This window comes from Pseudomonas sp. GL_117 (genome assembly GCF_057835125.1).
In genome coordinates this window covers 3,552,805-3,665,623 of sequence record NZ_CM174418.1, presented here as the reverse complement: position 1 = coordinate 3,665,623, position 112,819 = coordinate 3,552,805, and the positions used below count along the sequence as shown (strand labels likewise).

The following is a 112,819-nucleotide window of genomic DNA, read 5'->3' as shown; positions in this document are numbered from 1 at the left end:
CCTGGATTGAGCAATATCACGTTTCCAATCACTATCGATAAAGGCGCTCAACGCAAGAGCAGCAAGGATGGCGGGATCTATTACGCGATGCAGTTCGGCGTCAATAATGAAAAAGGTAATAAGCTGGGGACTGGCTACATTGGGATGCAGCCACGCGGTGACGGTAAGGCACTGGTGGTGTTTTCCGGATTTGGTCCGCATTTCAGCGCTCCCAAAGGTCGTCCCGAGGCGGATGGAGGACCAGGGGGCAGTAATAGCACATTGGTAGATTTCAAGTTTGGTCATAAATATAACCTGACAGTAGAGCGAGATCCCGATAACGCCAAGCGGCTAAAGGCCTATGTTCAGGATGTTACGGACCCCGATAAGCTTGGGCCCAAACAGCATGTGAAAGATCTTGATGTCGATCAGAAAGTTGCATTGGCCGGCTATAATATTGGATTTGTCGAACACTATGGCGCGATGATCGACCGAAGTTCACAGATTGCGCCGACAAGTGGCAGTTTTTTTGCTCCCTTTAGTACAGACGACAGAGGCCGTGTTAGAAATGGTTCAGTCAATAGCAGAGGCTTGTATGGCCGATTCGCGAATTCAATGACCGGCACCCAGGAGATTACAAAAAAGTTTGAGAGGCGTACCCAAGTGAAATTTTCTCTTCAGGGGGTTGGTTATGAAAAGAAGGCCTGAAGTCTAGAACCTGAGGTGTTGTTATTGAGCCCCGCGAACAATCAAACGCGTGGGCGCATGGGCGAACACATGGCGCAGGTGCTTTAAGGTTTGGCGTGCATATCCGTTTGTTCGGTAACGGGTGTGTACCCAACCCACCCACCCCAAACAGCACATACATCCAATTCCCCATCCCCAATCCCCACCAAACTCCCCCCATCGCTCAACTCTCCAGGGGGGAATCAAACGTCATGGACCCTACACCCAAAACCAGCCCCGACGAAGTCGTCACACTGGTCGTCAAACACCTGGTCAAGCCAGGCCGCGAAACCGACTACGAAGCCTGGCTACGCCGCATCGTGCGCATTGCCGGCGAACGCCCCGGCCACCTCGGTGTGGACGTCGTACGCAGCAAACAAAACAAGCTCGCGCTGTTCACCTGCGTCCTGCGCTACCGCTCCACCGATGCTCTGGAACAGTGGCTCGATTCCCCCGAACGCAAGACCCTGATCGCCGAAGCCGCCCCCATGCTGGCCGACGGCGACAACACCGAAATCGGTGCCGTCAACGAGTTCTGGTTCAACCCCGAAACCGAAAACGCCGCCAAGCCGCCGCGCTGGAAGCAAGCCGTGGTCACGCTGTGCGTGATCCTGCCGCTGACCCTGCTGGTGCCGATCATCTGGGGCCCGGTGCTGCGCCTGCACCCGTTGCTCTCCAACTATGTGGTCGCCACGTTCCTGATCACCCTGACCATCGTGCTGCTGGTGGTCTACCTGCTGATGCCGGCGGCCACCCGCCTGTTCGCTCCCTGGCTTGAAGCCTCTGTAAAGGAAACCCTATGAACGCCGATCTGATTCTGTTCAATGGCCAGTTCCACACGGTGGACCGGGAAAACCCGCGCGCCACCGCCGTCGCCATCCACCAAGGGCGCTTTGTCGCCGTCGGCACCGATGCTCAAGCCATGGCCCTGCGCGGCAGCGGCACCCAGGTCATCGACCTCAAGGGCCGCACCGTGATCCCGGGCCTCAACGATTCGCACCTGCACCTGATCCGTGGTGGCTTGAACTACAACCTGGAGTTGCGTTGGGAAGGCGTGCCATCCCTGGCCGATGCATTGCGCATGCTCAAGGACCAGGCCGACCGCACCCCGACGCCACAGTGGGTGCGCGTGGTCGGTGGCTGGAACGAATTCCAGTTCGCCGAAAAACGCATGCCGACCCTGGACGAACTCAACCAGGCCGCGCCGGACACCCCGGTGTTTGTACTGCACCTCTACGACCGCGCCTTGCTCAACCGCGCCGCCCTGCGCGTGGCCGGCTACACCAAGGACACGCCGAACCCGCCGGGCGGCGAGATCGTGCGTGACAGCAACGGCAACCCCACCGGCATGCTGGTGGCGCGCCCCAACGCGATGATCCTGTATTCGACCCTGGCCAAGGGCCCGAAACTGCCGCTGGAGTACCAGGTCAACTCGACCCGCCAGTTCATGCGTGAACTCAATCGCCTGGGCCTGACCAGCGCCATCGACGCCGGTGGTGGTTTCCAGAACTACCCGGACGACTACGCGGTAATCGAGCAGTTGGCCAAGGACGAACAGTTGACGGTGCGCATCGCCTACAACCTGTTCACCCAGAAGCCCAAGGAAGAGCTCGCCGACTTCAAGAACTGGACCGGCAGCGTGACCCTGCATCAGGGCGACGACTACCTGCGGCACAACGGCGCCGGCGAGATGCTGGTGTTCTCCGCCGCCGACTTCGAGGACTTCCTCGAACCACGCCCGGACCTGCCGCTGACCATGGAGCAGGAGCTGGAGCCGGTGGTCCGCCACCTGGTGGAGCAGCGCTGGCCGTTCCGCCTGCACGCTACCTATGACGAATCCATCTCGCGCATGCTCGACGTGTTCGAGAAGGTCAACCGCGACATCCCGTTCAACGGCTTGCCGTGGTTTTTCGACCACGCCGAAACCATCACGCCGAAAAACATCGAGCGCGTGCGCGCCCTTGGCGGTGGTATTGCGATCCAGGACCGCATGGCGTTCCAGGGCGAGTACTTCGTGGAGCGCTACGGCGCCAAGGCCGCCGAAGCCACGCCGCCGATCAAGCGCATGCTCGCCGAAGGCGTGCCGGTCGGCGCGGGCACCGATGCCACGCGAGTGTCGAGCTACAACCCGTGGACCTCGCTGTACTGGATGGTCAGCGGCCGCACCGTGGGCGGTCTGGAGCTGCACGCCGAAGGCCTGCCGCGCCTGACCGCGCTGGAGCTGTTTACCCACGGCAGCGCCTGGTTCTCGTCCGAGCAGGGCAAGAAGGGCCAGATCAAGGTCGGCCAGTTGGCGGACGTCGCGGCACTGTCGGCGGACTTTTTCAGCGTCGATGAAGAAGCCATCAAGTGGATCGAGTCGGTCCTCACCGTGGTCGGCGGCAAGGTGGTCTACGGCGCCGGCGACTTTGAAGATGTCGCACCGCCACGCGTGCCGGTGCTGCCGGACTGGTCGCCGGTGGTCAAGGTGCCGGGGCACTGGCGCCCGAGTTCGCCGTTGCAGGCCCAGGTTCACCAGTGCAGCGGCCCGTGCGGCGTGCATTCCCACAGCCATGAAAAGGCCCGGCTTTCCAGCGTGCCGGTCAGCGACTTCCAGGGTTTCTGGGGCGCGTTTGGCTGTTCCTGCTTTGCTTTCTGATTTCCCATCCCCCGTAAGGAGTTGAACCATGGCTAGCCCTCGTTTGAACAAAGATGACGCCGTTGTACTGTTGGTTGACCACCAGACTGGCCTGATCTCGCTGGTGCAGGATTTCTCGCCGAACGAATTCAAGAACAACGTCCTGGCCCTGGCCGATGTGGCGAAGTTCTTCAACCTGCCGACCATCCTCACCACCAGCTTTGAAAGCGGCCCCAACGGTCCGCTGGTGCCTGAGCTGAAAGAACTGTTCCCGGACGCGCCGTACATCGCCCGCCCTGGCCAGATCAACGCCTGGGACAACGAAGATTTCGTCAAGGCCGTGAAGGCCACCGGTCGCAAGCAGATCATCATTGCCGGTGTGGTGACCGATGTGTGCGTGGCGTTCCCGACCTTGTGCGCGCTGGAGGAAGGCTTTGAAGTGTTCGTGGTCACCGATGCATCGGGGACCTTCAACGAAACCGTGCAGCAGGCTGCCTGGGCACGCATGACCGCCGCCGGTGCACAACTGGTGAACTGGTTTGCGGTGGCGTGCGAGCTGCAACGTGACTGGCGCAACGACATGGAAGGCCTGGCCAACCTGCTGTCGCCGCGCATCCCCAACTACCGCAACCTGATGAACAGCTACTCGGCGTTTACTGCCAAGTAAGCGGTTCTGCATCACACCGTTGAACCCTGTGGGAGCCGGGTTTTTGTGGGAGCGGGCTTGCTCGCGAATGCGGCGTGTCAGTCAAAGATGTTCCAACTGACCCAGCGCTTTCGCGAGCAAGCCCGCTCCCACAGAAGCCAGCTCCCACATTTTGTTTTGTGGTATTGCGACTAACCGGATATAAAACAGCCCATCGTCCACCGAGAAGCGACAATGAACCCCTTTGAAGACATGCGCCTGTTTTGCCAGGTCATGGAATCCGGCAGCTTCACCGCCGCCGCCGAACAGTTGGGCCTGTCCAAGCAGTTCGTCAGCCGCCGCCTGATCCAGCTCGAAGACCGCCTCGGCGTGCGCCTGCTCAACCGCTCCACCCGCCGCCTGGACGTTACGCCACTCGGCCAGAGTTACTACGAATCCGCCTTGCGCCTGCTCAGTGAAGTCGAGCAAGTGGAGCAGGGCATCGCCGGCCAGAACAGCGAGCCGCGCGGCACCATTCGCCTGAGCGCGCCGTTGTCGTTTGCCATGGCCCATCTGGGTTGCCTGTTGCCGTTGTTCTTGCAGCGCTATCCCGAGGTCGCGGTCGAGGTCGACCTCAGTGACCGCCCCGTTGACCTGATCGGCGAAGGCTACGATCTGGTGCTGCGCATCGGCACCCTGGAAGACTCAACCCTGATTGCCCGCCGCATCGCCAGCATCCCCCGGGTGTACTGCGCCAGCCCCGACTACCTGGCCCGGCGCGGCACCCCGCAAAAACCCGATGACCTCGCCGCGCATGACTGCCTGCCCTACGGCCATGGTCGCCAGGTGCAGTGGCGCTTCAAGGGCAAGCTGCAAGCGGTGAACGTGTGCGGGCGCATGCGCGTGAACAACGGCGACCTGTTGCGCGACACCGCGATTGCCGGGCTGGGCGTCACCTACCTGCCGACTTTTATCGTCGGCGAGGCGTTGAAGGACGGCCGCCTGGTGACGGTCCTCGACGAATTCGCCCCCGAAGACCTGACCTTGTCGGCGGTGTACCCGCAGCACCGGCAAAGTTCGCGCCCGGTGCAGGCGCTGGTGGAGTTCCTGCGCGAGCGCCTGGCTAGCGGCTGTTGAACAGCTGGCGGATCAGGCTCGGTGTGCTGCCGGTCCAGCGCTTGAACGCGCGGCGAAAGTTCGCCGCGTCGTTGAAGTTCAAATACGCCGCCACTTCCTCATTGCTGTAGCCCTTGACCTGATACAGGTGCAACGCGACCTGCTTGCGCACGCGGTCGACCTGCTGCTGAAACCCGGTGTCGTGCTTGTGCAATTTGCGCTTGAGGGTCGCCGGGCTCATGGCGAAGGCCTGGGCCGCCTGCTCCAGGCTCGGCGCCTGGCGCACCTGGTCGCGCAGGTAATCGTAGAGGCAATCGAGAAAACTGCCGGCAAAACCCAACTGCTCGATCTGCTCGCGGGCTTGCTGGCGTGCCACTTGCCCAGCCGTGGCCGAGGCGCCCGGCCAGGCACGGGTCAGGTATTCACGGGGGATGCTCAGCATGTCCAGCGGGCGTTCGAAGCGGGTTTCTTCGCCCAGGTGCACCCAATACTGCTCGACGTAACGCGGCTCGGCATGGCTGACACTGCACGCCCACGGCAGGCGCTCGCCGCTGAGCCACTGGCTCATGGCAACCAGCGAGGTCATGCTCGCTTCCAGCAGGAAACGCCAGTGTTCGCCGGCGCCGCAGCTGTCCAGCCAGTACAGGTAGGCGTGGTGCTCATCCAGTTCCAGTTGCAGGCTCACCAATGGGCTGAGCAGCACTTGCTGCTGGATCAGGATCTCGAGGGCCTGATGCAGGTTCTGCGCATGCCCCAAGGCGTGGCTGGCCGCGCCGTAATAGCCTGGCAGCAGGCGCTGGCCAAACAGGAAGCTGCTGTCGTCGGCGTCCAATAATTTGCGGCTGTTGCCGATCAGCGCAAAAAACTGCTGCGGACTCAGGCGCGCCGTACCGGCCAGGATGTCTTCGTGAAACAGCCCGGTGCCGCGCAGCAGGCGATGGCTGTCGATGTCCCGCGACAACGCCAGGTCGATCAGTGTGGCGGGTTGGTAGTGCCCGGGGATGAAGCGGCTGTCGGCTTCATACCAATCGGTTTTCACGGCCATCTCAGGCGCTTTTCGCGAGGGGGTGTTTGGCGCGGGCAAGGGCCAGGTTCAGGCGCTTGAGCAAGTCCTGGGGCGCTTCGTCGAGGGCCATCACCACGGCCGTGGTCGCCGCCAGCTGCAGGCGTTCGCCTTGCTGGCGGGTCTTGTGGGCGAGGGCGCGTACGCTCTGTTGCAGTTCCAGTGCGAGCACCTGGGCCTGGCGTTCGCCGGTGTCTGGCAGCAGCACCACAAAACGATCACCGGCCAGGCGGCACAGCAAATCCTGGCGGCGCAGGTTCAGCAACAGCGCATGGCTGAGGGCCTGCAATACCGCGTCGCCTTCGGCATGGCCGTAGGCCTGGTTGATTGCGGCGAAGTTGTCCAGGTCCAGGGCCAGCAACGATAGCGGCCGTTGTTGCTCGCGGCTGTCTTGCAGGCTCTCGGCCAACTGGCGCTTGAGGTAATCGGCACCGGCCAGCGGCGTGAGTTTGTCGAACAGCCGGTGCTCGCGGAACAGCCGCTCGCGCTTCTCCATCTGCGCGCTGATCGCCAGTTGCTCGCGGTGCCAGTGGTAGATGCCGATGGTCAGCAGGATCATGCCCACCGGCATTGGCCCGGACTCGAGCCAGTGGTCCCAGGTGATGCTGTCGGGCAGGCGGATGAACTCGTCGAGGCTGTCGATCCACCATGAGAAAAAGATGCACGACAGGCCCAGCGCCAGGTAGTTGGTCACGCGCCCGGCGGGGCGGCTTTTCAGCACCAGGCCAAGCCAGACCAGGGCGAGCAGGGCCGAGCCGCCTTCGCCGAAGATGTCCAGCCAGACCCATTCGCTGACGCTTTTCAACTCGCCGCAGGCCAGGTGCAGGAGCAGCCCGAGGTTGGCGGCGATCAGCAGCAGGGCGAGTTTCCAGCGGTGGGGGTTGAGTACGCAGAACATGGCCGCGAGTCCTTGGGCAACGAAGCGATGGGCGCCAGCACAGCAGATGGATGTGACGGTTGCATGACGATGGGGGTGGGTCGAATCAGCTCACGGCAAACCCCCGATCTTTTGGCAAACACCGTTCAAATGTGGGAGCTGGCTTGCCTGCGATAGCGGTGGATCAGGCAATCAAGCTTCAACAGGCAGACCGCTATCGCAGGCAAGCCAGCTCCCACAGTTTAAACCGAGGTCATTTCAGCTCATTTGTTCACTGAGGTGCGCTCCAAACCGCGGTTTACCGGCCTTCGCGCCAACTCCTGTCACAGAACCGTCATCCCCCACCCCTAGCTTGCCCTCCCAGTTGTCAGGCCTCTTGCCTGGCGCCAACGGATTCTTGGGGAGGATTGCATGTACAAGCGCACCGGGCTCGTCAGCTTCACGCTTACCGCCTTGGCCCTGGCGATTGCCAGTGAGCGGCTCAATGCGGCCGAGGCGGCCACCACCGAGCACGTCGAAGTGGTCGGCCAGGCGGCGGCGATTGATTCGGCGTTGAAGGAGCAGCGCACTTCCGACAGCATCAAGAGCGTGGTGCACGCCGACGGCGTCGCCCAGCTGCCGGATGAAAACGTCGCCGAAGCCGTGCAGCGCCTGCCCGGTGTCAGCGTCGAGCGCGACCAGGGCGAAGGGCGCTTCGTCAGCGTGCGCGGCCTGGGCCCGGACCTCAACAGCGTGACCATCAACGGCACCCTGGTGCCAGCCCCGGAAAGCGCACGCCGCGCCGTGGCCCTGGATGTGCTGCCTTCGGAGCTGGTGCAATCGCTGTCGGTGATCAAGACCTTGACCCCGGACATGGACGCCAACTCCCTCGGCGGCACCGTCGACGTGCAAAGCCTCTCGGCCTTCGACCACAAGGGCCTGTTCTACACAGGTAGCAGCGAAGCCAGCTACGACAAGAACACCAGCCAGACCAGCCCAAAATTCTCCGGCGCGGCCAGCAACCGTTTCAGCCTTGGCGACGGCATCGACAACTTCGGCGTGGCCGCCGCGCTGAGCTGGCAGAAGCGTGACTTCGGCTCGGACAACGTCGAGACCGGCGGCGCCTGGGACTTCACCGACGGCGCCAAACTCAACGAATTCGAACAGCGTGACTACGACATCAGCCGCGAGCGTGCCGGTGGTGGGCTGAACTTCGACTACAAGCCCGACGACCTCAGCAGTTATTACCTGCGCACCCTCTACAGCCGCTACAAGGACACCGAGACCCGCAACTCCACCAGCATCGAATTTGCCGACCCGCTGGCTGCCGGCGAACTGGGCGATGCCGAAGCCAAGCGCAAGTTGAAGAACCGCGAAGAGACTCAGGAAATCCAGTCCTACGTGTTGGGCGGCGAACGCATGCTTGGCCTGTGGACCCTCAGCGGCCAGGCCGGTTACAGCCAGTCCAGCGAAGACAGCCCGGGGCATATCGCCGGTGCGACCTTCGACGGCGGCGACTTCGCCAATAGCGGCTTCTACGACAAGGACAAGCCACGGCCGATCATCGGCGCCGGTTTCTACGACGCCAGCAACTACACCCTCGACAAAGTCGACTGGGAAAAACAGAACACCAAGGACACCGAGAAAAACCTGCGCCTGGACCTGGCCCGCGACTACGACCTGAGCGGCTACGCCTCGCAGTTCAAGTTCGGCGGCAAAGTCAGCCGCCGCCACAAGACCAACGACCTGGAAGCCTGGGCCTACAAGGACTTCGACGACCTCGGTTTCAGCGACGAACAGCTCAACCTCACCCAGTTCCAGAAGGGCAGCGTCGACTACCGCCTGGGCAACTACGGCCCCGGCATCAGCGCCAGTGGTATCAAGCAACTGCTCGGCGGCCTGAATGCGGCGGACTTTTATGACGAGACCGAATCGCGGGTCAACGACTTCACCATCCGCGAAGACATCAACGCCGGTTACCTGATGAACACTGTCGACATCGACGACTGGCGCTTCATCGCCGGCCTGCGCTACGAAGGCACCGAGTTCGACGCCAAAGGCACCGGCGCCACCGACGGCGTGTTCAGCGACAACCACACCAAGCGCCGCTACCACCACTGGCTGCCGGGCCTGCATGCGCGCTACCAGATCGACAAGAACACCCAGGTGCGCGCGGCCTGGACCAAATCCGTGGTGCGCCCGACCTTCGGCCAGCTGGCGCCGGGCTTTGTGATCGACGATGACGAAGCCACCTTCGGCAACCCGAATCTCAAGCCCCTGGAATCGAGCAACCTGGACCTGGGCATCGAGCACTTCATGGGGCGCGCCGGCACTGTCTCGGCGTTCGTGTTCTACAAGGACATCAAGAACTTCGTCTACAACACCGACCTGGCCGGTACCGGCGCCTGGACCAATTTTTCCGAGGCCCACACCTACGCCAACGGCGACAGTGCCAAGCTCTACGGCCTGGAACTGGCCTACTCGCAGAAGTTCGACTGGCTGCCGGCGCCGTGGAACGGCTTGCTGGTCGGCGCCAACACCACGTTCAGCCGCTCCAGCGCCGACATCGAGGGCTTCGACAGTGCCAGCGGCAGCAACCGCAAACGCAATATCAGCCTGCCGAACCAGTCGGACAGCGTCGGCAACCTGATGCTTGGTTGGGAAGACGACAAGCTCAGCCTGCGCCTGTCGGCCAACTACAAGTCGGCCTATCTGTACGAGCTGGCCTCGATCAACGACAAGGCCCACGACCTGCACGTCGATGCGCAGACCTTCGTCGATTTCAGCGCGCGCTACTCGCTGACCAAGAACCTGCAAGTGAGCTTCGAGGCGCAGAACCTGACGGATGAGTCGTACTTCGTCTACACCGGCCATCGCAGTTACAACGGCCAATACGAAGAGTACGGCCCGACTTACAAGCTAGGCCTGACCTTCACCCATTTCTGACTTCAACACATTCCCAATGTGGGAGCGGGCTTGCTCGCGAATGCGCTGTATCAGTCACCACAGCTGTTACTGAACCACCGCGTTCGCGAGCAAGCCCGCTCCCACAGTAGATCTCCATTGTTTTCAAAGGATTTGTTTGTTCATGAGAATTTCCAAACTGTACTTGCTGGTTGCCCTGGCAATCGGCGCACCTGTGATGGCTGCTGACCTGACCCTGACGCCTTGGGCGACTGGCTTGAATGCTGAGGCCATGGCCTTTGTGAATAGCAATGAACGCCTCACCGCCGGCCCCCGCGACGGCTTGCAACTGGTCGACGCCAAAGGTGCCGAACTGGCCCGTTTCAAGGGCAACTTCAGCAGCCTCGATACCCGCACCGCCGGTTCCCAGACCCTGGTCGCCAGCCTCGACAATGATCGCCAGCAAGCCCTGCTGATCAGCCTCGACGCCTCCGCCAAGACCTTCGGCAAACCGCTCTACCTGCCGACCCGCGACTACGCGGTGAACGGCCTATGCCTGTACCGCGATTCGGCGGCCAACCTGTTTGTGTTCCTGGTGGGTAAAGAAGGCAAAGGTGAACAGTGGCTGGTGGGCAATGGCGCCACGTTGTTGAACGAACCCCAGCGCGTACGCGGTCTGCCGTTGCCACCGTCGGCGCAATTCTGCCAGGTGGACGACGGCGCCAATCGCCTGGTGGTGAACGAAGAAAACCTCGGCTGGTGGGCTTACCCGGCGCACCCGGAAGCGGATGTGAAACGCACGCCGGTGGCAGTGTTCGACAATCCCAAGCGCGAAGCCGGGGCCATGGCGCTGGTGCCGGGTGGTGTGATCGCGCTTGATCCCAAGACGGCGCAACTGCATCTGCTCCAGCAAACCGGCGAGCGTTGGGTCGAGCAATCGAGCCTGAGCCTGCCAGGCCTCAAGGAACCGGAGCAACTGGCGGTGAGCGGCCAGCAACTGCTGGTGCGTGATGACGACACTGGCAAGCTCTATCAGGGCAAGCTCAATTGGCAGGCCAAGTCGGTGCCGGTCGAAGCGGTGATTCCAGAGGTCGCGGCCATGCGCCAGACCGATCCTGTCGGCCGTCAGGGCGATGCAGCGGATGATCCGGCGATCTGGATTCACCCCGAGCAGCCGGGCAAAAGCCGCGTGCTCGGCACCAACAAAAAGCAGGGCCTGCTGGCCTATGACCTGGACGGCAAGCTGTTGCAGGAACTGGCGGTCGGGCGCCTGAACAACGTCGACGTGCGCCCCAATTTCAAGTTGGGCACGCAGACCGTCGACCTTGCCGTCGCCAGCAACCGTGATCACAACAGCCTGAGCCTGTTTAGCATCGACCGCAGCAGCGGCGAGCTACGCGAAGCCGGTGAAGTGCCGACGCCGCTCAAGGCGATCTACGGCATCTGCCTGTTTCAGCCCGCCAGCGGCGAGATCTATGCCATTGCCAACGACAAGGACGGCACCTTCCTGCAATACCGCCTGAGCGCCGCGGACGGCCGCGTGCACGGCGAGTTGGTGCGCCAGTTCAAGGTCGACAGCCAGCCCGAAGGCTGCGTGGCCGATGACCAGCGCCAGCGCCTGTTTATCGGCGAAGAAGACGTCGGCGTGTGGGCGGTGGATGCCCGCGCCGACCAGCCGGCCAAGCTCACCAGCGTGATCAAGGTGGGGCCGCAACTGCATGCGGACGTCGAGGGCCTGGCGTTGTACCAGAGCGATAAACGCGACTACCTGGTGATCTCCAGCCAGGGCAACGACAGCTACCTGGTGGTGGATGCCGAACCGCCGTTCGCCACCCACGGTGCGTTTCGCGTCGGCCTGAATGCCGACGCCGGTATCGACGGTGCTTCGCAGACCGATGGCCTGGAAGTCACTGCGATCAACCTCGGCGGGCCCTGGAGCCAGGGCATGCTGGTGGTGCAGGACGGGCGCAAGCGCATGCCCGAGCAGGCCCAGAACTTCAAGTTTGTGCCGTGGGCCGAGGTGACCCGCACGCTGAAATTGCCGTAACGCGTCATCACCCGGTCATCACTTTTTATTCGAATAGGAGTTCACCATGCACGCGACGATGGAACATATGACGATCTGGGGTTTGATCAGCGACGCCAGCCTGTTGGTCAAGGCGGTGATGATCACGCTGCTGCTGGCTTCCTTGCTCAGTTGGTACTTGATCATCCAGCGCGGCACTGTGCTGCGCCGCCTGGAGCGCCAGTTGCACGCTTTTGTGCAGCGCTTTCGCGCCGCGCCCGACTTGCAGCCGCTGTACCGCGACGCGGTGCAGGCGGGTGAGGGCGGCATTGCGCCGATTTTTATCGCCGGGATCGAGGAATACCAGCACCTGCACAGCCATGATCCGGCGGTGCTCGAAGGGGTGGAGCGGGCGTTGCAGGTGGCGATCACCGAGCAGGAAATCGAACTGGAAAAGGGCCTGCAATTTCTCGCGACCGTGGGCTCGGTCAGCCCTTACATCGGCTTGTTTGGCACCGTGTGGGGCATCATGAATTCGTTCATCGGTTTGTCCCAGGTGCAACAGGCCACGCTGTCCACGGTGGCGCCGGGCATCGCTGAAGCGTTGATCGCCACGGCCATCGGTCTGTTTGCGGCGATTCCGGCGGTGATCGCCTACAACCGCTTTGCGGCCCGTGGCCAGACCTTGCTCACCCGCTACTACGCCTTCGGCAACGAACTGCAAGTGCGCCTGCACCGTACCTTGCGCGGCACGCCGATCAACCTGGCCGTAGCCGCCTGAAAGAGGAGCAAGACGATGCTGACCAGGCCGCAACGCAAGCACGGGCCCAAGGCCGAGATGAACGTGGTGCCGTATATCGACGTGATGCTGGTGCTGCTGGTGATCTTCATGGTCACCGCGCCGATGCTGACCCAGGGCGTGAAGATCGAACTGCCCAAGGTCGCCGCCGAGGCGCTGGCCACCGACACGCGCCAGCAGGTCCTGACGTTGTCGGTGAAAGCCGACGGTGGCTACTACTGGAACCTCGGCGGCGAACTCGATACCCAGCACCAGACCGACAGCGCCGTGAGCCTGGACGAAATGGGCGCCAAGGTCATGCAGGTGGTGGCGGCGCGCAGTGACACCCAGGTGTACATCCGCGCCGACGATAACGCCGGCTACGGCCGCGTGGTCGCGGCCATGGCGGTGTTGCAGAAAGGCGGTGTGAGCAACCTGGGGCTGGTGACCGAGGCCACGCAATGACGGCGATGATCATGCACAGTCCAAGGCTTGCAAGGCTGCCCCGGGACACGGCGGGGTTTTGGCGCAACAGCTTGGCGGCGAGCATCGCGGTGGCGCTGCACGTCGGTGTGTTGGCCGCGCTGATGCTGGGCTGGTCCACGGAAAAACCGCTGGTGGAGGCACCACGGGTGATGCACACCCAGTTGGTGATGCTGCCCCCGGCGCCCGCGCCAGTGCCTGAGCCAGTGGTCGTCGCACCCCCCGCGCCACCGGAGCCGGTTGCCGTGCCGGTACCGCCCAAACCCGTGGTCGATCCACGGATCCAGGCGCAAAAGCTGGAGAAAGCCGCCTTGGCCCGCAAGCGGGTCGAGGACCAGAAAATCGCGCAGCAGCAAGAGCGACTGGCGACCGAGCAGCGCAACCGCGAGTTGGAGCAGCAGCGCCTGGACCAACAACGCCTGGCCGCCGAACGCGCCCGTCCTGCGGCCCCGGCGGCAGCCCCGGCGTTTGACAGCCGCCAATACCAGCCCTTGAGCAAGCAAGCTCCGGACTACCCGGAGCGCGCCCTGGACAAGAACATCGAAGGCGATTGCTCCGTGGAGTACACCGTCAACCCTCAGGGCCGCGTGGAAAATCCGCGGGTGCTCGACGGCTGCCATCCATTGTTCATGCGGCCTTCACTGGCGGCGGCGAACACCTTCCGCTACCAACCGCGCATCGTTGAGGGCAAGGCGGTCGCCGTACCGGCGGTGCGCAACACCTTCCACTACCGCATCAAATAGGCGCCTCAGAGGTCGTAGCGCACTGACAGCAACACGGTGCGCGGGTCGTTGACCGAGTAGTAGCGCGCACCGCTGGACGGCACGTAGCCCACCGATTGCGGATAGGCGCGGTCCAGCAGGTTTTTCACCGCGAGGGTGGTGGTCCAGTGGCCGTCGCCGCTGATGTAGCGGGTGTTGGCGTTCCAGAAGGTTTGCTGCGGCACTTGCTGGATGTCGTCGTTCAGTGCGTTGGCCCAGGACTTGGTCTGGAACTGCGCATCCGTGCCCGCCAGCCAGGTGCCCGGCAAGCCGGCCGGGATTGTGTAGTTGAGACCGACGCTGGCGTTCCAGCGCGGCGAGAACACCAGGTGCTTGCCGTTGGCATCCACGCCTGCGCCGCTGGCGTTCTGGAAGTCGTCGTACTGGCTTTCCAGGTAGCCGAGGTTGGCGGTCAGTTGCAAGTCGCGGCTCAGGGCGGTGAGGGTCTCCAGCTCGACGCCGTAGGTGTGGGCCTGGCCGACGTTGGTGCGCAGGCTCACGCCCAGCGCCGGGTCGTAGGCGTTGGTCTGCAGGTCCTTGTAGTCGTTGTAGAACAGCGCAACGTTGGCGCGCAGGCGCTGGTCGAAGAAGTCACCCTTCAAGCCGGTTTCCCAGGTGGTCACGTCTTCCGGCGAGAACGCCTGCTCGGCGGCGGCGCGGGTCGGTGCACGGTTGTCGTAGCCGCCGGCCTTGAAGCCCTTGGCGACGTAGGCGTACTGGTTCAGGTGCGGGGTCCAGGCGTATTCGAAGCCGAGTTTCGGGCTGGTGGACTGCCAGGACTTGCTCGACTCGGCGGCAAAGTTGGTGCCGGTGATCTGCCGGTCGGTGTTGATCGCGTAGTTGGTGAACTCGAAATTCTTGTGCTCGCGAGTAAAGCGCAGGCCGGCGATCAGCGACAGTTGCGGGGTGATCTTGTAGGTGCCCTGGCCGTAGAGCGCATAGCTTTCAGTGTTGGTGGTGCTGTACTGGCCCTGGCCGATCACGCGGTTGCGTGGGATGGAATAGGTGAGGTTGTCGCGGTCGGCGTCGAAGCGCTCACGGTACAGGTACAGGCCGGTGCTGAAGCTGAAGGCGTCGTAGTCGCCGTTGAGTTGGAACTCCTGGGTCGCGTAGTTCTGCTTGTAGAGGATCAGGTTGTTCTGGATCAGCGCGGCCTGGCCGGAGTTGTCGTAGTCCACCGGCTGGTTGAACGAGGACCAGGCGGTGACCGACTTGACGTTCAGGTGATCGTCGATCGCATAGAGGGCGCGTAACACCGAACTGCCCTGGTCGAGGCGGTTTTTCGGGTCGAGGCTGCTGTAGCTCTTGAACTTGTCGAAATGCCCGTTGGCATCGAAGGGCGAATAGCTGGTGGTGTCACCGCGGTCAAAGGTGCCGGCCAGGGTCAGTTGCACATCCCACGGCGAATCCTCGGGCTTGTAGCGCAGCTTGCCGCGATAGGACTGGATGTCGACGTTGTTCACGTCCTTGCCCCGCGTCGGGTTCGACACGGTGCCGTCGCGGCTCAGGCGGATCGCCGAGAAGCTGGCGAACAGCGCGTTGTCCACCAGCGGGCCGCTGATCAGGACGCGGCCGTTCTGCGCGTTGTAGTTACCGGCGCCAAGTTCGACGAAACCACGGGTCTCCTGGTTCGGGTCGCGGGTGATCACGCGGATCGCCCCGGCGCTGCTGTTGCGTCCGTACAGTGTGCCCTGGGGGCCGCGCAGCACTTCGACGCGCTCGACATCGTTGAAATCGAGCATCGAGGAAATGGCGCGGGGGATGTACAGGTCGTCGGCATACACCGCCACGGCGGCTTCCTGGATCGGGTCGGTTTCGCCGATGCCACGGATGCCGTAGGTCTGCGCGCTGTAGGAGATCGACTGGCGACTGAGGGTCAGGTTCGGCACCTGGCCGGAGAGGTCGCGCACGCTGCGGATCTGCTTGTCGTCCAGGGTCTGCTCGTCGAATGCGGAAATCGCCAGCGGGGTTTTCTGCAGGTCTTCGCTGCGGTGTTCGGCGGTGACATTCACCACCGGCAGGGCGGTGTCATCGGCGTGGGCGTAGACGCCGAGCAAGGCGAGGGAAGCGGCGAGGGTGAGGCGGCTGGGCACACGGGCATGGCTCATGGTGATGTCCTGAGAAAGTGGGGGTTGGCAAGGCCTCCACCTGGTCAGGGGTCGGTGCTGGCTGTAACAATATGGATATGAAAGGCGTTCGTAAAAGTCCGTTTTGTTATATGTTAATTATTAATAATATGCATGGTACTTGTTATTTAATTGCTTTTTTCTGATTATATTTCCGGCTCGCCCAATACCCAATGTGGGAGCGGGCTTGCTCGCGAATGCAGTGTGTCAGTCTATGAATAGGTTGACTGATTCACCGCCTTCGCGAGCAAGCCCGCTCCCACACAAGCCCGCTCCCCCATTTATTGGGTGGTGTCAGGGTTTGGCGAGGTTGGCCAGTTCAGAACCGGCCACATAGCGCTCCAGATTCGCCAAGAACGTATCCGCAATCTCATGGCGACTGTGGGTGGAAATCGCCGAGGTATGCGGCGACAACCTCACCCGCGGGTGCGTGTACAGCGGGTGCCCATCCGGCAACGGCTCGGGCTCGGTCACGTCCAGCGAGGCCAAGCCAACCTGGCCATTATCCAGCGCCTGCAGCAACGCCTCCTGATCCAGCAAGCCACCCCGCGCAATGTTGATCAGGTGCAGCCCCGGCTTGGCGCTGGCGAGCACATCGCGGTTGATGAGGTTGCGCGTGGCCTCGGTCAACGGTGCGGCCACCACCAGGTGGTCGGCACGGGCGAACAGGTCGTGGATGTCCTTGGCGGCGTCCACGCCTGCGCTGAAGGGCGCCTGGCTCTGGCGCAACGCCACAACGTTGATCCCCAGGGCCTGGGCTTTCTGCGCCAGGCGCTCGCCAATCGCGCCAAAACCGAGAATGCCCAAGGTGGTGCCCTTGAGCGGGCGCAGCGGGGTGAAGTTCCACTGTGAGTCCTTCACCCAGATGTCCGGCAGGTGCTTGGACGCGGCAAAGATCGCGGCCAGGGCGAACTCGGCCAGGTTGTCGGCGGCACTGCCGCGCGAGGTGGTCACCGGCGGGCCGTTGAACAGCCAGTGCGGGTAGAAATCGATGCCCGACGACACCAGGTGCACCCACTGCGTGCCGTAGGGCCAGCCCGGTGGCGGGGTGTCCGGGGCGGTGTAGCCGCGTACGTTGATCGGCCGCGCCAGCAGGATATTTGCCTGGGATGGCAGGTCACTGGGGACGCCCACGGGCACACCGATGACTTGGGCCTCGGGGTGGATCGCAGCGAGGCGCTCGCGGATCACCTGGTTGAAATCTTCATCCAGCTGGCTGGCAATAATCACCTGAGTCATGTGCGCTCCTTTTGGCGTTGGGCGAAAGCGGCCTTGCCGGCGCCTTGCAATACGGCGTCGTCCTGCGGTGTGTGCACGCGGCTGCAGAGCACATCGCGGTAGTGGCGTTGCAGCGGGTTGTGACGCGACAGGCCTGGGTTGCCGGAGGCCTCGATGGCCAGCTCGACGGCGCGAATCGCGTTGTTGGTCACCAGGTACTTCAACTGCGCGGCATTCGTGGCCGGGGTGTGGCCTTCGGCGGCGGCGTCGAGCAAGCTACGGTTGGCGAACAGCAGGGTGTCGATATGGCCGACGGTTTCCTGGAAGCGCGGCAGGGTCGACAGCGCCGCGCCGAGGTTGGACGGTTGGCGTTCTTCCAGCCAGTTCACCAGCCAGTCACGCGCCGCCTGGGCCACGGCGTCATAGACCGAGGACAGCAACACCGACATCCACAGGAACCCTTCGGCATCCAGTTCCGGCGACGGCGCGCTCCACGGGCTGACACTGACGGCGTGGTCCAGCGGCACCAGCACGTTGTCGAGCACCACTTCGTGGCTGCACGTGGCGCGCATGCCGAGGTGGTCCCAGGTGTCGATGATGGTCACGCCGGGGCTGTCCTTGGGCACCAGCCAGGTACCCACCAGCGGGTCGGCGTCATTGCTGCGGCCCCACACGCCGAACCAGCTCAGGCCGTGGCTGCCGGTGGAGTAGATCTTGCGCCCGCTGATGCGCCAGCCCTCGGCGGTGCGTACGGCGGTGGTCGCCGGCAAGCCGCCACGGGCCGGGGTGCCGAGGTCGGGTTCGACGCGCAGGGCATTGATCAACCCGCCGTTGCGCACGGCGTCTTCGGCGACTTGGGTGCGCAGGTGCGCGGGCCAGGTCTTGCTGTCTTGCAGGCGCGTGTGTTGCAGGTATTGCATCACCAGGATCAGTGCGGTGGAGGGTTCGCCCTTGGCAATCGCACTGATCGCCTTGCGTGCCTGGGGCAGGCTGGCCCCGCCGCCACCGAGGGACTTGGGCACGGTGATGGCGACCAGGCCGTGTTCGTGCAGGCGTTTGAAATTGGCATGGGGGAAGGCGCCGCTTTCGTCGTAGAGGTGCGCGGTGCTGGCGAGTTCGGCGCTGAGGCGTTCGAGCAGGGCTTCGAAATTGGCGACTTCGACGGAGCGTAGTGACGGTTGGGTCATGGGAATGTACTCGGTCAGAAATGTGGGAGCGGGCTTGCTCGCGAAAGCGGTGTGTCAGGCCACGGATTCACTCGCTGAACCACCGCCTTCGCGAGCAAGCCCGCTCCCACAGGAGAGTGTGGGCTTAGATGGCCAGTCGTACGGCTTGATGGCCCAGCAAACGCTCGACTGCCTGCAACACCGGCTCGGCTTGCGTGCGTACCAACCAATCCGGACTCACCTGCACAAACGCCACCGTGCCATCCCTGGCAATCACTACCACCGTCGGCTGCGGCAATTCCCAGGTGCCGGTGCCAGTGGTTTCACCGATGCTGTTGCCCTTGGCCAGCGCCGCGTTACGCGACGCCTCGTCAAAGCTGTAGAGAATCCCCAGGCGCCGCGCGAGGTTGTTGTCTCGGTCACTGGCCACCAGCAATTGCAGGGCGTGGCGGGTCTTGATCTCCACCAGGCGCTCGGGCACTTGCGGGCTGACCGCCACCAGCGGCACGCCGAGCTCGCGCAGGCGCGGGTAGAGCTGGCGCTCGTAATAGGGCAGGGCGATGTTGCACGCCGGGCAGCCGGCAAAGCGGAAGAAGATCAGCACCGCGGGGCCGTCGGCCAGCAGCGACTCGTGGTTGAGTTCGCCGCCTTCGACATTGAGCAGGGTGAACGGGTCCAGCTCATCGCCGACCTGCACGTAGTCGTCGGGGCGTGCTTCAGCCACCAGGCGTTGGCGCTGGTCGATATTGATCTGCAGCGCTTGCGGCGCCCAGGTCGCGACCCGTTCGGCGTGCAGGTCCGCCAGCTGACGGTTGAGGGATTCGCTCATGCCAGCGCCTCCTGTTTTTCTTTTACGTTGGCGACGCTGTAACGGTTGGCCGGTACGTCCAGGCCGAGGTTGTCGCGCAGGGTCTGGCCGCTGTATTCGCTACGGAACAGGCCGCGTTGCTGCAGTACCGGCACCACCAGTTCGGTGAAGTATTGCAGGCCGTCCGGCAGCACCGAGTTGACGATGAAGCCATCGCTGGCGCCGCGCTCGAACCAGGTCTGGATCGCATCGGCGACTTGCTCCGGGGTGCCGACAAAATCACGCTTGGGCCGCGAGAAACGCAGGGCCACTTCACGCAGGCTCAGGCCTTCATCCCTGGCTACCTGCTTGATCCGGTCGGAACCACCTTTTTGGCTGTTGGAGCCGAGGTCGCCCAGTTCCGGGAAGGGTTCGTCCAGTGGATATTTGCTGAAATCGTGGTCGTTGAACGGGCGGCCGAGGGCGACGATGGCGTCCTCGACGGTGACCAGGTCCACGGCTTGCTGATAGCGGCTTTCCACTTCGGCGGCATCGCGGCCGACAATCGGGCGGATGCCGGGCAGGATCGACAGGCTGTCGGGGTCGCGACCAAAACCCTTGGCGCGGCGCTTGAGGTCCTGGGAATACGCCAGGCCTTCCTCGATGCTCTCTACATGGACAAAGATCGCATCGGAATTTTCAGCGGCAAAGTTGCGCCCGTCTTCAGACGTGCCCGCCTGGAAAATCACCGGCTGGCCCTGACGCGAACGCGCAATGTTCAGCGGGCCCTTGACCGAGAAGAACTCGCCCTTGTGGTTCAGCGCGTGCAGCTTGCCCGGGGTGAAAAATTCGCCGCTGTGCTTGTTGTAGGCGAAGGCGTCGTCTTCCCACGAGTCCCACAGGCCCTTGACCGCGTTCACGTGTTCCTTGGCGATGCGGTAGCGCACGGCGTGGGGCGGGTGCTCGGCCTTGCCGAAGTTGTCGGCGGTGCCGCTCAGCCACGAGGTCACTACGTTCCAGCCGGCGCGGCCGCCGCTGATATGGTCCAGGGACGCGAACTGGCGCGCTACCTGGTAGGGCTCGGTGTAGCTGACGGTCACAGTGGCGACCAGGCCGATGTGGGTGGTGATCGCCGCGAGTGCCGAGAGGATGGTCAGCGGCTCGAAGCGGTTGAGGTAGTGCGGGCTGGACTTGGCGTGGATGTGCAGGCTGTCGGCGATGAACACGAAGTCGAACTTCGCGGCTTCGGCCAGTTCAGTCTGCTGCTTGTAGAAGCCGAAGTTGGTGCTGGCGTCCGGTTGGGCCTGCGGATGGCGCCATTCGCCCCAGCCGTGACCGACGCCGTGGACCATGGCTCCGAGTTTGAGTTGACGTGGCTTGCTCATGTTCTGCTCCTGTTGGCGCGATGCTTTTTATCAGCGCGATGCTTGGGAATTGGGGGCACGCTTGGCGTTAAAGCTCTTGTCGAAACCCTGCGACACGTCGATGTGTTTGGTCAGCAGGCCTTCTTTTTGATAGGTGTCGGCGGTCGCTTGCAGGCCGCTGATAACGCTGTCGTCAATCGCCACTGGGGTCAGGCGGGTGTCCTTGGCCACTTCCACATGCACTTGCAGCGGCAGGCCGGTGATCTTGGCTTGGGCGGCGGCGTATTCATTGGGGTGGGTGTTGGCCCAGGCGTAGGCACGGTCGAGGCGGGCGACAAAGTCGTCCAACTGCACACGCTTGTCGGCGATGGCCTGGCTGGTGGCTGCCAGGTACAGGTGGTTGCTCAGCAGCTGGTTGCCGCTGACCAGCACGCGGGCCTGGCTTTGCGAGGTGACCACGGTGGTGTAGGGGTCCCAGGTCGACCAGGCGTCAGCCGTGCCGTTGTCCAGTACCAGGCGTGATTCGCTGGGCAGCAGGAAAATGAACTGCACGTCCTTGGTGGTCAGGCCGGCCTCGGTCAGGGCCTTGATCGCCAGGTAGTGGCCGATGGAGCCGCGCCCGGTGACGATCCTCTTGCCCTTGAGGTCGGCGACGGTCTTGATCGGCGAGTCCTTGGGCACCAGCAGCGCGGTGGTGTTGCGCCCTTCGGCGTGGATGATGCTGACCACCTTGAGCGAGGCACCGGCACCGAGGGCAAACACGTAGGGCGCGTCACCAAGCGCACCAATATCCACAGCCCCCGCGTTCAAGGCTTCGCCCAGGGGCGAGGCGGACGGGAACTCCGACCACTGGATTTCGTAAGGCACATTCCTGGTTTCGCCGGAGGCTTCCAGCAGCGCCTTGATCGTCGATTTCTGATTGGCCACCCGCAGCGGTTGCTGGTCGGCGGCGCCGGCAGTGCCGAGCAGTCCAAGGGCGAGGGCGGTGCCCAGGAGCAGGCGTTTGAAAGGGGTGGTAAAGACCATGGGATGCAGGCTCCAGGCAGATCAAGAAAGGGTTCGGCTACCTCCGCCTGGAGAAGGGGTCGGTGAGTGGGTTAACGTTATGCCCATAAAAACTCGCTGTGAAGTTCTTTTTGGTTATATGTTAATTATCAAAATAATTTATTATTGATAGTTTGATTATTCTCTTATTGCATTTGAGGTCTTTCAATCACCTTATATCGATCAGCAGGTTTGAAATCAGCGTTATTGCTTCAAACCACTACCCACCTCCCGCGCCAACGCAAATATCCCATCCATGCGCCAGTGTTCGTTGCGGTGCGCAGGATCATTGCTCCATTCATCCCACCCCGAATCCCGCCGATACTGGCCCAACAACCCCGCCGCGCGCACTGCCTGCGCATCGGGGTGACGCAGTTGTTCGGCGTCCGGGTCGACGTAGAGTGCGTCGCTGCGGCAATACAGCTCGCACATGAAGCAGGTCTGGCACGCCTGTTGGTCGGCGATCCGGGGTTTGCCCTGGGGGCTCAGCGCCAGCACGTTGGTGGGGCACACGGTGACGCATTGGCCGCAGCCGTTGCAGAGGTCGGAGTAGATCAGTTCAATCACCAATAATTACCTCATTCTGTAGTGAGCGGGCTTGCCCCGCGCCGGGTGGCGAAGCCGCCCCGAATCCAGACGCCGCGGTGTATCAGCAAGGCCGAGGTGCCTGGGTTTGGGGCGGCTTCGCCACCCAGCGCGGGCAAGCCCGCTCACTACATGGGTTGTGTGGGGTTAGGGGGGATGGGGTCGAAACGTGTGTGCAGCAGGTCGACGCCGGATATGCGCAAGTGCGCGTCGTATAGGGCGCTTTGCTGCGGTGTGTCGCTGCGCTGGTGCATGCCACGGCTTTCCTTGCGCTGCGCCGCTGCGGTGTAGCACCAGCGCGCCGTGGCGGCCATGGCGGCGGTTTCGCGGTCGCGCAGGGAGTTGGTTGAGGGGGCGGTGGCGCGCACTTGATCCCAGATGTTGTCGAGTTCGCGCAGTGAGCGGTCGAGTTGCGCGCCGCTGCGGAAGAGGTTTTTGTCCAGCGGGTGAACCTCGGCCTGGATGCGTTGAATCAACTGCGCGCTGCCGCCGGCAACGCCATCAAAGCCGCGCACTGCACCGTGATACGCCGCGCGCTGCCTGGCCAATCGCGCCGCTCCCCGCCCAGCCCACTGCCCCGTGGACAACGCCCACGCCGAGTTCTGCGCACCGCCCCCAGACGTCGCACCGGCAATCGGTTCACGGCTGGCCGCGTCGCCGGCGGCGAATACGCCGGGCACGCTGGTCTGGCAGTCGTCATTCAGCAAACGCAAACCGCCCACCCCACGGATGGTGCCCTCGGGGTGCAAGGTCACGGCAAACCGCTGTCGATACGGATCAACCCCGTGCCGATCAAACGGCAGCATCAGGTTGGGCTGGATACTCGGCAGTTGTGCACGAATATCCGCAGGCACCCGATTCAAGCGGCAATACACCGGGCCGTTGAGCAGCGCCCGGGCCAAATCCTCGGTAAAGCCGGGGCCGCCGCTGATCGCCAAGGGTCGATCCGCTGCGTCGAAGTAGTCGCCGAAGCTGTACACCATCGAACGGGTCATGCTGCTGCCCGCCGCCGCGATGCAGTAGTAGTTGGAAAACTCCATGCCCGACAGTTCGGCACCGGCTTCGGCGGCCATCAGGTAGCCGTCGCCGGTGTTGGTGTGGTTGCCCAGCAGCCGCGAGAGGAACGCGCAGCCGCCGGTGGCCAGTACCACTGCGCCAGCGCGGATCAACCAGTCGCCACCGGCCTGGCGCCGCCAGCCACGGGCACCGACCACGCGGCCGTTGCCGTCGCGCAGCAGTTCCAGGGCCGGGTGGTGGTCGAGGATCGTCACGCCGCTGTCGAGTACCCGGCGACGCAGGCCGCGCAGGTACTCCGGGCCGCGCAGGCCACGGTATTGGGTTTCGCCCTGGTCGTTTTGCGCGAAGGCGTAGTAGTCGCGCAGGCCCGGCAGGCTGGTCCAGGTGGTGTCGATGGCGCGGGCCATCCAGCGTGCATCGGCCAGGCCGTAGGCGGTGGCCAGGCGTTTGTCGATGGCCGCTTCGCGCGCGCCCGGTGGCACCCACCAATGGCCGGGGCCGGCCGTGGCGGTGACGCCGCTGGTGCCGCAGTAGCCCTTGTCCACCAGGATTACCTTGACCCCTTCGCGGGCCGCAGCGATGGCGGCCCAGGTGCCCGCCAAACCGCCGCCGACGATCACTACATCGCAGCTCAACTCAGTCATCTCAGCGGCCTCGGAAGTTGCACGCCAGGCGCGTGTAGTCATACGCACCGCCACAGCCGAACGGCGCGAACGGGCCGATTGGGCTCAGCTTGCGCCTGGAGAAGGGGCGGATGTGGGGCCTGCACCCGGTGTGGGTGCAGGTGGGGTTGATCAGATGACGAAAAAACCATGGGTGCCGTCGCGGGCCAGTTGGGCCACCAGGCCGAATTCCCAATCCAGGTAGGCCTGCATGGCTTCCTTGGGGTTGTCGGTGCCTTCGTACGGGCGGCGATAGCGGTCGATACGCGGCGAGGCAAGGTGGCTTTCACCTTCTTCCAGCGGCAGTTGCGCATTGATCCAGGCAGCGGTGCCGCCTTCGAGCAGGAACACTTGCTTGCCGGTGATAGCTTCGACTTCTGCCACCGCCAGGCGCGCCAACTGGCTGCTGCCGCAGGTCAGCACGTAACGCTCGGCCACGGGCGCCTCTGCCAGGGCAGCGGGCAGTTGCGCGCGCAGGACCCACCAGGCGCCGGGGATGTGGCGTTTGACGTAATTGGCGCTGGCGGTGAAATCCAGCACCACGGTGTCGCCATGTGCCTGCCATTCGGCAAGGGTGTGCGGGCTGATCAACTCGGCTTGCGGCGGCGCCGGGACCGGTGCGACCCATGCCCCTTGCTCGCTGAAGTGCGCTGCTTGCAGGTCGTCCAGCACATGCACGTCCCAGCCCAGTTGCGCGAGCCAGGAGGCGGACATGTTGGCGCGCACACCGTCGTCATCCGCCAGCACGATCCGCGCCCCGCGCACGCTGGCGACGTGGTCGGTTTCCTGCACCAACTGGCCGCCCGGCGTGGAGCGTGCGCCCGGCAGGTGACCGGCTTCGAATTCTTCCGGGGTGCGCACATCAAACAGGTAGGTGGTGCGGTGCGCCTGTTGCTGCCAACTGTGCAGGTCAGCCAGCGTGGCGCGGCCGACCCGCGCCCTGTCGGCGACGCGGCGCGCATCGGCCGCGGCCACTTGGCGATGTTCTTCCGACGTCGGCGCAAAGCGGCGCGATTGGCCGTGGGCGAGTTTCTGCCCGGCCAGGGTCCAGCCGATGGTGCCGTTGCGCAGCGCCGACACCGGGTTGGCCACGCCGGCGTTGATCAGTGACTGCGTGCCGATGATGCTGCGGGTGCGTCCGGCGCAGTTGACGATGATGCGCGTGGCCGGGTCGGGCGCCAGTTCACGGGCGCGCAACACCAGTTCGGCACCGGGCACGCTGATGCCGGTGGGGATGCTCATGGTCTGGTATTCGTCGAAGCGGCGGGCGTCGAGCACCACCACGTCGGCGTTGCTGTCGAGCAGCGCCTGCACTTCTTCGGCGGCCAGGGACGGCGTGTGACGCTGGCTTTCCACCAATTCGCCAAAGGCCTTGCTTGGCACGTTGACGTCGATGAACAGCTCGCCGCCGGCCTTGCGCCAACCGTCCAGGCCGCCGTCGAGCAGGCTGACCCGCGTGTAGCCCAGGGCGACCAGGCGCTCGGCGGCGCGCGCAGCCAGGCCTTCGCCGTTGTCGTACACGGTGACCTGGGTGTCACGCCGCGGAATGCGCGAGTACACCTCCAGTTCCAGCTTGGACAGCGGGATATTCGCGGCAAACAACGGGTGGGATTCGGCGAAGGGCGTCTCTTCACGCACGTCGACCAGGGCGATTTCGTGACGGTCCAGCAGGGCCTGGCGGATCTGGGCGAAGTTCAGGGTCGATACGGTGCTCATAGGGCAGGGCTCTTTTCTTTGGACAAATCCCAGATGTTCGGGAGGAAGGCGTTGGAATAACCGGAGATAAACGGTTTCTCGCTGCCGTCGGGCTGGTACACCGCACGGCGCACCGCGCCGATATTGGCGCCGTACACGTGGATGCTGATGGACACCTGGTCGCCGTAGGCGTTGCTCACCTGGTGGATGTCACCGACCTTGGGCGACACCGCTTCAACCTGGCCGGGCACCAATTCAATCGGCTTGCCATCGGCGACCAGGCTGCCGTCGGGCGCACGTGCGAAGCCTTGGGAAAACTCCGCGCCGCGCAACATGCCGATCAGGCCCCACACCCGGTGGTCGTGAATCGGCGTGCTTTGGCCCGGCCCCCACACGAAACTGACGATGCTGAAGCGCTGGCGCGAATCGGCGTGCAGCAGAAATTGCTGGTAGCGCTCGGGGTTGGGTTGGGCGAATTCATCCGGCAGCCAGTCATCATGGCTGACCAATTGCGCCAGTAGCTTGCCGCCACGGTGCAGCAGGTCGCCTTCGCGTGGATTGCCGTCGATCAGTTCCGCCAGGGCGCCTATAAAGGCTCTGAGTCTTTCGGGGTGCTTGGCCTGGGTCATGGCAATTCCATCAGTCGGTGTTGATAGAAGTTATCTAAGCATAATGTTTATAGTTAATATGCTATTTTTTAATGATTAGCTTATAGCTGAAGGTAATTTAGAACTGGGTTGACTAGGCTTAGACGTTATCGATCACAGCGTGGACTATCCAGATAGCGTTCCTGCAACTATGCTTCGCACACATCTTAATGACTGATCTCTATGTGCGGCCCAAATGAAAATTGACGATATAGACGCCTTTGTCGAAGTGATCCGTTGCCAGTCCATCAGCCATGCCGCCGAATCCTTGCAACTGACCCAGCCCGCCATCACCCGTCGCGTACAGAACTTCGAGCAAGCGCTGGGGGTAGAACTGTTCGACCGTAATACCAAGCCGCTCAAGCCAACGCTGATCGGCACCCGCGTGTATGAGCAGTGCCGGCTGATCCTGCGCGAGATGGATGCGCTGCGGGAACTGGTCGCCACCGACGCACCGCCCACCGGCCTGTTGCGCCTGGGTGTGCCGCAGACCATCGGCGACGTGGTGCTGCTCGATGCGCTCAAGCACCTGCGCACCGAATACGCCGACCTGCGCGCCCAGGTTGCCACCGGCTGGGGCAGCCAACTGGTCGGCAAGATCGAACGCGGCGAGCTGGATGCGGCGGCGGCGTTGTTCCCGGCGGGCAAGATCTTCCCCGACAACGTGGTCGGCGAGTCCATCGGCAAGATGGAGCTGGTGGTGGTGTGCGCCAAGGCGCAACTGCCAAAGAAACCCTGCAAGCTGGCGGATGTGTATCAGAACGGTTGGATCTTGAACCCGGATGGCTGCGGTTTTCGCGCCGGGTTGCAGCGCACCTTGTCCGATCAGGGGCTGGCGTTGCGGGTGAACCTGGAAACCTTTGGCACCGAGCTGCAATTGGGCCTGGTGGCGGATGGTCTGGGCTTGGGTTTGGTGCCGCGGCCGCTGCTGGAGCGTAGCGTCCATCGCGAGCAATTGGCGGTGATGCCGCTCAAGGATTTCAAGCCGGTGATGGATTTGTGGCTGATCTATCCGCACTTCCTGGGCAACTTGCAGGGGCCGGTGGATGCGTTTGGCAAGTTGGTCGCGGCTTCCCTGCACAAGATCCGAGACGCCGCATAACCCCAGTGAAAGCGGCTTATTGTGGGAGCGGGCTGGCTCGCTCCCACATTCGTTCTGTGTTGTTGCCTGATTTGTTATGAAAAAAAATAATAATTAGCTTAGATTAAAATGTGCTTTTTATTATTTTTATCCATCCCCTAGGCTTGCCTGGAAGTCCTTAAGGCCATCCAGGAAGTTTTGCCATGAGCAGCGTCACCTCGATTTCCAGCGTTTCCAGCAATGTCCGCCAGCGTGTCACTGCGCAAGAATGGGAAGTGCGCGTCAAACTGGCCGCCGCCTACCGCCTGGCGGCCTTGTACAAGTGGACCGATCACATTTACACCCACTTCTCCGCCCGTGTCCCCGGCCCGGACGAGCATTTCCTGATCAACGCCTTTGGCCTGTTGTTCGATGAAATCAACGCCTCCAACCTGGTCAAGGTCGACCTCGACGGTACTATTGTCGACGACCCGACCGGCCTGGGCATCAACTACGCCGGCTACGTGATCCACAGCGCGATCCATGGCGCGCGCCACGACTTGCAAGCGGTGTTGCACACCCATACCCGCGACGGCATTGCCGTGTCGGCGCAGAAGGACGGGTTGCTGCCGATCTCCCAGCACTCCATCGGTTTCTCCGGCCGCGTGGCGTATCACGGGTATGAAGGCATTGCCCTGGACCTGGACGAGCGCGAGCGACTGGTGGCGGACCTGGGCGACAAGAGCGTGATGATCCTGCGCAACCACGGCTTGTTGACCGCCGGCATCAGCGTTGAGCATGCGTTCCAGCAGCTGCAGCAGTTGGAGCGTGCGTGCAATATCCAGGTCGCGGCACAGGCGGCGGGGAATGCGGAGTTGATCTTTCCGCCCAAGGAAGTGGTGGAAAAAGTCGAGCAGCAGGCCAAGGCGCACGCCAGCGGTGAAGGCCCGGGCGTGGCGCGGCATTGGAATGCGCTGGTGCGGCAGTTGGAACGTACCGACACCGACTACAAAAACTGATTCTCGGCACGCAGCAGATCTGAAAATGTGGGAGCTGGCTTGCCTGCGATAGCATCAACTCGGTGCATCTGAACAACCGAGGTGTTTGCATCGCAGGCAAGCCAGCTCCCACATTGTTTTGCAGTGTTGTTGCTTATGCTACTTGCTGGGCCTGCTCGCGCTCGGCGATCAACTGGCGGGTGAGGGGGATCAGGCGCTTGCCGTAATCGATGGCATCGTTCAGTGGATCAAACCCGCGAATCAGGAACGTAGTGATGCCCAGGTCGTAGTAGTCCACCAAGGCTTCGGCGACTTGCTCGGCAGTGCCCACCAGCGCAGTGGAGTTGCCTTGGGCACCAAGCAGCCCGGCAATCCCGGTCCACAAGCGCTTATCCAGCCGCGATCCCTGCGCCGCTGCTGCGAGCAAGCGGCGCGAGCCTTCGTTCGGCGGTTCGCGACGCACAAAACCATTCTTCTCGGCCAGCGCGGTGGCCTGTTGCAGGATGCTGTCAGCCCTCTCCCAGGCAAGCTCTTCGGTCTCGGCGAGGATCGGTCGCAACGACAGGCTGAAGCGAATCGTACGCCCGTGCTTGGCCGCTTCGGCGCGCACCTGGGTGACGATCTCGCGCACTTGTTCGTAGGTTTCACCCCACAGCGCGTACACGTCGGCATGTTTGCCGGCGACGGCAATGGCGGCAGCGGACGAGCCGCCGAAGTACAGTGGGATATGCGGCTGTTGCGGCGACTTCACCGTGGAGTGCGCGCCTTCGACCTGGTAGTAGGTGCCTGCGAAATCAAACGGCTGCTCGCTGGTCCATTCCTGGCGCACCACGCTCAGGTATTCGTCGGTGCGTGCGTAGCGTTCGTCCTTGCCGATATGGCTGCCATCGGCGCGCAGTTCGCGGTCGTCACCGCCGGTGATGATGTGCACGGCGGTGCGCCCGCCGTTGAACACGTCGAGGGTGGTGAACTGGCGTGCCGCCAACGTCGGTTGGGCGAAGCCTGGGCGGTGGGCGATGAGAAATTGCAGTTTCTCGGTGACGCTGGCGGCGTGGGAGGCGATCAGCGTGCTGTCCGGGCTGTTGGAGTGGAACGCCACCAGGGCGCGGTCGAAGCCGGCCTCTTCGTGGGCGCGGGCCACGGTTTCGACGTAATCCGGTTGCAGGGTCGGGCCGCTGCGCGGGTGGATCTCGGAAGCGTGGTGGCCGCCAATGTAGCCGATGAATTCAATGCTCATGGTCTGTCCTTATATCGTGCGGGAAGGGCACCTCCACCGGGCAGGGGGTCGGTAGTTCGCATCCAAAGTAGGGGCAGGGGGCGGGGCTGTAAAATGCCGTTTGGTTCTAACCTAATTATTAAAATGTTGAATCATGTTTTGTGCTATGTATCAGTATTTTGCATTTTTGGCGGGTCAGGTCATTTCTCCCAAGCTTTGGGCGGGTGGTAGAGATTGTGTGGGGCTTGCGCGCGCATTGCAGTATCCTCCGCGACCCGCTTATCAATGATTCCAAGACAGATGACAGGACAAGACATGCAGGTGATGCTTTCGTCGATTCTCGACGAAGTGCGCCCACTGATCGGCCTCGGTAAAGTCGCCGACTATATCCCCGCGCTGGCCGACGTGCCGGCCAATCAATTGGGGATCGCCGTGTACGGCAACGACGGTACGGCCTACTGTGCAGGTGACGCTGAAACACTGTTTTCGGTGCAGAGTATTTCCAAGGTATTCAGCCTGGTGCAGGCCATCGACCATGGTGGCGAAACCATCTGGGAGCGCCTGGGCCACGAGCCATCGGGGCAGCCGTTCAACTCGCTGGTGCAGCTGGAATTCGAACGTGGTCGGCCGCGCAATCCCTTTATCAACGCCGGTGCGTTGGTAATCTGCGACATCAACCAGTCGCGCTTCGCGGTGCCGATCCTGTCGATGCGCGATTTTGTCCGGCGGCTGTCGGGCAACCCGCAGATCCTGGTCAACAGCACTGTCGCCGAATCGGAAGCCCAGCACGGCGCACGCAATGCGGCCATGGCCTATCTGATGAAATCGTTCGGCAACTTCCACAACGATGTGGACGCGGTGCTGCACAGCTACTTCAACTATTGCGCGCTGCAAATGAGTTGCCTGGATCTGGCCAAGGCGTTCAGCTTCCTGGCCAACGAAGGCGTGAGCGCCCACAGCGGCGAACAGATCCTCACCGCGCGCCAGACCAAGCAGGTCAACTCGATCATGGCCACCAGCGGGCTGTATGACGAGGCGGGCAACTTTGCCTATCGCGTAGGCTTGCCCGGCAAGAGCGGCGTAGGCGGCGGAATCGTTGCGGTGGTGCCGGGGCAGTTTACGGTGTGCGTGTGGTCGCCGGAGTTGAATGCAGCGGGGAATTCGCTGGCGGGGATCAAGGCGTTGGAGTTGTTGAGCGAGCGGATTGGCTGGTCGGTGTTCTGACGGTTTGGGGATTTGCGGTTACTGCCGTAAATCCCCTTGAAGCTTAGGCTTTGCGCGGCTTCACAAACAGATCCAGCATCAAGAACAACGCCCCGACGGTGATCGCGATGTCGGCGAGGTTGAACACGCCGGTATGCGTCGGGCCCACATTCAGCACCATGTAGTCGACCACGTGGCCGTCACGGAAGATGCGGTCGATCAGGTTGGCGATACCGCCCAGGGCAATGGCGTAGAGCGGCAAGACCTTGCGCAACGGTTGGCTCCAGTTGGACAAGGACCAGCCCATCGCCCAGGCCACCACGATTGCCACGCCGACGATAAAGATCAGTTGTTTGACCTGAGGCGGCAGCGCCGCGCCCAGGCTCAGGAACGCGCCTGGATTCAGGCTCAGCTCCAGCGCCAGATTGAACGGGTTGGAGCCGAATTTGAAACTCTGGGTTTGCAGCGACACCAGGGCCAGCAGTTTGACCAGTTGGTCCACGGCAATAAAGGCGATGCCCGCGAGGAGGGCGAAGGTGCGGCCGCGCAGTAGGGATGACGTGCTCAAGCGGTAACTTCCTGTTCCGGGTCTGTGAGAGGGCGCCAGAAGATAGCCCAGGCGCTTTGTGGCGTCTATGTCCTGCCCGCACGGATCTCTCTTGCAAACGCGTTGTGTCATGAGCGGGCGTTGTTGCAGTGCCCAAGAGCGCTGAGCAATTCAGCTCGTAACCTGGAATAACAGGCACTGAAATTTAAATGTGGGAGCTGGCTTGCCTGCGATGACAGTGTGTCAGCCAGCCTACCCTTGACTGACCCACCGCATTCGCGGGCAAGCCCGCTCCCACAGTGGATCGGTGTTGCTGGATAGTGAGTGTTCGGCTGAAGATCGCCCAGGCACTGCCAGCTCCCACATTTGATCTGATTGGTCATGAGGGCGGTGTTTTCCCCAAACAAAAAATGCGCCCCTGAAGGCGCATTTTTTGTTCGGTCCGCTATCGCCTGTCAGGCAATCGCATCCCACGCACGATCACCGTGCTCGTCCTTGATCCGGGTCGGCAGGCCCATCACATCCAGTGCTTTCAGGAACGGCTCGGCCGGCAGTTCTTCAACGTTGGCCATGCGTTGCACGTCCCACTCGCCACGGGCGACCAGCAGCGCTGCGGCCACCGGCGGAACGCCTGCGGTGTAGGAGATGCCCTGGCTGTCGGTCTCGGCAAACGCTTCTTCGTGATCGGCTACGTTGTAGATGAACACTTCGCGTGCCTTGCCATCCTTGGTGCCCTTGACCAGGTCGCCGATGCAGGTCTTGCCGGTGTAGCCGGGCGCCAGCGAAGACGGGTCGGGCAGTACGGCCTTGACCAGTTTCAACGGCACGACTTCCAGGCCTTCGGCGGTGGTGACCGGTTTTTCGGAGAGCAGGCCGAGCTGGTTCAGCACGGTAAACACGTTGATGTAGTGTTCGCCGAAGCTCATCCAGAAACGCACGTTGGGCACGTCGAGGTTTTTCGACAGCGAGTGCACTTCATCGTGGCCGGTCAGGTACAGGTTCTGCGAACCGACAACCGGCAGGTCATCGGTGCGTTTGACTTCGAACATGGTGTTGCTGGTCCACTGGCTGTTCTGCCAGCTCCACACCTGTCCGGTGAATTCGCGGAAGTTGATTTCCGGGTCGAAATTGGTGGCGAAGTATTTGCCATGGGAGCCGGCATTGACGTCGAGAATGTCGATCGAATCAATGCGGTCGAAATGCTGTTGCTGCGCCAGCGCGGCATATGCGTTGACGACACCCGGGTCGAAGCCCACGCCAAGGATGGCGGTGATGTTCTTCTGTTTGCACTCTTCCAGGTGGTTCCATTCGTAGTTGCCGTACCACGGCGGAGTCTCGCAGACCTTGCCCGGCTCTTCGTGGATGGCGGTGTCGAGGTAAGCCACGCCCGTGTCGATGCAGGCCCGCAGGACCGACATGTTGAGGAACGAGGAACCGACGTTGATGACGATCTGCGATTCGGTCTCGCGGATCAGGGCCTTGGTCGCTTCCACGTCCAGGGCGTTCAGCGCGAAGGCTTTGATTTCGGCGGGTACTTTGAGGCTACCCTTGGCCTTGACGCTGTCGATGATGGCCTGGCATTTGGAGATGTTGCGCGACGCGATAGCAATACGACCGAGTTCGTCGTTGTGCTGCGCGCACTTGTGGGCCACCACCTTGGCGACACCTCCTGCACCAATGATAAGAACGTTCTTTTTCAATTGCTTTCTTTCTCCTATATCCGCCAGCTTACGAAAGGCTGGACAGGTAGTCGTCGTAACCAAATTCACGAACCACCTCGACTGTACCGTCGAGTTGTTTCACTACGATGGACGGCATTTTCAGGCCGTTGAACCAATTTTTCTTGACCATGGTGTAGCCCGCGGTGTCGATGAACGACAGCCGATCGCCGATGGCCAGCGGACGATCAAATTGATACTCGCCGAAGATGTCCCCGGCCAGGCAGGATTTGCCGCACACCATCACGGTGTGTTCGCCATCGCTCGGCGCCAGCTTGGCGTTGAGGCGATAGATCAGCAGGTCCAGCAGGTGGGCTTCGATGGAGCTGTCTACCACGGCGAGGTTCTTGCCGTTGTAGAGGGTGTCGAGCACGGTGACTTCCAGGGAGGCGCTGTTGGTGATCGCCGCTTCGCCGGGTTCCAGGTAGACCTGCACGCCGTACTTGGCGGAGAACGCTTTCAAGCGGGCGCAGAACGCGTCCACGTCATAGTCGTCGCCGGTGAAATGGATGCCGCCGCCGAGGCTGACCCACTCGACTTTGTGCAGCAGCGCGCCGAAGCGTTCTTCGATGGTGCCGAGCATTTTGTCGAACAGGCTGAAGTCGCCGTTCTCGCAGTTGTTGTGGAACATGAAGCCGGAGATCTGCTCGATCACGCCTTCGATCTTCACCGGGTCCCATTCGCCCAGGCGGCTGAACGGACGCGCCGGGTCGGCCAGCAGGTAGTCGGAGCTGCTGACCTGGGGGTTCACGCGCAGGCCGCGGGTCTTGCCTGCGGAACGTTCGGCAAAGCGCTGCAACTGGCTGATGGAGTTGAAGATGATCTTGTCGCAGTTATCCAGCATCTCTTCAATTTCATCGTCAGCCCAGGCCACGCTGTAGGCGTGCGCTTCGCCTTCGAACTTCTGGCGGCCGAGCTTGAGCTCGTACAGCGACGACGACGTAGTGCCGTCCATGTATTGCTGCATCAGGTCGAACACCGACCAGGTGGCGAAGCACTTGAGCGCCAACAGGGCCTTGGCGCCGGACTGCTCGCGCACGTAAGCAATCTTCTGCATGTTGACCAGAAGCTTCTGTTTATCGATGAGGTAGTACGGCGTTTTGATCATTTTTGAGAGCCTGCGGCGGTGCCTGCCAAAAAAGGACACGCATTGTGCCCGCACTTGGGGCGAATCGGAAGGTTAGCGGGCGGAATTTGCTGCCCTTGGTTTAGGAGCGTAGCGCAGGTGTATGACTGTCCGTGCAGGCGCCAGCGTTTTTGTAGTGAGCGGCCTCGCCCCGCGCCGGGTGGCGAAGCCGCCCCGAATCCGGGCGCTCGGGGCTTCCTGCATCACCCGCCATTTTGAACGGTGTATGCCTGTTCCAACCTGCAAACCCAAGCTTCTGTGTGGAGCTGTCGAGCTTTGGCGAGGCTGCGAAAGCGGCGGCACGGCAGGCAGAGATGTTGCCTGATCCGCCGCCTTCGCAGGCAAGCCAGCTCCCACATTTTTTAACTGTGTACACCTGACACAGCCTGCAAACCCTATTCCCTGTGGGAGCTGTCGAGCTTTGGCGAGGCTGCGAAAGCGGCGGCACGGCAGGCACAGATGTTGCCTGATCCACCGCCTTCGCAGGCAAGCCAGCTCCCACATTTTTTAATTGTGTACACCTGACACAGCCTGCAAACCCTATTCCCTGTGGGAGCTGTCGAGCCTTGGCGAGGCTGCGAATGCGGCGGCACGGCAGGCAGAGGTGTTGCCTGATCCGCCGCCTTCGCAGGCAAGCCAGCTCCCACATTTTTTAACTGTGTACACCTGACACAGCCTGCAAACCCTATTCCCTGTGGGAGCTGTCGAGCTTTGGCGAGGCTGCGAAGGCGGCGGCACGGCAGGCAGAGATGTTGCCTGATCCGCCGCCTTCGCAGGCAAGCCAGCTCCCACATTTTTTAATTGTGTACACCTGACACAGCCTGCAAACCCTATTCCCTGTGGGAGCTGTCGAGCCTTGGCGAGGCTGCGAATGCGGCGGCACGGCAGGCAGAGGTGTTGCCTGATCCGCCGCCTTCGCAGGCAAGCCAGCTCCCACATTTTTTAACTGTGTACACCTGACACAGCCTGCAAACCCTATTCCCTGTGGGAGCTGTCGAGCTTTGGCGAGGCTGCGAAGGCGGCGGCACGGCAGGCAGAGATGTTGCCTGATCCGCCGCCTTCGCAGGCAAGCCAGCTCCCACATTTTTTAATTGTGTACACCTGACACAGCCTGCAAACCCTATTCCCTGTGGGAGCTGTCGAGCCTTGGCGAGGCTGCGAAAGCGGCGGCACGGCAGGCAGAGATGTTGCCTGATCCGCCGCCTTCGCAGGCAAGCCAGCTCCCACATTTTTTAACTGTGTACACCTGACACAGCCTGCAAACCCTATTCCCTGTGGGAGCTGTCGAGCCTTGGCGAGGCTGCGAATGCGGCGGCACGGCAGGCAGAGGTGTTGCCTGATCCGCCGCCTTCGCAGGCAAGCCAGCTCCCACATTTTTTAACTGTGTACACCTGACACAGCCTGCAAACCCTATTCCCTGTGGGAGCTGTCGAGCCTTGGCGAGGCTGCGAATGCGGCGGCACGGCAGGCAGAGATGTTGCCTGATCCGCCGCCTTCGCAGGCAAGCCAGCTCCCACATTTTTTAACTGTGTACACCTGACACAGCCTGCAAACCCTATTCCCTGTGGGAGCTGTCGAGCCTTGGCGAGGCTGCGAAAGCGGCGGCACGGCAGGCAGAGGTGTTGCCTGATCCGCCGCCTTCGCAGGGCGCACCACAAACGTTCAAGAATTCCCCGAACACGCCTCAGTAGACTCGCCAGACTTCTTCTACTGCAGGTTTTCCATGGACATCTTCCTCTACGCCTTCAGCGTCATGTACAGCCCCGGCCCCGTGAATTTCATGGGCCTCAACGCCGGGCTCACCGGGCAGTTTCGCCGTTCCACCGGGTTTTTCATCGGTGTGGGATGCGCGATGCTGCTGTTGTTTGTGCTGTTTGGCTACACCGGCGAGGCGATCATTTCCCAGGCCGCGTTGCCGTACATCTCGTTGATTGGCGGGGCGTACACGTTGTATCTCGCCTATCAGGTATTCACTGCGCGCACGGTCGTGGATGAAACGACGGCAACCGCACCCGTCAAAACCCTCACGTTCTGGAATGGCCTGGTGATCCAGTTGCTCAACCCCAAGGGCATCATGGCGGTGTTGCCGATCACCAGTGTGATGCTGCCGGCGGCGCACATCACCGGGGTGTCCATCGCGCTGGTGTCGGCGGTGCTGGCGGTTGGTGCGTTCGGCGCGCCATGGGTTTATTCACTGCTGGGTGCAGTGCTCGGACGGCGGATCAATGGCTCGTCGGCGTTCACCGTGTTCAATCGCTGCATGGGCGTGGCACTGGCGGTGTGTGCGTATTTCATGTTCCACGCGTTCTATGTACACCTGATCTCAACATGAGTAGATCTTGTGATCATCTAGAATAATATGAGTTTGTCTCACTATCGCTGACTGTCGACAATGACTGCCATAAATATCGACATTGGAGTTGTTAGTCATGGCAGTCGCTCATTCCCTGGGATTTCCGCGCATTGGACGCGATCGTGAACTGAAAAAAGCGCAGGAAGCGTTCTGGAAGGGTGAGCTCGATGAAGCTGGCTTGCGCGCCGTGGGCCGTGACCTGCGCAAGACCCACTGGGACCTGCAAAAACAGGCCGGTATCGAATTGCTGCCCGCCGGGGATTTCGCCTGGTATGACCAGGTGCTGACCCACTCGCTGATGTTTGGCGTGATCCCCGAGCGCTTCCGCCCAGTCGATGGCAAAGCCACCTTGCATACCCTGTTCGGCATGGCCCGTGGCGTCAGCGACAGCTGCTGTGGCGGCGCCCACGCCCAGGAGATGACCAAGTGGTTCGACACCAACTACCACTACCTGGTGCCTGAGTTCAGCGCTGACCAGCAATTCCACCTGGGCTGGGATCAACTGTTCGAAGAGGTGCAGGAAGCCCGCGAGCTGGGCCACAACGTCAAGCCAGTCATCATCGGCCCGCTGACTTACCTCTGGCTGGGCAAGGCCAAGGGCGGCGACTTCGACAAGCTCGACCTGCTCGATCGCCTGCTGCCGCTGTACGGCCAGATCTTCCAGCGCCTCGCCGAATTGGGGGTTGAGTGGGTACAGATCGACGAACCGATCCTGGTGCTGGACCTGCCGCAGGACTGGAAAAACGCGTTTGAGCGTGCCTACAACCTGATCCAGCGCGACCCGCTGAAAAAGCTGGTGGCCACCTATTTTGGTGGGCTGGAAGAGAACCTCGGCCTGGCCGCCAACCTGCCGGTGGATGGTTTGCATATCGACCTGGTGCGGGCGCCGGAGCAGTACCCGACCATTCTCGACCGCCTGCCGGCTTACAAAGTGCTGTCCCTGGGCGTGGTCAACGGCCGTAACGTGTGGCGCTGCGACCTGGAAAAAGCCCTGGCGACGCTGCAGCACGCCCATGACAAGTTGGGTGACCGCCTGTGGGTGGCGCCATCCTGCTCGCTGCTGCACAGCCCGGTGGACCTGGGGCGTGAAGACCAGCTGGATGGGGAGCTGAAAAGCTGGCTGGCATTCGCCGTACAGAAATGCGCCGAAGTGGCGGTGCTGGCCCAGGCGGTCAATCAACCCGAGGCAGCGAATGTTGTCGCGGCCTTGGCACAAAGCCGTGCCGTGCAAGCCGCCCGCGCCGCGTCGCCGCGTATCCACAAGCCTGCGGTGCAAGCGCGGGTTGCGGCGATCACTGCCAGGGACAGCCAGCGCCAGTCGCCGTTTGCCCAGCGTATCGAGCAGCAGCGCGCGGGCCTCAACCTGCCGCTGTTCCCGACCACTACCATCGGTTCGTTCCCGCAGACCGCGTCGATCCGCCTGGCGCGCCAGTCGTACAAGGCCGGCAAGTTGAGCGAAGCCGAATACGTCGAAGCCATGCACAGCGAGATCAAGCACGCCGTGGAAGTGCAGGAAAACCTCCGCCTGGACGTGCTGGTGCACGGTGAAGCCGAACGTAATGACATGGTCGAGTACTTCGCCGAGCAACTCGACGGCTATGTGTTCACCCGTTTCGGTTGGGTGCAGAGCTACGGTTCACGTTGCGTGAAACCGGCGGTGATTTTTGGTGACCTGAGCCGCCCGAAAGCCATGACCGTGGAGTGGATCCGCTACGCCCAAGGTCTCACCCACAAAGTGATGAAGGGCATGCTGACCGGCCCGGTGACCATGCTGATGTGGTCATTCCCCCGCGAAGACGTGAGCCGCGAAGTGCAGGCACGGCAATTGGCCCTGGCGATTCGTGACGAAGTGGTGGACCTGGAGGCGGCCGGCATCAAGATCGTGCAGATCGACGAAGCGGCGTTCCGTGAAGGTTTGCCGTTGCGCCAGGCGCAGTGGCAGCACTACCTGGACTGGGCCACCGAAGTATTCCGCCTGTGCGCCTCGGGTGTGCGCGACGAAACCCAGATCCACACCCACATGTGCTACAGCGAGTTCAACGATGTGATCGAGAGCATTGCGGCGATGGATGCCGATGTGATTACCATCGAAACGTCGCGCTCGGACATGGAGTTGCTGGAGGCGTTTGAAGCCTTCGCTTACCCGAACGAAATCGGTCCGGGCGTGTACGACATCCACTCGCCGCGGGTGCCGGATGCGTCGGAGATGGCCAATTTGTTGCGCAAGGCGGCCCAGCGGATTCCGGCCGAGCGTTTGTGGGTGAACCCGGATTGCGGCTTGAAAACCCGTGGCTGGCCGGAGACCGAAGCGGCGTTGATTCACATGGTCACGGCCGCCCGCCAGCTGCGTGCTGAACTGGCCTGATTCCTGAGTCGTACACGGTCAAAATGTGGGAGCGGGCTTGCTCGCGAATGCGGTGGATCAGCCAATGAATCCGTTGCCTGACACACTGCATTCGCGAGCAAGCCCGCTCCCACATTTTTGGCCTGTGTAGAGTCAGAGGTATTTGAGCCAGGCCAGGTCGCGGCGCCGCGCTTTCAGTGCTGCGAACCAACGCACTGGCGGATACAGCGCAATCGGCAACAGCAACGCCACCAGCCACACCGCGCCCATGCCATCGAACCCAAAGTAGTTGCCCTGGTTAAGACCAAACAGCGCGATACAACAGACGTAGAGCACTTTCAGCACATACAGATGCAGCAGATAAAAGAACATCGGCGCCGCGCCAAACGTGGCCAGTAGGCCAATCCAACGTGCGTGCCCGGCCCGTTCAAACGCCAGCAACAGCAGCAGACCGATGCCCAAGGTCAGCGCCAGGAACAATAGCGAAGGTGGATACTTGGTTACGTTGAAAAAGCTCATCAGCGTCTGCACGCTGCTTTCATAGTGCTGCCAAGGTTTCTCCCCGTAACCATTGAGCGCACGCAACAGCACAAAGCCGACCAGCCCAGCCACGCCCGCCAGCGCCAAATAGCGCTGACGCAGCAGTGGCGGTGAGCCGTTGGCGAACCACGGGCCGAGGCCGTAGCCCAAGGCAATCACGCCGATCCACGGCAGCACCGGGTAGGTGATGCGCAGGCGCAGGTTGTCGCCGACCTCGATCCAACTGCGCTCATGCAGGATCGCCCAACCGTTCTGCAGCATCGAGCCCGGCCCGAAGTGCAGGCCATCCAGCAGGTTGTGCCCGGCGATAATCCCAATCGCCACGGCGATCAACAGCGGCCGCGGCAACCACACCAAGGCGGCGAGGGCGAGCATGCTCACGCCAATTGCCCAGATGACTTGCAGGTAGATCACTGCTGGCGGCATCTGGAAGGTCCAGGCGAAGTTGACCAGGGTGAATTCCAGCACCACCAGAAACAGCCCGCGCTTGAACAGAAACGCCGACACATCGCGGCGGCCCTGGTATTTCTGGCCGTACAGCCAGGCTGACAAGCCGGTGAGCAAGACAAACACCGGCGCACACAGGTGGGCGAGGGTGCGACTGATAAACAGGCTGGGTTCGGTGCTGTCGATGCTCATCGGGTCGCTGACTTGACGGTGCAGCAGGAAGGTTTCGCGCACGTGGTCCAGCAGCATGAACAGGATCACCAGGCCGCGCAGGGCGTCGATGGAAAGCAGGCGTTGGCGCAGGGGGACAGCGTCGGTCATGGGCAAGGGTCGCAGGGTAGGGGTGGAAAGCGGGTGTTATTCTATAACATTAATCTGCCCGCTGCCGGTTTCTAACCTGTGGGAGCGGGCTTCGTCGTGCCTTGGATTCTGCTAAGGTCTGCCAAACCGCTTTCGCAGGCCTTCACCATGACCACCCCGAAAACCGTCATCGACTTCTGGCAACACGCCGGCCCCAAGCGCTGGTTCGCCAAGGACGAGGCCTTCGACGCCAGCTTGCGCGACACCTTCCACAGCGCCCACCTGCAAGCCGCACGCCGTGAGCTGGAAAGCTGGCTGGACTCGGCAGAGGGCGCCCTGGCCCTGCTGATCCTGCTCGACCAATACCCGCGCAATGCCTTTCGCGGCACTGCCCATATGTTCGCCACCGACCCGTTGGCGCGCTTGTATGCCGGGCGCATGGTCGAGGCCGGGTTGGACCAGTTGATCGAGCCTGCCTTGCGTGCGTTCTGCTACCTACCGTTCGAACATTCTGAAGACCCGGAGGACCAGCAGCGTTCCCTGGCCCTCAACCAGACGCTGGATGCCAACACCTACCACTGGGCCAAGGAGCACGCCGAGATTATCCAGCGCTTCGGGCGGTTTCCTCATCGCAACAGGGTGTTGGCCCGCGTCAGCACTGAGCACGAGCAGGCCTTTTTGGACAAGGGCGGGTTCGCCGGATAGGTCCCAGCATTCCCGCCAGGAATGCCCCTATAAAAAGCTGCCATTGTCTTTCTTGCCAGCCATCTCGTAACGTGGGCTTTCACCCAAGGAGCCCTGTCATGAACTCACCCTCGTTGCGCCTGTACGTTGATGCCCAGTTCACCAGCCCCTACGCGATGTCGGTATTTGTCGCGCTGCGCGAGAAGGGCTTGGCGTTTGATACGCAGACCCTGGACTTGGACTCGGCGCAACAGCAGGCTGCGGATTTCACCCAATTGTCCCTGACCCAACGCGTGCCAACCCTGGTGGACGGTAACTTTGCCCTGTCGGAATCCTCGGCAATCACCGAGTACCTGGACGAGGCGTACCCCGCGACGGTGGTGTACCCCGTCGACCCCAAGCAGCGGGCGAGGGCGCGGCAGGTCCAGGCGTGGTTGCGCAGCGATTTGCTGCCCATCCGCCAGGAACGTTCGACGCTGGTGGTGTTCTACGGGCAAAAGATGCCGCCGTTGTCGCCTGCGGCCCAGGCTGCCGCGCAGAAGTTGATCAGTGCGGCACAGGCGCTGTTGGCGGGTAACCCGGACTTTCTGTTTGGCACGTGGTCGATTGCCGATGTGGACCTGGCCGTGATGCTCAATCGCCTGATTCTCAACGGCGACAGCGTGCCCGCCGAGTTGGTCGCCTATGCGCAACGCCAATGGCAGCGGCCGTCGGTACAAGCCTGGGTCAACCTGCAGCGGCCTGCGCTCTAGCGGTTTAAAGCCATTCCTGGGCCACGCGGCGGTCCAGGTCTTCCCAGTCGGCCATGCCCAGTACCCGTGTGGTGTTCAAACCACGCAGGTAGCCGCGCAATTGCTGGGCGCTGGCGCAACGTTGCTCGGCGTCGGCCGTTTCGTCCTGCAGTACCGTCTCATAGTCGACCAGGTAGTCGGCGATCCTCTCGCGAAACTCTGGCAGTACGGCATCGCGGATACGGTCGAACGTTTTCTGGTGGGGCTTCATGGGGGGTCCTTATCTATTTTTATCTAGGCACTATTGGTTCAGATAATAGTCACCATCACGGATCGCAAGTTCTGTTTTTTCAGGAAAAGCGCAAAATTGCCCCCATCGAAACGCTGTTCAAGGAAACGCGCGATGAGGACGATAATTCAGCTGGGTTTGATGCTGGTGATGCTGGGCTCGGTGGCCATGAACAACGCGGCCATCGCCGATGATTTAGATAGTAGCCATTTGCTACCTATCGACGCTAGCGTAGACTCCCTGCAACATGCGCAGTCGGTAGGGGTGTTGTTAAGCGACAATACCCGCGACAACCTCAGTTACCTTGAACGCTACCATGACATGGCCTTGAACGGCGCCAGGGATGCCCTCGACGAGCGTATCCGCCAGGCGTTCGTCAACAGTTCCGACCCGGAACTGGCTATCGACTGGTTGATAAACTCGCTGCAAGGCACCTTTTTGTCGGTCACCGTCTACGACAACCTGGATGCCCTGGTGCAGGCACACCCCGATGTGGTGGTGATGCTCGATACCCACAATCAACTGCTGACCCCTCGGAACGATCAGGTCGAGGCACGTTTTACCGCACGGTTCTACAACGCGAACCTGCAATACATCGCCAAGGCCGAAGGTGCTGTGCGTCGGCAAGTACCGTCGGTGTGGGTGCATGACAAGGCGGCGCCGGAAATTGCCGCGCAGATCGAACAGCAGCGGGATGTCCAGCAAGCGGCCTTGCAACGGTTTGATGCATCGCTCAAGGCGTTGGTCCAAGCCGGTTGATGTGAACTTTTTTGTTATTTTTTCAGGAATTTATATGCGTTATTTTTTCGCCCCGGCCCTGGCCTTTGCTTCACTGTGGCTGGCCGGTTGTGTGTCTGCCCCGAATGCGCCGACATTGACCCTGCTCACCGCCAAGACCCCTGAAGGCTACACCCAGTGTGTGCTGCCAAAGCTTGAAAAACACGGCATCACCTCGACCGTCACGCAGAACTCGCGTCACGCCAAGGTGGTGTTGACCAGCAAGATTGCGGCGGATGATGTGCTGGAGGCCTACAAGACCCAGGACGGAACCAAGGTGTTCTTGTATGAGCGCAAGCCGTTGGCATCGACGCTGACGCCGTCGCGGTTGGAGTTGGTAGCGCAGGAGTGCAAGTAACCCACACACACACAAACCCTGTGGGAGCGGGCTTGCCCGCGATAGCGGTGTATCAGTCAACAAATATTTGGACTGACACACCGTCTTCGCGAGCAAGCCCGCTTCCACACAAGCCCGCTTCCACATTTTTGACCTGTGTGGCCTAGGGCTTGGCTTCGTTGCTGAACGCGTTGACCGTCTTGACCAAACCTAGCGCCGCCAACGCCACCAACTCCCCACCTTTCTCCACTGTCGCCAGCGCCGGGTCCGAGCCCATGCGTCCGTCGGGGAAACGTGCGCGGAAGTCCAGCGCTTCGCGGATCGGCCCGGTGTTGGCGATCTGCGGCGAGTACTCGGCGACCTTGATCGACTGCGGGTACGCCCACTGCGTCACTGCAATCTCCGATGGCGTGGCATGGCTGCCATGGCCGACCGGAAACTGCTTGTGGGCCAGGTCGTTGACGCCTTCCAGGTCCCACCAGTTGACCAGCTTCAGCGCAAACCCGGCCGGGCGGCGGGCGAAGCTCGCTTCGGCGTACAGCTCGGAAAACGACGCCTCAATCGTGGCGATGTTGCCGCCGTGGCCGTTCAGGAACAGGATCTTGTCGAAACCATGCCCGGCCAGCGAGCGCACCCAATCGCCAATCGCAGCAATAAAGGTGGAAGGGCGCAGCGAGATGGTGCCGGGAAAACCCAGGTGATGCTGGGCCATGCCGATATTGAAAGTCGGGCCGATCAGGATGTCGGCATTTTTCTGCGCCTCATGGGCGATGATTTCCGGGCACATCCAATCGGTGCCCAGCAGGCCGGTGGGGCCGTGCTGTTCGTTGGAGCCGATGGGGATCACCACCGTGCGGCTGCGTTCCAGGAACTGCCCGACTTCGATCCAGGTGGACGTATGTAGCAGCATGCGATGCTCTCTTTTATCGATGGGGACAGGCTATCCGCCACGGATTGTACGACTACTCGCCACCTGTTGGGGTTTGCAATTGAGGTAGGTCGACGACTTCAGCCAGTGCTGGTCCGGATACCAGGAAAACATGAACTGCCCATCCTTGAGTTTGTCTACCACCTGGCGTGCCACCTGCGGGCGCACGGCGGGGCAGCCCTGGCTGCGGCCGATACGGCCTTCGCGCTTGCTCCACAGGGGGCTGACGTAATCGGCCGCATGGATCACCAACGCACGGTCGCGGGCCTGGTCATTGAAGCCCGGTTCCAGGCCATCCATGCGCAACGAGTAGCCGTGGGTGCCCAGATAACTTTCCTGAGTGCGGAACAGGCCCAGGCTGGATTGATGGCTGCCCTCGCGATTGGAGAACTGGGTGGCGAAGTTTTCCCCGGACTTGGCGCCATGGGCCACCAGGTCGCGCAGCACCAGGGTCTTTTTGCGCAGGTCGAAGATCCATAGCCGACGTGCGGTCGAGGGCTGGGAGTAGTCGATCACGGCCAGGCGCTCGGAGCGTTCCTCGCCATTGTTGACCGCACATTGCATCGCGCTCAGGGCGCTTTTCAGTACAGTGGGATTGAGTTCTGGAGCCGAGCGCGCCAGGCTGCTATACAAGGAAGGAGGGTTGCCATTGGCGGCGAGTGCATAATTGCCCAACGCGGCCAGGCTCATGGTGATCAAACCCAGGCGGCACAAAAAAGTTAGCATCTACAGTACATCCCCCCACTGTGGATTGGAGTTAAGCCAATTGTTCAAAAAACACGCATGTTACTTGAGCATTTGCTTGCTCGTTGCACCACTGGTCGCGACAGCCGATGAGCTGGCCGCCGAACCTGTGCCAATTGTTTCACCCAGCCCGATTCAACAAGCCCTGGCGGCACTGCCCGGTGTTTGCCCCAGCCTCGCGCCGCAGATTGACGCCGCCGCGCTGGCGCGCCTGCAAGCGTTCTACCAGCAGCAAGGCGACGTACCGTTGTGGTCCGCCGAACAACGCCAAGCGCTGCACACCCAGCTGTTGCTGCTCGCCGACGACGGCCTGGACCCCACCCACTATAGCCAACCCACGCCGGATGCCACGGCCAATGTGCTGTGCAGCGACATCGATGGCAGCCGCCACTACCTGCAAGCCTTGCAGGATTTGCACTACGGCCGCCTGCAACAATCGCGCTACGAACCGCTATGGCATGCCCAGCCGCCAACCCGCGACCCGAACACCGAAGTGCTGGCCTTTGCCGCCACCGGCCTGCGCGACATGGCCCAAGCCTTCGATCAGGCGCGGCCCAGCGCCGATTTGTACCGCAGCCTGCGCAACGCCTATTCCACTGTGCGTCAGCAACCATTGCCGCACTGGGACGCGGTCGCCAGCGGTCCTTTATTGCGTCCCGGCATGGACGACCCCCGCGTGCCGGAATTGGCGCGGCGCCTGGTCAGTGGCGGCTACCTGGTCACCGCGCCCGCCGGCAAGCTGTACCGCGACGAACTGGTCAAGGCAGTCAAGGCCTTCCAGCTCAGCCACTCCCTGCAGGCTGACGGTGTGATCGGGGCCGGCACCGTGGCCGAGCTGAACATCAGCCCGGCAATTCGCCGCGAACAGCTGCGCATCAACCTCGAACGCTTCCGCTGGCTGGCCCAGGACCTGGAACCCGAGGGCGTGCTGGTCAACGTCGCCGCCGCGCAACTGAGCGTGTACCAAAGTGGTATCCCGGTGTGGCAAACCCGCCTGCAAGTCGGCCGCGCCGAGCGCCAGACGCCGTTGCTCAAGTCGCGCATCACCCGGCTGACTCTCAACCCCACGTGGACCATCCCGCCGACCATCATGCGCGAGGACAAACTCCCGGCCATCCGTCTCAACCCCGAGTACCTGCGCCAGCAAAACCTGCAAGTGCTCGACCCCGAAGGTCGTCCGCTGGCACCCGAACAGATCGACTGGGCGCGCCCCGGCAACATCCTGCTGCGCCAGGAAGCCGGCCCGCGCAACCCGCTGGGCAAGATCGTGATGCGCTTTCCCAACCCGTATTCGGTGTACCTGCACGACACGCCGAGCCAACCGCTGTTCAGCAAGGGCCCACGGGCGTTCAGCTCGGGGTGTGTGCGCGTCGAACAGCCGCTGATGCTGCGTGACCTGCTGGTGAGCCCGGCCGAACGTGCGCGCACCGATGAACTGCTGGCCACTGGGGTGACCCACGAATTCCGCCTGGCCACGCCGGTGCCGGTGCTGTTGGGGTACTGGACGGTGGAAGTCGACCGCCAGGGTGGCTTGGTCTACGCGCCGGATATTTATGCGCGGGATCTGTTGCTGATGAAGGCCATGGGCACCACGCTCTGACCCCCTGCAACTCATCTCTCGGCTCGAATAAGGACCGCCCATGCCCTTGCAGTTCGTAAAAATGCACGCCCACGGCGATGACTTCATCATCGTTGACCGCCGTGGGCGGGACGACCCGATCACCGCGCAAGTCGCACGCCGCCTGGGCAACCGCCATACCGGTATCGGTTTCAACCAGCTCGCCGTGGTGCTCGACTGCGATGATGCAGCGGCGCGGATCAAGTTCTGGAACCCCAACGGCACGCCGCTGCAGGCCTGCGGCAGCGCGACCCGTGGCGTGGCAGATCGCTTGATGCTGGAGGCGGGCAGCGATTCCATCGTGTTGCGCACCGACCGCGGTTTGCTGACATGTGTGCGGCAGGCCGGGCGGCAAGTCTCGGTGAACATGGGCGAGCCGTCGCTGGAGTGGGCCGCCGTGCCCTTGGCCGAAGCCCTGGATACGTTGAGGTTGCCCCTTGAGGGCGAGCCGGCGGCATGCAGCATGGGCAACCCGCATTGCACGTTTTTTGTGGAGGATCTTGCCGCCGTCGATGTGGCCGCCGCAGGTGCTGCGTTGGAAACTCACCCGCTGTTTCCGGCCAAGACCAATGTGCATTTTGTGCAAGTGCTCGACCGTGGGCACATCCGCCTGCGCATCTGGGAACGCGGCGGCGGTGTGCCATTGGGCTCCGGTTCGTGCTGTTGCGGGGCGGTGGTCAATGGCATCCGTCGTGGCTTGCTGGATGCCACGGTGCAGGTGCAGTGCGACGGCGGCACAGTGACCGTACAGTGGGCGGGCGAGGGCGGTGTGGTGTTGACGGGGAGTGTGGAGCCGGTGATGCAGGGGACTGTTTTCAGTGTTGGCTGAAGTCAGCGGCCGTTGTCTCGACTGACTGGCCCATCATCCTCCCCCCACGAAACACACATTGAACGTCGTACCATCGCCCTGCGTAGAACTGACCGCCACATCCCCCCCATGGACTTTGGCCAATTCCCGCACGATATACAGCCCGAGGCCCACGCTGCGTACGTCGCTGCCCTGGTCGGTGCCGCGGGTCATCGGCTCGAACAGCCCGGCCAGCAGGGTTGCGGGGATCACGGTGCCGTGGTTGTGTACCGCCACTTCACACTGCCCAGCCCCCAGCCGCGAGGTGATGCTGATCGGTTGTTGCAGGTCGCCGTAGGCCACGCTGTTGGCCACCAGGTTACCGATGATCTGTTGCACGCGGTCGGCATCGAGGCTGGCTTCGCCACTGCCTAGCGCATGGTGCGCCAGGATGGCGTTGGGGAACGCGACGCGCAGCTCATCCACCGCCTGGCGGGTCACTGCGTGCAGGTCCAGCGGCGCAGCCTTGATGCTGATGCCGTGGCCGACCCGGGCCTGGGTGAAGTCCAGCAGGTCGGCGATCATGCGCTGGGCGCGTTCGGAGGACTGGCCGATGTGCCCCAGCAACTGGCGCTCCTTGGCGCTGCGTTCGCCACGGCTGAGGAAATCCGAAGCCATGCGGATCGCCGTGAGCGGGTTTTTCAGGTCATGGCTGACGATCGCCACCATCTGCTCGGCAAACAGCGCGCGCCGCTGGGCGATGGCGTATGCCTCGCCGAGTTCGGCCTGGGCTTGCTTGAGGGCAAGTTCCGTCGTGGTTTTTTCCTGCAACAGTGCTTCGGCCAGCTTGCGTGCGTTGAGCAGTTCGCGCTCGTACTTGTCACGGTCGGTGGTGCCGAACAGCGCCAGGTCGTACACCGCGCCGTCGGCTTGTTCACGCCGGGTGCCATTGAGCAGCACGGTGACCTTGTGCCCGTCGCGGTGCAGCATGTCCAGCTTCACTTCGGTGACACTGCCGCGCAGGCGCAGCATCGGCGCCAGGTGGGTCTGGTGGAAGATCCGCCCGCCCATGGTCAGCAGGTCCTGGAAACGCCGCCCGCACAACTCCACGGCGCTGAACCCGAGCCATTCGCTGAACCGTGCGTTGGTGTGCAGGAGCGTGCCGTCCTCCGCCGTTGCGGCCAGGGCACAGGCGGCGTTGTCGAACAGCTTAGTCGGCATGGGCGACGGTCCAGGGTGCGAGGAAACTCTCCATCGCTGCCGCACACGCCTGCGGCGCGCTCATGTGTGGGCAATGGCCGACGTTGTCCACCAGGCAATAGGTGCTGTTGAGCAACACGCCGTGCAGGTATTCGCCGACGGCCACGGGGGCGATCAGGTCGTCGCTCGATTGCAGGATCAACACCGGGGTAGCCAGGCCGGCGATGTCCTTGCGGTTGTCGGACATAAACGTCACCCGCGCAAATTGCTTGGCGATCTCCGGTTCGGTGCGGCAGAAACTGTCGCGCAAGGCCTCGCTCAACGCGGGCTGTTCAGGCGCGCCCATGATCACTGGGGCCATGGCGCTGGACCAGCCGAGGTAGTTGCTGTCGAGGGTGTCGAGCAGGTCATCGATGTCGCTGCGCTTGAAACCACCGACATAGCCATCGGCATCGATGTAGCGCGGCGACGGGCCAATCATCACGTGGGCGGCGATGCGTCCGGGGGCCTGGCGGTCGGCGAGGGTGGCAATCATCGCGCTGACCGAGTGGCTCACCAGAATCACCGGGCCGACGGCAAAGGCGTCGATCAGCTCGTTCAAGTCGCGGGCATAACCGTCCAGCGCGCTGTACTTGTGCTTGTCGAACGCGCTGAGGTCCGACAGGCCGGCGCCGACCAGGTCATACATCACCACGCGAAAGTGTTCGGTAAATGGCGGCGCCAAGTAGTGCCACATGGCCTGGTTGCAGCCAAAACCGTGGGAGAACACCAGGGTCGAGCGGCCGTTGCCCATCACACTGACGTTGTTGCGGAGGCGAAGGTTCATGGGCTTCTCGGTTATGGCGTTTTGCTGTGTGGGCGGAGTTTAGATAGTCAATCGAGTGGGGTCACGTGTTATAGCCGCGATAAGGTAAAGTCGCGGCCTTCAGGAAGAAACTTCAGGTAACAAACATGATGCGGTGCGTGCGGCAAGCGGTCTTGGGTCTGTGGGTGCTGGTGTTGGCCAGTGTGTTTGTCACCGCCCAGGCTGACACTTCGCCGATCGGGGTTGCCCTCGATCAGCGGGTCATCGACCTCACCAACACCCTGGATGCTGGCACCACCGCCCGTCTGAAGGCGCAGCTCGCTGCCCTGGAGCAACGCAAAGGCGCGCAGGTGGCGGTGTTGCTGGTGCCCACCACCGGCGATGCGAGCATCGAGGACTACGCCAACCAACTGTTCCGCGCCTGGAAGCTGGGGCGCAAGGACATCAATGACGGCATCCTGCTGCTGGTGGCCAAGGATGATCGCAAGGTGCGCATCGAAGTGGGCTACGGCCTTGAAGGCGTCGTCACCGACTTGCTGAGCCATCGCATCATCGAAGAACACATCACCCCGGCGTTTCGCCAGGGCGATTTCGCGGGAGGTGTCGCCCAAGGCGTAGACGATCTGGTGCTGTTGGTGGATGGCGGTGACTTGCCGGCGGTGGCGGGGCTCGCGGTAGGGCCAGGAGCGATCGCGGTGTTGCTGGCATTTGTGCTCGGTGGCGGTGGCGGTGTACTGCTGGCAGCCGGCAAGCTGCGCTGGCGCAAGGCATTGGGGGCCGCAGTGACGATCACGCTGCTGCTTGCGGTGCTGGCTGGCGGCCGGGAGTGGGCGGTGTACCTGCTGATACTGCCGCTGACCTTGCTGATTGGCGGCGCCACGTTCGGCGCGTTGTGGCAGGCACGCACGGTGTTTTATTGCGTGCTGGGCTTGTTGGGCTACATCACGATCCTGCTCGCGGCGAATCAATACACCGATGTGAACTTCCTGCACTGGCTGGCATTCCCCCTGCTGGGTCTGCTGGTGCTGGGCTTGTACCTGATCCTGTTCGTCATCATGAAAGACGCCTGGAAGCGCAGCCGGGCAGGCTTCGTCGCACGGTTGCTGGCGGCCGTGGCGGTGTACGTGGCCGCGGGGTTGCTGATGGAGTTGGGGCGCAACGACTGGCTGTTTGCTTTCCCGATTGCTTCGTTTGCGGCGCTGTTTATCTTTGGCAAGACCGGCGGCGGCTCGGGCTCCAGCGGTGGCTCAAGCTCGGGCTCCAGTCGTTCAAGCTCCAGCTCCAGCAGCAGTTCGTCGGGTGGCGGTGGTTCGAGCGGTGGTGGGGGCGCTTCGGGGAGTTGGTGAAGCGCCCAGCTACAACGCCTTGCTCAGAAACACCCGGCTGCTGCCCTGGGGCTCGCACGGGATTTCACCAAAGCGTATCCAGCCGCGCTTCTCATAAAACCCTGGCGCCTGGAAGCTGATGGTGTACAGCACGGCACTGCGACAACCGCGGCGCCGCGCTTCATCTTCAAAGGCCTGCAACAATCGGCTGCCCAGGCCCGAACCGCGCAGGGTCTCGGGCAGGTGGAACAGGTCGAGAAAAGCCATGCCAAACGCGCTGCGACCAGTGATGCCACCGAGGGTTTGCCCGGTGTGTGGGTCTTTGATCAGCACCGTCAGCGGCCGTCGGTCGTGATAGCCAGTGGCGTGTTTGTTGAAGGCGGCAAGGCCATCGCCGATGATCTGTTGTGCCTGGAGATCAATCTGGTCGCCAATTTCGATCAGGGGTTGGGTCATGTCGAGGGGCCTGGTTTTTTGGTTTTGTTGTCTGTGGTCGGCTTGGGAGGGCTTATGGTGTCCGAGTTCTTTGGCATCCGGATGGCGTTGCTGCTTTGGGTCAGCACACAGTAGGCCGATTGTTGCGGCCAATCCTTGAGTGTCGTTTTGACCCGGCTGGTCGGGCACAGCAACAACACATCGCCGAAGGAAAACAACGGGAACGCGGACACTACAGGCTTGCCACGCAATATCTGCACGTCGCCCCAGACGGCGCTCTCGAAATCTTCCCTGGCGTAGGTTTTCGTCAGCCAGAAGCGCGCTTCTACGGGGGCACGCACGTTCATCACCCCGGCTGCAGCGTAAACGATCGCTGCCGGGCTTCCCGGCGAAATTGCAATAATCATCCCCCCCGCCACAGCGACGGCCAACAGACTCAGGGCCAGGCGCTTGAATAGGTCGGCCTTGCTGACGTAGAACACCACCACAGGCATCAACGTGACGCATGCGGCGAACATCGAGATATACATCAAGCGGTTCACCGCTTCGGGGGTGTCTTCCCCGGTATAGGCTTTCAGAATCAGGCTGGCGGGAAATACGGCAGAGAGCACGGTGCTGAACAGCAGCAATGACACCATCAGTACAAAGAAGCCGCGCAGCCGCCAGCTCCTGGGGTGGCCGGGGCTCGCCATGGTTGCACAGACATCGACGGCAAATCGGAAGGTGGTGGTTGCCAGCATTGCAATCAGGCTGAGCACAAGCCAAAGCGCAACGTAGAGCACTTCCCATAGGGCGTTCCGTTCAGGTCCTTCGAAGCTATACCAGAGCATGGCAACGATGCCTGACAGCACAGGTACGCAGAGAATACCCACCAACTTGTGCTGCAGGGACGGGGAGTCATTGAAAAACGACACCGTGAGTCCGAACAGGACAGTGCTCGCCAACAGTGTCAGCAAGTACGCGCCCAGCATACCCATTACGCTGGCGAGCCAGGGGATCAGCGCTGACTTGGCCTCCAGCGCTGCGGCCAGCAGGTCCGGGCGGCCGATTGCCGATGCGTAGGTCGACAGGGTGTAAAACCCCAGCAGCGTACCCAGTCCCGCGAAGATAACGCTCAGGGGCGCCCAGAAATTCAGTATCCGCTTGAGGTTCTTTTTTAACGCGTGTTGAAAGGTCAAGGGTGTTGCGTTGGGCACGAGGTGGTTCCTTCCGTGGATCGAATCGCGTTACCGGCTGCTGTGTCCGGGATTGGCGCTGAATTAGAGCTCCATGACCATCTCATGCCACGCCATCCCGCCATGGTCCGACGCGGACGGCTGCACATAGCGATAGCCCATGCGCGTGTACAACGCTACATGGCGGTCCTTGCACATCAAGTGAATGGTCTTTTTGCCCATGTCGCGCATGCGTTGCACAAACGCGTTCATCAACGTCGTGGAGTACCCTTTGCCCTGGTGTGCCGGGTCAACCACCACCGACATGATCACCACATTTGGCGCCTCGGCCGAATGCCCCACCAGTTCCTTGAACGCCTCGTCAGACATCACCACTTCATCGGCGCAGCCGCAGTTGATGAAACCCACTACTTCGCCAGCGGCCTCCAAAATCAGAAAACCTTGTGGGTACAGCGCAATGCGCGTGGCGATTTTTTCCAGGGTCGCGGCTTCATCGCCTTCGTAGGCGCCGATTTCGATTTCAAAGCAGCGGGCGGCGTCGGCGGGCAGGGCATTGCGCAGGGTGAGGGCGGGCATGGCGGTTCCTGGGGACAAAGCGGAAGGCGACATTCTAGATAATTATCGCCCCCAGCTCCAATGCGGCGCCCTTGAAGGGGTTGCTTACTCCACTGGCGCGTAGTTCCTGACGCCGGCCTTACTCAGTTGTTCCTGGAATTCCCGCTGAAAATCGCTGATCCTCATCTGCAACGCTGGGCTGAAGGTGCCATCATTGTTGTTGGGTTTAAAGCTGAACTTGATCGTGTTGTGCAGTGCATTGCCATCGCCGAAGTCGTTGTAGTCGTACACGTCAGATTCTTGCTTGACCCCGATGTTTTTTGACCTGGCGAGATCCTTGAAAATGTCCATCGTTTGACGGTAGTCCTCAAGTTTCACCGTGAATTGGATACCTGTGTTGTGAAGGTTGGCGCCGATGGGCCGATTTAACGCTTCCGGCGCGCCCTGAAGCGTCTGCGGTGCATAAGAAGATTGAACACCTTGCATAGTAAAAACCCTCGATTTGACGTCCTAATTGGATGCTTCTCGTTGTGGTGAACGCCAAGTACCGGGTTCCATCCGCAAGAGGCGCGGGTGTGTCCAACTGTTAAGCCATGGAGGCTGAAATGCTGCAAATAAAACCCGCAACCCCGGAAGACGCCCAAGCGGCGTTCGACATTCGCCTGTTGGCCATTCGTAGCCAGTGCATCGGTGCGTATACGCGCGAGCAGATGATGTCCTGGACCCGTGGCAGCGCCGCAGACGGCTACAACGCGCTGATGGACAAAGCGTTTTACCTGGGATGGGTGCAGGGCGAACCGGTCGTCACCGGGATGCTTGACCTGGAAAACAACGAAGTGGGAGCGCTATTTGTCCTGCCTGAATTCACCGGGCGTGGGTATGCCAAGGCCATGCTCGATCACCTGGAAAACCTGGCTCGGCAACTGGCGATTGACACGCTGGTGCTGGATGCGACGTTGAATGCCGCGGGTTTCTATCGGGCGCGCGGATACGTGGGGGATGAGCAGGCGGTTTACCATTCGCCGTCGGGGTTGGTGTTGGCGTGTATACCGATGACCAAGCGACTGGTGTGTTGAGCGAGCGGCTTGGGGGAGCAAGCTGTCGAGCTTTAGCGAGGCTGCGAAGGCGGTTCTGTATGCCCCGAAAGCCCAGGATCTGTGTCTATCGACCGAGCCTTGCACTCGTTAGCCTTGCGCCACGTTAACTGACGACCGAGCCTCCCCATGAACCTCACCGCCGTACCCTTTGGCACCACCGACTGGTCAACCCTCGACCCCGTCACCTACCCAGGCGAAACCGGCAGCGCCGTATGGCGCACCTGCCACTTCGGCACGACCCGCGTGCGCAGGGTGGACTACACCCCCGGCTATCTGGCGGATCATTGGTGCAGGCGTGGCCATGTACTGTTGTGCCTGGAAGGCGAGTTGCACACGGAGTTGGAAGACGGCCGTCAATTCACACTGACGGCCGGGATGAGTTACCAGGTTGGCAACGACATGGAGGCGCACCGCTCTTTCACCGCCAGCGGCGCGAAGCTGTTTATCGTGGACTAGTGCTTAGTGCATCTTGCTGTGGTCCATCCCATCCAGGCCACGCGCCGGGGCGTGCACCTCCAGGGTCTGCTTTTCGCCCTTGGCGTTCTCCACGGTCAGGGTCAGCGGCACGTGGTCGCCTTCCTTGATCTGGCCGGTGAGGCCCATCAGCATCACGTGGTAGCCATTGGGGTCGAGGGTGACAGCCTTGCCGGCGGGCAGCGCCAGCGAGTCCACCGGGCCCATGTGCATCACGTCGTCCTTCATGCTCATCTCATGGATCTGCACGTCTTTGGCCACCGGCGAGGCAACGCTGAGCAGCTTGCTGTCGCTGTCGGCGGTGACGGTCATGAACGCGCCGCTCGACGGCTGGCCCGGCACGGTGGCGCGCACCCAGGCGTCGGTGACTTGCACCTGGGCACTGGCGTGTGCCGCGAGGGTCAGCAGGGTGAGGCCCAATGTCAGGCGCTTGAGGTGTTGAACGGCAGTCATTAGCAGACCTCCATGACGGTGAGCAGGTCTTCTGCGCACTCTTTAGCGGTAAGGGATGCCTGCAGGCCCAGGCGCAGGTTGCCACGGGTGTCGAAGACAAAACTGGTGGCGGTGTGGGACAGGGTGTAGGTGTCGCCGGCGGGGATCTTTTCATAAAAGATCCCGAATTCCTTGGCGGCCACGGCGATTTCTTCCGGGGTGCCGTAGAGCGCTTCGAAGCTGGGGTCGAAGGCCTTGACGTACTTGTCGAGGATCTCCGGGGTGTCGCGTTCGGGGTCGAGGGTGATGAACACCACTTGCATGATCTCGCCGTCGCGGCCCATCAGCTTCTTGGCCTGGGCGGCGCGGGCCAGGGTGGTCGGGCACACGGCCGGGCACTGGGTGAAGCCGAAGAACACCACCGGCATCAGGCCACGGAACGAACTCAGGGTGACGGTCTCGCCGTCGGTGTTCTTGAGCTTGAAGGTACGGCCCATGATCTTGTCACTGAGGTCCTTGCCGTACTTGAAGTTCAGCTTGGGGCTGTAGTCACAGCCGCCCAGCAGGCTGCCCAGGCCCAACAGGCCCATGCCGGTCAGCACTTTGCGGCGGGTGAATAACGTACTCATCAACTGCGCATCCTGTGAATCGCCTGCATTGCTCTGGATCTACACATCAGGCTTTGAAAAGGAGTAAGGAGGAGGGCGCCAAGTCTACCAACCCCAGCCAGCCCGCGTAATGTGCGACGTTCTGCCACAGGGGCGCACCGTGCTTCATCTCGGTGCGCCTGTGGTGGTAGAGTCGCCGCCATGAAATTGCGCCCCTCCGACCGTTCGCTGATCGCCTGGACCCTGTACTTCTGCGTGCTGATGAACCTGTTCGTGTGCGGTTTGGGCCATGGGCAGATGATGGGCCTGGAGCTCAATGGCATCGGCGGGCAGTTCTGTTCGGTCGAAGGCAGCCAGCCGATTTCCGACAAAGGGTTGGGAAGCACGGCTTCCAGCAACATCTCGAACTACTTTGCCTGCCCGGTCTGCAACGCGTTGACCGTCGCGCTGGTGTTCCTGATCGGTCTTGCCTGGCTGCTCGGCCTTGGGCAAACCCCGCGCCCGGCCCATGAGCGGCGCAACAAGGCGCCGCCACGCGACTCCTGGCCCTCGGCCAACCCCCGCGCATCCCCCGCATTCTGACGTGTGCCCTGGGCTGCCTGTGATCAGGCAGCGTTCTATCGTCACGACTGTGAGTGCGTTTCATGAATCACCTATTGCCTGCCGGCGCCAGCCGCCTGGTCAGCAAGGCGTCCCGGCGCCTGCGCATGGAGCCGGCGCTGCCCGACTACCCGAGCAATTCCCGTTGCTTCGTGCACCTCGATGCACGCCTGCTGCCCCATTGGCACACCTTGTTCGACATCTGCCCGGCGCTGCTCAAACTGGACCCGCCCGAGGGCCTGAACCTGTTTCGCAGCTTCATGACCTGGGCCTACCGCCACCGGCCCCCGCTGGACTGGACCTACCACCTGAACGTGTGCCGCTGGTTGCTGGCCTCGCCGTACCGCACGCAAATCGACGATGAACCCATCGAGGCGTTCATGGCCGCAGCGGCGGCCTGCTGGATCAATACCGATACCAGCGGGGCCCAGGGTGTGGTCGTGACCTGGCAAGGCGCGACGGTGTTTGACTGGAAGGATGCGCCCTCAGCCAGCGCCGAACACCAGGCGTTGCCCGGCACCGAATGGGACTTCGCCTGGTGCCCCTTGAACGCCCGCGGCGAGTTCAGTCGCTGGCTGCCAGTGCCTTGAGATTGTTACGCAACTGGTAAAAGTGAATGACGGTTTTCATGGCTTTTTCCCACGCGGCCGAGCCTATACCGTGCGCGCTCCCGTTATATGCAGCACCACCCGCGCCACATAGAACAGGGCTGGGCTGCGACGGGATCGCCTCATTTACTTTACGGAGCCTTCATGAATCACAAGACTTGCCTGGCCCTCGCCGTTTCCCTGGGCGCCGCGCAGCAAGTTGCTGCGTCGGGTTTTATCGACGACAGCAAAGCCAGCCTCGATCTGCGCAACTTCTACTACAACCAGGACACCCGCAACGCCCGGGGCGCCTCGGACAAGGAGTGGGGCCAGGCGTTCATGTTCAACTACAGGTCCGGCTTCACCGAGGGCACCGTCGGCTTCGGCCTGGATCTGCAGCAGATGCTCGGCCTGCGCCTGGATGCCTCCGGCCGCGCGGGCAAGGCCGGTGAGGACAACACCCCCGGCAGCGTCTTCCCGCTGGACGATGGCAAGGCCGCCCATGACTTCAGCAAGACCGGCGTCACCGGCAAGCTGCGCATCGCCCAGACCCAACTGAAAGTCGGCAACCTGCAACCCAAGTTGCCGGTGCTGACCACCGAAGACGGCCGCCTGCTGCCCCAGACCTTCCGGGGTTACCAATTGGACTCCAAGGACTTCAAGGACGTCAGCCTGATCGCCGGCAAGCTTGAGCAAGTGGTCGACCGTAACTCCAGCAACGGCCAGGGCCTGTCGATTGCCGGCGCCAACGACCCGATCAAGGGCAAGAGCAGCAACCAGTTCTACTATGGCGGCGTGGATTACACCGTCAGCAAGCAACTGCAATTGCAGTACTACTACGCCAACCTGGAGAACTTCTACCAGCAGCACTTCCTCGGCCTGGTGCACAACTGGCAGTTGCCGGTGGGGCAATTCAAAAGTGACCTGCGTTACTTCTACAGCACCGCCGACGGCAAGAACGCCAGCGCGGCCGGGCGTGACGAGGGCTATGTCAGCGCCGGTTACTACGGGCCCGGCGTCAACACCGGCAAGGTCGACAACCGCCTGTGGAGCGCGCTGTTTACCTATGCCTTGAGCGGGCACTCGCTCAGCCTCGGCTACCAGAAGACCACCGGCGAAAGTGACTTCCCCCACATCAACCAGGGGCAGGGCCGCTCGCTCTACCTGATCACCAATTCGCAGTCGCTGAAATTTGTGAATGCCGGGGAACAAGCCACGGTCGGCAGCTATGCCTATGACTTCGCCAGCCTTGGCTTGCCGGGCCTGCGCTCCAGCGTGACGTATATCCACGGCAGCCATATCCGTACCAAAAGTCGCGACAACAGTGAGTGGGAGCGCGACCTGCGCGTTGACTACGTGATCCCCAACGGCACCCTCAAGGGGCTGGGGTTTACCTGGCGCGGCGCGGTGCTGCGCGGCAACGACACGGCGGACAAGGACGAGACCCGCCTGATCGTCAGCTACAGCATCCCGCTGATGTAACGGCTTGACCGGCATCAAGGTGCGCCCGTCTCCAGCACGCGACACTGGAGGCCCGGCGCGACCTGCGAGGCCTCCATGCTCTACCTGTTGTTTCTCCTGGCCCATCTGTTCGCCGCGCTGATCTTTATCGGCACGGTGTTTTTCGAAGTGCTGATCCTGGCCCACCTGCATCGGCACTTGCCGGCGCGGGTGATGGTGCAGGTCGAACAAGGCGTCGGCCAGCGTGCCCGCAGGCTGATGCCGTGGGTGTTGCTGGTGCTGTTCGGCGCCGGTATCGGCATGGTCTGGCTGCGTTATCGGCCGCTGCTGGCCGCGCCACTGGCGACGTCATTCGGCACCTTGCTCAGCCTCAAACTGATACTCGCCACCAGCGTGCTGCTGCACTTTTTGCTGACGATGCTGCGCATGCGCCGTGGGCGTGTCAGTGCGCGGTATCTGCGCTTTATTCACCTGAGCCTGTTCGGGCATATGGTCGCGATTGTGCTATTGGCCAAGGGCATGTTTTACCTCTCGTGGTAAAGCCCTTGATGCATATCAACGGGTGTCGTGTTGTCGCACCGGACAATGGCTCACCGCCCACGGACCCGGAGCCCCTCATGTGCAGCGTGATTTCCCTCGATGTGGTGCGTGCGCTACGCACCAGCCGCCAGTGGCAGCGCCCGCTGGCGTTGACCTTGCACTGGCCGCCCGGCCCGGCGAATGACGACTGCCGGCACCGACTGATCCGGGAGATCGAATGGGTCGGCCGTCACCTTGACCATCGGCAACCCGTGGAGCATTTCCAGTGGCGCGGCGCGGCGGCGATTGCCGAGGTACAGGCCCTGATGCACGTCCTGCATGCGCGCTTCAATTTCTTCGAGCAAGACCGTGGCGACTACGCCATCGACCTCGACCCCCGGCACACCGATTGGGCGAGCGTGGGGTTGCTGCGTGAGCTGGGTTTCAACCACGTCTGCATCAGCGTGCCGGATGCCCGTGCCGCGGCCGAGCCTGCCCAGGCGTGCTACCGCAACCCGGCACCGATCCAGTCGTTGATCGATGCGGCACGCACCTTTGATTTCCGCTCGGTGAGTGTCGACCTGGGCTACGGCGCCGCCTGGCAGACCCTGGCCAGTTTCGACGCCAAGCTGGCCAGCCTGATCGCCCTGGAGCCGGACCGCCTGCAAGTGTTCGACTACGCCGATCCCCCTCGGCGCTATCGCGCGCAACCCACCCAGGCCCATAGCGGTGCGATGCGTCAACTGAGCTTCGAACGCCTGGCGGCGGCGGGTTACCACTACATCGGCCAGGGGCAGTTTGCCCGGGGCGACGACGATTTCACCCAGGCCCAGGAGCGCGGCAAACTGCGCCGAACCGGCGAAGGCTTCACCGTGCATGGTGACTGCGACCATATCAGCCTGGGCGACACACTCCTCTGGTGAAAGACCGGGCCCGTAGTGAGCGGGCTTGCCCCGCGCCGGGTGGCGAAGCCGCCCCAAACAGTCCGCCGCGGTGTTTCAGGAATACCGAGGCGCCGGGATTTGGGGCGGCTTCGCCCCCCAGCGCGGGGCAAGCCCGCTCACTACAGGGTAATTCGGTGCTTTAGTGCGACGTGCCTTCGGCAAACTCGATCTTGTTACCCACGTTGTACTTGCCCGACGGCTTGTTCATCGGCAGGCGCTTGATCTCCTCAAGCGTCTGGCTGTCGTACACGATCAGCGCGCCGTCGGTGGCCCAGATGCTCAGCAGCACGTAACGCCCGTCGCGGGTGAATTCCACATGGGCGGCGGTCTTGCCCGGCACCGGGCGCAGGGTATGGGCGATCTCCAGGGTCTGTTTGTCGATCAAGTGGATGGCATCGTTGTCCGGCCCGAAAAACACATCGCTCCATACATAGCGCGAGTTGACATGGCTGCGCATGAAGAAGCCCGGGCCGAGGGTGGGGATCTGCTTGATCGGCTTCCAGGTGACGGGGTCGAGCACGCTGATTTGTCCCTGGCTGATATTCGGTGTGGCGAACACCCACTGGCCATTGCGCCGCCAATAGGTGCCCGAGCCCAGGTGAGGCATGCCGGCCAGTGGAATATCGGTGACCACGTCTCCCGAATCCAGGTCGATCACCTGGCCGCCACCGGCCTTGCGTGACGTGGCGAGCAACTGATGGTAATCGGGGGTGAACGTGAAGTCATCCAGTACGTCGCGGGCCGCGATGCGCCGGGGTTCGAAGCTGGGTTGTGGGGCGGCATAGGACAGCTCCCAAACCTCGTTCACATCCTTGAGCGCCACCACAAAACTGTCACGCGGCGGCGCGGTGTACACGGCGCTGACCCGCGACCCGGTCGGCAGCAGCTTGACCAGCGACAGGTCACGCGCATCGAGCACCACCAGGTTGCCCGGCAGATAGTTGCCCACCAGCACCCAGCGCCCGTCCTTGCTCACTGCCAGGTTGCGCGTGTTGAGTCCGGCGCGGATCTCGGCGATCAGCTTGAGGTTGTGCAGGTCATACAGGCTGATCCAGCCGTCCCGCGAGGCGAAGTACACGAAGCGTCCGTCCGGCGAGAACTTGGGCCCGCCGTGCACGGCAAAGTGGCTGGCAAAACGGTCCAGCACAGTGAAGCGATCGCCGTCGAGGATGTCGATGTGATGGTCGCCGGACTCCACCACCACAAACAGGTTGAGCGGGTCGGCGTGGTGTTGTGGGGTGGTTGGCAACTGCGTCAGGTCGGCCAGCAGGCGGTGGCTGTCGCGGATGTCTTGCACGCTCCAGGTTGCCGGTGTGGCGGGCGGTTGTTGCAGGAAGTCCGCCAGCCCGTCGATCTGCGCTGCGCTCAATTGGGCCCCGAAGGCCGCCATCTGGCTGGCGGGACGGCCTTGCGTGATGACCTTGCGCACCTCGTCCGGCTTGATCCGCCCGAGGCTTTCGGGGAGTAACGCCGGGCCGCTGGCGCCGATGCGATTGAGGCCATGGCAGCTCTCGCAATACTGGTGGTAGTCCTCGGCTGGCGTACCGTGGGCGCCGCCGGCCCATAGCAATGGCAGCAACCACAGGCGCTTCACGACGCCACCGGAACGCGGGGCGCCGACAAGCTCGCGGGGTAGTGCAGGGCGGCGTCGGCAAACAGGTTCACCACCGCACCGATCACCGTCAGGGTCGGCACGCCGGGTTCGCAGTCGGCGGCCAGGGTCGGCAACTGGCGCAAGGTGCCACGGGCCACGTGCTGGTCGGCCCGCGCGCCGTTGCTGATCAACGCGGCCGGGGTATCGCCCGGTAGACCGGCGGCCACCAGGTGTTCGGCGATCAGCGCCAGGTTCGACAGGCCCATGTAGAACACCAGGGTCTGGCTCGGCTCGGCAAGGCTGGCCCACGGGAGTTTCAAGGCGCCGTCGCGCTGCAAGTGCCCGGTGACGAAGCGGCAGGAGTTGACCAGGTCGCGGTGGGTCAATGGGATGCCCGCGTAGGCGCTGCACCCGGACGCGGCGGTAATGCCTGGCACCACCTGGCACGGGATGTCGCGCGCGAGCAGGTATTCCAGCTCCTCGGCGCCGCGCCCGAAGATAAACGGGTCGCCGCCCTTGAGGCGGACCACGCGCTGACCCTGTTCGGCCAACTCGGCGAGCAGGGCGTTGAGTTGATCCTGGGGCAGGCTGTGGTAACCGCTGGCCTTGCCCACGTAATGGCGGGCGCAAGTCAGGGGGATCAGGCTCAGCAGCTCGGCGCTGATCAGGCGGTCGAACACCACTGCGTCGGCCTGCATCAACAGGCTCCAGGCGCGCAGGGTCAACAGGCGCGGGTCGCCGGGGCCGGCGCCCACCAGCGCGACTTCGCCGGGGTGGAAGGGGCTGTGCAGGCTCGCGGGTATGGCAGTCGGAAGGTGCATGGGACGTCCTCTGTTCATCATCAGGCAGGCGCCCCCGGTTGTGTCACCGGGTGGCGCACGGGATCAGGCTGGGTGACTGCCGGGCGATCTCGGCATCGCTGAGATAGCACCCGGGGTCCGGGCCCCACAGGTCTCCATCGGCCCAGGCGCGGGTGCGCGTATTGCCGTTGCAGATTGGCAGCCAGCGGCAGTCGGTGCAGCGCCCGCCGATCTGGCGCGGGTGCTCGCGCAGGCGCAACAGCAACGGGTCGGGCTGCTCCAGCCAGAGGTGGCGAAAGGTGCGGTTGCGCACATTGCCCACCGAGTGCTGCCACCAGTAGGTGTCCGGGTGCACTTCGCCGGTGTTGTCGATATTCGCGATGCCGCTGCCCGACGCATTGCCGCCCCAGCTGTGCAACAGGTGTTCCAGTTGCGGGTAATGCTCGGGCAGGTGGCGGTGCACCCATTGCAGCAACAGGATGGCGTCGGCGTCGTTGTTGCCGCTGACAAAGTCGCTGGCCACGCCGTGTTCGATGTCGTGCCAGGCCTGCTGGAAAATCAGCGTCATGGCGTCGCGGCTCATCTGGCGGTGTGCGTCCAGCTGGCGGCTGCGCTTGCCGCGCCCGCTGTAGTTGAGGTGCGACAGATAGAATTTCTGCACATCGTATTCACGCATCAGCTCCAGCAACTGCGGGAGTTGCGCGTGGTTGGCCTGGGTCAGCGTGGTGCGCAGGCCCACGCGAATCCCGGCCTCGCGACACAGGCGAATGGCGTGCAGCGAACGCTGGAAACTGCCTTGAAGTTGGCGGAATGCGTCGTGGGTCGCTTCGAGGCCGTCGATGCTGATGCCCACATAGTCGTAGCGGGCATCGGCGATCTGCTGGATGTTCTGCTCGTCGATCAGCGTGCCGTTGGTGGACAGTGCAACGAAAAAACCTTTGTCCCGCGCATAGGCGCTGAGCTGGAACAGATCCTCGCGCAGCAGGGGCTCGCCGCCGGACAGGATCAACACGCGCACCCCAGCGGCGTGCAGGTCGTCGATCACCCGCAGTGCCGTGGCAGTGTCCAGCTCATCGCGAAATACGCTGTCGGCGCTGGTGGCGTAGCAGTGCTTGCAGGTGAGGTTGCAGCGCCGCAACAGGTTCCAGATCACCACCGGCGGGCGGTCGCCGCCTGGGGTAGAAGCGCGGGGCGGCGGGCATTGGCCGGCCAAGGTGCGCAGGTACTGACTGATTCGCAGCATGGGGCATTCCTTGTCAGTGCGAGGGGCTCAGGCGCAGGCCGGTTTTTTTCAGGATGCGGCTGCTCACCAGCATCTCGTCGGCACGGCAGGCATCGCCCAGCAGGTAGCGCAGGTGATCGCGGTAGCTGTCGATTTCTTCGCGGCTGCGCCCATGCACCATGGCGAACAGGTTGTACGGCCAATCCGGGCGGCGCGGGCGACGGTAGCAATGGCTGACGAAGGGTTGCGCGCCGAGCAGTTCGCCCAGGCGTGGCATCTGCGTGTCGACGACGTCCCACACGGTCATGCCGTTGTGCCGATAGCCGAGGCGGTAATGGTTGGGCACGGCGGCGATGCGGCGGATCGCGCCTTCGGCTTGCAGGCGCTTGAGCAGATCCAGGGTCGATTCGACGCCGATGCCCAATTGCTCGGCGAGCCATGCCCAGGGGTCTTCCACCAGCGGCAGGCCGCTTTGGGTCAGGGTGACCAGGCGCAGGGCCAGGGCGTTGTCAGACCGGGAAATACAGACCGACATGGTAGGTGTGCTCCTTCGGCAGGTTGAGCACCGTCAGCCCCGTCAGGGCTTCGATGCGGGACAGGGTCGCGGCCAGCTCCGTCGCGCTGGCGCAGGCCAACACGAACCACATGTTCCACTGGTGTTCGCGGCGGTAGTTGTGGGCCACTTGCACCAGCGCGTTGAGTTGCGCGGCCACCGTCTCGAAGCGCGCCTCGGGTACCGCCAGGGCGGCGAGGGTGAAGGCGCCGCCGAACTGCTCGATGTCGAACATCGGGCCGAAGCGCGTGAGCACGCCGTCCTCGAGCAGATCATGCAGGCGGTCGAGCACCTCGCAGGGCCGGCTCTGCAGCTCCTCGGCGACGTGTTGCCATGGCTGGCGCACCAGCGGCAGGCCCCGTTGCAGGCGGTTGATCAGGCGGCGGTCGAAGTCATCCATGGGCCCACACCTGCGACGGTGGCGGCGCAAAACGCCCGCCGCATTGTTTGTAGGCGCGGGTGCTGAACAGCAGGTGGTGGGGCAGGTCACTCAGTTGTTGCTGCTCCAGCACCGCCTGGATATGCGCCGCGACCTCTTCGCGCTCGCGGCCGTGCACCATGCAGAACAGGTTGTAGCGCCACAGCGGCAGGCGGCGCGGGCGTTGGTAGCACAGGTTGATACGCGGTGCGCGGCCCAGGCGGGCACCGATTTCATCCACCAGCGCGTCCGGGACATCGAGTACCAGCATGGCATTGGCGACAAAGCCCAGGGCACGGTGGTTGAGCACCAGGCCAACACGGCGGAACAGGCCTTGCTCCTGCCATTGCTGCATCTGTTGCAGCACCTGATCGTGATGGGCGCCGATGCGTTCGGCGAGGGCATCGTAGGGCCGTGGCACCACTGGCAAACCCCGTTCCAGGCATTGGCGCAGGTCGAGCATTTGTTCGTGGTTCAGGGGCGTGATCACGGGTGCGCTCCCAGGGAGAACCCGAGGTCGATGCGGTAGGCCGTGAGCATCGGCAAATCCAGGGGGCGCAGGCCGGTGTCTTTCTCCAGCTCGTCGAGGATCTGTTCCAAGTGCTGGCGGTGCGGCCCGGTGAGCACGAACCACAGGTTGTAATGGTGCTCGCGTGCGTAGTTGTGATTGACCTCCGGGTACTGGCTGACCCGATGGGCCACCTGTTCCAGCCGCTCAAGCGGCACCGCCAGGGCGGCCAGCGTGCTGGCGCCGGCGCGGGTGTGTTCGAACACCGGGCCGATGCGCGACAGCGCGCCGGCCAGTTCCAGGCGTTGCAGGCAGGCCATCACCTCGGCTTCGCGACAGCCCAGCACCTGGGCCATTTCCCGGTAGGGTTCGGCGCACAGCGGCATGCCGTGCTGGTAGCGTTCGATCAATTGCTGGCTGAGCAGGTCAAGGTCCATCTCAATACCCCATTTTTTGCGCACGGCTGCTGAAGAAAATTCCGCTGGGGCTCAAGGCCGGCAAGGTCTTGAGCAAGGTCAGGCGATATGGGTCCCAGACCTGCACCTGCTCACCGTCACGCACCGACAACCACAGTTGCTCGCCACGCCCGGTGAACTCCATGTGCAGCACACCGGGACCGGGGCGCAGGTCGGCAACGATCTGGTGGGTTTGGCTGTCGAGTACCTGCACGCGGTCGTTGTCCGGGTAGGCGAAGTTGACCCACAGCTGGCGCCCGTCCGGCCGCGCCGTCACGAAGATCGGCTGGCCGGCCACGGCGATGGCGGCGGTCTGCTGCCAGTTGCGTGCGTCCATCACCAGCACCTGGTGGCGACCCACGGCAGGCACGAAGGCCTGGTTGTCGGCCACGGCCCAGCCTTCGAGGTGGGGCATCTTGTATACCGGCAATTTGGCCTGGCCACGGCCGTAGTCGGCGAGCACGCGCTTGACGCCTTGTTCCGGGTGCCACAGGTCGAGTTGGGCCATGCCGTCCTCGCCGAACAGCCCGGCCATGTAGTAGCGGCCGTCGGCGGTGATCAGCGCGTCGTAGGGTTGCTCACCGATGTCTTTGAAGCGGCGGATGGTGGGCGCGGTGCCGTGGCTGAAATCCGCGCTCCAGATCTCGCCCGTGTCGAACAGGCTGAACACGAAGCGCTGGCCGGGCGCATCCACCAGGCCCACGACCCGTGAGCGCTTGCCGTCGGGCAACGGGGTGGCGGGGATGTCGGCGACCAGGGCCAGGGTCGCGGCGTCGAACACCTTGACCCCGCCGGGTTGGTAGTTGGACACGGCAATCAGGCGCCCATCCTGGCTGATCGCACCGCCGATGCTGTTGCCGCCCTGGAGGATGCGTTTGTCGATGCGCTGGCCCAGCAGGTCAACCTTGGTCAGCCCGCCGTCGCGGCCAAAGATGTAGGCATAGCGCTGGTCGCGGGAGAACACCACCGAGGCGTGGGACAGGTCGCCCAGGCCGTCGATGCGCGCCAGGGCGGTGATGCCGCTGGTTTCAATGATTTGCACACTGGCGCTGGCGCGTTCGATCACCAGGCCCAGGTCGCCGCTGCCGCGCACGGCGGGCTGGGTGCAGGCGCCAAGCAACAGGCACAGGGACAAGCTCAACGGACGGATCATGGCGCGAGGCTTCCTCTCAAGAGACGGTCGACCAGCCAGGCGATTTCACTGGCGTTGAGCAGCGGCGCCCAACCGGGCATGGCGCGGGTAGGGCGGCCATAGGCCACGGTGACGATCAGGCTGTCGCGGCTTTTACCGGCCAAGGCCTGGGGCGTCAGCGGCGGGCCGAGGCCGCCAGTGAGGTACAGGCCGTGGCACGCGCCGCAGTCCTGGGTCAGCAGGTGTTCCAGGCGGCGTGCATCCACGGCAGCGCCGACGGGCAGGGGAATGAGTAGCAGCAGCGCCATGGCCGCACCGATCATCGAAACTTGCATGGCGCGCTCCTCGGGTTATTTCAAGGTCAGGATCCAGGTGGCCAACGTCTTCGCTTCGTCATCCGTCACCTGGTTCGGCGGCATCGGGATCGGCCCCCAGTTGCCTTGGGTGCCGTTCTTGATGTGGCTGGCAAGGGTGGTGGCCGCGTCTTTTACCGCCGCGTTCTTGGCGGCCACGTCCTTGAGCGCCGGTCCGACGACTTTGCTGTCGATGCTGTGGCACGCCGCGCACGGTTTGCTCTTGAACAGCGCCGGGCCGTCCTGGGCGAGGGCCGGTTGCAGGCCGATAAACGCGGTGCTGGCGAGCAGTGCGAGGAGCATATTTTTCATGGCAGATTCCCTTGTTGATCAGGCTCAATAAATGTCGTGTTGGGTGTTGAACACGTTGAACTTGCCGGTGGGTGTGATCAGGCGCTTGTCCTTGATCACGTGTTTGAGCTTCAAGGTCTTGTCGTCGATCACCACCAGCGCCGATTCCTCGGTCTGGCCGTTCCACACCGAGAACCACACCTCGTCACCGGCCTTGTTGTATTCCGGTTGCACCACGCGCAACGCGCCTTGCTTGATCCCCGAGTACTCGGCAATCGGCAGCACGCTGTAGCCTTTGTCGAGGTTGTTGATGTCGAACACGGCGACCGACTGGCTCAGCTTGGCGTCGGGGTTGAGGGTGGTGTCGACATACAGGTGGTGGGAGTTGGGGTGGGTCTTGATAAACAGCGAACCACCACCCTGGCCGCTGAGCGATGCCACTTGTTTCCAGGCGTATTGCGCGTGCTTGACCGGGTCGGTGCCGATCACCGAAATCCCGCCGTCGCCCAAGTGACTGGTGGCCCACACCGGGCCGTATTGCGGGTGCACGAAGTTGGCGCCACGCCCGGGGTGTGGGGTCTTGCCGACGTCGACCAGGGCGGTGAGGGTGCGCTGCTTGGAGTCGATCACCGCGACCTTGTTCGAGTTGTTGGCTGCCGTGAGGAAGTAGCGGTGGGTACTGTCCCAACCGCCGTCATGCAGGAACGGCGCGGCGTCGATGGTGGTGATGGTGAGGTTCTTGATGTCCTGGTAATTGACCAGCATGACCTTGCCGGTTTCCTTGACGTTGACGATGAACTCCGGCCATTCGTGGGACGCAATGATTGCCGCCACCCGCGGTTCGGGGTGGTACTCCTGCTTGTCGACGGTCATGCCACGGGTCGAGACGATCTGCTTGGGCTCCAGGGTTTCGCCGTCCATGATGGTGAACTGCGGCGGCCAGTAGGAACCGGCGATGGTGTACTTGTCCTCGAAGCCCTTGAACTTGGAGGTCTCCACCGAACGCGCTTCGATGCCCACTTTGATCTCGGCGACCTTGGTCGGCTCGGCGGGCCACAGGTCGATCATGTCGATCTTGGCGTCGCGGCCGATCACCAGCAGGTAGCGGCCCGAGGCGGAGATGCGTGAGATGTGCACGGCATAGCCGGTGTCGATCAGCTTGACGATCTGCTTGGTGTCGCCGTCGATCAGGGCGATCTTGCCGTCGTCGCGCAGGGTTACGGAGAACAGGTTTTCCAGGTTGAGTTTATTCAGCTGGTGCTTGGGCCGGTCTTCAGGTTTGACCAGGACTTTCCAGGTCTTGAGCGTCTCGGCCATGCCCCATTCCGGCGGGGTGGGCGCGGTGTGCTGGATAAAGCTGGCCATGCTGCTGATCTGCGCCTTGGTCAGCGCATTGGAGGTGCCCCAGTTCGGCATGCCGGCGGGGGAGCCGTAGGTGATCAACGCTTCGAGGTAGGCCTGGCCACGGGACTGGGTGATGTCCGGGGTCAGCGGTTTGCCGGTGGCGCCCTTGCGCAGCACACCGTGGCAACCGGCGCAGCGTTCGAAGTAAATCTGCTTGGAGGTGTCGAAGTCGGCCTGGCTCATGTCCGGCGCGCCGGCGGTTTTCACCACGGCAGGCGTGACCGCGCCATGGGCGTTCAAGGGCAGGGCGAGGGCCAGTGCGCAGCTCAGGCTGGCGAGGCTCAAGGTGAAGGTGGTTCTGTTGCGAGTCAGCATTCCATTTACTCCTCAGGCGAGACCTTTGCGGTGCCGCGCAACGGGGTGCGGGCGCAGGTTCTTAGTGCCTGGCCAGACTATGGCGAGGTGTTGGAATGCTCGCTTGACGGCGATCAAGTTTGCTTTGGGTAGCGCTTGCCAGGTTGTCGCAGGCGCCCTTAGCGTGGCCGCAAATCAGCTGTGGACCTGTGTCATGAGCGAACCTTTCTACCAACCCGTCGACAATGAATGCCTGCTGTTCGAGCATGCCTGGCGCCACCGCATGCCGGTGCTGATCAAAGGCCCGACCGGCTGCGGCAAAACCCGCTTTGTGCAGCACATGGCGCACCGCTTGCAGTTGCCGCTGTACACCGTGGCCTGCCACGACGATCTAAGCGCCGCCGACCTGGTCGGCCGCCACCTGATCGGCGCCCAAGGCACCTGGTGGCAGGACGGCCCGCTGACCCGTGCGGTGCGCGAAGGTGGCATCTGCTACCTCGATGAAGTGGTCGAGGCGCGCCAGGACACCACTGTGGTTCTGCACCCGGTGGCCGACGACCGCCGCGAGCTGTATCTGGAACGCACCGGCGAAGTGGTCAAGGCGCCGCCGTCGTTCATGCTGGTGGTGTCGTACAACCCCGGCTACCAGAACCTGCTCAAGGGTATGAAACCCAGCACCCGCCAGCGTTTCGTGGCGATGCGCTTCGACTATCCGGCGCCAGCCGATGAAGCGCGTATCGTCGCCCAGGAGGCCCAGGTGGACAGTGCGCTGGCCGCCGAAGTGGTGCGCCTGGGCCAGGCGTTGCGGCGTCTCGATCAACACGACCTGGAGGAAGTCGCCTCCACGCGCCTGCTGATCTTCACCGCCCGCCTGATCGCCGCCGGCATGCCACCGCGTGAAGCCTGCCTGGCCTGCCTGGCCCAGGCCTTGAGCGACGACCCGCATACCGTCGCGGCGCTGATGGACGTGGTGGACGTGCACTTTGCTTGAATCACGGCGCCTGCCGGGCGACTTGGCGATGTGGTTTTTCATCCTCGCCGAGTTGACGGTGTTTGCGATTTTGATCCTGACGTTTGCCGTGACGCAGCGCCTTGAACCCGAAGTGTTTGCCCTGGGCCGCAGCCAGCTGGACAGCTCCACCGGGCTGGCGATGACCGTGAGCCTGCTGACCGCTGGATTGTGCGCCGCGCTGGGGTTGCAACAAGTGCGTGGGCAGCCATCGCGGCGCGGTGCCGGGTGGTTTTGCGCGGCGTTGTTGGCAGCGTTGATTTACGTGGGCATCAAGCTGGAGGAATACGCCCACCTGGCGGGGGTTGGGCTGGGCTTGGAATACAGCCGGTTCTTCACTTTGTACTGGGTATTGACGGGGTTTCATTTCCTGCATGTGCTGCTGGGCATGGTAATCCTCGGGTGGCTGGCGGTGGGATGCTGGCGGGGAAGGGTGGCGATAAGCGGGGTGGAGTCGGGCGTGTTGTATTGGCACATGGTCGACCTGGTGTGGGTGGTGTTGTTTCCGGTGGTGTATGTGATGGGATGAAGGATCGATGAGCACGTCGCAGGGGTTGCTGGTGTGTTGGGCGGTGTTGGTGTCGCTGAGTGCCGGGACGGTGCTGGCGGGCGCTGCAGGCGTGTGGTGGGCGGTGCTGCTGTTGGCGGTCTCGAAGGCGTGGCTGATTGCGGACGGGTTCATGGAATTGCGGCATGCACCCTGGGGGTGGCGGCTGATGCTGTTGGGATGGACCGTGGTGCTGGCGCTGCTTGTCGGCGCAATCTTCTGACCGCGCCTTTTTGCCCCGCGCTGGGTGGCGAAGCCGCCCCAAACAGTCCGCCGCGGTGTTTCAGGAATACCGAGGCGCCGGGATTTGGGGCGGCTTCGCCACCCAGCGCGGGGCAAGCCCGCTCACTACAGTGACCAGTGGCAGGTTTTGGTAGGCAATTGCCTGGTCATTTGTAGTTCATTTCCGAAACACGAGTTACGCCCCGGACGCTGCCTTACTCCTTCTGCGGTGCCTTCCTATAGTCGTGCGCCACAGAGTGGGTACGGAAACCGCTTTGGGGAAAATGTGGGTGTTTGCCTTTACGAAAGCGCGGGGAATTAAATGGACTGGGAACTAGTCGGCATAGTTGCTGCGCTGATCATGATACTTAGTTTTCCAGGGATCGCTTACAGCATGCTTACCAAGCTGGAAACAGCGGAAAACTATTTGCCCCATAGCGTTTTCATCGTCTCAAACAAGTATCTATTTCGCGCTCAACCTTTTGAGGGGAAGGCCATGCGATTAATGCTGCTGGCCTATGTGTTGATCGTGCCGAAAGTCTTTTACTGGCGAAGGCTTGTGGATCTTGATGAGGTGGCAAGAATCCCACGCAGATTAAAAATCTGGATCATCGCGCCCTGCCTGGTGCTCAACCTTTCTGGAGCGGTCATGACCGCCACTGGGTTAGCTCTTTATTTATAAGGCACAACACTCATAAATACCTGATGCCGGCGGGTGTATAGCAATCAAAATGTAGGATGGGGTCAGCACAAAACGCTCTGACAAACAGGCCACTGTAGTGAGCGGGCTTGCCCCGCGCTGGGTGGCGCAGCCGCCCCAGATCCAGGCACCTCGGTCCTCCTGAAACACCACCGCGGACCGTTTGGGGCGGCTTCGCCACCCGGCGCGGGGCAAGCCCGCTCACTACAGTGACCAGTGGCAGGTTTTGGTAGGTAATTGCCTGGTCATTTGTAGTTCATTTCCGAAACATGAGTTACGCCCCGGACGCTGCCTTACTCCTTCTGCGGTGCTTTCCTATAGTCGTGCGCCACAGTCTTGGAGGTGCATGCGATGCAAGGACCCTACGCATTTATCAATGAACGACCGCAACCCTACCCATTGCTCAAACTCAGTTTGGCGCTTGATCCGCATAGCCAGGCAAAATTCGAGACTCTCAACCAACGTCTGCGCAATACCGTGGTGCTGCCTGGGCAACGGGTGATCATCGGCGATAGTCGCACGGCGTCGTGCACCACTGAAGCAGCCAAGCTTATGTCGAGGGTGGAAAGCTGGTGTTTGGGGTGGCTGGGGCGGCTCGTATGGGCTACCTGGGCGCATCGACAGCGGTGATCGCTTGTGCTGCGGTGTTCGGTATACCTACAGCGGGTACTGGAGCTCTGGCTTGTGCAATTGTCGGAGGTACGGCCGGTGGGCTATTAGGAGGTACGCAGGGCAATAAGCTTGGAGAGCACGTGGGCACTTATCTCTATGAAAGCTCCCGGAGTGAACGATGAATCTTGAGTTCATAGGCATGGGCGCAGGAGTGGTCATGATACTTAGCCTTCCTCTGCTCTATTACAGTATGTTCACCAAGCTTGAAGCAGCAGAAGGTTACTTGCCTCACAGCGTATTCATAGTTTCCTGCAAGCACTTGTTTCGCAGCTTGCCTCTCGATGGGAAGCCTTTGCGGTTGAATCTGATGGCGTATGTGTTGGTGATGCCTAAAGTGTTCTACTGGCGAAGGCTCGTGGATCTTGATGAAGTTGCAAGTGTGCCGGGGCAATTAAAACGCTGGATCATCATCCCGTGTGCCATCACTCACCTCGCTGCGCTGACCATGACAGCAGCAGGATTGATGTTGACTTAAATGTGGGAGGGCCAGGCCCCTCCACAATCCGCACTTCTTGATCGCCATCAATCACTTTTCACACCCCGCCTTCCTATCATGGCCCCCGCCAAGCCATGAGGAAGACGACCATGTCAGAGACCTTCACCAAGGGCATGGCCAGGAATATCTACTTCGGAGGAAGCGTGTTCTTCTTCCTGATTTTCCTGGCCCTGACCTACCACACCGAACAGACCTTTCCCACTCGCAGCAACGTCGACCAGCTCACCGAAGCGGTGGTGCGCGGCAAGGGCGTGTGGGAGCGCAATAACTGCGTCGGCTGCCACACCCTGTTGGGCGAGGGCGCGTACTTTGCGCCGGAGTTGGGCAATGTGTTCCAGCGCCGGGGCGGTGAAGAAGGGTTCAAGCCGTTCCTGCACGCCTGGATGAAGATGCAACCCCTGGGTGTGCCCGGGCGCCGGGCCATGCCGCAATTCAATCTCAGTGACCAGGAGGTGGGTGATCTGGCCGAGTTCCTCAAATGGAGCTCGAAGATCGACACCAATAACTGGCCACCGAACAAGGAGGGCTGAGCCATGCGCAGCGTCAATCCCTATCTGAAATTCCAATCCCAGGCCGTGGCCAAACCCTACTTTGTGTTTGCCCTGATGCTGTTTGTCGGCCAGGTGCTGTTCGGTCTGATCATGGGCCTGCAATACGTGGTGGGCGACTTCCTGTTCCCGCTGATCCCGTTCAACGTGGCACGGATGGTCCACACCAACCTGTTGATCGTATGGCTGCTGTTCGGCTTCATGGGCGCCGCGTATTACCTGGTGCCCGAGGAAGCGGACCGCGAGCTGCACAGTCCGAAACTGGCGATCCTGTTGTTCTGGGTGTTTGCCGTGGCCGGGGTGTTGACCATCCTTGGCTACCTGTTGGTGCCCTACGCGGCGCTGGCCAAGCTGACCCACAACGAACTGCTGCCAACCATGGGCCGTGAGTTCCTGGAGCAACCGACCATCACCAAGATGGGCATCGTCGTGGTATGCCTGGGCTTTCTCTACAACATCGGCATGACCCTGCTCAAGGGCCGCAAGACCACGGTCAGTATGGTGATGATGACCGGGCTGATCGGCCTGGCGGTGTTCTTCCTCTTCTCTTTCTACAACCCTGGCAACCTGGCGCGGGACAAGTTCTACTGGTGGTGGGTGGTGCACCTGTGGGTCGAAGGTGTGTGGGAATTGATCATGGGCTCGATGCTCGCGTTCGTGCTGATCAAGGTCACCGGCGTCGACCGTGAGGTGGTGGAAAAATGGCTGTACGTGATCATCGCCATGGCCTTGATCACCGGGATCATCGGCACCGGGCACCACTTCTTCTGGATCGGCGCGCCGCAGGTGTGGCTGTGGGTCGGTTCGATCTTCTCGGCACTGGAACCGCTGCCGTTCCTGGCGATGGTGATGTTCGCCTTCACCATGGTCAAACGCCGCCGGCGCCAGCACCCCAACCGTGCCGCAACGTTGTGGGCCAAGGGCACCACGGTGACAGCGTTCTTCGGCGCCGGGGTCTGGGGGTTCCTGCACACCTTGGCCCCGGTCAACTTCTACACCCACGGCACCCAACTCACCGCGGCCCACGGTCACCTGGCGTTCTTCGGCGCCTACGCCATGATCGTGATGACCCTGATCAGCTACGCCATGCCGCGCCTGCGTGGCCTCGGCGAAGCGCCGGACGCCCGCTCGCAGACCATCGAGGTCTGGGGCTTCTGGCTGATGGTGCTGTCGATGGTGATGATCACCCTGTTCCTCACCGCCGCCGGCGCCGTACAGGTGTGGCTGCAACGCTGGCCGGTGGACGGTGTGGCGCTGCCGTTCATGGCCACCACTGAACATCTGCACGGGTTGTTCTGGGCGCGGTTGGCCAGCGGCGTGGTGTTCCTGCTCGGACTGCTCTGCTACCTGTACAGCTTCCGGCAACGCCGCGCGGTGGCCGGTGAACCGGTGCCGATTGTGCATTGATCGTTAATCCCCAAGAGGGCGGCCCGGCTGATTCAGCGGGCCGTTTTACGTTTGGAGCAATGCCCATGGCTTTTACCCTGGAACTGGAAGAGTGGGTCGGCAGCGCCTGGCACCGCTTTATCACCCGTCGCGCCAGCGTGGATTTCCCCGCGGCGCAGGTCCACTTGAGCGACCGCCAACGCAGCCTGGCGCTGCTATTTCGCGCCCTCGGCGGCGCCGGTGGCATCGCCCTGGAAGCCGCCGGCGACCGCGACCTGCTGCTGCGCCGTAACCTGTTGATGCGTATTGCCGGCACTTGCAAACAGGCACCGCTGGCGTCCTGCGACGGCAACCGTTTGCGCCTGCCGTCCCGCCTGGCGGTGTTCCCCCACGCCAGCCTCAACCTGGAGCTTTACCGCTGGTTGGCCCTGCTTGCCGCACAGTCCGGCCCGATGACCCACTGGGCGCGAGACAACCAGCGCTGGACCTGGCTGCTGCTGCAACGCTATCCCGCCATGGGCCCCAGCTACCGGCGCCTGGTGGATGCACACATCGCCCTGCGCCCCGACCCCGCCAGCCTGCGCCCCGACGAAGCGGCGCTGGAAAAAGCCCTGCGCAAGGCCCTGCGCGAGCCCGGCAGTGTGCGCCATCTGCCACGCAGCGAGCGCGCGCCGTGGCCGTTGCCGTTGTGGTTGTACCCGCCGCTGCACCTCGACACGCCGCAAAGCGCCGACCTCGACGACACCGGCGACGATCTGTCAGCAGCGCCCAGTGAACAACACGGCGCGCCCAAGCGCGCCACGCGTCTGGATGATCAGAGCCGCGACGGCGGCCTGCTGGTGGTACGCCTGGAAAACCTGTTCAGTTGGACCGAACACGTCGACCTCGACCGCTGGAGCGACGACAGCGACGACCCCGACGCCGCCCGCGTGGCCGAAGACCTCGACCAACTGAGCCTGTCACGCCAGCGTGTGCGCAAAAGTGGCGGGCTGAAACTGCACCTCGACCTGCCGCCCGCCGACGTTGATGACATCCCCCTCGGCGCAGGGATCAAGCTGCCGGAGTGGGACTACCGCCAGCAGCGCCTGCAGGACGCCTTCGTCAACCTGCAACTGATGCAGCTACGCGACGCGCCACCGCAACCCTTGCCCGTGCGCCTGCATGCCGAGGCCCGGCGCTTGCGCCGCCAGTTCCAGCACCTGCGCACCGACCGCCAATGGCAGCGCCAGCAACCCCAGGGCAGCGAACTCGACCTGCACGCCTGGCTGGATTTTCATGTGCAACGCCAGCACGGCGCCTGCGCCGAGCGCGGCTTGTTCATGGAGCAACGTCACAGCCACCGCGACCTCGCCTGCCTGCTGTTGGCCGACCTGTCGATGTCCACCGATGCGCACCTGAACGATAGCCAAAAGGTCATCGACGTGATCCGCGACAGCCTGCTGCTGTTCGGCGAAAGCCTGGCCGGCGCGGGGGACCGCTTTGCGCTGTACGGGTTTTCGTCCCTGCGTCGCCAGCAGGTGCGCATGCAGGTGCTCAAGTCCTTCCAGCAACCCTATGACGACCACACCCGCGGTGCGATCCAGGCGCTCAAGCCGGGTTACTACACGCGCATGGGCGCCGCGATCCGCCAGGCCACCCGGCTGCTGGGGGCCTGCCCACAGCGGCGCAAACTGTTGTTGCTGCTCACCGATGGCAAGCCCAACGACCTGGATCTGTACGAGGGCCGCTATGGCGTGGAAGACACCCGCCAGGCGGTGCTCGAAGCGCGGCGCCAGGGCTTGATCCCGTTCTGCATCACCATCGACAAGCAGGCCGGTGACTACCTGCCGTACATGTTCGGCGCGAACGGCTTCACCCTGATCCGCCAGCCACAGCAGTTGCCGCAGCGGCTACCGCAGCTGTACCGGCAGTTGACCGAGGGTCAGTAAATATCCCGGGGGAGCCAGAAGAACATTGCGATGCAAAACAGCGCCAGGCCCACGCAGAACCACTGAAAGCGGCTCAGCCGCAGGGCCTGTTTGCTGGCCTCGGACGCCGGCAGCGGCATGGCGCAGTGTGCGCAGGTGACGCGTGCTTCGGGGTTGCGCCGCTGGCAGTACAGGCAGGTCTTCACTCGAATTGCTCCAGGCGCGGGCGGTCGAGAATGGCGATATGACGACCGTCCTGGGTGATGATCTTTTCGTCGATCAGGCGCCGGATAATCCGCGAGAACGTCTCCGGCTGGATCGACAGGTGCCCGGCGATCAACTGCTTGGCCATGGGCAGTTCGAAGCGTGTTTCGGTGTTCTGCTGGCGCACCAGTTGTGTGAGCAGGTAGCGCACCACGCGGTGGGTGGCGTTCTTCAGCGACAGTGTCTCGATCTCGTTGACCCGCTGGTGCAGGCGCACGCACAACGTGCCGAGCAGGGCGAAGGTCAGGCGGCTGTTGCTGTGCAACAGGCGCATGTAGGTGGCGTTGGACAGCCGATACACCTGGCTCGGGCACACCGCTTCGGCGCACGCCACATAGTTGGGCGTGTCCATCAGCATCATCGCTTCGGCGAACGTCTGGCGTTCGCCGATCACCTCGAACACCTTCTCCTGGCCGTCCGGGGTCAGGCGGTAGATTTTCACCGCGCCGGCAATCACAAAGTAAAACGCATCGGCCGGTTCGCCCTGGCGGAACAGCGGCTCGCCCTTGTCGACATTGAGCAGTTGGCTGTTGCTCATCAACTCAGTCAGTTGGGCCTCGTCCATGGGCTCGAACAGGTGGTGACTGCGCAGGATCTGGTGATGGACACGATGGAGCACCATCAATACCTCGGGACACAAAGGGGGAAGGGGGGCTCAAGGTTAATCCGACTACCCTTGGCACAGCTTGATCTGCGACAAGGGCAAGACGCGCGCGCAGGCGCACCATCGGCACAGAAAATGAGTTGAGGAGCCGCAGCATGCAAGTTCTGGATCGGCGCAAGGCACTGTCGATTACCCCGTTGTTTCGCCTGGCCTTCCGGCCGTTCTTCCTCGGCGCGTGCCTGTTGGCGGCGTTGGCGGTTCCCCTGTGGCTGCTGGCCCTGGGGGGCATGACCGGCAACTGGCAACCGGCCGGCGGCTGGCTTGTCTGGCATCGGCATGAACTGCTGTTTGGCTTTGGCGTGGCGATCATCGCCGGGTTCCTGCTGACGGCGGTGCAGACCTGGACCGGCCGCCCGGGCCTCAGCGGTGCGCCCCTGGCGGCGCTGGCGGGTTTGTGGCTGGCGGCGCGCCTGGGCTGGTTGCTGGATATTCCATGGCCGCTGCTGGCGCTGCTGGAACTGAGCTTTCCGCTGGCGGTGGCCGGGGTGATGGGCTGGACGCTGTGGCAGGTACGCCAGCGGCGCAACTACCCGATTGTGCTGGTGCTGGTGCTGCTGGCCGTGGCGGATGGGTTGTCGCTGTATGACCTCGGCCTGCAACGCCAGGCGGTGCTCACCGGGCTATGGCTGGTGGCGGCGATGATGGGCTTGATCGGCGGCCGCGTGATCCCGTTTTTCACCCAGCGCGGCCTGGGCCGGGTCGAGGCGGTCAAGCCGTGGCCGTGGCTGGATCATCTGCTGCTGGGCGGCTCGATCCTGGTGGCGCTGTTCTATGCCAGCGGGCTGGCCCTGTCGCCGCGCCTTTGGCTGGGCGTGCTGTTTGCCGCACTTGGCGTGGGCCATCTGCTGCGCCTGGTGCGTTGGCACGCGCGCGGCTTGTGGCAGGTGCCACTTTTGTGGTCGCTGCACCTGGCGTACGCCTGGCTGGCGCTGGCCTGCCTGGGCATGGCGCTGTGGCATTTCGGCGCGCCGTTGAACCCCAGCCTGGCGGTGCATGCGCTGACAGTGGGGGCCATGGGGGGCTTGATCCTGGCGATGATCGCGCGGGTCAGCCTCGGCCACACTGGCCGCTCGCTGCAACCGCCAGGTGGGATGAGCCTGGCGTTTGCGCTGCTGAACCTGGCGTGTGTGTGCCGGGTGCTGCTGGTGCTGGTGTGGCCGGTGGCGGCGCTGTGGCTGGCGGGGGCGTGCTGGTGCGTCGGGTTGGGGCTGTACTTGTGGCGTTATGGCCCGATGCTCTGGCAGGCGCGGGTCGACGGGCATCCAGGGTAGGAGGCTGCCATGTATTCACTGTTGCTGATCGTACATCTGCTGGCGGCCATCGCGTTTATCGGCACGCTGTTTTTTGAACTGGTGATCTGGCACAGCGCCCGGGAAGAGTTGGCCTGGTCGGCGCAATTCACCTCGGACCAGGCGATCGCCCGGCGATCGCGGCGGGTGCTGCACGGGGTCGTGGTGGTGCTGTACGGCGCTGGCCTGGGCCTGGCGTGGCACTACTGGAACGTGCCATGGACCGCTCGTTTTACGCTGTTGTTCAGCCTGAAAGTCAGCCTGGCGCTGAGCATCATCGGGCACTACCTGCTGCTCGCGTACTGGCTGACCCATAAGCGCCTGAGTGCCAAGCGCGCACTGTGGATCCGGCGCAGCATCCTGGGGCACATGGTGCTGATCGTGATCCTGGCCAAGTCCTTGTGGTAAAGGGCCTGTGGCGTCATGCCACAGCCAATTGTTGATCGCGGTCAAGGGATCATTCGGCGTCAGTTCCCACACTGTGGCGAACTTTCCGGAGGACCGCGTCATGCCCCTGTCCCTTGCGCAATTGCGCCGCAACTACACCCTTTATGGCCTGCGTGATGACTGCGAGCAGGACGACCCGCTGGAGCTGTTCGGCCAGTGGCTGGCCCAGGCGCGCAAGACGGAAGTGCCGCCCGCCGAGGCCAACAGCATGGCCTTGGCCACGGTCGACAGCAGCGGCCACGCCCATTGCCGCATCTTGTTGCTCAAGGGCTTCAGCGCCGAAGGGTTTTTCTTTTTCGGTCATTACCAGAGCGCCAAGGGCCAGGAACTGGCGAGCAACCCCCACGCCGCCATGACGTTTTTCTGGCCCGGCCTGGAGCGCCAGGTGCGCATCGAAGGCCCGGTGATGAAGGCCGACACCGAACTGTCCGACGACTATTTCGACGCCCGCCCGGCCGCCAACCAACTGGGCTCCTGGGCCTCGCCGCAGAGCCAGCCATTGGCCCATCGCAGCGAGCTGGAAGGCCGCCTGCGTGAAGTCACCGAGCGTTTCGCCGGGCGCCAACCGCCACGGCCGGAGCAATGGGGCGGCTATTGCCTGCAACCGCAGCGCATCGAGTTCTGGCAGGGGCGTGCGGATCGTTTGCATGACCGCCTCGACTTCCGCCTGCACGACGGCCACTGGCAACGCACGCGCCTGGCCCCCTAACGGCATACCTCCTCCGAGGAATAGGCCCTGCGCCCATTGCGGCGCAGGCTGCAACCATCTTTTCAACGCCTGGAGCCTGGATCATGGCCCATCTGAACCAACGCAGTTTTGTCTCCCTGAATATCGCGGTGCTGACCATCAGCGACACCCGCACCTACGACACCGACACCTCCGGCGACACCCTGGTGGACCGCCTGCAAACCGCTGGCCACATGCTGATCGACCGCGGCATCGTGATGGATGACATCTACCAGATCCGCGCGCGCGTCTCGCAGTGGATCGCCGACCCCCAGGTGCAAGTGGTGCTGATGACCGGCGGCACCGGCTTCACCGCTCGAGATAACACGCCCCAGGCCGTGCTGCCGTTGCTGGACAAACAGGTCGACGGTTTTGGCGAGCTGTTTCGCCAGGTGTCCCTCGCCGAAATCGGCATGTCGACCCTGCAATCGCGTGCCCTGGCCGGTTTCAGCAACGGTGTGCTGGTGTGTTGCATGCCCGGTTCGCCGGGCGCGTGCCGCACCGCCTGGGACCAGATTCTCGTCGGTCAACTGGACAGCCGCACCGGCCCGTGCAATTTCGCGCCGCACCTCAAGCCACAACTCGACCAGGCGCTCGCGGCCTGTGAGGCACGCTCATGAACGTGTGTGACAGCGGCGACCTGCTGCCGGTAGAGGAGGCCATCGAACAGTTGCTGGCACAGGCGCCGCCGCCGCCTTCCACTGAAGTGATTGCCTTGGCCCAGGCCCTTGGGCGGGTCGTCGCCGACGAAGTGTTTTCACCCCTCGACCTCCCAAGCTGGGACAACAGCGCCATGGACGGCTACGCCTTGCGCGCGTTTGACGTGCCGGAGCAGGGTGGTTACCTCGAAGTGGCCGGGCGCATCGCCGCCGGGCACAGCAGCGACGTGCCGTTGCAGGCCGGGCAGGCGGTGCGCATCTTTACGGGTGCGCCGTTGCCGGTGGGCGCCGACAGCGTGGTACCGCAGGAACGTTGCCGGGTGTATGGCCAGCGCATCTGGTGCCCACCCGTGCGCTTGGGCGAACACGTGCGCAAGCGCGGCGAAGAGCTGCAACGCGGGCAACGGGTGTTGAGCGCCGGCAAGCGCCTGCGTGCCCAGGAGATCGGCCTGCTGGCGGCGGCGGGCATCCCGCGGGTCAAGGTCTATCGGCCGCTGCGGGTGTGCCTGCTCAGCAGCGGTGATGAATTGCGCGAGCCGGGTGAGTCGCTCGCACCCGGGCAGATCTACAACAGCAACCGCCACCTCCTCGCGGCGTTGCTGCGCGGTTGGGGCGTGGACGTTCACGACTACGGCGTGATGGCCGACGCCCTGGCGGCCAGCCGCGATGCGCTGGTGCTGGCGTCTTCCGAATGCGACCTGCTGCTGACCACCGGCGGTGTGTCGGTGGGCGAGGAGGACCACCTCAAGCAGGCGATCCAGGCGCTCGGCAAGGTCGAGTTCTGGCGCCTGGCGATCCAGCCCGGCAAGCCCTTGGCGTTCGGCCAGGTCGCGGGCAAACCGTGGATCGGCCTGCCGGGCAACCCGACCGCCGCGCTGATCACCGCGTTGGTGGTGGTGCGCCCGTTCCTGCTGCGCGCCCAGGGTGCCGAGCGGGTGTTGCCGGTGCCGATCAACGTGGTGGCCGGGTTTGACTGGGCCAAGCCGAACAAGCGCCGCCAATACCTGCGTGCGCGCTTGAGCCCCGGCATCGATGGGCAATTGCGCGCCATCCTGCACCCGCAGCAAAGCTCGGCGATGCTCGCGCCCGCGTGTTGGGCCGACGGCCTGGTGATTGTCGAACGCGGACAGCAAGTGCCCAAGGGCGCGGCGGTGCCGTTCCTGTCCTTTGCCGATTTTCAATAAGGAGCCACCATGCAACTGGTCTGCCCGGCAGGCAACTTGCCTGCGCTGAAAGCCGCTGTGCGCCAAGGCGCCGATGCGGTGTACGTGGGGTTTCGCGATGACACCAATGCCCGGCATTTCGCCGGGCTGAACATGGACGACAAACAGTTCGACGCCGCCGTCGCCCATATCCGCCAGCACCAGCGCAAGCTCTACGTGGCGGTCAACACCTACCCGCAACCCAAGATCTGGCCGCGCTGGCAACGGGCGGTGGACCGCGCCGCCGATCACGGCATCGACGCGCTGATCGCCGCCGACCCCGGTGTGCTCGGCTACGCCGCCCAGCGTCATCCGCACCTGGCCTTGCACTTGTCGGTGCAGGGCTCGGCCACCCATGCGGCGGCGCTGAAGTTCTACGTCGAACGCTACGGTATCCGCCGTGCGGTGCTGCCGCGTGTACTGTCCCTGGCCCAGGTCAAACAGGTGGCGGCCAGCGCCACGGTGCCCATCGAAGTGTTCGGCTTTGGCAGCCTGTGCATCATGGCTGAAGGGCGCTGCCACTTGTCGTCCTACATCACCGGCGAATCGCCCAACCTGTGCGGTGTGTGCTCACCGGCCAAGGCCGTGCGCTGGAGCGATGACGCCGACGGCCTCAGCGCGCGCCTCAGCGAGGTGCTGATCGACCGCTACACCCCGGACGAACCAGCCGGCTATCCGACCCTGTGCAAAGGCCGTTTCCTGGTGGACGGCAAGCGTTTCCATGCGCTGGAAGAACCCACCAGCCTCGACACCCTCGACCTGCTGCCAGAGCTCACGGCCATCGGCGTGGAAGCAGTGAAGATCGAAGGCCGCCAACGCAGCCCGGCGTATGTCGAGCAAGTCACCCGCGTCTGGCGCGCCGCCCTCGACGCCCACCGCGCCAGCCCGGCCCACTTTGTGGTCAAGGACCAATGGCGGCAGGTGTTGGCCGGGCTTTCCGAAGGCAGCCAGACCACCCTGGGTGCTTACCATCGTGCATGGCAGTGAGGAACCACAGATGAAACTCAGCCTCGGACCGGTGCTGTTTTATTGGGACAAGGAGCACCTCGGGCGCTTCTATGCGGACATGGCCGACTTGCCCCTGGACGTGATTTACCTGGGCGAGACCGTGTGCTCCAAACGGCGCGCCCTGAACCTCGATCAATGGCTGGGCCTGGGGCGTGAATTGCAGGCGTGCAGTTCGGCGCAGATCGTGTTGTCGAGCCTCACCTTGATTGAAGCCGCCTCGGAACTGTCCAGCCTGCGTCGCCTGTGCGACAACGGCCAGTTGCTGGTGGAAGCCAACGACATGGGCGCGGTGCAGTTGCTGATGGAGCGCAAGCTGCCCTTCGTCGGCGGCCCGGCGCTCAACCTCTACAACGGCCACGCCCTGGTGCAATTGCTCGATGCCGGCATGCAACGCTGGGTGCCGCCGGTGGAATGCTCCCGCGGTTTGATCGCCGATGTGCTGGAGCAAGTACGTGAACTGGGGCGGCCGTTGCCCCAGGTCGAGATCTTCGCCTACGGTCATCTGCCCCTGGCCTACTCGGCGCGCTGCTTCACTGCCCGTGCGGAAAACCGGCCCAAGGACGACTGCCAGTTCTGCTGCATCAACTACCCGGACGGCATGGCCTTGACCAGCCAGGAAGGCCAGGCGTTGTTTACCTTGAACGGCATTCAGACGATGTCCGCCGACGTCACCAATCTGCTCGCCGACTACCCGGGGCTGGTCGCCTGCGGTGCCGACCTGCTGCGTCTGAGCCCCAGGGCCGAAGGCATGGCCGATGTGGTGCGTGCCTACGACCAGGTGCGCCAGGGCGCCACGCCGCCGTTGTTTGTCGACGGTTGCAACGGCTACTGGCATGGCCAGGCCGGCATGTTGCGGGTCGAGGAGGTGGGGCTGTGTTGAATCGCAAACAATGGCTGCTCAAGGGCGCCGACCGTCTGTTGCCACTGCTGCGCCGTGTGCCGTTCCGGGTCCAGCGCCTGGCGTTGCAGCAAGGCCTCAACCGCTGCCTGGCCGAGCCCTTGCGCGACGGGGGCTTCGACCTGCTGCGCGGGCGCTGGATGTGCCTGCGCATCCCCGACCTGGGGTTGTGCTGGTACTTGACCCTGGCGCGGGATGGGTTGCGCATTGCCGACAAGGCCCAGGCCCAGGTGACCATCAGCGGCAACTGGCGTGAGTTTTTGTTGTTGGCCAGTCGGCAGGAAGATCCGGATACGCTGTTTTTTCGCCGGCGGCTGGTGATTGAGGGGGATACGGAGTTGGGGTTGGGGTTGAAGAACCTGATCGATAGCCTGGACCCGGATGTGTTGCCGCCGTGGCTATGGCGCAATTTGGAACGTGCGGGACGCGGCCTGGCAGCCTGACGTGTCTTGGGTTCCTACATAACGTTGCTTGGAACACCGGACCTGTGGCGAGGGAGCTTGCTCCCTCGGGGATCTTCAGTCGAGCGCCTATTGCCCATCAACACCAATCACCTGTGGGAGCGGGCTTGCCCGCGAAAGCGGCGGTTCAGCCAACACCTCTACCAACAGTGCCACCGCCTTCGCAGCCTCGCTAAAGCTCGACAGCTCCCACAGGGGATTGGCGGTGTGAGAGGGATCTCCAGCCGAACACTCACCATCCATCAACACCGATCAACTGTGGGAGCGGGCTTGCCCGCGAAAGCGGTGGTTCAGCCAACACCTCTACCAACAGTGCCACCGCCTTCGCAGCCTCGCTAAGGCTCGACAGCTCCCACAGGGGATTGGCAGTGTCTGGGCGATCTCCAGCCGAACACTGACATCCCAGCAACACAGCTCAAATGTGGGAGCGGGCTTGCCCGCGAAAGCGGTGGCTCAGCCAACATCTCCACCAGCAGTGCCACCGCCTTCGCAGCCTCGCTAGGGCTCGACAGCTCCCACAGGGGATTGGCAGTGCCTGGGCGATCTCCAGCCAAACACTGACAACCCAGCAACACAGCTCAAATGTGGGAGCGGGCTTGCCCGCGAAAGCGGTGGTTCAGCCAACATCTCCACCAGCAGTGCCGCCGCCTTCGCAGCCTCGCTAGGGCTCGACAGCTCCCACAGGGGACTAGCAGTGCCTGGGCGATCTTCAGCCGAACACTCACTATCCATCAACACCAATCCCCTGTGGGAGCGGGCTTGCTCGCGAAAGCGGTGGATCAGCCAACATCTCCATCAACAGTGCCACCGCCTTCGCAGCCTCGCTAAAGCTCGACACAGGGAATTTCGGTTTCTTCCATTGGTTTCGGGTTGCGGTGATACGCCACACCTCGGAAAAAACCGGCTTGATTCTGGTCAAGGGCCACTGGCCATCCTCGCCTCTACCATCGGTCCCATCTTCAGCACGCCGCCGTAAGGGACCCCATGATCCGTTCCACGCACCTGACGCTTCACTGGCTGATCATGGCGGTGCTGCTAATGTTTTTGCCCAACGCCCAAGCCGAGCCCGCGCAGCAACGCATCGATCACACCTTCCCCCAACACGACGCAGTCTCGGCCGCCGAAGGTCCGTTCAAGGTGCGTACCATCAGCCAGGGCGGCCAGCCCGTCGGCTATGTGTTCCAGACCCTGGATGTGCTGAATATCCCGGCCTACTCGGGCAAACCGATCAACACCCAGGTGATCCTCGACACCGCCGGGATCATCCGCGATGCCTATGTGTTGGAGCACCACGAACCGATCCTGCTGATCGGCATCCCCGAGGCCAAGCTGCATGAGTTCACCGGCCACTATGCGGGTGTGGACGTGCGCCAACGGGTGGTGGTTGGCCGCTCCAGTGACCCCAAGGCGGTCACCGTGGACGCGATTGCCGGTGCGACGGTGACGGCTATGGTGGTCAATGAGGTGGTGATGCGCGCTGCCCATGAAGTCGCGGTGGCCCTCAAGCTGATCGACGGCAAGGCCGCCGCCAAGCAGAAAGCCGCGCTGATCCGCACTGATGAGTTCACCCCGGCGAGCTGGGCGCAGTTGACCGGCAACGGTGCGATCCGCCGCCTGCACCTGACCCGTGGCCAGGTCGATGCGGCCTTCAAGGACACCGCTGCCGAAGCCAGCGGTGCCGCCGACGACACCTTCATCGATCTCTACGTGGCCGACATCAACCCGCCGAGCATCGGCCGCAACCTGCTGGGCGAGGCGCACTACACAGACCTGATGCAGCGCCTCAAGCCCGGTGAGCAGGCGATTGCCGTGCTCGGGCGCGGGCTGTTTTCGTTCAAGGGCTCGGGCTATGTGCGCGGCGGGATTTTCGACCGGGTGCAGTTGCGCCAATTCGGCAATGTCATCAGCTTTCGCGACCTCGACCACCAGCGCATCGATGACGCCTACGCCGATGGCATGCCGGCGTTTGACGAGATGTCGGTGTTTATCGTGCGCCCGCAAGCGGCCTTCGACCCCGGTTCGCCGTGGACCCTGGAACTCTTGGTACGCCGCCAGACCGGCCCGGTCAGCGGCACCTTCAGCAGTTTCGAATTGCCTTACCAGATGCCCGAACAGTACCTGGAACGCCCGGCGCCCAGCGCCGAGGAACAGGCGGCGATCGACGAAGCCAACCGCCCGCTGTGGCTGAGTATCTGGTATCAGAAGCAAACCCAGGTGCTGGTACTCGGCGCCGCGCTGGTGCTGCTCACGGCGATTCTGTTCCTGCAAGACAGCCTGGCCCGCCGCCCACGCCTGTTGCATTGGCTGCGCCGGGGCTACCTGGTGTTTACCGTGGTTTTTATCGGTTGGTATGCGTTGGGGCAGTTGTCGGTGGTGAATGTGCTGACCTTTGTGCATGCGCTGTTCGAAGGGTTTCGCTGGGAGCTGTTCCTCACCGACCCGCTGATCTTCATGCTCTGGGTGTTCACCGCTGCAAGCATTCTGCTGTGGGGACGTGGCGTGTTCTGCGGCTGGCTGTGCCCGTTCGGCGCGTTGCAGGAATTGCTCAATGAAGCCGCGCGTTTGCTCAAGATCCGCCAGTTCGAATTGCCGTTCGCCGTGCATGAGCGGTTGTGGGCGATCAAGTACCTGATCCTGCTGGTGCTGTTCGGCATTTCCCTGGAGTCCATGGCCACCGCCGAGCGCTTCGCCGAAGTCGAACCGTTCAAGACCGCCATCACCCTGCATTTCGACCGCCAGTGGTGGTTCGTGCTCTACGCCGTGGCGCTGCTGGTGATCAATCTGTTCACCCGCAAAGTCTACTGCCGCTACGTCTGCCCACTGGGAGCGGCGCTGGCGATCCCGAGCAAGTTCCGCCTGTTCGACTGGCTCAAGCGTCGCGCCGAATGCGGCAACCCGTGCCAGCTGTGCGCCAAGGAATGCGAGATCCAGGCGATCCATCCCGACGGCCATATCAACCCCAACGAATGCCACTACTGCCTCGATTGCCAGATGACCTGGCACAACGACCACAAGTGCCCGCCGCTGATCAACAAGCGCAAGAAACGCAACAAGGCGGCGCAGCAGATTCCCGTGGTGCAGATAAATCCCAACGCTTGAAGGAGCAACCCATGAACGACACAGACGAAAAGCACGACGGCCTGACCCGGCGCGGTTTCCTCGGCAGCGGTGCGGTGACCGGCGCAGTCTTGGCCGGGGCTTCGGCCCTTGGCGGCACGGTGTTTACCCGTGAATCCTTTGCGGCGGCGGCCAAGGACGCCAAGGCGAAAATCCATGTGGAACCGGGCCAGCTCGACGACTATTACGGCTTCTGGAGCGGCGGCCACCAGGGCGAAGTGCGCGTGCTCGGCATCCCGTCGATGCGCGAGCTGATGCGTATCCCGGTGTTCAATATCGACGCAGCCACCGGCTGGGGGCTGACCAACGAAAGCAAGCGCATCCTGGGGGAGGGCGCCAAGTACCCGAACGGCGATTGCCATCACCCGCACCTGTCCACCACCGACGGCAAGTACGACGGCAAATACCTGTTTATCAACGACAAGGCCAACACCCGGGTCGCGCGCATCCGCCTGGACATCATGAAGTGCGACAAGATCCTCACCGTGCCCAACGCCCAGGCCATCCACGGCCTGCGCCTGCAAAAGGTGCCGTACACCAAGTACGTGTTCTGCAACGCCGAGTTCATCATTCCGCACCCCAATGACGGCAAGAATTTCGACCTGCAGGATCGCAACAGCTTCACCATGTTCAACGCCATCGACGCCGAGAAAATGGAGATGGCCTTCCAGGTCATCGTCGACGGCAACCTCGACAACGCCGACATGGACTACACCGGCAAATACGCCGCTGCTACCTGCTACAACTCGGAAAAGGCCACTGACCTGGCCGGCATGATGCGCAACGAGCGCGACTGGGTGGTGGTGTTCAACATCCCGCGCATCGAGGCGGCGATCAAGGCCGGCAAGTTCATCAGCGTCGACGGCGCCAAGGTGCCGGTGGTGGATGGGCGCAAATCGCTGGACGGTAAGGACAGCGAATTCACCCGCTATATCCCGGTGCCGAAAAACCCCCATGGCTGCAACACCTCGCCGGACGGCAAGTACTTCATCGCCAACGGCAAGCTGTCGCCCACCTGCACCATCATCGCCATCGACAAGCTCGACGACCTGTTCAACGGCAAGATCAGCGACCCGCGCGGCGTGGTGGTGGGTGAGCCGGAACTGGGCCTGGGCCCGTTGCACACCACCTACGACGGGCGCGGCAACGCCTACACCACGTTGTTTATCGACAGCCAGGTGGTCAAGTGGGACATCGCCAAGGCGATCCGCGCCTACGGTGGCGAGAAGGTCGACTACATCAAGCAGAAACTCGACGTGCACTACCAGCCCGGTCACAACCACGCCTCGCTCACCGAAACCCGCGACGCCGATGGCCAGTGGCTGATGGTGCTGAGCAAGTTCTCCAAGGACCGCTTCCTGCCCACCGGCCCACTGCACCCGGAGAACGACCAGTTGATCGACATCTCCGGCGAGGAGATGAAACTGGTCCACGACGGCCCGGCCTTTGCCGAACCCCACGACTGCGTGATGGCGCGGCGTGACCAGATCAACCCGAAAAAAATCTGGGAACGCAACGACCCGTTTTTCGCCGAGACCGTGGCACTGGCCAAAAAGGACGGCATCAACCTGGAAACCGACAGCAAGGTGATCCGCGACGGCAACAAGGTGCGCGTGTACATGACCTCCATGGCCCCGGCCTATGGGCTCTCGGAGTTCACGGTCAAGCAGGGCAATGAAGTCACGGTGACCATCACCAATATCGACATGATCGAGGACGTGACCCACGGTTTTGTGATGGTCAACCACGGCGTGAGCATGGAGATCAGCCCGCAGCAGACTTCGTCGATCACCTTTATCGCCGACAAGCCGGGGCTGCATTGGTACTACTGCAGCTGGTTCTGCCATGCACTGCATATGGAGATGGTGGGGCGCATGAAAGTCGAGCCTGCCTGAACGCAGAGCACCACCACTGGGCCAATCCAGGCGCGTGGTTTGTGTGGGAGCGGGCTTGCTCCCACACAAGCCTTGCACCGGGTCGTCTTTCATTCATGGGGTATCGCCGTGGCTCGATCACTTCTCGTCTTGCTGGCGCTGGGATTGTTTTCGGCCCAGGCGGCCGCCGCTGTGCGGCCACTCACCGACTTGCCGCTGCAACCCGACGGCGAACAGCACTGGCGCCTGCCCGCCGGCGAATACCGTGGCTCGTTCAGCATCGACCAGCCGATGCAACTCACCTGCGCCCCCGACGCCATCTTCCAGGCCGAAGGACAGGGCAACGGCCTGATCATCAGCGCCCCAGACGTCAGCGTGCAGGGCTGCACTTTCCTCGACTGGGGCCGCGACCTCACCGCGATGAACGCCGCGGTTTTCATCCAGCCCCAGGCCCAGCGCACACAACTGCGCGGCAACTACCTGCAAGGTCCAGGCTTTGGCATCTGGGTCGACGGCACCGCCGACGTGAGCCTGATCGACAACCGCATCCAGGGCGACCCGCTGCTGCGTTCCCAGGACCGAGGCAACGGCATCCACTTGTACGCGGTGCACGGTGCTCGGGTCATTGGCAACCAGGTGCGCGAGGCCCGCGACGGTATTTACATCGACACCTCCAACGGCAACCTGCTGCAAGGCAACACCCTCGAAGACCTGCGTTATGGCATCCACTACATGTTCGCCAACGACAACCAGGTACTTGGCAATACCACCCGCCGCACCCGCACCGGCTATGCGCTGATGCAAAGCCGCAAGCTCACGGTGATCGGCAACCGCTCCGAGCAGGACCAGAACTACGGGATCCTGATGAACTACATCACCTATTCCACCTTGCAGGACAACCTCGTCAGCGACGTGCGCGACGGTTCCACCGGCGACAGCATGATCACCGGCGGCGAAGGCAAGGCGCTGTTTATCTACAACTCGCTGTTCAACCGCATCGAACACAACCGCTTCGAGCGCAGCGCCGTGGGCATTCACCTCACGGCTGGCTCGGAAGACAACCGCATCGCCGGCAACGCCTTTATCGGCAACCGCCGCCAGGTCAAGTACGTGGCCACACGCTTGCAGGAGTGGTCGGCCGACGGCCGTGGCAATTTCTGGAGCGACTACCTGGGCTGGGACCGCAACGGCGATGGCCTCGGCGATGTGGTCTACGAGCCCAACGACAACGTCGACCGCCTGCTGTGGTTGTACCCCCAGGTGCGCCTGTTGATGAACAGTCCTGGCATCGAGCTGCTGCGTTGGGTGCAACGTGCGTTTCCGGTGATGAAGTCGCCCGGGGTGATGGACAGCCACCCCTTGATGCAAGCCCCCAACCACAAGGAACCTGCATGATGAACGTCGTCGAGATCGAAGGCGTCACCCAGCGTTATGGGCGCACGGCGGTGCTGCACGATTTGAACCTGAGCCTGGCTCCCGGCGAAGTGCTGGGCCTGTTCGGGCATAACGGTGCGGGCAAGACCACGGCGATGAAACTGGTGCTGGGCTTATTGCAGCCCAGCGCGGGGCAGGTGCGGGTCTTCGGCCATGCGCCGAGCGATCCCCGGGTGCGGCGCATGCTCGGCTATCTGCCGGAAAACGTGACCTTCTATGCGCAGTTGAGCGGCCTCGAAACCTTACGTCATTTCGCGCGGCTCAAGGGCGCGCCGCTGCATCAGGTCGACCGCCTGCTGCACGACGTCGGCCTGGGCGCAGCGGCCGAGCGGCGGGTCAAGACCTATTCCAAAGGCATGCGCCAGCGCCTTGGGCTGGCCCAGGCGCTGCTGGGTGAACCCCGCCTGTTGCTGCTCGACGAACCCACCGTCGGCCTTGATCCGGTCGCCACCCAGGACCTGTACGGTTTGCTCGACCGCCTGCGCGAGGGCGGTACCAGCATCATCCTGTGCTCCCACGTGTTGCCGGGCGTGGAGGCGCATATCAACCGCGCCGCGATCCTCACCCAAGGCCGTCTGCTCGCACTGGGCAGTCTCGCGCAACTGCGTGCCGAGGCCGGGTTGCCGACGCTGATCCGCAGCCGTGGCCTGCAACGCCCGGACATGTTGCAACAGCGCTGGAGCGCCGCCGGGCATGTCACCCAGACCTGGGGCCCAGGCGGCCTGCAAGTGGCGGCGCACGCGAACGACAAGATGGACCTGCTGCGCCAGTTGCTGGTGCTGGACAGCCCCAGCGACGTGGAGCTTTTGCCGCCGTCCCTGGAGGACATCTATCGCCACTACCTCAACAGCGGGGAGGTCGCCTTATGAACGCAGTCTGGAACCTGGCCCGCAAAGAGTTTGGCGACGGCCTGCGCAACCGCTGGTTGTTGGCGATCAGCCTGTTGTTCGCAGTATTGGCCATCGGTATCGCCTGGCTTGGCGCGGCCGCCGCCGGGCAATTGGGCTTCACGTCGATCCCGGCGACCATCGCCAGCCTGGCCAGCCTGGCGACTTTCCTGATGCCGCTGATCGCGTTGTTGCTGGCCTACGACGCCATTGTCGGCGAAGACGAAAGCGGCACCTTGTTGCTGCTGCTCACTTACCCGCTGGGACGCGGGCAGATCCTGTTGGGCAAGTTTGTCGGGCATGGGCTGATCCTGGCCCTGGCCACCGTGATCGGCTTTGGTTGCGCGATGTTCGCCATTGCGCTGTTGGTGGATGACGTTGAACTGGGCCTGCTGCTCTGGGCGTTCGGCCGCTTCATGCTGACCTCGACATTGCTGGGCTGGGGTTTTCTCGGCCTGGCCTACGCGCTGAGCAGCCTCTGCGCAGAAAAATCCACCGCCGCCGGCCTGGCGCTGGGGGTGTGGTTCTTCTTTGTGCTGGTGTTCGACCTCGGTTTGCTCGCCTTGCTGGTGCTGAGCAAAGGTCAATTCAACCCTCATGGCTTGCCGTGGTTGCTGCTGTTCAACCCCACCGATGTGTATCGGCTGATCAACCTCGCGGGCTTCGATACGGGGACTGCATCGGTCGGGGTCATGGCCCTGGGCAGCGACCTCGATGTGCCGGCGCCAGTGTTATGGGCATGCCTGCTGGCGTGGGTCGGCATACCGCTGGCACTGGCCTATGGCTTGTTCAAACGGCGCGCGGCCTGAAGAATTCTTATGACTGCTGGAGTCACGTTTATGGGTGTAAAAACACGGGTAATGGTGGCGCTGTTGGCCGGCCTTTTGCTGGCGGCGTGCGACAAGGCGCCAGAGTCGAGCTTCACCGATGCGCCGGTGGCGTTTCATCCCAATGATGAGTGTCATGTGTGCGGCATGGTCATCAGCGAATTCCCCGGGCCCAAGGGCCAGGTGGTGGAGCGCGACGGGGTGAAGAAGTTCTGCTCCACCGCCGAAATGCTCGGCTGGTGGTTGCAGCCGGAAAACCATCACGACACGGCCAAGCTGTATGTGCATGACATGGGGCGCAGCCACTGGGATGCACCGGATGACACGCAGCTGATCGATGCGCGCACGGCGTTTTATGTGATCGGCACCGGGCTCAAGGGCGCGATGGGGGTGGTGCTGGCGTCGTTCGCCGATGAGGCCAAGGCGCAAAAGGTCGCGGCGGATACGGGTGGGCGCGTGCTGCGGTTTGCCGAAATTGACCTGGCGCTGTTGCAGCAACCGGCAGGCATGGCCCACAGCGGGCACTGAGTCAGCCTGCCTGGTAGCCCATCAGCTGTTCTTCGCACAGGATCCGGATGGTGCGCCGCTGCACCTCGATCAAGCCACTTTCGACCAGCCGGTGCAGGATTCTTGAAAAGGTCTCCGGCTGGATCCCCAGCTTCGACGCCACCAGGCGCTTGGGAACTTGCAGCACCACCTCGCCGCTGACGGCATTGCGCTCCTGGAACAGGAAATTGATCACTCGGCGACTGGCGTTGGCCAGGGTCAGGGTGTCGATGTCTTGCAAGCGCTGGTGCAGGTGGATGCTCATGCTGCCGAGGATCGCCAGGCAGATCTGCGGCTGGTCCTCCAGGGCTCGGCGGTAGTGCTGGCCTTCGATACTGACCAACACGCTGTCTTTAAGCGCCGTGGCGCTGACCGGGTAGGCCTTGGCTTGGGTGAACAGCAGCGCCTCGGCAAAGGTCTGGCCGGGTTGGATGACTTCCACCAGGTGCTCCTGGCCTTCGCCCGTGACGCGGTGCAGCTTGATCTGGCCGCTGACCAGCAGGAAGAAACGCTCGGCGGGGTCGCCCTGATGCACGAGCGGCGCGTGGCCGGGCAGGCGCTTGAGGTTGGCCAGGGTGCAGACGTCCTGGAAGGTTTTTTCCGGCAGCCGGCTGAACAGGTGGTGTCGGCGCAGGGTCAGTACGATTTGGGGGTGGGTGAGCATGGGTTGGGGCCTCCGCGGGTGGTCAGGGTAGGGCGCCTTGGGGGAATGCGGCTATGCCTCTGAAGGAGTACCTCTGGAGCTTGAGTCCATATCCGTTGCTGCGGTCACCCATCACCTCTACCAACAGTGCCGCCGCCTTCGCAGCCTCGCTAAAGCTCGACAGCTCCCACAGGGGATTGGCGGTGTGAGAGGGATCTCCAGCCAAGCACTGACAACCCAGCAACACCAATCACCTGTGGGAGCGGGCTTGCCCGCGAAAGCGGTGGTTCAGCCAACATCTCCACCAGCAGTGCCGCCGCCTTCGCAGCCTCGCTAAGGCTCGACAGCTCCCACAGGAGATTGGCAGTGTCTGGGCGATCTCCAGCCAAACACTGACAGACCAGCAACCCCAATCAAATGTGGGAGCGGGCTTGCCCGCGAAAGCGGTGGTTCAGCCAACATCTCCACCAGCAGTGCCACCGCCTTCGCAGCCTCGCTAAAGCTCGACAGCTCCCACAGGGGATTGGCGGTGTGAGAGGGATCTCCAGCCGAACACTGACAGACCAGCAACCCCAATCAAATGTGGGAGCGGGCTTGCCCGCGAAAGCGGTGGTTCAGCCAACATCTCCACCAGCAGTGCCGCCGCCTTCGCAGCCTCGCTAGGGCTCGACAGCTCCCACAGGGGATTGGCGGTGTGAGAGGGATCTCCAGCCGAGCGCTGACATCCCAGCAACACAGCTCAAATGTGGGAGCGGGCTTGCCCGCGAAAGCGGTGGTTCAGCCAACATCTCCACCAGCAGTGCCACCGCCTTCGCAGCCTCGCTAAGGCTCGACAGCTCCCACAGGAGATTGGCAGTGCCTGGGTTCACCCCACCTGGCGCAAATGCTCCATCGCCCAAACCGCCGCCTCCACCCGTGACCTCAACCCCAGCTTGTGCAGCAGATTCTTCACATGCACCTTCACCGTCCCCTCGGTAATCCCCAACTTATGCCCGATCACTTTGTTGCTGTAGCCACTGGCAATCGTCCTCAGCACCTGCCGCTCGCGATCAGTCAATTCCACCGCCGCGTGCGGCTGCGGCGAGCGCAGTGCCTGGGCCAGTACGCGGGTCAAGCCGGGGCTGATCACCAGGGCGCCATGCAGGGCGTCGCGGATGAATTCCACCACCAGCTCCGGTTCCATGTCCTTGAGCAGATAGCCATTGGCATCCAGGCGCAGGGCATCGCGGATGTCGTCTTCGGCGTCGGACACGGTAAACAGCAGCACCTTGCCCGCGTAGTCCATGGCGCGCAGGCGGCGCAGGGTTTCCAGGCCGTTCATGTGCGGCATGTTGTTGTCCAGCAGCACCAGGTCCGGTTGCAGGGCGTCGATCTGGTCGAGGGCTTCCTGGCCGTTGCCGGCTTCACCGACGACGTGCAGGTCGTCTTCCAGTTCGAGGATCTGGCGCATGCCGTGGCGCATCATCGGGTGGTCGTCGACCAGCAGGATACGGTGGCGAGTGGACGTGTTCATGGGGCGGTGCCTTGTAGAGAGTGGCCGAGAAATTCCGGCTGGAAACGCAGTTGCACCCGTGTGCCCTGGGGCTCGCGGGGCTGGATGTCGAGGTGGCCGTGCAGGCTGCGGGCGCGTTCGTCCATGATGGTCAGGCCGTGGTGTTCACGGGTGTCGACGGCGCCGCAGAAACCCCGGCCATCGTCTTCGATGCTCAGGCTGACGGTCTCGCCGACCTGGCGCAGTTGCAGCCAGGCGTTCTGCGCATGGGCGTGCCGCAGGCAGTTGGACAGGGCTTCGCGGGTGATCTGCAACATGTGGATCTGTTCGCTGGCTGAAAGCTGGAAGGCCAGCGCGTCCACATGCAGGTGCACCTGGAACTCGCCGCGTCGGGAGAACTCCTCGGCGGTGTCTTGCAGCTCTTGTACCAGCCCGGCGTCGTGGATTTGCAGGCGGAACGTGGTGAGCAATTCGCGCAACTGGCGATAGGCGTTGTTGAGCCCGTCGCGCAGTTCGGCGGTGACGTTGGCCAGGGTCTCGACCGATTCGCCACGGCGGATCAGGGTCTGCATGCGGCTGACTTGCAGCTTCATGTAGGACAGCGCCTGGGCCAGGGAGTCGTGCAGTTCGCGGGCGATGATGGTGCGCTCATCCAGTAGCAACAGGCGGTGGTCCTGCTCGCGCTGGCGCTTGAGGGACAACGAGGTGCCGATCAGGTTGGCCAGGGCCTGGATCAGTTGTTTCTCCCAATCCTGGGGCGCATGGCCGTCGAGGAAGTGTGCCTTGAGTTCGCCGAGTTCGGCGCCCTGGTTGCTGATGCTGAACACCTGCGGCGGCGCGACGTGGTGGCGTTCGCAGGTGGCGCAATCGCCGATCGCGCAGATGTTGCGGCTCTGTTCGCCGTGCAGGGCGAGCATCTGCTGCGCCGGGGCGAGGAAGTGGCCTTGCAGGCACAGCGACAGGCGCAGGCCCGGCAGGCGTTTCTGGAAGCGCCGGATCAGTTCGTCCAGGCCCTCGGCGTTGGCCAGCCGCGTGGCCAGGCTGCGGCTGCTCTGGTACAGCAGTTCGAGGGCGGCGTTGGCTTGTTGCAGGTTGAGGGTCTTGCGCTGCACCTGGCTTTCCAGGGTGCGGTGGGAGGCTTCGATGGTTTCGGCCATGGCGTTGAAGCTCAGGGCCAGTTGGCCGAGTTCGTCTTCGGAGCGGTGGTTGACCCGGGTCTTGTAGTCGCCATCGCGAAAGCGCCGGGTCGCGTGCACCAGCTCTTGCAAGGGCGTGACCACGCCGTACTGCAATTCGTACAAGCCCAGCAGCAGGATGATCAAGGTGCTGAACAGCGCCAGCCCCTGGATCGCCTGTTGCCAGCCTTGCTTGTGCTCGCTCTGTTGCTGCAACAGCGCGACGAAGTGGTTCAGTTGCTCGACAAACGCCGGCGCACGCGCCTGGAACAGCGCCGCATCACCGCCCATCACCGCCGGGCGCAGTTCCTCGTTCCAGCGTTGCTGGATCTGCTGGTAACTCTGCTGCAGTGCGCTGTTGGGGCCGTCTTCGAGCACCGCCTTGAGCGATTGGCTTTCGAGGCGCCGTTGCAGGCTCTGGCTGACCTCGGCGATTTCGTCCGGCCGCGCCCCAGCGGCGAGTTTCCAGCTGAGGTGGTAGGTCTCCATGCGCACTGAGCCGGCGGTGTTGACCGCCGCCGCATCGCCCTGGCTGAACCAGGCGATCAGCCCGGCGCTGAGGGAACTGGCAAGGGCCAGGATCGCAATCAGGATCACCGCCAGCCCGGCCCGGGCGGGCAGGGAGCTGCGCAGCCAGTCAAGCATGACGGCGGATCTGGAGGGGGCGGGAACGGGACATGGGCGCACCTGGAACGGGAAAGGGGGTCGAATGTGGCCTTCCCTGGCGCACTACCTCTAAAGAATTGCCGGCGAACCCTCCCACGGATAAAAGCCGGCACAAGAGAGCAATCCATTGATAAATAAAGGCTTTCTCTTGTTTTGCTGACTACCTCCTTGGAGGTAGACGGGGTCAGCATAGCCCCATACCCACCCGGCCCACGTTGATCTGGGTCAAGTTCTGCGGGGGTGTCGCCCCTAACCTGCGCTCATGGAATCACTTTCTGGAGCGCATACCGTGACTCAACCCCGTATAAGACAAGGCCTGGTGCTGGGCATGAGCACCCTGGCCTTCACCGTCTGCTTTATGGTGTGGATGATGTTCGCCGTGCTCGGCGTGCCCATCAAGGAGCTGCTGCAACTCAACGAAACCCAGTTCGGCCTGCTGGCCGCCACGCCGGTGTTGACCGGTTCCCTGGTGCGCTTGCCGCTGGGGCTGCTCACCGACCGCTTCGGCGGGCGCATCGTGTTCTTCCTGCTGATGCTCGCCTGCGTGCTGCCGCTGTACCTGATCACCTACGCCACCGCCTACTGGCAGTTCCTGGTGCTTGGCCTGTTTGTCGGCCTGGCCGGCGGCTCGTTTTCGGTGGGCATTGCGTACGTCGCCAAGTGGTTCGATAAAGACAACCAGGGCTTTGCCATGGGCGTGTTCGGTGCCGGCAACGCGGGAGCGGCGGTGACCAAGTTTCTCGCCCCGGCGCTGATCGCCCTCGGCACCTGGCACCTGGTGCCCAAGGTGTTCAGTGCAATCCTGTTTATCACCGCACTGTTGTTCTGGTTCCTCACCAGCGAAAACAAGACCCACCGCAGCGCCGGTGGCGCGACCCTGCGCCAGCAGTTGCTGTGCCTGAAAGACCCGGCCGTGTGGCGCTACTGCCAGTACTACTCGATTGTGTTCGGTGGTTACGTCGCGCTGGCGCTGTGGGTGACCAAGTACTACGTGCAGGAATACGGCTTCAGCCTGCAAAGCGCAGCGCTGCTGGCCGCGTGTTTCTCCCTGCCCGGCGGTGTGCTGCGCGCAGTGGGCGGCTGGATGTCTGATCGCTGGGGCGCGCAGAGCGTGACCTGGTGGGTGCTGTGGGTGAGCTGGATCTGCCTGTTCCTGCTCAGCTACCCGCAGACCCAACTGCAAGTGATGACCGTCAATGGCCCCCTGGATTTCCATATCGGCCTCAGCCCCACCTTGTTCACCGTGCTGCTGTTTGTGATGGGCATCGCTTTCGCATTCGGCAAGGCCTCGGTCTTCAAGTACATCGCCAATGACTACCCGCAAAACATGGGCGCGGTGTCCGGCATCGTCGGCCTGGCCGGTGGCCTGGGCGGGTTTGTGCTGCCGATCATGTTTGGCGCCCTGGTGGACCTCACCGGCGTGCGCTCGTCCTGCTTCATGTTGATGTACGGCGTGGTCTGGGTATCCCTGACCTGGATGTACCTCAGCGAAATTCGCAAACAGCCGTTGCTCGGCAAACAAGCGCTCCAAGGAGAATGATCATGTCCATCGCGCAAAAGCCCGAATCGGGCCCGGTGATCCACGACTGGCGCCCCGAAGACCCGGCGTTCTGGGGCGCCAGCGGCAAGAAAACCGCGACCCGCAACCTGTGGATCTCGATCCCCGCGCTGTTGCTGGCGTTTGCGGTGTGGATGGTGTGGAGCACGGTGATCGTGCGCCTCAACGCCATCGGGTTCAGTTTCACCACCGACCAGCTGTTCTGGTTGGCGGCATTGCCGGGCCTGTCCGGTGCTACCTTGCGCGTGTTCTATTCGTTCATGGTGCCGATCTTCGGCGGGCGCCGCTGGACCGCCCTGAGCACCGCGTCCTTGCTGCTGCCGTCGCTGTGGATGGGCTTTGCGGTGCAAGACCCGGGCACGCCCTACAGCGTGTTTGTGCTGATCGCCTTGCTCTGTGGTTTTGGCGGCGGCAACTTCGCCTCCAGCATGTCCAACATCAGTTTTTTCTACCCCAAGGCCCAGCAGGGCACCGCCCTCGGCTTGAACGCTGGCCTGGGTAACCTGGGGGTGTCGGTGATGCAGTTCTGCGTGCCGCTGGTGATCACCTTCGCCGCATTCGGGGCACTCGGCGGCCAGCCGCAGACCCTGGCCGATGGCAGCCAACTATGGTTGCAGAATGCCGGTTTCATCTGGGTGCCGTTTATCCTCACCGTCACCGTGGCGGCGTGGTTCGGCATGAATGACCTGTCCAGCGCCCGTGCTTCGTTCAGCGACCAGGCGGTGATCTTCAAGCGCAAGCACAACTGGCTGATGTGCTGGTTGTACCTGGCGACCTTTGGTTCGTTCATCGGCTTCTCGGCGGCATTCCCGCTGCTGATCAAGACCTCCTTCCCGGACGTGGTCGCCCTCAAGTTCGCCTTTCTCGGCCCGCTGGTGGGCGCGCTGGTACGCCCATTGGGCGGCTGGCTGGCAGACAAGTTGGGCGGGGCGCGGGTGACCCTGTGGAACTTCGTGCTGATGATCGTGATGGTGTTCGGCGTGCTGCACTTCCTGCCGCAGAACGGTGAGGCGGGCAGCTTCTACGGCTTCCTCGGCATGTTCATGCTGCTGTTCATCACCACCGGCATCGGCAACGGCTCCACCTTCCGCATGATCCCGGTGATCTTCCGCACCGTTCACGAGAAGGCCAGCGCCGGCAAACCCGCTGCGGTGCGTGAACAGGCCCTGAAGGATGCCGGCAAGGAGTCTGCTGCGGTGCTGGGGTTCAGCTCGGCCATGGGCGCGTTCGGCGCGTTCTTCATCCCCAAATCCTTCGGCTCGTCCATGGCCGCCACCGGCAGCCCGGCGATGGCCTTCTACATGTTTGTCGGTTTCTACCTGAGCTGCATCGTCGTGACCTGGTGGTGGTACGCCCGCAAAGGCTGCGCCACACCCTGCTGATCGACCACGAATTCGCGGGGCAACGCACCCCACGGCACGCCTGATGAGGAAAGCATCATGAGTCACTTACTGGATCAATTGCGGTTCTTCAACCGCAAGCAAGACGAGTTCTCCAACGGCCACGGCGAGACCCGCAAAGAGTCCCGCGACTGGGAAAACGTCTACCGTTCGCGCTGGCAGTACGACAAGATCGTGCGTTCCACCCACGGGGTGAACTGCACCGGTTCCTGCTCGTGGAAGATCTACGTGAAGAACGGCCTGATCACCTGGGAAACCCAGCAGACCGACTACCCGCGTACCCGCAACGACCTGCCCAACCACGAGCCCCGTGGTTGCCCGCGCGGCGCGAGCTACAGCTGGTACATCTACAGCGCCAACCGCCTCAAGTACCCGAAGATCCGCAAGCCGCTGCTCAAGCTGTGGCGTGAAGCGCGCCTGACCCTGGCGCCAGTGGAAGCCTGGGCAAGCATTGTCGAGGACAAGGCCAAGGCCGAGTCGTACAAGAGCAAGCGCGGCATGGGCGGGTTTATCCGCTCCAACTGGGAGGAGGTGAACGAGATCATCGCCGCCTCCAACGTCTACACCATCAAGCAATATGGGCCGGACCGCATCGTCGGGTTCTCGCCGATCCCGGCCATGTCCATGGTCAGCTACGCGGCGGGCTCCCGTTACCTGTCGCTGCTGGGCGGCGTGTGCCTGAGTTTCTACGACTGGTACTGCGACCTGCCGCCCGCCTCGCCGATGGTGTGGGGCGAGCAGACCGACGTGCCGGAGTCGGCCGACTGGTACAACTCCAACTACATCATCGCCTGGGGTTCCAACGTCCCGCAGACCCGTACCCCCGACGCGCATTTCTTCACCGAGGTGCGTTACAAGGGCACCAAGACCGTGGCCATCACCCCCGACTATTCGGAAGTGGCCAAGCTCACCGACCTGTGGCTCAACCCCAAGCAGGGCACCGACGCCGCGTTGGCCCAGGCCTTCAACCATGTGATCTTCAAGGAATTTCACCTGGACCACCCGAGCGCCTATTTCACCGACTACGCCAAGCGCTACACCGACTTGCCGGTGCTGGTGATGCTCAAACCCATGAGCGGCTTCGCCCCCGGCGCAGGTTTCCAGCCGGACCGCTTCCTGCGCGCCTCGGACCTGATCGACAACCTCGGCCAGGACAACAACCCGGAATGGAAAACCATCGCCCTCGACGAGAGCGGCGCGCTGGTATCGCCACAAGGCTCTATCGGCTACCGCTGGGGCGAGAAGGGCAAGTGGAACATCCTCGCCAAAGAGGGCGGTGAAGGCCGCGCGATTGACCTGAAACTCAGTCTGATCGGTGGCGACGTCGCCGAAGTGGCCTTCCCGTATTTTGCCGGTGAAGCCCACGAGCACTTCCAGCACGTGGCCGGTGAGGCCGTGCAGTTCCGCCGCGTGCCGGTGCACAGCGTGGTGCTGGCCGATGGCAGCGTGGCCAAGGTTGCCAGTGTGTTCGACCTGTCCGCCGCCAACCTGGCCATCGACCGTGGCCTGGGCGGCAGCAACGTGGCCAGGGACTACGACGACGCCAGCGTGCCCGGCACCCCGGCCTGGCAGGAGGCGATCACCGGCGTCAGCCGCGAGAAGGCGATCCAGATCGCCCGCGAGTTCGCCGACAACGCCGACAAGACCCGTGGACGCTCGATGATCATCGTCGGCGCGGCGATGAACCACTGGTACCACATGGACATGAACTACCGTGGCCTGATCAACATGCTCATGCTCTGCGGGTGCGTCGGTCAGAGCGGTGGCGGCTGGGCGCACTACGTCGGCCAGGAAAAACTGCGCCCGCAATGCGGCTGGCTGCCCCTTGCCTTTGGCCTGGACTGGAACCGTCCGCCACGCCAGATGAACGGCACCAGTTTCTTCTACGGCCACAGCTCGCAGTGGCGCCACGAAAAAATGAACATGCACGACGTGCTCTCGCCCCTGGCAGACAAGGCGCAGTTCCCCACCCACGCCCTGGATTACAACATCCGCGCCGAACGCGCCGGCTGGCTGCCCAGCGCGCCGCAACTCAATACCAACCCACTGCACATCTGCCGTGATGCGGCGGCGGCGGGCATGGCGCCCAAGGACTACGTGGTCAAGGCCTGGCAGGACGGCACCTTGCGCTTCGCCTGCGAACAACCGGACAGCCCGGTGAACTTCCCGCGCAACATGTTCATCTGGCGTTCCAACCTGCTCGGTTCGTCGGGCAAGGGCCACGAGTACATGCTCAAGTACCTGCTGGGCACCAAGAACGGCGTGATGAACGAAGACATCGGTTTTGGCGGCGAGAGCAAGCCCACCGAAGCCGAATGGGTCGACGACGGCGCCATTGGCAAGCTGGATCTGGTGACCACCCTGGACTTCCGCATGTCGTCCACCTGCGTGTATTCCGACATCGTCCTGCCGACCGCCACCTGGTACGAAAAAGACGACATGAACACCTCGGACATGCACCCGTTTATCCACCCCTTGTCGGCGGCGATCGACCCGGCATGGGAGTCGCGCTCCGACTGGGAAATCTACAAGGGCATCGCCAAGACGTTCTCGGCCATGGCGGTCGGGCACCTGGGTGTCGAGCAGGACCTGGTCACCGTGCCGCTGATGCATGACAGCGTTGGCGAACTGGCTCAGCCATTCGGTGGCACCGACTGGAAAAGCGCCGGTGTGGCGCCCGAGCCCGGCAAGAACGCGCCGAACATGGCGGTGGTGGAGCGTGACTACCCGAACATCTACAAGAAATTCACCTCCCTCGGCCCGTTGCTGGAAAAACTCGGCAACGGCGGCAAGGGCATCAACTGGAATACCGATGACGAGGTCGAGTTCCTTGGTGAGCTGAATCATCACGAAGGCGAGGCGGGCATCAGCCAGGGGCGGCCGAAGATCGACACGGCCATTGATGCGGCCGAGGTCATCCTGTCCCTGGCCCCGGAAACCAATGGTCACGTGGCAGTCAAGGCGTGGGCGGCGCTGTCGGAATTCACCGGCATCGACCACAGCCACCTGGCATTGCCCAAGGCCCACGAGGCGATCCGCTTCCGCGACATCCAGGCGCAGCCGCGCAAGATCATTTCCAGCCCCACCTGGTCGGGCCTGGAAGACGATCACGTGAGCTACAACGCCGGTTACACCAACGTCCATGAAAACATCCCATGGCGCACCATCACCGGCCGCCAGCAGTTCTACCAGGACCACCCGTGGATGCAGGCCTTCGGCGAACAACTGATGAGCTACCGGCCGCCGGTCAACACCCGCACCATCGAAGGGGTGAAGGGCAAGCGCAGCAATGGCGAGCCGGAGATCGTGCTGAACTGGATCACCCCGCACCAGAAGTGGGGCATCCATAGCACCTACAGCGACAACCTGCTGATGCTCACCCTGAGCCGTGGCGGGCCGATTGTGTGGCTCTCGGAGATCGACGCGAAACGCGCCGGCATCGAGGACAACGACTGGATCGAATGCTTCAACGTCAATGGCGCACTGACCGCCCGCGCGGTGGTCAGCCAGCGCGTCAAGGAGGGCATGGTGATGATGTACCACGCCCAGGAACGCATCGTGAACGTGCCGGGCTCGGAAACCACCAAGACCCGTGGCGGCCACCACAACTCGGTGACCCGCGTGGTGCTCAAGCCGACCCACATGATCGGCGGCTATGCCCAGCAGGCCTACGGTTTCAACTATTACGGCACGGTCGGTTGCAACCGCGACGAGTTTGTCGTGGTGCGCAAGATGGCCAAGGTCGACTGGCTCGATGGCTCCCATGGCGATGACCTGCCACGCCCATTGCCGACTGACATCGAGGAGAACTGAGATGAAAATCCGCTCACAAATCGGCATGGTCCTCAACCTGGACAAATGCATCGGCTGCCACACTTGCTCGATCACCTGCAAAAACGTCTGGACCAGCCGCGAAGGCATGGAATACGCGTGGTTCAACAACGTCGAATCCAAGCCCGGCATCGGCTACCCCAAGGAGTGGGAAAACCAGGACAAGTGGAAGGGCGGCTGGCAGCGCAACGCCAACGGCACGATCAACCCGCGCATCGGCGGCAAGTTCCGCGTGCTCGCGAACATCTTCGCCAACCCTGACCTGCCGGGCCTGGACGACTACTACGAGCCGTTCGATTTTGACTACCAGCACCTGCACACTGCACCGCTGGGCGAACACCAACCCACTGCACGCCCACGTTCGGTGGTGTCGGGCAAGCGCATGCAGAAAATCGAGTGGGGCCCGAACTGGGAGGAAATCCTCGGCACCGAATTCGCCAAGCGTCGCAAGGACAAGAACTTCGACCAGATCCAGGCCGACATCTACGGTGAGTACGAAAACACCTTCATGATGTACCTGCCGCGCCTGTGCGAGCACTGCCTCAACCCGGCGTGCGCGGCATCGTGCCCCAGCGGCGCGATCTACAAGCGCGAAGAAGACGGCATCGTGCTGATCGACCAGGAAAAATGCCGTGGCTGGCGCATGTGCATCAGCGGCTGCCCGTACAAGAAAATCTACTTCAACTGGAAGAGCGGCAAGTCCGAGAAGTGCATCTTCTGCTACCCGCGCATCGAGGCCGGCATGCCGACGGTGTGCGCCGAAACCTGCGTCGGTCGCATTCGCTACCTCGGCGTGTTGCTGTATGACGCCGACCGCATCAGCGAAGTGGCGAGCACCGCCAGCGAGCAGGATCTGTACGAGAAACAGCTGGAAATTTTCCTCGACCCCAACGACCCGGCGGTGATCCGCCAGGCCCTGGCCGATGGCGTGCCACAGTCGGTGATCGACTCGGCGCAGCGCTCGCCGGTGTACAAAATGGCCGTGGACTGGAAACTCGCGCTGCCGCTGCACCCCGAATACCGCACCTTGCCGATGGTCTGGTACGTGCCGCCACTTTCGCCCATCCAGAACGCAGCGGCCGCTGGCACCGTGGGCATGAACGGGGTGATCCCGGATGTCGACAGCCTGCGCATCCCCCTGCGCTACCTGGCCAACATGCTCACGGCGGGCGATGAAAAACCGGTCAAGCGCGCGCTGAAACGCTTGCTGGCGATGCGTGCGTTCAAGCGTTCCCAGCAAGTCGACGGCGTGCAGGATCTGCAAGTGCTCGAAGACGTTGGCCTGACGGTGCCTCAGGTGGAGGAGATGTATCGCTACCTGGCCATCGCCAACTACGAGGACCGGTTTGTGGTGCCGAGTGCGCACCGCGAAGACGCCATGAGCGACGCGTTCGCCGAGCGTTCCGGTTGTGGTTTCAGCTTTGGCAGCGGCTGCAGCGGCAGTTCCGACACCAATATGTTCGGCGCCAAGAAGGCCAACCGCCGCGACGTGTTGAAAACCGTCCAGATCTGGGAGGACTGAGCCATGCGCATTCTTAAAGTGATTTCGCTGCTGCTGGACTATCCCACCGAGCGCCTGGTGAGCGGCCGCGATGAATTGGAGCAGGCGATCATCGAGTCGCGGGAAATCAGCCCCAAGCAACGCGGTGCGCTGTTCGAGCTGCTGGAACTGATCTGCGCCAACGACCTGATGGATGGCCAGGAACACTACGGCGCGCTGTTTGGCCGTGGGCGTTCGTTGTCGCTGCTGTTGTTCGAGCACGTGCATGGCGAGTCCCGCGACCGTGGCCAGGCCATGGTCGACATGATGGCTCAGTACGAGGCCGCCGGGTTTGCCATCGGCGTCAAGGAGCTGCCGGACTACATCCCGCTGTACCTGGAGTTCTTGTCGACCCGCGAAGACATCGAGGCCCGCGAGGGCCTGGCGGATGTGGCGCATCTGTTGGCCTTGCTCGGCGCACGTCTGGAGGAGCGCGAAAGCGCCTATGCCAGTTGCTTTCGCGCGTTGTTGCAGATCGCCGGCGCCGAGCCGCACCAGGCCGTGGCCGAGGTGCGTGCCCAGGTCGCCGCCGAGCCGCGTGACGACTCCCTCGAGGCCCTCGACAAGGTGTGGGAAGAGGAGGCCGTGGACTTTATGCAGGCCGAACAGCAGGACCGTTGCAGTTCGATGCCGAGCGCACCGGGCAAGGCCCGCGAGGAAAGTGCGGTGCCGTTGCACTGGGTGGATTTTCAGCAGCAAGGGCCGGCCGCCGTGCCGGCCGGGGAGGTGGGTAATGTCTAAGTGGAATTTGCTGGTATTCGGGATCTATCCCTATGTCGCCCTGGCGATCTGCCTGTTGGGCAGTTGGGCGCGGTTCGACCTGTCGCAGTACACCTGGAAGGCCGGTTCCAGCCAGATGCTGAGCAACCGTGGCATGCGTGTGGCGAGCAACCTGTTCCATGTCGGCGTGCTGTTTGTGCTGGCCGGGCATTTTGTCGGCCTGCTCACCCCGGCGTCGGTGTATCACCACGTGATCAGCACCGAACACAAGCAACTGCTGGCGATGGTCTCCGGTGGGTTTTTCGGCCTGCTGTGCCTGGTGGGCCTGTTGATGCTGGTCAAGCGGCGCCTGGGTGATCCACGGGTGCGGGCGACGTCGAGTGCGTCGGACATCCTGATCCTGCTGGTGCTGCTCGCGCAGTTGCTGCTGGGCTTGCTGACCATCGTCGCCTCCACTGGCCATATGGACGGCTCGGTGATGGTGATGCTCGCCGACTGGGCGCAGAACGTGGTGCTGCTGCGGCCGGTGGAAGCGGCGGCGTCGATTGCGCCGGTGTCGCTGATCTACAAGGCCCACGTGGCACTGGGCCTGACCTTGTTCGTGCTGTTCCCGTTTACCCGCTTGGTGCACGTGGTCAGCGCACCGATCTGGTACCTGGGACGGCGTTATCAAATCGTACGGCAGAAGGCGTGAGGAGACGGTCATGACAACAGGATGCGGATGTGGCGGGGGTTGTGGGTCGTCGGCGCCAGCGCCGGAACCTCAAGTGGAGGTGGTGCCAGCGGCACCTGAATTGATCGCCAGCAGTGAACAGGAATGGCCGATCATCAGCGTCAACGGTGTGCCCATCGCGCCCGAGGCGATGGCCCTGGAGTTGCAATACCACCCGGCCGAGAGCCGTGAATCGGCGGTGTACCTGGCCGCCCGGGCGTTGGTGATCCGCGAGCTGTTGCAGCAGCGCATTGCCGAACTCGGCCTGGCCATGGACATCGGCCCCGGCGAGAACGAAGAGGAAGCGGCTACGCGTTTGCTGCTGGAGCGTGAAATCAGCGTGCCGCAGTGTGATGAGGCGACCTGCCTGCATTACTTCGAAAGCAATCGCGGGCGCTTCCACAGCGCGCCGTTGCTGGCGGTGCGGCACATCCTGCTCGAATGCGCGCCGGACGATGCCGAAGCGCGGCAGCTGGCCCATGTACAGGCCGAAATCCTGCTGCTGAGCCTGACCCAGGAGCCTGGCAGTTTTGCCGAGTTGGCCCTCAAGTACTCGGCGTGCCCGTCCAAGGCTCAGGGCGGTTCGTTGGGCCAGATCAGCAAGGGCCAGACCGTGCCGGAACTGGAGCGGCAACTGTTCACGCTGGCCCCGGGGCTGGCCGAAAAACCCCTGGAAAGCCGCTACGGCTGGCACGTGATCAGCATCGACCAGCGCGTCGAAGGCCAGCCGTTGCCCTATGAAGCGGTGGCCGGCGCGATCCGCACCCAGTTGCAGCAGGGCGTGTGGCAGAAGGCGCTGGTGCAGTACCTGCAAACCCTGATTGGCGCGGCGGACATCCGTGGCCTCGCCTTGCAGGGCGCCGACTCGCCGTTGGTGCAGTGATATGAGCCTGGTGGATGGGCTCGGCCGTTCGATTGACTACCTGCGCCTGTCGGTGACCGACCGTTGTGATTTTCGCTGTGTGTACTGCATGGCGAAAACCATGACCTTTCTGCCACGCCAGCAGGTGCTGAGCCTGGAAGAACTGCAACGCCTGGCCGCGCTGTTTGTGGGGCAGGGCGTGCGCAAGATCCGCCTCACCGGCGGTGAGCCGCTGATCCGGCCGGGCATTGTCGAGCTGTGTCGCAACATCGCTGCGCTGCCCGGGTTGCGCGAGCTGGTGATGACCAGCAACGGCTCGCAGCTGGTGCGGTTGGCGCGGCCGTTGGCGGCGGCGGGGGTCAAGCGCATGAATATCAGCCTCGACAGCCTTGATCCCGAGCGGTTTCGCGCGATCACGCGCAACGGTGATTTGCACCAGGTGCTGGGCGGCATCGAGGCGGCCAGCGTGGCGGGGTTCGAGCGGGTCAAGCTCAACTGCGTGGTAATGAAGGGGCGCAACTTCGACGAGGTGCCGGCGTTGGTGCGTTATGCGATCGAGCAGGGTATCGACATCAGCTTCATCGAGGAAATGCCCCTGGGCGATGTGGGCCGTTCGCGGGGCGAGACGTTTTGCCCCAGTGACGAGGTGCGCGCCGTGATCGCCCGGGAATATGAGCTGCTCGACAGCGCCGAGAGCAGCGGCGGCCCGGCGCGCTATGTGCGTCTGGCACGGCATCCGGGCACGCGCATCGGGTTTATCTCGCCGAACTCGCACAACTTTTGCGGCAGTTGCAACCGGGTACGCATGACGGTGGAGGGGCGTTTGTTGTTGTGCCTGGGGCAGGAGGATGCGTTGGATCTGCGTGGGTTGCTCAGGCGCTATCCACTGGACGATCAACCGCTGATCGAGGCGTTGCACAAGGCGTTGCGGGGTAAGCCGTTGCGCCATGATTTCACCGGGGCGGGGGAGGTGCAGGTGGTGCGGTTTATGAATATGAGTGGGGGGTGATTGGCCTTGTGTACATAGCCGTTTTTTCGGTAACGGCCACCGATGGTTCCGCTCTTACAGCGGGTCACTTTCCGGCCAGCGTGTTTGACGGGGCAAGTAAGATCAAAAGCCAGAGCGCGGCGGCCTTAAAGCCGACCGGCGTGTGCGGGGTGAACGGGTTCAAAACTGTGGGAGCGGGCTTGCTCGCGAATGCAGTGGATCAGCCGATGAATGAGTGGACTGACACACCGCATTCGCGAGCAAGCCCGCTCCCACATTTGGATCTCCATGTATTCAGATGGAACTGCGGTTTGCTCTGGCTCTGGCTTTTGATCTTAGGCGGCCCCCCCAACTCCATGTTGGATTACGGGCATACCGAGCCTAAGCGAGGCGCCGAGTGTTGGGGCGAAGGCCTTTTGGTTACTTTGGGGCTTTTCCAAAAGTGACCCGCCGTAAGGGCGGAACCAATGGCCGCCGTTACCGAAGCAATGGTTATGGGCACGATCTGAAAAAACTTGACCCCGATCAATGGTCGCCCAAACCAACCTCCGTAACATCACTGCATATTGTGTCAAAAGAATCAAAACCATCTATATGTAGTGTCTGGAGCCTCCCAATGCAAACCGCTCTCACCCCGCTGGCCAGCACCCATCTCTACAAGCGCGACGGCACCCTGGCCCCCTTCGACGCCGAAAAAATCCGCCAAGCCCTGATCGCCGCCGGCAACGCCACCGCTGAGTACCAGGCCGCCGAAGTCGACGTGTTGCTGGGCGCGGTGCTGGCTCGGCTGCGGGGGATCGAACGGCTGGACGTGGAACAAATCCAGGACAGCGTCGAACGTGTATTGATGGACGCCGGTTACTTCCTGTCGATGCGCGCCTACATCGTCTACCGCGAGCAGCACGGCCGCTTGCGCCGCGATCGCAAGACTCTGGTGGAAGTCGCCACGTCGATGAACGAATACCTCGACCGTGAAGACTGGCGCGTGCAGGCGAATGCCAACCAGGGCTATTCCCTCGGTGGGCTGGTGCTGAATGTGGCGGGCAAGGTCACCGCCAATTACTGGCTGGATGAGGTCTACAGCGAGGCGATCGGCCGTGCGCATCGCGAGGCCGACCTGCATATCCATGACCTGGACATGCTCGCCGGTTATTGCGCTGGCTGGTCGCTGCGCTCGTTGTTGCATGAAGGCCTCAACGGCGTGCCGGGCCGGGTCGAGGCGGGGCCGCCGAAGCACTTGAGCAGCGCCCTGGGGCAGATGGTCAACTTCCTCGGCACCCTGCAAAACGAGTGGGCCGGGGCCCAGGCGTTCAGCTCGTTCGATACTTACCTGGCGCCCTATGTGCGCAAGGATCAGTTGAGCTACCCCGAAGTACGCCAGGCGTTGCAAGAGTTCATCTACAACCTCAACGTGCCGTCGCGCTGGGGCACCCAGACGCCATTTACCAACCTGACCTTCGACTGGGTGTGCCCTGAAGACCTGCGCGAGCAAGTTCCGGTGATCGGCGGTGAGGAAATGCCGTTCGCCTATGGGGACCTGCAAGCCGAAATGGAGTTGATCAACCGTGCCTACATCGAAGTGATGCAGGCCGGGGACGCCAAGGGCCGGGTGTTCACCTTCCCGATTCCGACCTACAACATCACCCACGATTTCCCCTGGGACAGCCCCAACGCCGACCGCCTGTTCGAGATGACGGCGCGCTACGGCTTGCCGTATTTCCAGAACTTCCTCAACTCCGACATGCAACCCAATCAGGTGCGCTCGATGTGCTGCCGCCTGCAACTGGATGTGCGCGAATTGCTCAAGCGCGGCGGCGGCCTGTTCGGTTCGGCGGAGCAGACCGGCAGCCTCGGCGTGGTGACGATCAACTGCGCGCGCCTGGGCTATCTGTTCAAGGGCAATACCTCGGGCTTGTTGCAACGCCTGGACAACCTGATGGAACTGGCGATGGAAAGCCTGGAGGTCAAGCGCAAGGTGATCCAGCACCATATGGACGCCGGGCTCTACCCGTACACCAAGCGTTACCTGGGCACGCTGCGCAATCACTTCTCGACCATCGGCCTCAACGGCATGCACGAGATGCTGCGCAATTTCAGCGACGACGAGCAGGGCATGCACACCGCCCAGGGCCGCGAATTCGCGCTCAAGCTGCTTGACCACGTGCGCGCCACCTTGCTGCGGTTCCAGGAAGAAACCGGCCACCTCTACAACCTCGAAGCGACCCCGGCGGAAGGCACCACCTACCGTTTCGCCAAGGAAGACCGCAAGCGCTTTCCGCAGATCCTGCAAGCGGGCAGCGCGGTCGCGCCGTACTACACCAACTCCTCTCAATTGCCGGTGGGCTTCACCCAGGACCCGTTCGAAGCCCTGGAGCTGCAAGACGAACTGCAATGCAAATACACCGGCGGCACCGTGTTGCACCTGTACATGGCCGAGCAGATTTCCTCGACCCAGGCCTGCAAGCAGTTGGTGCGCAAGGCGCTGGGGCGTTTCCGCCTGCCGTACCTGACGGTCACGCCGACGTTTTCGATCTGCCCGGTGCACGGCTACCTGGCGGGTGAACATGAGTTCTGCCCCAAGTGCGACGAGGTCCTGGCCGCGGCCCGATAAGCTTTTTTCAACCCCAAGGAGAGTCACTATGCAAGCAACCCAGCCACAACGTCAGCGCTGCGAAGTCTGGACCCGGGTGATGGGTTATCACCGACCAGTCTCGGCGTTCAACCCCGGCAAGCAATCCGAGCACCAGGAGCGTGTGCACTTTACCGAAACGGCCGCTGCGGCCGGGCGCCAATGAGTCGAGCGCTACGGGTCGGGGGCCTGGTGCCCCTGACCACCCTCGACTACCCCGGCATGCTCGCCTGCGTGCTGTTCTGCCAGGGCTGTGCCTGGCGTTGTCGTTACTGCCACAACCCGGACCTGATCCCGCCGCGCGCCAGCACGGAGATTGATTGGCGCCGGGTGTTGCTGTTTCTGCAGCGCCGCCAGGACCTGCTCGACGCGGTGGTATTCAGCGGCGGCGAACCGACCTTGCAGGAAGGCTTGCCGGCGGCCATGGATGAAGTGCGCGCGCTGGGTTTTCGCATTGGTTTGCACAGCGCGGGGATCAAGCCGGCAGGCTTTGCCAATGCATTGCGGCATGCCGATTGGGTCGGGTTTGACGTCAAGGCGCTGGCCGAGGATTGCCAGTCGGTGACCCAGGTCAAGGGCAGCGGCGCCGCCAATTGGCGCAGCCTCGACACCTTGCTCGCCAGTGGCGTGGATTACGAGTGCCGCACCACCGTGCATTGGCACTTGATCGATCCCGCACGCCTGCTGCTGCTGGCCCAGCGTTTGCAAGCCGCAGGTGTGCAGCGCTTTGCCGTGCAGATGGTACGGACCGCCAGCATGCTCGATACGCAGCTGCCGAGTTCGCCGCTGCAGGTGCGGTTACCGGAGTTGTGGGGGCGTATCCGCGAGTTGTTTCCCGCTTTTGTATTGCGAGGGTGACCAGCACCCTCAACCGGCTTTTTACAGATGCTGCCCATGGTGGGCAGGTGTTCATCAAGGAATGTTCAGAATGACGCAGTTAACCACGGCACAACGCATTGTCATCGGCTTCGCGATTGCGCCGCTGGCCCTGGTGGGCTTGGTGTTTTACGCCTTGCACGACCTGGCAACCCTCAAACAGCAGTCCGAGCAGATCGTGCAGCAGGACTGGCCGCGGATCGCACCGATCATGGTGATCGCCACGGGTGTGCGCGATAACGGGCGCAACACCCGCGACTTGCTGATCGACCAGGACAACCCGCAGGCCCAGGAGGCCATCGGCGCCACGCGCCAGCGCATCACCCAGGCGTTTGCCACCCTTGAACCGCTGCTCGACAGCGCCGAAGGCAAGGCTGCCTACGCCACCTTGAAAACCCATCGCGAGACTTACGTGGCCGCCTTCACCCAGGTGCAGGCGCTGATCAAGCAGGGCGCTCGCGAGCAGGGCCTGGCCCAGCTCAAGCAACAGGTGATGCCGGCTGAAGCGCAGGTATTCAAGAGCCTGGACGCGCTGATGGCGATGCAGGGGCGGTTGTTCGCCGAGCGCGAGCAGGCGGCGCAGACCCTGTATGACGAGGCGCGGCGCAACATGCTCGGCCTGTTCCTGCTGTGTCTGGCGCTGGTGGTCGCGGCGGCCGTGATCGTCACCCGCAGCGTTATTCGCCCATTGGGCGGCGAGCCGGATGAGGCGGCGCGGGTGTTGAGCCATATTGCCCAGGGCGACCTGACCATCGTCGTGCCGGTGGGCAATAGTGCCGAGGGCAGTGTGATGCGCAACCTGCACCAGATGCAGCAGAACCTTAACCAGATGGTGCGGCACATTGCAGCGTCGGTGGACGGCGTGGCCAGTTCCTCCGAAGAGTTGAGCGCGGTGAGCAGCCAGACCAGCAGCAGCTTGCAGTCCCAGGGCCAGGAGATCGAACAGGCGGCCACGGCGGTCAACGAGATGACGGCAGCGGTGGACGAAGTGGCGCGCAATGCGGTGAGCACCAGCGAGGCTTCGCGCCTGTCGGAGCAGACTGCCCAGCGTGGGCGGGCGCAGGTCCAGGAGACCGTGGCGTCGATCAACACCCTGGCCACCGGCGTGGTGGAAACCTCCGAGCGCATCCAGCAACTGGCCGGGCGTGTGCAAGACATCAGCGGCGTGCTTGAAGTGATCCGCAGCATTGCCGACCAGACCAACCTGCTGGCCCTCAACGCCGCCATCGAAGCCGCCCGCGCTGGCGATGCCGGACGTGGCTTTGCGGTGGTGGCCGATGAAGTACGCGCGCTGGCCCATCGCACCCAGGCCTCGACCCAGGAGATCGAGCAGATGATCGGCAACATCCGCGAAGACACCGAACATGCGGTGGCGGCGATGCACAGCAGCAGCGAACGGGTACAGGCGACGCTTGGCGTGGCACAACGCTCGGGCGAGGCGCTGGAGGAAATCACCCGGTCGATCTCGCAGATCAACGAGCGCAACCTGATGATCGCCAGTGCCACCGAGGAACAGGCGCTGGTGGCGCGGGAGGTGGATCGCAATCTGGTGGGTATTCGCAGCTTGTCGCAGCAGGTGCTGCAAGGGGCGTTGCACACCGAGACGGCAGGCCATGACCTGGCGGGGATGGCGAGTGCGCTGCACCAGACGGTGGCGCGCTTCAAGGTCTAGAGTGGGTTTGGAAAAGGTGGGAGGGGGCGTGCCTCCTCCCCGCATTGGGTTT

Annotated in this window: 108 protein-coding genes (1 of these 108 cut by a window edge); 64 read left to right on the top strand and 44 right to left on the bottom strand. The window is 63.0% G+C overall.

The features are described from left to right. From AC3ISR_RS16485 to AC3ISR_RS16465, 5 genes are all read left to right on the top strand, one after another. A protein-coding gene (locus AC3ISR_RS16485; protein WP_463984829.1) for a hypothetical protein crosses the window boundary here: on the top strand, positions 1–687 show its 3' portion. 276 nt of this gene lie to the left of the window's left edge; the window shows 687 of its 963 coding nt (coding positions 277–963); its start codon lies beyond the left edge, outside the window; it ends in the stop codon at positions 685–687. A gap of 230 nt (positions 688–917) precedes the next feature. Further along, positions 918–1,508 (top strand): antibiotic biosynthesis monooxygenase, encoded by a 591-nt coding sequence (locus AC3ISR_RS16480; RefSeq protein ID WP_305391042.1) that lies wholly within the window; start codon positions 918–920, stop codon positions 1,506–1,508. Next, the gene (locus tag AC3ISR_RS16475; protein ID WP_226457476.1) at positions 1,505–3,343 is read left to right on the top strand and encodes an amidohydrolase; all 1,839 of its coding nucleotides are present in this window, start codon (positions 1,505–1,507) and stop codon (positions 3,341–3,343) included. Before AC3ISR_RS16480 ends, AC3ISR_RS16475 begins: the two co-directional genes overlap by 4 nt. A 28-nt stretch (positions 3,344–3,371) precedes the next feature. Next, a complete protein-coding gene (gene ycaC / locus AC3ISR_RS16470; protein WP_192296414.1) occupies positions 3,372–3,989 on the top strand; it encodes an isochorismate family cysteine hydrolase YcaC in 618 nt (205 codons plus the stop codon). 213 nt (positions 3,990–4,202) lie between these two features. Then, positions 4,203–5,084 (top strand): LysR family transcriptional regulator, encoded by an 882-nt coding sequence (locus tag AC3ISR_RS16465; RefSeq protein WP_489324378.1) that lies wholly within the window; start codon positions 4,203–4,205, stop codon positions 5,082–5,084. On the opposite strand, the gene AC3ISR_RS16460 is transcribed toward AC3ISR_RS16465, so the two are convergent. Beyond that, positions 5,071–6,108 carry an AraC family transcriptional regulator gene (locus tag AC3ISR_RS16460; protein ID WP_489324377.1) on the bottom strand — a complete coding sequence of 346 codons (1,038 nt, stop codon included), beginning with the start codon at positions 6,106–6,108 and terminating at the stop codon, positions 5,071–5,073. The two genes, AC3ISR_RS16465 and AC3ISR_RS16460, sit on opposite strands and share 14 nt — an antisense overlap. Position 6,109: 1 nt before the next feature. Beyond that, entirely contained in the window at positions 6,110–7,024 is a 915-nt protein-coding gene (locus tag AC3ISR_RS16455) for a GGDEF domain-containing protein (RefSeq protein WP_489324376.1), read from the bottom strand. A gap of 390 nt (positions 7,025–7,414) precedes the next feature. On the opposite strand from AC3ISR_RS16455, the gene AC3ISR_RS16450 reads away from it, so the two are divergent. From AC3ISR_RS16450 to AC3ISR_RS16430, 5 genes are all read left to right on the top strand, one after another. After that, a complete protein-coding gene (locus AC3ISR_RS16450) occupies positions 7,415–9,928 on the top strand; it encodes a TonB-dependent receptor (protein ID WP_463984830.1) in 2,514 nt (837 codons plus the stop codon). Between the two features lie 142 nt (positions 9,929–10,070). Next, positions 10,071–11,933 carry a phytase gene (locus tag AC3ISR_RS16445; protein ID WP_489324375.1) on the top strand — a complete coding sequence of 621 codons (1,863 nt, stop codon included), beginning with the start codon at positions 10,071–10,073 and terminating at the stop codon, positions 11,931–11,933. Between the two features lie 46 nt (positions 11,934–11,979). Continuing rightward, on the top strand, positions 11,980–12,672 hold the full coding sequence (gene tolQ / locus AC3ISR_RS16440) for a protein TolQ (RefSeq protein WP_192296408.1): 693 nt from the start codon (positions 11,980–11,982) through the stop codon (positions 12,670–12,672). A 15-nt stretch (positions 12,673–12,687) separates the two neighbouring features. Then, complete coding sequence (gene tolR / locus AC3ISR_RS16435; RefSeq protein WP_489324374.1) at positions 12,688–13,134, top strand: protein TolR; 447 nt, start codon at positions 12,688–12,690, stop codon at positions 13,132–13,134. Further along, entirely contained in the window at positions 13,131–13,895 is a 765-nt protein-coding gene (locus AC3ISR_RS16430; RefSeq protein WP_192296406.1) for an energy transducer TonB, read from the top strand. The genes tolR and AC3ISR_RS16430 overlap by 4 nt, the downstream gene beginning before the upstream one ends. A 5-nt stretch (positions 13,896–13,900) precedes the next feature. Here the strand turns inward: AC3ISR_RS16430 and AC3ISR_RS16425 are convergent, their stop codons facing one another. The 10 genes from AC3ISR_RS16425 to AC3ISR_RS16380 all read right to left on the bottom strand — a co-directional run bounded on the left by AC3ISR_RS16425 (position 13,901) and on the right by AC3ISR_RS16380 (position 26,206). Then, positions 13,901–16,021, bottom strand: coding sequence for a TonB-dependent receptor (locus AC3ISR_RS16425; protein WP_463984834.1), 2,121 nt, complete (start codon positions 16,019–16,021; stop codon positions 13,901–13,903). Positions 16,022–16,333: 312 nt separating this feature from the next. Next, positions 16,334–17,278 carry a D-isomer specific 2-hydroxyacid dehydrogenase family protein gene (locus tag AC3ISR_RS16420; protein ID WP_192296404.1) on the bottom strand — a complete coding sequence of 315 codons (945 nt, stop codon included), beginning with the start codon at positions 17,276–17,278 and terminating at the stop codon, positions 16,334–16,336. Then, positions 17,275–18,444: an acyl-CoA dehydrogenase family protein gene (locus AC3ISR_RS16415; protein ID WP_463984836.1), complete on the bottom strand. Its 1,170-nt coding sequence runs from the start codon at positions 18,442–18,444 to the stop codon at positions 17,275–17,277. Before AC3ISR_RS16415 ends, AC3ISR_RS16420 begins: the two co-directional genes overlap by 4 nt. Positions 18,445–18,568: 124 nt before the next feature. Then, complete coding sequence (locus AC3ISR_RS16410; RefSeq protein ID WP_463984837.1) at positions 18,569–19,252, bottom strand: peroxiredoxin-like family protein; 684 nt, start codon at positions 19,250–19,252, stop codon at positions 18,569–18,571. Further along, complete coding sequence (locus tag AC3ISR_RS16405; RefSeq protein WP_463984838.1) at positions 19,249–20,595, bottom strand: LLM class flavin-dependent oxidoreductase; 1,347 nt, start codon at positions 20,593–20,595, stop codon at positions 19,249–19,251. Before AC3ISR_RS16405 ends, AC3ISR_RS16410 begins: the two co-directional genes overlap by 4 nt. A 30-nt stretch (positions 20,596–20,625) precedes the next feature. Next, positions 20,626–21,600 (bottom strand): ABC transporter substrate-binding protein, encoded by a 975-nt coding sequence (locus AC3ISR_RS16400; RefSeq protein ID WP_463984839.1) that lies wholly within the window; start codon positions 21,598–21,600, stop codon positions 20,626–20,628. A gap of 222 nt (positions 21,601–21,822) precedes the next feature. Further along, a complete protein-coding gene (locus tag AC3ISR_RS16395) occupies positions 21,823–22,185 on the bottom strand; it encodes a 4Fe-4S dicluster domain-containing protein (RefSeq protein WP_463984840.1) in 363 nt (120 codons plus the stop codon). 146 nt (positions 22,186–22,331) lie between these two features. Then, positions 22,332–23,906 (bottom strand): FAD-dependent oxidoreductase, encoded by a 1,575-nt coding sequence (locus AC3ISR_RS16390; protein ID WP_463984841.1) that lies wholly within the window; start codon positions 23,904–23,906, stop codon positions 22,332–22,334. Positions 23,907–24,014: 108 nt separating this feature from the next. After that, complete coding sequence (locus AC3ISR_RS16385; RefSeq protein WP_463984842.1) at positions 24,015–25,598, bottom strand: rhodanese-related sulfurtransferase; 1,584 nt, start codon at positions 25,596–25,598, stop codon at positions 24,015–24,017. Continuing rightward, positions 25,595–26,206 (bottom strand): cysteine dioxygenase family protein, encoded by a 612-nt coding sequence (locus tag AC3ISR_RS16380; RefSeq protein ID WP_192296397.1) that lies wholly within the window; start codon positions 26,204–26,206, stop codon positions 25,595–25,597. Before AC3ISR_RS16380 ends, AC3ISR_RS16385 begins: the two co-directional genes overlap by 4 nt. Before the next feature lie 214 nt (positions 26,207–26,420). On the opposite strand from AC3ISR_RS16380, the gene AC3ISR_RS16375 reads away from it, so the two are divergent. Next, the gene (locus tag AC3ISR_RS16375) at positions 26,421–27,326 is read left to right on the top strand and encodes a LysR family transcriptional regulator (RefSeq protein ID WP_192296396.1); all 906 of its coding nucleotides are present in this window, start codon (positions 26,421–26,423) and stop codon (positions 27,324–27,326) included. Positions 27,327–27,508: 182 nt separating this feature from the next. After that, positions 27,509–28,303: a class II aldolase/adducin family protein gene (locus AC3ISR_RS16370; protein WP_192296395.1), complete on the top strand. Its 795-nt coding sequence runs from the start codon at positions 27,509–27,511 to the stop codon at positions 28,301–28,303. A gap of 133 nt (positions 28,304–28,436) precedes the next feature. Here the strand turns inward: AC3ISR_RS16370 and AC3ISR_RS16365 are convergent, their stop codons facing one another. Next, positions 28,437–29,519 (bottom strand): LLM class flavin-dependent oxidoreductase, encoded by a 1,083-nt coding sequence (locus AC3ISR_RS16365; protein WP_226457495.1) that lies wholly within the window; start codon positions 29,517–29,519, stop codon positions 28,437–28,439. Between the two features lie 294 nt (positions 29,520–29,813). Here AC3ISR_RS16365 and glsB point away from each other — a divergent pair, with 294 nt between their 5' ends. Then, positions 29,814–30,722, top strand: a complete 909-nt coding sequence (gene glsB / locus AC3ISR_RS16360) for a glutaminase B (RefSeq protein WP_192296393.1) — start codon at positions 29,814–29,816, stop codon at positions 30,720–30,722. A gap of 43 nt (positions 30,723–30,765) precedes the next feature. Here glsB and lspA read toward each other — a convergent pair whose 3' ends face one another. The 3 genes from lspA to AC3ISR_RS16345 all read right to left on the bottom strand — a co-directional run bounded on the left by lspA (position 30,766) and on the right by AC3ISR_RS16345 (position 34,074). After that, entirely contained in the window at positions 30,766–31,269 is a 504-nt protein-coding gene (lspA, locus tag AC3ISR_RS16355; RefSeq protein WP_463984843.1) for a signal peptidase II, read from the bottom strand. A gap of 434 nt (positions 31,270–31,703) precedes the next feature. Continuing rightward, positions 31,704–32,948 (bottom strand): saccharopine dehydrogenase family protein, encoded by a 1,245-nt coding sequence (locus AC3ISR_RS16350; protein WP_192296391.1) that lies wholly within the window; start codon positions 32,946–32,948, stop codon positions 31,704–31,706. A gap of 28 nt (positions 32,949–32,976) precedes the next feature. Continuing rightward, the gene (locus tag AC3ISR_RS16345) at positions 32,977–34,074 is read right to left on the bottom strand and encodes a carboxynorspermidine decarboxylase (RefSeq protein WP_192296390.1); all 1,098 of its coding nucleotides are present in this window, start codon (positions 34,072–34,074) and stop codon (positions 32,977–32,979) included. Between the two features lie 1,741 nt (positions 34,075–35,815). Here AC3ISR_RS16345 and AC3ISR_RS16340 point away from each other — a divergent pair. Together AC3ISR_RS16340 and metE are read left to right on the top strand one after the other, a co-directional pair. Beyond that, positions 35,816–36,424: a LysE family translocator gene (locus AC3ISR_RS16340; RefSeq protein WP_192300798.1), complete on the top strand. Its 609-nt coding sequence runs from the start codon at positions 35,816–35,818 to the stop codon at positions 36,422–36,424. 97 nt (positions 36,425–36,521) lie between these two features. Next, positions 36,522–38,810: a 5-methyltetrahydropteroyltriglutamate--homocysteine S-methyltransferase gene (gene metE, locus AC3ISR_RS16335; RefSeq protein WP_489324372.1), complete on the top strand. Its 2,289-nt coding sequence runs from the start codon at positions 36,522–36,524 to the stop codon at positions 38,808–38,810. A gap of 132 nt (positions 38,811–38,942) precedes the next feature. On the opposite strand, the gene AC3ISR_RS16330 is transcribed toward metE, so the two are convergent. After that, positions 38,943–40,097 carry an acetyltransferase domain-containing protein gene (locus AC3ISR_RS16330; RefSeq protein ID WP_192300796.1) on the bottom strand — a complete coding sequence of 385 codons (1,155 nt, stop codon included), beginning with the start codon at positions 40,095–40,097 and terminating at the stop codon, positions 38,943–38,945. 147 nt (positions 40,098–40,244) lie between these two features. Here AC3ISR_RS16330 and AC3ISR_RS16325 point away from each other — a divergent pair, with 147 nt between their 5' ends. Together AC3ISR_RS16325 and yfcF are read left to right on the top strand one after the other, a co-directional pair. After that, positions 40,245–40,781: a DUF924 family protein gene (locus AC3ISR_RS16325; RefSeq protein ID WP_192300795.1), complete on the top strand. Its 537-nt coding sequence runs from the start codon at positions 40,245–40,247 to the stop codon at positions 40,779–40,781. Between the two features lie 98 nt (positions 40,782–40,879). Continuing rightward, positions 40,880–41,512, top strand: a complete 633-nt coding sequence (gene yfcF / locus AC3ISR_RS16320) for a glutathione transferase (protein WP_463984845.1) — start codon at positions 40,880–40,882, stop codon at positions 41,510–41,512. Between the two features lie 4 nt (positions 41,513–41,516). On the opposite strand, the gene AC3ISR_RS16315 is transcribed toward yfcF, so the two are convergent. After that, positions 41,517–41,762, bottom strand: a complete 246-nt coding sequence (locus AC3ISR_RS16315; protein WP_192300793.1) for a hypothetical protein — start codon at positions 41,760–41,762, stop codon at positions 41,517–41,519. Between the two features lie 132 nt (positions 41,763–41,894). On the opposite strand from AC3ISR_RS16315, the gene AC3ISR_RS16310 reads away from it, so the two are divergent. Both AC3ISR_RS16310 and AC3ISR_RS16305 read left to right on the top strand, forming a co-directional pair. Further along, positions 41,895–42,539 (top strand): ATPase, encoded by a 645-nt coding sequence (locus AC3ISR_RS16310; RefSeq protein WP_463984846.1) that lies wholly within the window; start codon positions 41,895–41,897, stop codon positions 42,537–42,539. Positions 42,540–42,573: 34 nt separating this feature from the next. After that, the gene (locus AC3ISR_RS16305; RefSeq protein WP_463984847.1) at positions 42,574–42,915 is read left to right on the top strand and encodes a hypothetical protein; all 342 of its coding nucleotides are present in this window, start codon (positions 42,574–42,576) and stop codon (positions 42,913–42,915) included. Between the two features lie 142 nt (positions 42,916–43,057). Here the strand turns inward: AC3ISR_RS16305 and AC3ISR_RS16300 are convergent, their stop codons facing one another. Next, on the bottom strand, positions 43,058–43,804 hold the full coding sequence (locus AC3ISR_RS16300; protein ID WP_463984848.1) for a creatininase family protein: 747 nt from the start codon (positions 43,802–43,804) through the stop codon (positions 43,058–43,060). A gap of 30 nt (positions 43,805–43,834) precedes the next feature. Further along, a complete protein-coding gene (locus tag AC3ISR_RS16295; RefSeq protein WP_192300789.1) occupies positions 43,835–44,548 on the bottom strand; it encodes a murein L,D-transpeptidase catalytic domain family protein in 714 nt (237 codons plus the stop codon). Positions 44,549–44,588: 40 nt separating this feature from the next. On the opposite strand from AC3ISR_RS16295, the gene AC3ISR_RS16290 reads away from it, so the two are divergent. Both AC3ISR_RS16290 and dapF read left to right on the top strand, forming a co-directional pair. Next, entirely contained in the window at positions 44,589–46,166 is a 1,578-nt protein-coding gene (locus AC3ISR_RS16290; protein WP_192300788.1) for a L,D-transpeptidase family protein, read from the top strand. A 40-nt stretch (positions 46,167–46,206) separates the two neighbouring features. Next, entirely contained in the window at positions 46,207–47,013 is an 807-nt protein-coding gene (gene dapF / locus AC3ISR_RS16285; RefSeq protein ID WP_463984849.1) for a diaminopimelate epimerase, read from the top strand. 33 nt (positions 47,014–47,046) lie between these two features. Here dapF and AC3ISR_RS16280 read toward each other — a convergent pair whose 3' ends face one another. Continuing rightward, a complete protein-coding gene (locus AC3ISR_RS16280; RefSeq protein WP_463984850.1) occupies positions 47,047–48,192 on the bottom strand; it encodes a PAS domain-containing sensor histidine kinase in 1,146 nt (381 codons plus the stop codon). After that, positions 48,182–48,997, bottom strand: coding sequence for an alpha/beta fold hydrolase (locus AC3ISR_RS16275; RefSeq protein ID WP_192300785.1), 816 nt, complete (start codon positions 48,995–48,997; stop codon positions 48,182–48,184). Before AC3ISR_RS16275 ends, AC3ISR_RS16280 begins: the two co-directional genes overlap by 11 nt. 125 nt (positions 48,998–49,122) lie before the next feature. On the opposite strand from AC3ISR_RS16275, the gene AC3ISR_RS16270 reads away from it, so the two are divergent. Next, a complete protein-coding gene (locus AC3ISR_RS16270; RefSeq protein WP_463984851.1) occupies positions 49,123–50,322 on the top strand; it encodes a TPM domain-containing protein in 1,200 nt (399 codons plus the stop codon). A gap of 9 nt (positions 50,323–50,331) precedes the next feature. On the opposite strand, the gene AC3ISR_RS16265 is transcribed toward AC3ISR_RS16270, so the two are convergent. The 4 genes from AC3ISR_RS16265 to AC3ISR_RS16250 form a co-directional block, all read right to left on the bottom strand. Further along, positions 50,332–50,757 (bottom strand): GNAT family N-acetyltransferase, encoded by a 426-nt coding sequence (locus AC3ISR_RS16265; RefSeq protein ID WP_463984852.1) that lies wholly within the window; start codon positions 50,755–50,757, stop codon positions 50,332–50,334. Then, positions 50,754–51,932 (bottom strand): hypothetical protein, encoded by a 1,179-nt coding sequence (locus tag AC3ISR_RS16260; protein WP_463984853.1) that lies wholly within the window; start codon positions 51,930–51,932, stop codon positions 50,754–50,756. Before AC3ISR_RS16260 ends, AC3ISR_RS16265 begins: the two co-directional genes overlap by 4 nt. Positions 51,933–51,995: 63 nt before the next feature. Next, positions 51,996–52,487 carry a GNAT family N-acetyltransferase gene (locus AC3ISR_RS16255; protein WP_192300781.1) on the bottom strand — a complete coding sequence of 164 codons (492 nt, stop codon included), beginning with the start codon at positions 52,485–52,487 and terminating at the stop codon, positions 51,996–51,998. A gap of 84 nt (positions 52,488–52,571) precedes the next feature. Further along, positions 52,572–52,952 (bottom strand): hypothetical protein, encoded by a 381-nt coding sequence (locus tag AC3ISR_RS16250; RefSeq protein ID WP_192300780.1) that lies wholly within the window; start codon positions 52,950–52,952, stop codon positions 52,572–52,574. A gap of 119 nt (positions 52,953–53,071) precedes the next feature. On the opposite strand from AC3ISR_RS16250, the gene AC3ISR_RS16245 reads away from it, so the two are divergent. Both AC3ISR_RS16245 and AC3ISR_RS16240 read left to right on the top strand, forming a co-directional pair. Further along, on the top strand, positions 53,072–53,542 hold the full coding sequence (locus tag AC3ISR_RS16245; RefSeq protein WP_192300779.1) for a GNAT family N-acetyltransferase: 471 nt from the start codon (positions 53,072–53,074) through the stop codon (positions 53,540–53,542). A gap of 147 nt (positions 53,543–53,689) precedes the next feature. Beyond that, a complete protein-coding gene (locus tag AC3ISR_RS16240) occupies positions 53,690–54,019 on the top strand; it encodes a DHCW motif cupin fold protein (protein ID WP_463984854.1) in 330 nt (109 codons plus the stop codon). Positions 54,020–54,022: 3 nt separating this feature from the next. Here AC3ISR_RS16240 and AC3ISR_RS16235 read toward each other — a convergent pair whose 3' ends face one another. Together AC3ISR_RS16235 and AC3ISR_RS16230 are read right to left on the bottom strand one after the other, a co-directional pair. Beyond that, entirely contained in the window at positions 54,023–54,490 is a 468-nt protein-coding gene (locus AC3ISR_RS16235) for a copper chaperone PCu(A)C (RefSeq protein ID WP_192300777.1), read from the bottom strand. Then, entirely contained in the window at positions 54,490–55,098 is a 609-nt protein-coding gene (locus AC3ISR_RS16230; RefSeq protein WP_016976099.1) for an SCO family protein, read from the bottom strand. The genes AC3ISR_RS16235 and AC3ISR_RS16230 overlap by 1 nt, the downstream gene beginning before the upstream one ends. A 180-nt stretch (positions 55,099–55,278) precedes the next feature. On the opposite strand from AC3ISR_RS16230, the gene AC3ISR_RS16225 reads away from it, so the two are divergent. The 5 genes from AC3ISR_RS16225 (at position 55,279) to AC3ISR_RS16205 (ending at position 59,167) form a co-directional block, all read left to right on the top strand. Next, entirely contained in the window at positions 55,279–55,659 is a 381-nt protein-coding gene (locus tag AC3ISR_RS16225) for a DUF2946 domain-containing protein (RefSeq protein ID WP_192300776.1), read from the top strand. A 62-nt stretch (positions 55,660–55,721) separates the two neighbouring features. Continuing rightward, positions 55,722–56,267: a putative natural product biosynthesis protein gene (locus AC3ISR_RS16220; protein WP_192300775.1), complete on the top strand. Its 546-nt coding sequence runs from the start codon at positions 55,722–55,724 to the stop codon at positions 56,265–56,267. A gap of 162 nt (positions 56,268–56,429) precedes the next feature. Further along, the gene (locus AC3ISR_RS16215; RefSeq protein WP_463984855.1) at positions 56,430–57,746 is read left to right on the top strand and encodes an OprD family porin; all 1,317 of its coding nucleotides are present in this window, start codon (positions 56,430–56,432) and stop codon (positions 57,744–57,746) included. Positions 57,747–57,821: 75 nt separating this feature from the next. After that, the gene (locus AC3ISR_RS16210) at positions 57,822–58,265 is read left to right on the top strand and encodes a CopD family copper resistance protein (protein WP_192300773.1); all 444 of its coding nucleotides are present in this window, start codon (positions 57,822–57,824) and stop codon (positions 58,263–58,265) included. Between the two features lie 77 nt (positions 58,266–58,342). After that, positions 58,343–59,167 carry an oxygen-independent coproporphyrinogen III oxidase gene (locus AC3ISR_RS16205; protein WP_225595703.1) on the top strand — a complete coding sequence of 275 codons (825 nt, stop codon included), beginning with the start codon at positions 58,343–58,345 and terminating at the stop codon, positions 59,165–59,167. A 160-nt stretch (positions 59,168–59,327) separates the two neighbouring features. Here the strand turns inward: AC3ISR_RS16205 and AC3ISR_RS16200 are convergent, their stop codons facing one another. From AC3ISR_RS16200 to nirS, 11 genes are read right to left on the bottom strand one after another with little or no spacing between them, the layout of a single operon-like run. Continuing rightward, positions 59,328–60,782, bottom strand: coding sequence for a cytochrome D1 domain-containing protein (locus tag AC3ISR_RS16200; RefSeq protein ID WP_463984856.1), 1,455 nt, complete (start codon positions 60,780–60,782; stop codon positions 59,328–59,330). Then, on the bottom strand, positions 60,779–61,603 hold the full coding sequence (gene cobA, locus AC3ISR_RS16195) for a uroporphyrinogen-III C-methyltransferase (protein ID WP_192300771.1): 825 nt from the start codon (positions 61,601–61,603) through the stop codon (positions 60,779–60,781). Before cobA ends, AC3ISR_RS16200 begins: the two co-directional genes overlap by 4 nt. A gap of 43 nt (positions 61,604–61,646) precedes the next feature. Beyond that, complete coding sequence (gene nirJ, locus AC3ISR_RS16190) at positions 61,647–62,825, bottom strand: heme d1 biosynthesis radical SAM protein NirJ (RefSeq protein ID WP_463984857.1); 1,179 nt, start codon at positions 62,823–62,825, stop codon at positions 61,647–61,649. A gap of 13 nt (positions 62,826–62,838) precedes the next feature. Then, entirely contained in the window at positions 62,839–63,339 is a 501-nt protein-coding gene (gene ahbB / locus AC3ISR_RS16185; protein WP_192300769.1) for a siroheme decarboxylase subunit beta, read from the bottom strand. Continuing rightward, positions 63,314–63,757: an Lrp/AsnC family transcriptional regulator gene (locus tag AC3ISR_RS16180; protein WP_305391011.1), complete on the bottom strand. Its 444-nt coding sequence runs from the start codon at positions 63,755–63,757 to the stop codon at positions 63,314–63,316. The genes ahbB (AC3ISR_RS16185) and AC3ISR_RS16180 overlap by 26 nt, the downstream gene beginning before the upstream one ends. Further along, positions 63,750–64,238, bottom strand: coding sequence for a siroheme decarboxylase subunit beta (gene ahbB / locus AC3ISR_RS16175; protein WP_225595712.1), 489 nt, complete (start codon positions 64,236–64,238; stop codon positions 63,750–63,752). The genes AC3ISR_RS16180 and ahbB (AC3ISR_RS16175) overlap by 8 nt, the downstream gene beginning before the upstream one ends. Positions 64,239–64,261: 23 nt before the next feature. Continuing rightward, positions 64,262–64,720 carry an Lrp/AsnC family transcriptional regulator gene (locus AC3ISR_RS16170; RefSeq protein WP_192300766.1) on the bottom strand — a complete coding sequence of 153 codons (459 nt, stop codon included), beginning with the start codon at positions 64,718–64,720 and terminating at the stop codon, positions 64,262–64,264. 1 nt (position 64,721) lies between these two features. Continuing rightward, positions 64,722–65,891, bottom strand: a complete 1,170-nt coding sequence (locus AC3ISR_RS16165) for a cytochrome D1 domain-containing protein (RefSeq protein ID WP_192300765.1) — start codon at positions 65,889–65,891, stop codon at positions 64,722–64,724. After that, positions 65,888–66,205 carry a c-type cytochrome gene (locus tag AC3ISR_RS16160; RefSeq protein WP_463984858.1) on the bottom strand — a complete coding sequence of 106 codons (318 nt, stop codon included), beginning with the start codon at positions 66,203–66,205 and terminating at the stop codon, positions 65,888–65,890. Before AC3ISR_RS16160 ends, AC3ISR_RS16165 begins: the two co-directional genes overlap by 4 nt. 15 nt (positions 66,206–66,220) lie before the next feature. After that, positions 66,221–66,535, bottom strand: a complete 315-nt coding sequence (locus tag AC3ISR_RS16155; RefSeq protein WP_192300763.1) for a c-type cytochrome — start codon at positions 66,533–66,535, stop codon at positions 66,221–66,223. A gap of 24 nt (positions 66,536–66,559) precedes the next feature. Beyond that, a complete protein-coding gene (nirS, locus tag AC3ISR_RS16150; RefSeq protein ID WP_192300762.1) occupies positions 66,560–68,233 on the bottom strand; it encodes a nitrite reductase in 1,674 nt (557 codons plus the stop codon). A 193-nt stretch (positions 68,234–68,426) separates the two neighbouring features. Here nirS and AC3ISR_RS16145 point away from each other — a divergent pair, with 193 nt between their 5' ends. The 9 genes from AC3ISR_RS16145 to AC3ISR_RS16105 all read left to right on the top strand — a co-directional run bounded on the left by AC3ISR_RS16145 (position 68,427) and on the right by AC3ISR_RS16105 (position 75,720). Beyond that, entirely contained in the window at positions 68,427–69,203 is a 777-nt protein-coding gene (locus AC3ISR_RS16145) for a CbbQ/NirQ/NorQ/GpvN family protein (RefSeq protein WP_192300761.1), read from the top strand. Positions 69,204–69,231: 28 nt separating this feature from the next. After that, positions 69,232–69,750, top strand: a complete 519-nt coding sequence (locus AC3ISR_RS16140) for a cytochrome c oxidase subunit 3 (protein WP_192300804.1) — start codon at positions 69,232–69,234, stop codon at positions 69,748–69,750. A gap of 7 nt (positions 69,751–69,757) precedes the next feature. Beyond that, positions 69,758–69,991 carry a cytochrome C oxidase subunit IV family protein gene (locus AC3ISR_RS16135; protein ID WP_192300760.1) on the top strand — a complete coding sequence of 78 codons (234 nt, stop codon included), beginning with the start codon at positions 69,758–69,760 and terminating at the stop codon, positions 69,989–69,991. A 321-nt stretch (positions 69,992–70,312) separates the two neighbouring features. Then, a complete protein-coding gene (locus AC3ISR_RS16130) occupies positions 70,313–70,672 on the top strand; it encodes a hypothetical protein (RefSeq protein ID WP_192300759.1) in 360 nt (119 codons plus the stop codon). Between the two features lie 369 nt (positions 70,673–71,041). Then, on the top strand, positions 71,042–71,320 hold the full coding sequence (locus AC3ISR_RS16125) for a hypothetical protein (RefSeq protein ID WP_463984859.1): 279 nt from the start codon (positions 71,042–71,044) through the stop codon (positions 71,318–71,320). Between the two features lie 160 nt (positions 71,321–71,480). Further along, on the top strand, positions 71,481–71,837 hold the full coding sequence (locus AC3ISR_RS16120; protein WP_192300758.1) for a hypothetical protein: 357 nt from the start codon (positions 71,481–71,483) through the stop codon (positions 71,835–71,837). A 110-nt stretch (positions 71,838–71,947) separates the two neighbouring features. Next, entirely contained in the window at positions 71,948–72,388 is a 441-nt protein-coding gene (locus AC3ISR_RS16115; RefSeq protein ID WP_192300757.1) for a c-type cytochrome, read from the top strand. A gap of 3 nt (positions 72,389–72,391) precedes the next feature. Beyond that, a complete protein-coding gene (locus AC3ISR_RS16110) occupies positions 72,392–73,813 on the top strand; it encodes a cbb3-type cytochrome c oxidase subunit I (protein WP_226457525.1) in 1,422 nt (473 codons plus the stop codon). A gap of 65 nt (positions 73,814–73,878) precedes the next feature. Further along, on the top strand, positions 73,879–75,720 hold the full coding sequence (locus AC3ISR_RS16105) for a nitric oxide reductase activation protein NorD (protein ID WP_463984860.1): 1,842 nt from the start codon (positions 73,879–73,881) through the stop codon (positions 75,718–75,720). Here AC3ISR_RS16105 and AC3ISR_RS16100 read toward each other — a convergent pair. Continuing rightward, the gene (locus tag AC3ISR_RS16100) at positions 75,714–75,905 is read right to left on the bottom strand and encodes a protein DnrP (protein WP_192300754.1); all 192 of its coding nucleotides are present in this window, start codon (positions 75,903–75,905) and stop codon (positions 75,714–75,716) included. The genes AC3ISR_RS16105 and AC3ISR_RS16100 overlap by 7 nt on opposite strands. Then, positions 75,902–76,585, bottom strand: a complete 684-nt coding sequence (locus AC3ISR_RS16095) for a Crp/Fnr family transcriptional regulator (RefSeq protein WP_192300753.1) — start codon at positions 76,583–76,585, stop codon at positions 75,902–75,904. The genes AC3ISR_RS16100 and AC3ISR_RS16095 overlap by 4 nt, the downstream gene beginning before the upstream one ends. 137 nt (positions 76,586–76,722) lie before the next feature. Between AC3ISR_RS16095 and AC3ISR_RS16090 the strand changes: the two genes are divergently transcribed. From AC3ISR_RS16090 to AC3ISR_RS16025, 14 genes are all read left to right on the top strand, one after another. Beyond that, a complete protein-coding gene (locus AC3ISR_RS16090) occupies positions 76,723–77,898 on the top strand; it encodes an NnrS family protein (RefSeq protein ID WP_192300752.1) in 1,176 nt (391 codons plus the stop codon). 9 nt (positions 77,899–77,907) lie between these two features. Next, positions 77,908–78,324, top strand: coding sequence for a hypothetical protein (locus AC3ISR_RS16085; RefSeq protein ID WP_192300751.1), 417 nt, complete (start codon positions 77,908–77,910; stop codon positions 78,322–78,324). Positions 78,325–78,424: 100 nt separating this feature from the next. Beyond that, the gene (gene pdxH, locus AC3ISR_RS16080; protein WP_192300750.1) at positions 78,425–79,072 is read left to right on the top strand and encodes a pyridoxamine 5'-phosphate oxidase; all 648 of its coding nucleotides are present in this window, start codon (positions 78,425–78,427) and stop codon (positions 79,070–79,072) included. 83 nt (positions 79,073–79,155) lie between these two features. Beyond that, a complete protein-coding gene (gene moaB, locus AC3ISR_RS16075; RefSeq protein WP_192300749.1) occupies positions 79,156–79,710 on the top strand; it encodes a molybdenum cofactor biosynthesis protein B in 555 nt (184 codons plus the stop codon). After that, positions 79,707–80,933 (top strand): molybdopterin molybdotransferase MoeA, encoded by a 1,227-nt coding sequence (locus AC3ISR_RS16070; RefSeq protein ID WP_192300748.1) that lies wholly within the window; start codon positions 79,707–79,709, stop codon positions 80,931–80,933. The genes moaB and AC3ISR_RS16070 overlap by 4 nt, the downstream gene beginning before the upstream one ends. 9 nt (positions 80,934–80,942) lie before the next feature. Beyond that, positions 80,943–81,938, top strand: coding sequence for a ubiquinone anaerobic biosynthesis protein UbiU (gene ubiU / locus AC3ISR_RS16065; RefSeq protein WP_192300747.1), 996 nt, complete (start codon positions 80,943–80,945; stop codon positions 81,936–81,938). A gap of 10 nt (positions 81,939–81,948) precedes the next feature. After that, positions 81,949–82,839 carry a U32 family peptidase gene (locus tag AC3ISR_RS16060; RefSeq protein ID WP_192300746.1) on the top strand — a complete coding sequence of 297 codons (891 nt, stop codon included), beginning with the start codon at positions 81,949–81,951 and terminating at the stop codon, positions 82,837–82,839. Continuing rightward, positions 82,833–83,300, top strand: coding sequence for a ubiquinone anaerobic biosynthesis accessory factor UbiT (gene ubiT / locus AC3ISR_RS16055; RefSeq protein WP_192300745.1), 468 nt, complete (start codon positions 82,833–82,835; stop codon positions 83,298–83,300). Before AC3ISR_RS16060 ends, ubiT begins: the two co-directional genes overlap by 7 nt. 1,041 nt (positions 83,301–84,341) lie before the next feature. Continuing rightward, positions 84,342–86,417: a transcriptional regulator NosR gene (gene nosR / locus AC3ISR_RS16050; protein WP_225595706.1), complete on the top strand. Its 2,076-nt coding sequence runs from the start codon at positions 84,342–84,344 to the stop codon at positions 86,415–86,417. Positions 86,418–86,428: 11 nt separating this feature from the next. Next, the gene (nosZ, locus tag AC3ISR_RS16045) at positions 86,429–88,330 is read left to right on the top strand and encodes a TAT-dependent nitrous-oxide reductase (protein ID WP_192300743.1); all 1,902 of its coding nucleotides are present in this window, start codon (positions 86,429–86,431) and stop codon (positions 88,328–88,330) included. A gap of 108 nt (positions 88,331–88,438) precedes the next feature. Beyond that, positions 88,439–89,704: a nitrous oxide reductase family maturation protein NosD gene (locus AC3ISR_RS16040; RefSeq protein ID WP_226457829.1), complete on the top strand. Its 1,266-nt coding sequence runs from the start codon at positions 88,439–88,441 to the stop codon at positions 89,702–89,704. Next, complete coding sequence (locus AC3ISR_RS16035) at positions 89,704–90,612, top strand: ABC transporter ATP-binding protein (RefSeq protein WP_463984862.1); 909 nt, start codon at positions 89,704–89,706, stop codon at positions 90,610–90,612. Before AC3ISR_RS16040 ends, AC3ISR_RS16035 begins: the two co-directional genes overlap by 1 nt. Beyond that, a complete protein-coding gene (locus AC3ISR_RS16030; protein WP_463984861.1) occupies positions 90,609–91,439 on the top strand; it encodes an ABC transporter permease in 831 nt (276 codons plus the stop codon). Before AC3ISR_RS16035 ends, AC3ISR_RS16030 begins: the two co-directional genes overlap by 4 nt. Before the next feature lie 30 nt (positions 91,440–91,469). Further along, complete coding sequence (locus AC3ISR_RS16025) at positions 91,470–91,985, top strand: nitrous oxide reductase accessory protein NosL (RefSeq protein WP_192300741.1); 516 nt, start codon at positions 91,470–91,472, stop codon at positions 91,983–91,985. A gap of 1 nt (position 91,986) precedes the next feature. Here the strand turns inward: AC3ISR_RS16025 and AC3ISR_RS16020 are convergent, their stop codons facing one another. The 3 genes from AC3ISR_RS16020 to AC3ISR_RS16010 form a co-directional block, all read right to left on the bottom strand. Continuing rightward, positions 91,987–92,667: a Crp/Fnr family transcriptional regulator gene (locus AC3ISR_RS16020; RefSeq protein WP_192300740.1), complete on the bottom strand. Its 681-nt coding sequence runs from the start codon at positions 92,665–92,667 to the stop codon at positions 91,987–91,989. A gap of 844 nt (positions 92,668–93,511) precedes the next feature. Further along, positions 93,512–94,159, bottom strand: a complete 648-nt coding sequence (narL, locus tag AC3ISR_RS16015; RefSeq protein ID WP_192300739.1) for a two-component system response regulator NarL — start codon at positions 94,157–94,159, stop codon at positions 93,512–93,514. Next, the gene (locus AC3ISR_RS16010; RefSeq protein WP_192300738.1) at positions 94,156–95,958 is read right to left on the bottom strand and encodes a HAMP domain-containing protein; all 1,803 of its coding nucleotides are present in this window, start codon (positions 95,956–95,958) and stop codon (positions 94,156–94,158) included. The genes narL and AC3ISR_RS16010 overlap by 4 nt, the downstream gene beginning before the upstream one ends. 310 nt (positions 95,959–96,268) lie before the next feature. Between AC3ISR_RS16010 and AC3ISR_RS16005 the strand changes: the two genes are divergently transcribed. From AC3ISR_RS16005 to AC3ISR_RS15950, 12 genes are all read left to right on the top strand, one after another. After that, a complete protein-coding gene (locus AC3ISR_RS16005) occupies positions 96,269–97,519 on the top strand; it encodes an MFS transporter (protein ID WP_226457781.1) in 1,251 nt (416 codons plus the stop codon). Between the two features lie 2 nt (positions 97,520–97,521). Then, positions 97,522–98,919, top strand: a complete 1,398-nt coding sequence (locus AC3ISR_RS16000; protein WP_192300736.1) for a NarK family nitrate/nitrite MFS transporter — start codon at positions 97,522–97,524, stop codon at positions 98,917–98,919. Positions 98,920–98,976: 57 nt separating this feature from the next. Continuing rightward, positions 98,977–102,750 carry a nitrate reductase subunit alpha gene (locus AC3ISR_RS15995; RefSeq protein WP_463984970.1) on the top strand — a complete coding sequence of 1,258 codons (3,774 nt, stop codon included), beginning with the start codon at positions 98,977–98,979 and terminating at the stop codon, positions 102,748–102,750. A gap of 1 nt (position 102,751) precedes the next feature. Continuing rightward, the gene (narH, locus tag AC3ISR_RS15990; protein WP_192300734.1) at positions 102,752–104,290 is read left to right on the top strand and encodes a nitrate reductase subunit beta; all 1,539 of its coding nucleotides are present in this window, start codon (positions 102,752–102,754) and stop codon (positions 104,288–104,290) included. A 3-nt stretch (positions 104,291–104,293) separates the two neighbouring features. Continuing rightward, positions 104,294–105,049 (top strand): nitrate reductase molybdenum cofactor assembly chaperone, encoded by a 756-nt coding sequence (gene narJ / locus AC3ISR_RS15985; protein WP_463984971.1) that lies wholly within the window; start codon positions 104,294–104,296, stop codon positions 105,047–105,049. Then, positions 105,042–105,722, top strand: a complete 681-nt coding sequence (gene narI, locus AC3ISR_RS15980; protein ID WP_192300732.1) for a respiratory nitrate reductase subunit gamma — start codon at positions 105,042–105,044, stop codon at positions 105,720–105,722. Before narJ ends, narI begins: the two co-directional genes overlap by 8 nt. Before the next feature lie 10 nt (positions 105,723–105,732). Then, a complete protein-coding gene (locus tag AC3ISR_RS15975; protein WP_463984972.1) occupies positions 105,733–106,623 on the top strand; it encodes a peptidylprolyl isomerase in 891 nt (296 codons plus the stop codon). A gap of 1 nt (position 106,624) precedes the next feature. Further along, positions 106,625–107,611 carry a GTP 3',8-cyclase MoaA gene (gene moaA, locus AC3ISR_RS15970; protein ID WP_192300730.1) on the top strand — a complete coding sequence of 329 codons (987 nt, stop codon included), beginning with the start codon at positions 106,625–106,627 and terminating at the stop codon, positions 107,609–107,611. 595 nt (positions 107,612–108,206) lie between these two features. After that, positions 108,207–110,201, top strand: a complete 1,995-nt coding sequence (locus AC3ISR_RS15965; protein WP_463984973.1) for a ribonucleoside triphosphate reductase — start codon at positions 108,207–108,209, stop codon at positions 110,199–110,201. 28 nt (positions 110,202–110,229) lie between these two features. Then, positions 110,230–110,385 (top strand): anaerobic ribonucleoside-triphosphate reductase, encoded by a 156-nt coding sequence (gene nrdD / locus AC3ISR_RS15960; RefSeq protein ID WP_192300728.1) that lies wholly within the window; start codon positions 110,230–110,232, stop codon positions 110,383–110,385. Further along, positions 110,382–111,077 carry an anaerobic ribonucleoside-triphosphate reductase activating protein gene (locus tag AC3ISR_RS15955; RefSeq protein WP_192300727.1) on the top strand — a complete coding sequence of 232 codons (696 nt, stop codon included), beginning with the start codon at positions 110,382–110,384 and terminating at the stop codon, positions 111,075–111,077. Before nrdD ends, AC3ISR_RS15955 begins: the two co-directional genes overlap by 4 nt. 70 nt (positions 111,078–111,147) lie before the next feature. Further along, positions 111,148–112,767: a methyl-accepting chemotaxis protein gene (locus AC3ISR_RS15950; protein ID WP_226457777.1), complete on the top strand. Its 1,620-nt coding sequence runs from the start codon at positions 111,148–111,150 to the stop codon at positions 112,765–112,767. Positions 112,768–112,819: the final 52 nt, after the last annotated feature.

Coding starts and splice junctions, on each gene's coding strand:
- AC3ISR_RS16480 (WP_305391042.1), top strand. CDS start 918: ATGGACCCTACACCCAAAACCAGCCCCGACGAAGTCGTCACACTGGTC.
- AC3ISR_RS16475 (WP_226457476.1), top strand. CDS start 1,505: ATGAACGCCGATCTGATTCTGTTCAATGGCCAGTTCCACACGGTGGAC.
- ycaC (WP_192296414.1), top strand. CDS start 3,372: ATGGCTAGCCCTCGTTTGAACAAAGATGACGCCGTTGTACTGTTGGTT.
- AC3ISR_RS16465 (WP_489324378.1), top strand. CDS start 4,203: ATGAACCCCTTTGAAGACATGCGCCTGTTTTGCCAGGTCATGGAATCC.
- AC3ISR_RS16460 (WP_489324377.1), bottom strand. CDS start 6,108: ATGGCCGTGAAAACCGATTGGTATGAAGCCGACAGCCGCTTCATCCCC.
- AC3ISR_RS16455 (WP_489324376.1), bottom strand. CDS start 7,024: ATGTTCTGCGTACTCAACCCCCACCGCTGGAAACTCGCCCTGCTGCTG.
- AC3ISR_RS16450 (WP_463984830.1), top strand. CDS start 7,415: ATGTACAAGCGCACCGGGCTCGTCAGCTTCACGCTTACCGCCTTGGCC.
- AC3ISR_RS16445 (WP_489324375.1), top strand. CDS start 10,071: ATGAGAATTTCCAAACTGTACTTGCTGGTTGCCCTGGCAATCGGCGCA.
- tolQ (WP_192296408.1), top strand. CDS start 11,980: ATGCACGCGACGATGGAACATATGACGATCTGGGGTTTGATCAGCGAC.
- tolR (WP_489324374.1), top strand. CDS start 12,688: ATGCTGACCAGGCCGCAACGCAAGCACGGGCCCAAGGCCGAGATGAAC.
- AC3ISR_RS16430 (WP_192296406.1), top strand. CDS start 13,131: ATGACGGCGATGATCATGCACAGTCCAAGGCTTGCAAGGCTGCCCCGG.
- AC3ISR_RS16425 (WP_463984834.1), bottom strand. CDS start 16,021: ATGAGCCATGCCCGTGTGCCCAGCCGCCTCACCCTCGCCGCTTCCCTC.
- AC3ISR_RS16420 (WP_192296404.1), bottom strand. CDS start 17,278: ATGACTCAGGTGATTATTGCCAGCCAGCTGGATGAAGATTTCAACCAG.
- AC3ISR_RS16415 (WP_463984836.1), bottom strand. CDS start 18,444: ATGACCCAACCGTCACTACGCTCCGTCGAAGTCGCCAATTTCGAAGCC.
- AC3ISR_RS16410 (WP_463984837.1), bottom strand. CDS start 19,252: ATGAGCGAATCCCTCAACCGTCAGCTGGCGGACCTGCACGCCGAACGG.
- AC3ISR_RS16405 (WP_463984838.1), bottom strand. CDS start 20,595: ATGAGCAAGCCACGTCAACTCAAACTCGGAGCCATGGTCCACGGCGTC.
- AC3ISR_RS16400 (WP_463984839.1), bottom strand. CDS start 21,600: ATGGTCTTTACCACCCCTTTCAAACGCCTGCTCCTGGGCACCGCCCTC.
- AC3ISR_RS16390 (WP_463984841.1), bottom strand. CDS start 23,906: ATGACTACACGCGCCTGGCGTGCAACTTCCGAGGCCGCTGAGATGACT.
- AC3ISR_RS16385 (WP_463984842.1), bottom strand. CDS start 25,598: ATGAGCACCGTATCGACCCTGAACTTCGCCCAGATCCGCCAGGCCCTG.
- AC3ISR_RS16380 (WP_192296397.1), bottom strand. CDS start 26,206: ATGACCCAGGCCAAGCACCCCGAAAGACTCAGAGCCTTTATAGGCGCC.
- AC3ISR_RS16375 (WP_192296396.1), top strand. CDS start 26,421: ATGAAAATTGACGATATAGACGCCTTTGTCGAAGTGATCCGTTGCCAG.
- AC3ISR_RS16370 (WP_192296395.1), top strand. CDS start 27,509: ATGAGCAGCGTCACCTCGATTTCCAGCGTTTCCAGCAATGTCCGCCAG.
- AC3ISR_RS16365 (WP_226457495.1), bottom strand. CDS start 29,519: ATGAGCATTGAATTCATCGGCTACATTGGCGGCCACCACGCTTCCGAG.
- glsB (WP_192296393.1), top strand. CDS start 29,814: ATGCAGGTGATGCTTTCGTCGATTCTCGACGAAGTGCGCCCACTGATC.
- AC3ISR_RS16345 (WP_192296390.1), bottom strand. CDS start 34,074: ATGATCAAAACGCCGTACTACCTCATCGATAAACAGAAGCTTCTGGTC.
- AC3ISR_RS16340 (WP_192300798.1), top strand. CDS start 35,816: ATGGACATCTTCCTCTACGCCTTCAGCGTCATGTACAGCCCCGGCCCC.
- metE (WP_489324372.1), top strand. CDS start 36,522: ATGGCAGTCGCTCATTCCCTGGGATTTCCGCGCATTGGACGCGATCGT.
- AC3ISR_RS16330 (WP_192300796.1), bottom strand. CDS start 40,097: ATGACCGACGCTGTCCCCCTGCGCCAACGCCTGCTTTCCATCGACGCC.
- AC3ISR_RS16325 (WP_192300795.1), top strand. CDS start 40,245: ATGACCACCCCGAAAACCGTCATCGACTTCTGGCAACACGCCGGCCCC.
- yfcF (WP_463984845.1), top strand. CDS start 40,880: ATGAACTCACCCTCGTTGCGCCTGTACGTTGATGCCCAGTTCACCAGC.
- AC3ISR_RS16315 (WP_192300793.1), bottom strand. CDS start 41,762: ATGAAGCCCCACCAGAAAACGTTCGACCGTATCCGCGATGCCGTACTG.
- AC3ISR_RS16310 (WP_463984846.1), top strand. CDS start 41,895: ATGAGGACGATAATTCAGCTGGGTTTGATGCTGGTGATGCTGGGCTCG.
- AC3ISR_RS16305 (WP_463984847.1), top strand. CDS start 42,574: ATGCGTTATTTTTTCGCCCCGGCCCTGGCCTTTGCTTCACTGTGGCTG.
- AC3ISR_RS16300 (WP_463984848.1), bottom strand. CDS start 43,804: ATGCTGCTACATACGTCCACCTGGATCGAAGTCGGGCAGTTCCTGGAA.
- AC3ISR_RS16295 (WP_192300789.1), bottom strand. CDS start 44,548: ATGCTAACTTTTTTGTGCCGCCTGGGTTTGATCACCATGAGCCTGGCC.
- dapF (WP_463984849.1), top strand. CDS start 46,207: ATGCCCTTGCAGTTCGTAAAAATGCACGCCCACGGCGATGACTTCATC.
- AC3ISR_RS16280 (WP_463984850.1), bottom strand. CDS start 48,192: ATGCCGACTAAGCTGTTCGACAACGCCGCCTGTGCCCTGGCCGCAACG.
- AC3ISR_RS16275 (WP_192300785.1), bottom strand. CDS start 48,997: ATGAACCTTCGCCTCCGCAACAACGTCAGTGTGATGGGCAACGGCCGC.
- AC3ISR_RS16270 (WP_463984851.1), top strand. CDS start 49,123: ATGATGCGGTGCGTGCGGCAAGCGGTCTTGGGTCTGTGGGTGCTGGTG.
- AC3ISR_RS16265 (WP_463984852.1), bottom strand. CDS start 50,757: ATGACCCAACCCCTGATCGAAATTGGCGACCAGATTGATCTCCAGGCA.
- AC3ISR_RS16255 (WP_192300781.1), bottom strand. CDS start 52,487: ATGCCCGCCCTCACCCTGCGCAATGCCCTGCCCGCCGACGCCGCCCGC.
- AC3ISR_RS16250 (WP_192300780.1), bottom strand. CDS start 52,952: ATGCAAGGTGTTCAATCTTCTTATGCACCGCAGACGCTTCAGGGCGCG.
- AC3ISR_RS16245 (WP_192300779.1), top strand. CDS start 53,072: ATGCTGCAAATAAAACCCGCAACCCCGGAAGACGCCCAAGCGGCGTTC.
- AC3ISR_RS16240 (WP_463984854.1), top strand. CDS start 53,690: ATGAACCTCACCGCCGTACCCTTTGGCACCACCGACTGGTCAACCCTC.
- AC3ISR_RS16235 (WP_192300777.1), bottom strand. CDS start 54,490: ATGACTGCCGTTCAACACCTCAAGCGCCTGACATTGGGCCTCACCCTG.
- AC3ISR_RS16230 (WP_016976099.1), bottom strand. CDS start 55,098: ATGAGTACGTTATTCACCCGCCGCAAAGTGCTGACCGGCATGGGCCTG.
- AC3ISR_RS16225 (WP_192300776.1), top strand. CDS start 55,279: ATGAAATTGCGCCCCTCCGACCGTTCGCTGATCGCCTGGACCCTGTAC.
- AC3ISR_RS16220 (WP_192300775.1), top strand. CDS start 55,722: ATGAATCACCTATTGCCTGCCGGCGCCAGCCGCCTGGTCAGCAAGGCG.
- AC3ISR_RS16215 (WP_463984855.1), top strand. CDS start 56,430: ATGAATCACAAGACTTGCCTGGCCCTCGCCGTTTCCCTGGGCGCCGCG.
- AC3ISR_RS16210 (WP_192300773.1), top strand. CDS start 57,822: ATGCTCTACCTGTTGTTTCTCCTGGCCCATCTGTTCGCCGCGCTGATC.
- AC3ISR_RS16205 (WP_225595703.1), top strand. CDS start 58,343: ATGTGCAGCGTGATTTCCCTCGATGTGGTGCGTGCGCTACGCACCAGC.
- cobA (WP_192300771.1), bottom strand. CDS start 61,603: ATGCACCTTCCGACTGCCATACCCGCGAGCCTGCACAGCCCCTTCCAC.
- nirJ (WP_463984857.1), bottom strand. CDS start 62,825: ATGCTGCGAATCAGTCAGTACCTGCGCACCTTGGCCGGCCAATGCCCG.
- ahbB (WP_192300769.1), bottom strand. CDS start 63,339: ATGTCGGTCTGTATTTCCCGGTCTGACAACGCCCTGGCCCTGCGCCTG.
- AC3ISR_RS16180 (WP_305391011.1), bottom strand. CDS start 63,757: ATGGATGACTTCGACCGCCGCCTGATCAACCGCCTGCAACGGGGCCTG.
- ahbB (WP_225595712.1), bottom strand. CDS start 64,238: ATGCTCGACCTGCGCCAATGCCTGGAACGGGGTTTGCCAGTGGTGCCA.
- AC3ISR_RS16170 (WP_192300766.1), bottom strand. CDS start 64,720: ATGGACCTTGACCTGCTCAGCCAGCAATTGATCGAACGCTACCAGCAC.
- AC3ISR_RS16165 (WP_192300765.1), bottom strand. CDS start 65,891: ATGATCCGTCCGTTGAGCTTGTCCCTGTGCCTGTTGCTTGGCGCCTGC.
- AC3ISR_RS16160 (WP_463984858.1), bottom strand. CDS start 66,205: ATGCAAGTTTCGATGATCGGTGCGGCCATGGCGCTGCTGCTACTCATT.
- AC3ISR_RS16155 (WP_192300763.1), bottom strand. CDS start 66,535: ATGAAAAATATGCTCCTCGCACTGCTCGCCAGCACCGCGTTTATCGGC.
- nirS (WP_192300762.1), bottom strand. CDS start 68,233: ATGCTGACTCGCAACAGAACCACCTTCACCTTGAGCCTCGCCAGCCTG.
- AC3ISR_RS16145 (WP_192300761.1), top strand. CDS start 68,427: ATGAGCGAACCTTTCTACCAACCCGTCGACAATGAATGCCTGCTGTTC.
- AC3ISR_RS16140 (WP_192300804.1), top strand. CDS start 69,232: ATGTGGTTTTTCATCCTCGCCGAGTTGACGGTGTTTGCGATTTTGATC.
- AC3ISR_RS16135 (WP_192300760.1), top strand. CDS start 69,758: ATGAGCACGTCGCAGGGGTTGCTGGTGTGTTGGGCGGTGTTGGTGTCG.
- AC3ISR_RS16130 (WP_192300759.1), top strand. CDS start 70,313: ATGGACTGGGAACTAGTCGGCATAGTTGCTGCGCTGATCATGATACTT.
- AC3ISR_RS16125 (WP_463984859.1), top strand. CDS start 71,042: ATGCAAGGACCCTACGCATTTATCAATGAACGACCGCAACCCTACCCA.
- AC3ISR_RS16120 (WP_192300758.1), top strand. CDS start 71,481: ATGAATCTTGAGTTCATAGGCATGGGCGCAGGAGTGGTCATGATACTT.
- AC3ISR_RS16115 (WP_192300757.1), top strand. CDS start 71,948: ATGTCAGAGACCTTCACCAAGGGCATGGCCAGGAATATCTACTTCGGA.
- AC3ISR_RS16110 (WP_226457525.1), top strand. CDS start 72,392: ATGCGCAGCGTCAATCCCTATCTGAAATTCCAATCCCAGGCCGTGGCC.
- AC3ISR_RS16105 (WP_463984860.1), top strand. CDS start 73,879: ATGGCTTTTACCCTGGAACTGGAAGAGTGGGTCGGCAGCGCCTGGCAC.
- AC3ISR_RS16095 (WP_192300753.1), bottom strand. CDS start 76,585: ATGGTGCTCCATCGTGTCCATCACCAGATCCTGCGCAGTCACCACCTG.
- AC3ISR_RS16090 (WP_192300752.1), top strand. CDS start 76,723: ATGCAAGTTCTGGATCGGCGCAAGGCACTGTCGATTACCCCGTTGTTT.
- AC3ISR_RS16085 (WP_192300751.1), top strand. CDS start 77,908: ATGTATTCACTGTTGCTGATCGTACATCTGCTGGCGGCCATCGCGTTT.
- pdxH (WP_192300750.1), top strand. CDS start 78,425: ATGCCCCTGTCCCTTGCGCAATTGCGCCGCAACTACACCCTTTATGGC.
- moaB (WP_192300749.1), top strand. CDS start 79,156: ATGGCCCATCTGAACCAACGCAGTTTTGTCTCCCTGAATATCGCGGTG.
- AC3ISR_RS16070 (WP_192300748.1), top strand. CDS start 79,707: ATGAACGTGTGTGACAGCGGCGACCTGCTGCCGGTAGAGGAGGCCATC.
- ubiU (WP_192300747.1), top strand. CDS start 80,943: ATGCAACTGGTCTGCCCGGCAGGCAACTTGCCTGCGCTGAAAGCCGCT.
- AC3ISR_RS16060 (WP_192300746.1), top strand. CDS start 81,949: ATGAAACTCAGCCTCGGACCGGTGCTGTTTTATTGGGACAAGGAGCAC.
- nosR (WP_225595706.1), top strand. CDS start 84,342: ATGGCGGTGCTGCTAATGTTTTTGCCCAACGCCCAAGCCGAGCCCGCG.
- nosZ (WP_192300743.1), top strand. CDS start 86,429: ATGAACGACACAGACGAAAAGCACGACGGCCTGACCCGGCGCGGTTTC.
- AC3ISR_RS16035 (WP_463984862.1), top strand. CDS start 89,704: ATGAACGTCGTCGAGATCGAAGGCGTCACCCAGCGTTATGGGCGCACG.
- AC3ISR_RS16030 (WP_463984861.1), top strand. CDS start 90,609: ATGAACGCAGTCTGGAACCTGGCCCGCAAAGAGTTTGGCGACGGCCTG.
- AC3ISR_RS16025 (WP_192300741.1), top strand. CDS start 91,470: ATGGGTGTAAAAACACGGGTAATGGTGGCGCTGTTGGCCGGCCTTTTG.
- AC3ISR_RS16020 (WP_192300740.1), bottom strand. CDS start 92,667: ATGCTCACCCACCCCCAAATCGTACTGACCCTGCGCCGACACCACCTG.
- narL (WP_192300739.1), bottom strand. CDS start 94,159: ATGAACACGTCCACTCGCCACCGTATCCTGCTGGTCGACGACCACCCG.
- AC3ISR_RS16010 (WP_192300738.1), bottom strand. CDS start 95,958: ATGCTTGACTGGCTGCGCAGCTCCCTGCCCGCCCGGGCCGGGCTGGCG.
- AC3ISR_RS16000 (WP_192300736.1), top strand. CDS start 97,522: ATGTCCATCGCGCAAAAGCCCGAATCGGGCCCGGTGATCCACGACTGG.
- AC3ISR_RS15995 (WP_463984970.1), top strand. CDS start 98,977: ATGAGTCACTTACTGGATCAATTGCGGTTCTTCAACCGCAAGCAAGAC.
- narH (WP_192300734.1), top strand. CDS start 102,752: ATGAAAATCCGCTCACAAATCGGCATGGTCCTCAACCTGGACAAATGC.
- narJ (WP_463984971.1), top strand. CDS start 104,294: ATGCGCATTCTTAAAGTGATTTCGCTGCTGCTGGACTATCCCACCGAG.
- narI (WP_192300732.1), top strand. CDS start 105,042: ATGTCTAAGTGGAATTTGCTGGTATTCGGGATCTATCCCTATGTCGCC.
- AC3ISR_RS15975 (WP_463984972.1), top strand. CDS start 105,733: ATGACAACAGGATGCGGATGTGGCGGGGGTTGTGGGTCGTCGGCGCCA.
- moaA (WP_192300730.1), top strand. CDS start 106,625: ATGAGCCTGGTGGATGGGCTCGGCCGTTCGATTGACTACCTGCGCCTG.
- AC3ISR_RS15965 (WP_463984973.1), top strand. CDS start 108,207: ATGCAAACCGCTCTCACCCCGCTGGCCAGCACCCATCTCTACAAGCGC.
- nrdD (WP_192300728.1), top strand. CDS start 110,230: ATGCAAGCAACCCAGCCACAACGTCAGCGCTGCGAAGTCTGGACCCGG.
- AC3ISR_RS15955 (WP_192300727.1), top strand. CDS start 110,382: ATGAGTCGAGCGCTACGGGTCGGGGGCCTGGTGCCCCTGACCACCCTC.
- AC3ISR_RS15950 (WP_226457777.1), top strand. CDS start 111,148: ATGACGCAGTTAACCACGGCACAACGCATTGTCATCGGCTTCGCGATT.